General features: G+C 72.1%; 87 protein-coding genes and 1 pseudogene. 54 read left to right on the forward strand and 34 right to left on the reverse strand.

Annotated elements, in window-relative coordinates:
* Window positions 1-32: 32 nt before the first annotated feature.
* The 9 genes from HTV45_RS22485 (at window position 33) to HTV45_RS22525 (ending at window position 17211) form a co-directional block, all read left to right on the forward strand.
* Complete coding sequence (locus HTV45_RS22485; RefSeq protein WP_215207650.1) at window positions 33-7169, forward strand: non-ribosomal peptide synthetase; 7137 nt, start codon at window positions 33-35, stop codon at window positions 7167-7169.
* Window positions 7169-7384: an MbtH family protein gene (locus HTV45_RS22490; protein WP_285899676.1), complete on the forward strand. Its 216-nt coding sequence runs from the start codon at window positions 7169-7171 to the stop codon at window positions 7382-7384. The genes HTV45_RS22485 and HTV45_RS22490 overlap by 1 nt, the downstream gene beginning before the upstream one ends.
* A 153-nt stretch (window positions 7385-7537) precedes the next feature.
* On the forward strand, window positions 7538-8659 hold the full coding sequence (locus HTV45_RS22495) for a tryptophan dimethylallyltransferase family protein (RefSeq protein WP_215207651.1): 1122 nt from the start codon (window positions 7538-7540) through the stop codon (window positions 8657-8659).
* Window positions 8656-9546 carry an acetaldehyde dehydrogenase (acetylating) gene (locus HTV45_RS22500; RefSeq protein ID WP_215207652.1) on the forward strand — a complete coding sequence of 297 codons (891 nt, stop codon included), beginning with the start codon at window positions 8656-8658 and terminating at the stop codon, window positions 9544-9546. Before HTV45_RS22495 ends, HTV45_RS22500 begins: the two co-directional genes overlap by 4 nt.
* Complete coding sequence (gene dmpG, locus HTV45_RS22505) at window positions 9543-10589, forward strand: 4-hydroxy-2-oxovalerate aldolase (RefSeq protein WP_215207653.1); 1047 nt, start codon at window positions 9543-9545, stop codon at window positions 10587-10589. Before HTV45_RS22500 ends, dmpG begins: the two co-directional genes overlap by 4 nt.
* A gap of 20 nt (window positions 10590-10609) precedes the next feature.
* Window positions 10610-11593: a methyltransferase gene (locus HTV45_RS22510; RefSeq protein ID WP_215207654.1), complete on the forward strand. Its 984-nt coding sequence runs from the start codon at window positions 10610-10612 to the stop codon at window positions 11591-11593.
* Window positions 11590-12378, forward strand: coding sequence for a 2-keto-4-pentenoate hydratase (locus HTV45_RS22515; RefSeq protein WP_215207655.1), 789 nt, complete (start codon window positions 11590-11592; stop codon window positions 12376-12378). The genes HTV45_RS22510 and HTV45_RS22515 overlap by 4 nt, the downstream gene beginning before the upstream one ends.
* Before the next feature lie 371 nt (window positions 12379-12749).
* Window positions 12750-13643, forward strand: coding sequence for a glycosyltransferase family 2 protein (locus HTV45_RS22520; RefSeq protein WP_215207726.1), 894 nt, complete (start codon window positions 12750-12752; stop codon window positions 13641-13643).
* A 388-nt stretch (window positions 13644-14031) separates the two neighbouring features.
* Window positions 14032-17211: a BTAD domain-containing putative transcriptional regulator gene (locus tag HTV45_RS22525; protein ID WP_215207656.1), complete on the forward strand. Its 3180-nt coding sequence runs from the start codon at window positions 14032-14034 to the stop codon at window positions 17209-17211.
* Here the strand turns inward: HTV45_RS22525 and HTV45_RS22530 are convergent, their stop codons facing one another.
* Entirely contained in the window at window positions 17212-18903 is a 1692-nt protein-coding gene (locus HTV45_RS22530; protein WP_215207657.1) for a bifunctional 3'-5' exonuclease/DNA polymerase, read from the reverse strand.
* A gap of 64 nt (window positions 18904-18967) precedes the next feature.
* Window positions 18968-19717 (reverse strand): Clp protease N-terminal domain-containing protein, encoded by a 750-nt coding sequence (locus HTV45_RS22535; protein WP_215207658.1) that lies wholly within the window; start codon window positions 19715-19717, stop codon window positions 18968-18970.
* A gap of 86 nt (window positions 19718-19803) precedes the next feature.
* On the opposite strand from HTV45_RS22535, the gene HTV45_RS22540 reads away from it, so the two are divergent.
* Window positions 19804-20937 carry a DUF2786 domain-containing protein gene (locus tag HTV45_RS22540; RefSeq protein WP_215207659.1) on the forward strand — a complete coding sequence of 378 codons (1134 nt, stop codon included), beginning with the start codon at window positions 19804-19806 and terminating at the stop codon, window positions 20935-20937.
* Between the two features lie 87 nt (window positions 20938-21024).
* Here HTV45_RS22540 and HTV45_RS22545 read toward each other — a convergent pair whose 3' ends face one another.
* Entirely contained in the window at window positions 21025-21543 is a 519-nt protein-coding gene (locus HTV45_RS22545; protein WP_215207660.1) for a hypothetical protein, read from the reverse strand.
* 582 nt (window positions 21544-22125) lie between these two features.
* On the opposite strand from HTV45_RS22545, the gene HTV45_RS22550 reads away from it, so the two are divergent.
* Window positions 22126-22344 carry a DUF397 domain-containing protein gene (locus HTV45_RS22550; protein WP_145871997.1) on the forward strand — a complete coding sequence of 73 codons (219 nt, stop codon included), beginning with the start codon at window positions 22126-22128 and terminating at the stop codon, window positions 22342-22344.
* Between the two features lie 131 nt (window positions 22345-22475).
* On the opposite strand, the gene HTV45_RS22555 is transcribed toward HTV45_RS22550, so the two are convergent.
* Complete coding sequence (locus tag HTV45_RS22555; protein WP_215207661.1) at window positions 22476-22970, reverse strand: ATP-binding protein; 495 nt, start codon at window positions 22968-22970, stop codon at window positions 22476-22478.
* A 385-nt stretch (window positions 22971-23355) separates the two neighbouring features.
* Here HTV45_RS22555 and HTV45_RS22560 point away from each other — a divergent pair, with 385 nt between their 5' ends.
* From HTV45_RS22560 to HTV45_RS22580, 5 genes are all read left to right on the forward strand, one after another.
* The gene (locus HTV45_RS22560; protein ID WP_215207727.1) at window positions 23356-24180 is read left to right on the forward strand and encodes a helix-turn-helix transcriptional regulator; all 825 of its coding nucleotides are present in this window, start codon (window positions 23356-23358) and stop codon (window positions 24178-24180) included.
* A 108-nt stretch (window positions 24181-24288) separates the two neighbouring features.
* The gene (locus HTV45_RS22565) at window positions 24289-25749 is read left to right on the forward strand and encodes an aldehyde dehydrogenase family protein (RefSeq protein WP_215207662.1); all 1461 of its coding nucleotides are present in this window, start codon (window positions 24289-24291) and stop codon (window positions 25747-25749) included.
* Window positions 25750-25840: 91 nt separating this feature from the next.
* Entirely contained in the window at window positions 25841-26482 is a 642-nt protein-coding gene (locus tag HTV45_RS22570; protein WP_215207663.1) for a PadR family transcriptional regulator, read from the forward strand.
* A gap of 73 nt (window positions 26483-26555) precedes the next feature.
* On the forward strand, window positions 26556-27521 hold the full coding sequence (locus HTV45_RS22575; RefSeq protein WP_215207664.1) for an ATP-binding cassette domain-containing protein: 966 nt from the start codon (window positions 26556-26558) through the stop codon (window positions 27519-27521).
* A gap of 5 nt (window positions 27522-27526) precedes the next feature.
* The gene (locus tag HTV45_RS22580; protein ID WP_215207728.1) at window positions 27527-28285 is read left to right on the forward strand and encodes an ABC transporter permease; all 759 of its coding nucleotides are present in this window, start codon (window positions 27527-27529) and stop codon (window positions 28283-28285) included.
* Here HTV45_RS22580 and HTV45_RS22585 read toward each other — a convergent pair.
* Complete coding sequence (locus tag HTV45_RS22585) at window positions 28275-28586, reverse strand: hypothetical protein (RefSeq protein WP_215207665.1); 312 nt, start codon at window positions 28584-28586, stop codon at window positions 28275-28277. The genes HTV45_RS22580 and HTV45_RS22585 overlap by 11 nt on opposite strands.
* Before the next feature lie 15 nt (window positions 28587-28601).
* On the opposite strand from HTV45_RS22585, the gene HTV45_RS34420 reads away from it, so the two are divergent.
* Window positions 28602-28778 carry a DUF397 domain-containing protein gene (locus HTV45_RS34420; protein WP_308309728.1) on the forward strand — a complete coding sequence of 59 codons (177 nt, stop codon included), beginning with the start codon at window positions 28602-28604 and terminating at the stop codon, window positions 28776-28778.
* Between the two features lie 41 nt (window positions 28779-28819).
* Here HTV45_RS34420 and HTV45_RS22595 read toward each other — a convergent pair whose 3' ends face one another.
* The 3 genes from HTV45_RS22595 to HTV45_RS22605 form a co-directional block, all read right to left on the reverse strand.
* Window positions 28820-29659 carry a CPBP family intramembrane glutamic endopeptidase gene (locus tag HTV45_RS22595; RefSeq protein WP_215207667.1) on the reverse strand — a complete coding sequence of 280 codons (840 nt, stop codon included), beginning with the start codon at window positions 29657-29659 and terminating at the stop codon, window positions 28820-28822.
* A 185-nt stretch (window positions 29660-29844) separates the two neighbouring features.
* Entirely contained in the window at window positions 29845-31242 is a 1398-nt protein-coding gene (locus HTV45_RS22600; protein ID WP_215207668.1) for a glutamate decarboxylase, read from the reverse strand.
* 57 nt (window positions 31243-31299) lie between these two features.
* Complete coding sequence (locus HTV45_RS22605) at window positions 31300-32592, reverse strand: ion channel protein (protein ID WP_215207669.1); 1293 nt, start codon at window positions 32590-32592, stop codon at window positions 31300-31302.
* Window positions 32593-32692: 100 nt separating this feature from the next.
* Here HTV45_RS22605 and HTV45_RS22610 point away from each other — a divergent pair, with 100 nt between their 5' ends.
* On the forward strand, window positions 32693-33454 hold the full coding sequence (locus tag HTV45_RS22610; RefSeq protein ID WP_215207670.1) for a MerR family transcriptional regulator: 762 nt from the start codon (window positions 32693-32695) through the stop codon (window positions 33452-33454).
* A gap of 189 nt (window positions 33455-33643) precedes the next feature.
* On the forward strand, window positions 33644-34549 hold the full coding sequence (locus HTV45_RS22615; protein WP_215207671.1) for a DedA family protein: 906 nt from the start codon (window positions 33644-33646) through the stop codon (window positions 34547-34549).
* A 36-nt stretch (window positions 34550-34585) separates the two neighbouring features.
* Here HTV45_RS22615 and HTV45_RS22620 read toward each other — a convergent pair whose 3' ends face one another.
* Window positions 34586-36283, reverse strand: coding sequence for a threonine/serine exporter ThrE family protein (locus tag HTV45_RS22620; RefSeq protein ID WP_215207672.1), 1698 nt, complete (start codon window positions 36281-36283; stop codon window positions 34586-34588).
* A gap of 137 nt (window positions 36284-36420) precedes the next feature.
* Entirely contained in the window at window positions 36421-36912 is a 492-nt protein-coding gene (locus HTV45_RS22625; RefSeq protein ID WP_215207729.1) for an inorganic diphosphatase, read from the reverse strand.
* 79 nt (window positions 36913-36991) lie between these two features.
* Here HTV45_RS22625 and dacB point away from each other — a divergent pair, with 79 nt between their 5' ends.
* The 6 genes from dacB to folE all read left to right on the forward strand — a co-directional run bounded on the left by dacB (window position 36992) and on the right by folE (window position 44925).
* Window positions 36992-38623 carry a D-alanyl-D-alanine carboxypeptidase/D-alanyl-D-alanine-endopeptidase gene (gene dacB / locus HTV45_RS22630; protein WP_215207673.1) on the forward strand — a complete coding sequence of 544 codons (1632 nt, stop codon included), beginning with the start codon at window positions 36992-36994 and terminating at the stop codon, window positions 38621-38623.
* Between the two features lie 299 nt (window positions 38624-38922).
* Complete coding sequence (locus HTV45_RS22635; RefSeq protein WP_215207674.1) at window positions 38923-40056, forward strand: zinc-dependent metalloprotease; 1134 nt, start codon at window positions 38923-38925, stop codon at window positions 40054-40056.
* Window positions 40057-40249: 193 nt separating this feature from the next.
* A complete protein-coding gene (gene tilS, locus HTV45_RS22640) occupies window positions 40250-41323 on the forward strand; it encodes a tRNA lysidine(34) synthetase TilS (protein WP_215207675.1) in 1074 nt (357 codons plus the stop codon).
* 86 nt (window positions 41324-41409) lie between these two features.
* Window positions 41410-41949: a hypoxanthine phosphoribosyltransferase gene (gene hpt, locus HTV45_RS22645; protein WP_215207730.1), complete on the forward strand. Its 540-nt coding sequence runs from the start codon at window positions 41410-41412 to the stop codon at window positions 41947-41949.
* 188 nt (window positions 41950-42137) lie between these two features.
* Window positions 42138-44177 (forward strand): ATP-dependent zinc metalloprotease FtsH, encoded by a 2040-nt coding sequence (ftsH, locus tag HTV45_RS22650; RefSeq protein WP_215207676.1) that lies wholly within the window; start codon window positions 42138-42140, stop codon window positions 44175-44177.
* Window positions 44178-44319: 142 nt separating this feature from the next.
* The gene (gene folE / locus HTV45_RS22655) at window positions 44320-44925 is read left to right on the forward strand and encodes a GTP cyclohydrolase I FolE (RefSeq protein WP_215207677.1); all 606 of its coding nucleotides are present in this window, start codon (window positions 44320-44322) and stop codon (window positions 44923-44925) included.
* A gap of 66 nt (window positions 44926-44991) precedes the next feature.
* Here folE and HTV45_RS22660 read toward each other — a convergent pair whose 3' ends face one another.
* From HTV45_RS22660 to HTV45_RS22685, 6 genes and pseudogenes are all read right to left on the reverse strand, one after another.
* A complete protein-coding gene (locus HTV45_RS22660) occupies window positions 44992-45483 on the reverse strand; it encodes a DUF3180 domain-containing protein (protein WP_215207678.1) in 492 nt (163 codons plus the stop codon).
* A gap of 60 nt (window positions 45484-45543) precedes the next feature.
* Window positions 45544-46155, reverse strand: a complete 612-nt coding sequence (gene folK, locus HTV45_RS22665; protein WP_215207679.1) for a 2-amino-4-hydroxy-6-hydroxymethyldihydropteridine diphosphokinase — start codon at window positions 46153-46155, stop codon at window positions 45544-45546.
* Window positions 46152-46511, reverse strand: a complete 360-nt coding sequence (folB, locus tag HTV45_RS22670) for a dihydroneopterin aldolase (protein WP_215207680.1) — start codon at window positions 46509-46511, stop codon at window positions 46152-46154. The genes folK and folB overlap by 4 nt, the downstream gene beginning before the upstream one ends.
* Before the next feature lie 284 nt (window positions 46512-46795).
* On the reverse strand, window positions 46796-47314 hold the full coding sequence (locus tag HTV45_RS22675; RefSeq protein WP_215207681.1) for a nuclear transport factor 2 family protein: 519 nt from the start codon (window positions 47312-47314) through the stop codon (window positions 46796-46798).
* Entirely contained in the window at window positions 47311-48225 is a 915-nt protein-coding gene (gene folP, locus HTV45_RS22680; protein ID WP_215207682.1) for a dihydropteroate synthase, read from the reverse strand. Before folP ends, HTV45_RS22675 begins: the two co-directional genes overlap by 4 nt.
* A gap of 298 nt (window positions 48226-48523) precedes the next feature.
* Window positions 48524-49654, reverse strand: a pseudogene (locus tag HTV45_RS22685) (phosphatidylglycerol lysyltransferase domain-containing protein); the annotation flags it as partial.
* Window positions 49655-50063: 409 nt separating this feature from the next.
* Here HTV45_RS22685 and HTV45_RS22690 point away from each other — a divergent pair.
* Complete coding sequence (locus tag HTV45_RS22690) at window positions 50064-51560, forward strand: hypothetical protein (RefSeq protein WP_251692581.1); 1497 nt, start codon at window positions 50064-50066, stop codon at window positions 51558-51560.
* Between the two features lie 139 nt (window positions 51561-51699).
* On the opposite strand, the gene HTV45_RS22695 is transcribed toward HTV45_RS22690, so the two are convergent.
* Both HTV45_RS22695 and HTV45_RS22700 read right to left on the reverse strand, forming a co-directional pair.
* The gene (locus HTV45_RS22695) at window positions 51700-53034 is read right to left on the reverse strand and encodes a PH domain-containing protein (protein WP_215207683.1); all 1335 of its coding nucleotides are present in this window, start codon (window positions 53032-53034) and stop codon (window positions 51700-51702) included.
* Window positions 53031-53663 carry a PH domain-containing protein gene (locus HTV45_RS22700; RefSeq protein WP_251692582.1) on the reverse strand — a complete coding sequence of 211 codons (633 nt, stop codon included), beginning with the start codon at window positions 53661-53663 and terminating at the stop codon, window positions 53031-53033. Before HTV45_RS22700 ends, HTV45_RS22695 begins: the two co-directional genes overlap by 4 nt.
* Window positions 53664-53694: 31 nt before the next feature.
* On the opposite strand from HTV45_RS22700, the gene HTV45_RS22705 reads away from it, so the two are divergent.
* The gene (locus HTV45_RS22705) at window positions 53695-54846 is read left to right on the forward strand and encodes an NADH-quinone oxidoreductase subunit D (RefSeq protein WP_215207684.1); all 1152 of its coding nucleotides are present in this window, start codon (window positions 53695-53697) and stop codon (window positions 54844-54846) included.
* Window positions 54847-54905: 59 nt separating this feature from the next.
* Here HTV45_RS22705 and HTV45_RS22710 read toward each other — a convergent pair whose 3' ends face one another.
* Window positions 54906-55976, reverse strand: coding sequence for an SAM-dependent methyltransferase (locus HTV45_RS22710; protein WP_215207685.1), 1071 nt, complete (start codon window positions 55974-55976; stop codon window positions 54906-54908).
* Window positions 55977-56126: 150 nt separating this feature from the next.
* Between HTV45_RS22710 and HTV45_RS22715 the strand changes: the two genes are divergently transcribed.
* A complete protein-coding gene (locus HTV45_RS22715) occupies window positions 56127-57329 on the forward strand; it encodes a sensor histidine kinase (RefSeq protein ID WP_215207686.1) in 1203 nt (400 codons plus the stop codon).
* Window positions 57330-57458: 129 nt separating this feature from the next.
* Window positions 57459-58130, forward strand: a complete 672-nt coding sequence (locus tag HTV45_RS22720) for a response regulator transcription factor (protein WP_215207687.1) — start codon at window positions 57459-57461, stop codon at window positions 58128-58130.
* A 168-nt stretch (window positions 58131-58298) separates the two neighbouring features.
* On the opposite strand, the gene HTV45_RS22725 is transcribed toward HTV45_RS22720, so the two are convergent.
* Complete coding sequence (locus HTV45_RS22725; protein ID WP_215207688.1) at window positions 58299-59540, reverse strand: low specificity L-threonine aldolase; 1242 nt, start codon at window positions 59538-59540, stop codon at window positions 58299-58301.
* 182 nt (window positions 59541-59722) lie between these two features.
* Between HTV45_RS22725 and HTV45_RS22730 the strand changes: the two genes are divergently transcribed.
* The 10 genes from HTV45_RS22730 to HTV45_RS22775 all read left to right on the forward strand — a co-directional run bounded on the left by HTV45_RS22730 (window position 59723) and on the right by HTV45_RS22775 (window position 67948).
* On the forward strand, window positions 59723-60685 hold the full coding sequence (locus HTV45_RS22730; protein WP_215207689.1) for a Rossmann-like and DUF2520 domain-containing protein: 963 nt from the start codon (window positions 59723-59725) through the stop codon (window positions 60683-60685).
* Window positions 60686-60755: 70 nt separating this feature from the next.
* Window positions 60756-61754 carry a pantoate--beta-alanine ligase gene (panC, locus tag HTV45_RS22735; protein WP_215207690.1) on the forward strand — a complete coding sequence of 333 codons (999 nt, stop codon included), beginning with the start codon at window positions 60756-60758 and terminating at the stop codon, window positions 61752-61754.
* Between the two features lie 11 nt (window positions 61755-61765).
* Window positions 61766-63502 (forward strand): L-aspartate oxidase, encoded by a 1737-nt coding sequence (locus tag HTV45_RS22740; protein WP_215207734.1) that lies wholly within the window; start codon window positions 61766-61768, stop codon window positions 63500-63502.
* A 5-nt stretch (window positions 63503-63507) separates the two neighbouring features.
* Entirely contained in the window at window positions 63508-64482 is a 975-nt protein-coding gene (gene nadC, locus HTV45_RS22745) for a carboxylating nicotinate-nucleotide diphosphorylase (protein WP_215207735.1), read from the forward strand.
* Between the two features lie 8 nt (window positions 64483-64490).
* Complete coding sequence (locus HTV45_RS22750; RefSeq protein WP_215207691.1) at window positions 64491-65288, forward strand: type III pantothenate kinase; 798 nt, start codon at window positions 64491-64493, stop codon at window positions 65286-65288.
* 203 nt (window positions 65289-65491) lie between these two features.
* On the forward strand, window positions 65492-66085 hold the full coding sequence (locus HTV45_RS22755; RefSeq protein WP_215207692.1) for a hypothetical protein: 594 nt from the start codon (window positions 65492-65494) through the stop codon (window positions 66083-66085).
* A 26-nt stretch (window positions 66086-66111) separates the two neighbouring features.
* Window positions 66112-66288 carry a hypothetical protein gene (locus tag HTV45_RS22760; RefSeq protein WP_215207693.1) on the forward strand — a complete coding sequence of 59 codons (177 nt, stop codon included), beginning with the start codon at window positions 66112-66114 and terminating at the stop codon, window positions 66286-66288.
* Between the two features lie 141 nt (window positions 66289-66429).
* Window positions 66430-66840 carry a BlaI/MecI/CopY family transcriptional regulator gene (locus HTV45_RS22765; protein WP_308309729.1) on the forward strand — a complete coding sequence of 137 codons (411 nt, stop codon included), beginning with the start codon at window positions 66430-66432 and terminating at the stop codon, window positions 66838-66840.
* Window positions 66841-66849: 9 nt separating this feature from the next.
* Complete coding sequence (locus HTV45_RS22770; RefSeq protein ID WP_215207694.1) at window positions 66850-67383, forward strand: amino-acid N-acetyltransferase; 534 nt, start codon at window positions 66850-66852, stop codon at window positions 67381-67383.
* 229 nt (window positions 67384-67612) lie between these two features.
* Entirely contained in the window at window positions 67613-67948 is a 336-nt protein-coding gene (locus HTV45_RS22775) for an Lsr2 family protein (RefSeq protein WP_215207695.1), read from the forward strand.
* Here HTV45_RS22775 and HTV45_RS22780 read toward each other — a convergent pair.
* Entirely contained in the window at window positions 67927-68634 is a 708-nt protein-coding gene (locus tag HTV45_RS22780) for an SCO3374 family protein (protein ID WP_215207696.1), read from the reverse strand. The genes HTV45_RS22775 and HTV45_RS22780 overlap by 22 nt on opposite strands.
* Window positions 68635-69066: 432 nt before the next feature.
* Here HTV45_RS22780 and HTV45_RS22785 point away from each other — a divergent pair, with 432 nt between their 5' ends.
* Window positions 69067-71592, forward strand: a complete 2526-nt coding sequence (locus HTV45_RS22785) for an ATP-dependent Clp protease ATP-binding subunit (RefSeq protein ID WP_215207697.1) — start codon at window positions 69067-69069, stop codon at window positions 71590-71592.
* 126 nt (window positions 71593-71718) lie between these two features.
* Here the strand turns inward: HTV45_RS22785 and HTV45_RS22790 are convergent, their stop codons facing one another.
* Entirely contained in the window at window positions 71719-72360 is a 642-nt protein-coding gene (locus tag HTV45_RS22790; RefSeq protein WP_215207698.1) for an HAD family acid phosphatase, read from the reverse strand.
* A 437-nt stretch (window positions 72361-72797) separates the two neighbouring features.
* On the opposite strand from HTV45_RS22790, the gene HTV45_RS22795 reads away from it, so the two are divergent.
* Window positions 72798-73556, forward strand: a complete 759-nt coding sequence (locus HTV45_RS22795) for a M23 family metallopeptidase (RefSeq protein WP_215207699.1) — start codon at window positions 72798-72800, stop codon at window positions 73554-73556.
* A gap of 49 nt (window positions 73557-73605) precedes the next feature.
* Here HTV45_RS22795 and HTV45_RS22800 read toward each other — a convergent pair whose 3' ends face one another.
* Window positions 73606-74202, reverse strand: coding sequence for a TetR/AcrR family transcriptional regulator (locus HTV45_RS22800; RefSeq protein ID WP_215207700.1), 597 nt, complete (start codon window positions 74200-74202; stop codon window positions 73606-73608).
* A gap of 138 nt (window positions 74203-74340) precedes the next feature.
* On the opposite strand from HTV45_RS22800, the gene HTV45_RS22805 reads away from it, so the two are divergent.
* Entirely contained in the window at window positions 74341-75960 is a 1620-nt protein-coding gene (locus HTV45_RS22805; RefSeq protein ID WP_215207701.1) for an MDR family MFS transporter, read from the forward strand.
* Between the two features lie 214 nt (window positions 75961-76174).
* Here the strand turns inward: HTV45_RS22805 and cseC are convergent, their stop codons facing one another.
* From cseC to HTV45_RS22830, 5 genes are all read right to left on the reverse strand, one after another.
* Window positions 76175-77515 (reverse strand): two-component system sensor histidine kinase CseC, encoded by a 1341-nt coding sequence (gene cseC, locus HTV45_RS22810; protein ID WP_215207702.1) that lies wholly within the window; start codon window positions 77513-77515, stop codon window positions 76175-76177.
* 8 nt (window positions 77516-77523) lie between these two features.
* Window positions 77524-78222, reverse strand: coding sequence for a two-component system response regulator CseB (gene cseB / locus HTV45_RS22815; RefSeq protein ID WP_215207703.1), 699 nt, complete (start codon window positions 78220-78222; stop codon window positions 77524-77526).
* Between the two features lie 170 nt (window positions 78223-78392).
* Complete coding sequence (locus tag HTV45_RS22820) at window positions 78393-79043, reverse strand: hypothetical protein (RefSeq protein WP_215207704.1); 651 nt, start codon at window positions 79041-79043, stop codon at window positions 78393-78395.
* On the reverse strand, window positions 79031-79570 hold the full coding sequence (locus tag HTV45_RS22825) for a SigE family RNA polymerase sigma factor (RefSeq protein WP_215207705.1): 540 nt from the start codon (window positions 79568-79570) through the stop codon (window positions 79031-79033). Before HTV45_RS22825 ends, HTV45_RS22820 begins: the two co-directional genes overlap by 13 nt.
* 456 nt (window positions 79571-80026) lie before the next feature.
* Window positions 80027-80962, reverse strand: a complete 936-nt coding sequence (locus HTV45_RS22830) for an A/G-specific adenine glycosylase (protein WP_215207706.1) — start codon at window positions 80960-80962, stop codon at window positions 80027-80029.
* Between the two features lie 800 nt (window positions 80963-81762).
* On the opposite strand from HTV45_RS22830, the gene HTV45_RS22835 reads away from it, so the two are divergent.
* Entirely contained in the window at window positions 81763-82629 is an 867-nt protein-coding gene (locus HTV45_RS22835) for a hypothetical protein (RefSeq protein ID WP_215207707.1), read from the forward strand.
* Between the two features lie 73 nt (window positions 82630-82702).
* On the opposite strand, the gene disA is transcribed toward HTV45_RS22835, so the two are convergent.
* Entirely contained in the window at window positions 82703-83827 is a 1125-nt protein-coding gene (gene disA, locus HTV45_RS22840; protein ID WP_215207708.1) for a DNA integrity scanning diadenylate cyclase DisA, read from the reverse strand.
* A gap of 79 nt (window positions 83828-83906) precedes the next feature.
* Entirely contained in the window at window positions 83907-85316 is a 1410-nt protein-coding gene (gene radA / locus HTV45_RS22845) for a DNA repair protein RadA (protein WP_215207709.1), read from the reverse strand.
* A gap of 261 nt (window positions 85317-85577) precedes the next feature.
* Between radA and HTV45_RS22850 the strand changes: the two genes are divergently transcribed.
* A complete protein-coding gene (locus HTV45_RS22850; protein ID WP_215207710.1) occupies window positions 85578-87362 on the forward strand; it encodes a hypothetical protein in 1785 nt (594 codons plus the stop codon).
* Between the two features lie 166 nt (window positions 87363-87528).
* Here HTV45_RS22850 and HTV45_RS22855 read toward each other — a convergent pair whose 3' ends face one another.
* The gene (locus tag HTV45_RS22855; RefSeq protein ID WP_215207711.1) at window positions 87529-88401 is read right to left on the reverse strand and encodes a hypothetical protein; all 873 of its coding nucleotides are present in this window, start codon (window positions 88399-88401) and stop codon (window positions 87529-87531) included.
* 95 nt (window positions 88402-88496) lie between these two features.
* On the opposite strand from HTV45_RS22855, the gene HTV45_RS22860 reads away from it, so the two are divergent.
* From HTV45_RS22860 to ilvD, 4 genes are all read left to right on the forward strand, one after another.
* Window positions 88497-89429, forward strand: coding sequence for a Ppx/GppA phosphatase family protein (locus tag HTV45_RS22860; protein ID WP_215207712.1), 933 nt, complete (start codon window positions 88497-88499; stop codon window positions 89427-89429).
* A 142-nt stretch (window positions 89430-89571) separates the two neighbouring features.
* A complete protein-coding gene (locus HTV45_RS22865) occupies window positions 89572-90417 on the forward strand; it encodes a sugar phosphate isomerase/epimerase (RefSeq protein ID WP_215207713.1) in 846 nt (281 codons plus the stop codon).
* A complete protein-coding gene (locus HTV45_RS22870) occupies window positions 90414-91061 on the forward strand; it encodes a TetR family transcriptional regulator (RefSeq protein ID WP_215207714.1) in 648 nt (215 codons plus the stop codon). Before HTV45_RS22865 ends, HTV45_RS22870 begins: the two co-directional genes overlap by 4 nt.
* Before the next feature lie 316 nt (window positions 91062-91377).
* Window positions 91378-93231 (forward strand): dihydroxy-acid dehydratase, encoded by a 1854-nt coding sequence (gene ilvD / locus HTV45_RS22875; protein ID WP_215207715.1) that lies wholly within the window; start codon window positions 91378-91380, stop codon window positions 93229-93231.
* Window positions 93232-93432: 201 nt separating this feature from the next.
* Here ilvD and HTV45_RS22880 read toward each other — a convergent pair whose 3' ends face one another.
* On the reverse strand, window positions 93433-95607 hold the full coding sequence (locus HTV45_RS22880) for a serine/threonine-protein kinase (RefSeq protein WP_215207716.1): 2175 nt from the start codon (window positions 95605-95607) through the stop codon (window positions 93433-93435).
* 183 nt (window positions 95608-95790) lie between these two features.
* Between HTV45_RS22880 and HTV45_RS22885 the strand changes: the two genes are divergently transcribed.
* From HTV45_RS22885 to proC, 6 genes are all read left to right on the forward strand, one after another.
* Complete coding sequence (locus HTV45_RS22885; protein ID WP_215207717.1) at window positions 95791-96120, forward strand: SH3 domain-containing protein; 330 nt, start codon at window positions 95791-95793, stop codon at window positions 96118-96120.
* A gap of 368 nt (window positions 96121-96488) precedes the next feature.
* Window positions 96489-96998 carry an EamA/RhaT family transporter gene (locus HTV45_RS22890; protein WP_215207718.1) on the forward strand — a complete coding sequence of 170 codons (510 nt, stop codon included), beginning with the start codon at window positions 96489-96491 and terminating at the stop codon, window positions 96996-96998.
* 52 nt (window positions 96999-97050) lie between these two features.
* Window positions 97051-97857, forward strand: coding sequence for a class I SAM-dependent methyltransferase (locus tag HTV45_RS22895; protein WP_215207719.1), 807 nt, complete (start codon window positions 97051-97053; stop codon window positions 97855-97857).
* A 33-nt stretch (window positions 97858-97890) separates the two neighbouring features.
* On the forward strand, window positions 97891-98682 hold the full coding sequence (locus HTV45_RS22900; RefSeq protein WP_215207720.1) for an ABC transporter ATP-binding protein: 792 nt from the start codon (window positions 97891-97893) through the stop codon (window positions 98680-98682).
* Complete coding sequence (locus HTV45_RS22905; RefSeq protein WP_215207721.1) at window positions 98679-99449, forward strand: ABC transporter permease; 771 nt, start codon at window positions 98679-98681, stop codon at window positions 99447-99449. Before HTV45_RS22900 ends, HTV45_RS22905 begins: the two co-directional genes overlap by 4 nt.
* 141 nt (window positions 99450-99590) lie before the next feature.
* Window positions 99591-100403 carry a pyrroline-5-carboxylate reductase gene (gene proC / locus HTV45_RS22910; protein WP_215207722.1) on the forward strand — a complete coding sequence of 271 codons (813 nt, stop codon included), beginning with the start codon at window positions 99591-99593 and terminating at the stop codon, window positions 100401-100403.
* Window positions 100404-100509: 106 nt separating this feature from the next.
* Here the strand turns inward: proC and trpS are convergent, their stop codons facing one another.
* Together trpS and HTV45_RS22920 are read right to left on the reverse strand one after the other, a co-directional pair.
* The gene (gene trpS / locus HTV45_RS22915) at window positions 100510-101544 is read right to left on the reverse strand and encodes a tryptophan--tRNA ligase (protein WP_215207723.1); all 1035 of its coding nucleotides are present in this window, start codon (window positions 101542-101544) and stop codon (window positions 100510-100512) included.
* 478 nt (window positions 101545-102022) lie between these two features.
* Window positions 102023-102221: hypothetical protein (locus HTV45_RS22920; RefSeq protein ID WP_215207724.1), on the reverse strand; the 199-nt coding region annotated here is incomplete at its 5' end.

A 102221-nucleotide genomic window follows, 5' to 3' on the forward strand; every position in this document is an offset into this window, starting at 1 on the left:
CCGACGGCGGTCCGGCCGGTCTGACGGGTGTCGTGGAGTTCTCCACCGATCTGTACGAGCGGTCGACGATCGAGGCGTTCACGGTGCGGTGGAGGCGTGTGCTGAAGGCGATGGTGGCGGCGCCGGAGTCCCGGCTGAGTGAGGTGGATCTGCTCGGTGCGGATGAGCGGGTCCGGCTGCTGAGCCAGTGGGGGGCGGCGGAGTCCGCTGTCGACGCGGTGACGCTGGCCGGGTTGTTCCAGCGGCGGGTCGGGGTGACGCCGGACGCGGTGGCGGTGGTCGAGGGGGGTGTCGGCTGGTCGTACGCGCGGTTGAACGCGTATGCGAACCGGGTGGCCTGGTATCTGATCGGCCGGGGGGTGGGGGCCGAGGATGTCGTCGGTGTGGTGTTGCCGCGCGGGGTCATGCAGGTGGCCACGGTGCTGGGTGTGGTGAAGGCGGGGGCGGCGTTTCTGCCGGTGGATCCGGCCTATCCGCGGGCGCGGGTGGAGTACGTGTTGCAGGATGCCGGGCCGGCGCTGGTGATCGGTGAGTCGGAGGTGTTCGNCGGTGTGGTGTTGCCGCGCGGGGTCATGCAGGTGGCCACGGTGCTGGGTGTGGTGAAGGCGGGGGCGGCGTTTCTGCCGGTGGATCCGGCCTATCCGCGGGCGCGGGTGGAGTACGTGTTGCAGGATGCCGGGCCGGCGCTGGTGATCGGTGAGTCGGAGGTGTTCGAGGGACTGCCCGAGCATGATCCCGGTGACCGGGACCGAATACGTCCGGTGGGCGTGGACCATCCGGCGTACGTCATCTACACGTCCGGATCGACCGGACGGCCCAAGGGCGTCGTGGTGACCCACCGAGGGCTCGCGAACCTCGCCGCCACCCTGCGTCAGCGCTGCGCCGCCGCCGACGACAGCAGGATCATGCAGTTCTCGTCGCCGGGCTTCGACGCTGCGGTCCTGGAACTCGTCTGGGCCTGGGACTCCGGCGCCGCCCTGGTGATCGCCTCGGCGGATCGCCTGGCCGGTGAGGAACTGGCGCGGGCGCTCGCCGATCACCGCGTCACCCACGCCCTGATCCCGCCGTCGGTACTGAGCACCCTGCCGGCCGAGGCGCCGCAGGCCCTGACCGGCTTCCGGACCCTCATCGTCGGTGCCGAGGCGTGCCCGCCGGAACTGCTGCGGGCCTGGGCGCCCGGCCGGCGCATGGTGAACGCCTACGGGCCCACCGAGTCGACCGTCGTCGCCAGCCAGACCGGCGCACTGAGCGAGCCCCCGGTGACGATCGGCAAGCCGGCCCTCGGCACCCGGCTGTATGTACTGGACGAGACCCTCGGGCCGGCGGCGCCGGGGGTGCCGGGGGAGCTGTACATCGCGGGTGCCGGGGTGGCACGTGGCTACCGGGGGCGTCCTACCCTGACGGCGTCACGTTTCCTCGCCGATCCGTACGGGCCGGCCGGGTCGCGGATGTACCGCACCGGCGACCTGGTCCGCTGGAACACCGAGGGTGACCTGGAGTATCTCGGCCGCACCGACGAACAGGTGAAGATCCGGGGCTTCCGCGTGGAGCCCGGCGAGGTGGAACGCGTCCTCGCCGCGCAGGCATCGGTCGCGCGAGCCGTCGTGGTGCCGCGGCAGGACCGCTCGGGTGCCGTCTCGCTCGCCGCCTACGTCGTGCCGGCCGCTGAGGGGTCCGCGGTGGACTTCGACGACCAGCTCGACGAATGGCGCAGCATCTACCACCAGGTGTACGGCGGGCTGTCGCACGAGCCGGGCGCCGATTTCGCGGGCTGGAACAGCTCCTTCACCAGCACGCCCATCCCGATCGACCAGATGCGGGAGTGGCAGCGGTCCGCGGTGGACCAGGTGGCCCGGTTCGGGCCTCGCCGGGTGCTCGAGATCGGTGCGGGCTCCGGCCTGGTGATGATCCCCCTGGTTCAGCTTCAGCGGACCGAGGAGTACTGGGCCACGGACTTCTCGGCGGCCGCCGTGGAGAGACTGCGGGAGTACGCGCGGGAACAGGGCTGGGAGCACGTGCACCTGCGATGCCGGCCGGCTCATGACGTGTCCGGGCTGCCCCGCGGCCACTTCGACACCATCGTGCTGAACTCGGTCGTCCAGTACTTCCCGAGCGCCGACTACCTGCGCGACGTACTGGGCAAGGCGATCGATCTGCTGGCCGACGGCGGCCGGTTGATCGTCGGCGACGTACGGCACCACGGTCTGCTGCGAGCCTTGCACGCGGCGGTGCAGCGGTTCCGGAATCCCGGGTCGGGCGCGTCGGCCGTGGACCACGCGGTGGCCGTGGAGAAGGAACTGCTCCTCGCGCCCGAGTTCTTCACAGCTTTCCGGCACCCCCGGCTGACCGGCGTCGAGGTGCTGCTCAAGCGGGGTGACGCGGACAACGAGCTGACCGCGTACCGCTACGAGGTGGTGCTGCACACCGGCGCCGCGCGACCGGTCGGAGAACTGCCGGAGCTGGTCTGGGGCCGTGATGTCCGGGATGCCACTGATCTGTACGAGGTGACGGCACCGGCGCGGGTGACCCGGATCCCCAACCCGCGGCTTGCCGGCACGACCGATCCGCGGCTGCATCCCGAACGGGTACGCCAGTGGGCGGCGGGCCACGCCTGGCGGGCGGTGCTGACCTGGTCGCCGCGCAACCGGGACACCTACGACGCGGTGCTGCTCGCCGGCACCGGCGAGGACGAACCGCTCGCGGACGTGTACCGCCCGGGCAGCCCCGAAGCGGTCGCCAACGTGCCCGCGGCCGCCCGGACCGCCGGTGAGCTCGTGTCCGAGCTGCGCGGCACGGTCAAGTCGCTGCTGCCCGACCACATGGTGCCGGCCACGATCACGCCGATCGAGCGGATCCCGCTCACCCCGAACGGGAAGATCGACCGCAAGGCGCTGCCGGAACCCGAGGTCGTGACCACCGGCGCCGGGGACCGCGGCCCGCGCGACCCGTACGAGGAGATCCTGTGCGAGCTGTTCGCCGACCTCCTCGGGCGGCCCCGGGTCGGTGTCGACGACAGCTTCTTCGACCTGGGCGGCCACTCGCTGCTGGCCACCCGGCTGACCAGCCGCATCCGCGCCGTCCTGGGCATCGAGGTGCCCCTGCAGCAGGTGTTCGCCGCGTCGTCACCCGCCCAGCTCGCCGTGGCGCTGGCACAGGGGTCGGCCCAGGACCGTACGGCGCCCGTCCTTGAGCCGCAGCCCCGGCCGGAGTTGCTGCCCCTGTCGTTCGCGCAGCAGCGCCTGTGGTTCCTGCACAAGCTGGAGGGCCCGTCGGCGACGTACAACTCGCCGCTGGCGATGCGGCTGTCCGGAGCCCTCGACGTGACCGCGATGCGGTCCGCCCTGGGTGACGTGGTCGCCCGGCACGAGGCGCTGCGCACCGTCTTCGCCGAACGCCGCGGAGTGCCGTACCAGCGGATCCTGTCCGCCGACGGCATCGGCATCGAGCTGCCGGTGCGTGAGGTGTCCGAGGACGACCTGGCGCGGGTGCTCCGGGACGCCTCCCGGCACCAGTTCGACCTGGCGCGGGAGATCCCGTTGCGGGCACGGCTGTTCACCACGGGTCCCGACGAATGGGTGCTGCTGCTGGTCGTGCACCACGTCGCCGCGGACGGCTGGTCGATGCGGCCGCTGACCGGTGACCTGACGACGGCGTACGAGGAACGCGTGGCAGGGCGTGCCCCGTCCTGGGCGCCCTTGCCGGTGCAGTACGCGGACTACGCGCTGTGGCAGCGCGGGATGCTGGGCGACGACGCCGACCCGGACAGTCGGATCGGCCGCCAACTCGGGTACTGGCAACAGCAGTTGGCCGGCCTGCCGCGGCTGGTGACGTTGCCGACCGACCGGCCGCGCCCGGAGGAGGCCGGTCACCGGGGTGAGACGCTGACCCGCAATCTCGACGCGGACCTGCACCAGGCCCTGCGAGCGCTGGCCCGCGGCAACGGATCCACCCTGTTCATGGTCCTCCAGGCGGCGCTCGGCGCGCAGCTGAGCCGCAGCGGGGCCGGCACCGACATCCCGGTGGGCGCGCCGATCGCGGGACGGGTCGACGACGCCCTCGACGACCTGATCGGCTTCTTCATCAACACGCTGGTCCTGCGCATCGACACCTCGGGCGGCCCGAGCTTCGGCGCGCTTCTGGAGCAGGTGCGCGACACGAGCCTGGCCGCGTACGCCCATCAGGACATTCCCTTCGACCACCTGGTGGAGAAGCTCAACCCCGACCGGTCGCCCGCGCACCACCCGCTCTTCCAGGTGCAGCTCGTGCTGCAGAACACACCGGAGGCCGAGTTCGAGCTGGCCGGTCTGACCGCACGGCCGCAGCTGGACGGGGTTGAGACCGGTGTGGCCCGGGTGGATCTCACCGTCAACGCGATCGAGACGTTCGACGACCGCGGCGCGCCCGGCGGCCTGATCCTCGTCGTCGAGTACGCCACCGATCTCTACGACGGTGCGACCGTCGACGCCTTCCTCGACGAGTTCGGGCGGCTGCTGCGTGAAGTCGTCGAAGCTCCCCACCAACCCATCGGAGGACTTGAATTGACGAGCGGGGCGGAAGTCAACCTTGCGGAACCCGTACCGGGAACGCTGCCGTGGCTGTTCGAGACCTGGGCGACGGCCGACCCGTCCGCGATCGCCGTGACCGACGGCGCGGCCGGCCTCACCTACGCCGAGCTGAACAGCCGCGCGAACCGGATGGCGCGGGCGCTGATCGACCGCGGCGCGGGCCCGGAGGACCTCGTCGCCGTGCTGCTGCCACGCAGTGTCCAACAGGTCGTCACGATCCTGGCGATCGCCAAGAGCGGGGCGGCGTATCTGCCGATCGACCCGGCCTACCCGGCCGACCGGGTGGCGTACCTCTGCGCGGACGCCCGGCCGAAACTGGTGGTGACGGATGCCTCCGGAGCCGCCCGCCTCGGCGCGGAGCAGCCGGTGATGAACATCGACGGCCCGGCCACCGTCGCACAGTGGGAGGCCCTGCCGGACACCAATCCGACCGACCGGGACCGCTCGGCCGGCCTCGGTCTGCACCACCCCGCGTACGTCATCTACACCTCGGGATCGACCGGTCGCCCCAAGGGCGCGGTGATCACCCACGCGGGGCTGTCGGACGCGGCCGAGGCATGGCGGGACCGCTGGGGCCTCGGTGCGGGTTGCCGCGTCCTGCAGCTCTCCTCGCCGAGCTTCGACGCCTCGATCATGGACCTCGTCGTCGCGTTCGCCGCGCACGGGACGCTCGTCCTTCCCGAGCCGGGCCTGATCGCGGGCGAGCCGCTGGCCGGGGTGCTGGCCGAGCAGCGGATCACGCACCTGGTGACGCTGCCGTCGGTACTGGCGAGCCTGCCGGCCGACGCGCCGGGCCGGCTCACCGATCTGCGCGGTCTGCTCCTCGGCGGCGAGGTCCTCACGCCCGGTCTCGCCGCCCGCTGGTCGCCGCAGCGGCGCATGGTCAACGTCTACGGCCAGACCGAGACCACCGTCGCCTGCACGATGACCGACCCCCTCAACAGCGCGGACGGCGCAGACGGCGAACGCGTCACGGTCGGCCGGCCCAACCCGGGGACGCGGGTCTACGTCCTCGACGCGGCCCTGCGGATCGTGCCGCCCGGCACCGATGGCGAGGTGTACGTCGCGGGCCCGGCCGTGGGCCGCGGATACCTGCACCGCCCCGGGCTGACCGCGAGCCGGTTCGTCGCCGACCCGTACGGCCCGGCCGGCTCGCGGATGTACCGCACCGGGGACATCGGCCGTCTCAACCACGCGTTCGAGCTGGAGTTCGTGGGCCGTACCGACGACCAGGTCAAGATCCGCGGGATGCGGGTGGAGCCCGGCGAGGTGGAGGCCGCGCTGGCGAAGCACCCGGCCGCGGCGCGGGCCGCCGTGGCCGTACGGGCCGACCGCCAGGGTGACCCGGCGCTGTTCGGCTACGTGGTCCCCGCCCGCCCCGGCGCCGACGTCACCGGCATCCGGGAGGACCTGCGCCGGTCGCTGCCGGAGCATCTGGTGCCGACGGTCGTGATGGCGCTGGAGGAGTTGCCGCTGACGCCGAACGGCAAGGTGGACCGGGAGGCGCTGCCGGTGCCGCAGGTCGCGGCACCGGTGGGGCGCGGACCACGCAGCGCACAGGAGGAGATCCTCTGCGGTCTGTTCGCCGAGGTGCTGGACCTGGGACGGATCGGCGTCGAGGACAACTTCTTCGACCTCGGCGGCCACTCCCTGCTGGCGAACAAGCTCATCGCCCGGATCGCCGAGGTGATGGGCATGGAGATTCCGATCCGGACCTTCTTCGCCGGGCCCACCGTCGCGCAACTCGCCGGGCACCTCGGCTCCGACAGCACGGACAACGCCTTCGACGTACTCCTTCCGCTGCGCACCGAGGGCACCCTGCCGCCGCTGTTCTGCATCCACCCGGGGGCGGCGATCTGCTGGTCCTACTCGGATCTGCTGCTGCATCTGAGCCCCGACTTCCCGGTGTACGGGCTGCAGTCCCGCGCGCTGAGTCACCCGGACGAGCTGCCGGAAACCCTGATCCAGGTCGCGGACGACTGCATCGAGGAGATGCGTCAGGTGCAGAAGACCGGGCCCTACTACCTGCTCGGGCAGTCGTTCGGCGGCGTCGTGGCGCACGCCATGGCCGCCCGTCTGGAGGCCGCGGGAGAACGGGTCGGGCTCATCGTCGCGCTCGACTCCGAACCGTCCAGGCCGCTGACCGAGGAGGAACAGCAGCAGGTAGTCGAGGCCACCGCCAAGGTCTACGCCGGCATCCTCGAGGTGCTGGGCATCGACCCGGCGGCCCTGCCGAGCGGAGAGCTCACCTTCGCGCAGTTCTCGGAGCTGGCCCGGAACACCAACACGGTCCTGGGCAACGTCGCCGAGGACGAGTTCCAGCTCCTGATGGACATCCTGCACCGCAACATCTCCATCGCCACCAAGCACCGGCCGGAACGGGTCGACGCCGACATGCTGATCTTCGGCGCGACCGAGGAACGCGAGCGGGTGCTCGACCCCGAGGTGTGGCGGGACTTCGTCGGCGGCGACATCACGTACCGCCCGGTCCCGACCGGCCACAGCACGATCATGACGCCGGACGCGCTCAAGCTGATCGGCCCGATCCTCGAGGAACACCTCCGGGCCGTCACAGCCAACGCGACAACCCAGGAGGAGAACTGATGGGCAACCCGTTCGACGACACCGAGGGGACGTTCCTGGTGCTGGTCAACGACGAGGGCCAGTACTCGATGTGGCCCGCGGTCACCGACGTGCCGGCCGGGTGGACCGTCGCCCACACCGAGGACACCCACCAGGCGTGCCTCGACTACGTCGAGGAGCACTGGACCGACATGCGGCCGCGGAGCCTGGTCCGCGCCATGGGCGAGGAGTCCTGAACCTCGCATGCGGGACCGGCTCGGCTCCTCCGTGTGGGTCCCGGCCGTGACCGAACGCGTCGCCGCGACGGGGCGGGGCCGCAGACCTTCATCCGGACACGTGGCGTTGGGTCACTCCGCGCCCCGACGTGGATTCTGACAAGGAGAACCGAGTTGACCGAGGAGTCGGCAACGGTCCGAGATGCCTGCGCCACGATATTGGAGAAGACGGCACGGACCCTGCAACTGGGAGCCGGTGGTACGGAATTCGTCGCGACGTTCCGGGCCATGACCGCCCACTGGGGCGCCGCCCGCCCCAACGACCTTCCCCTGTCGGACGTGTCGCCCGACGGGTCTCCGGTGGAGTACGCCGTCGACCTCGACGGGCACGCGCCCGCCCTTCAGTTCGCCATGGAGCCACTGACCGCGGGCGTGCCGGCCCGCGACCCCGCCGCGGCGCGGACGCTCATGCCGCTGCTCGCCGAACGCTACGGCACCGGCATGGCCCGGTGGTCGGCCGCCGCGGACCGGCTCCTGACCGACGACGCGCACGGGCCGCATGTGTCCATGTACGGCGCCGAGGTGCGCTCCGGCGCCCCGATCCGGTTCAAGGTCTGGTTCTACCTGGACGGGAACGGCCCCGACGGAATGTTCGACCTGCTGTACACCGCCCTGGACCGGATGGGGGCGACACATCTGTGGCCGGTGGTCCAGGCGCACGTCCACCGGGCCGGGTACGACGTGCCGTTCCTGCTCTCGCTGGATCTGGACGACGACCCCGCGGCCCGGGTGAAGGTCTACTTCCGGCACTTCGGCGCGGACGCCGACGAAGTGGCGGCGGTTCTCAAGACCTACCCGGGTTTCGAACCCGGGGAGGTGCGCGACTTCTGCAGGACCATGACGGGCGGCCGCCGCCACTTCAGCGACCAGCCGCCCGTCACCTGCCTGTCGCTGTTCGACGCACAGACCCACGAACGCGCCGCGGCCACGCTCTACATCCCGCTGTGGACGTACGCGGAGCACGACGGCGAGGTGCGGCAACGGGTCCACCGTGCCCTCGCCGCGTATCCGCAGGCGCTGCGCCGCTACGACAGCGTGCTCGCCGGCATCGCCCACCGCGGGCTCGACGCGGGAACCGGGATCCACAACTACGTCTCCTGGCAGCCGGGCCGCGCCCGCCCCCGCGTGAAGGTCTACCTGTCGCCGGAGATGCACGACGTGAATCCTCCGCCGCTCGGCGTGAGCCAACAGGATCACCTCGGTAGCCAGCCCACTGCGAAAGGAAGGACCGAATGAGTACGCAGGTGCATCCGGCTCCGCTGCGGACCGCCATCGTGGGGACCGGGAACATCGGAACCGATCTGCTGCTGAAGGTCGAGGCGTCCCCGCTGCTGACGTGCGTGCTCTTCGCCGGTCGGCGGGCCGATTCGTCCGGCATCGAGCTGGCCTGCGGCCGCGGGGTGGCCACGAGCACCGACGGCATCGATGCGGTCGTCGACGCGCAGGCCGAGATAGACCTGGTGTTCGACGCGACCTCCGCCGGCGACGCCACCCGCCACTGGGGCATCGCCGAGCCGCTGGGGCTGCCGTTCATCGACCTCACGCCGGCCAACCGGGGCACGTTCTGCGTGCCGGCTCTCAACCTCGAGGACTGCGTCGAGGAGCAGTACCTCTCCATGGTGACCTGCGGCGGTCAGGCGGCGGTCCCGATGGCCCGCTGCATCACGCAGATCGCGGGCCACGTCGACTACCTGGAGATCGTCTCGGCGAGCGCCTCGGCCACCGTGGGCCCGGCCTCGCGGGCGAACCTGGACGAGTACGTACACACGACGGAACAGGCGACCGCCGAATTCTGCAGCGCCACGCGGACCAAGACCGTGCTGATCATCAATCCGGCCGACCCCGGCATCGTCATGCGCAACTCCATCGCGGTGTCCACCACCGAGCGCATCGACCTCGACGCCCTGCGGGACTCGGTCACCACCATGGAGAAGCAGATCCGCTCCTACGTTCCCGGTTACCGGGTCGTGGTGCCGCCGGTCGCCACCGGCGACCGCTACATGCTCACCGTGGAGGTCGAGGGGCGGGGCGACTACTTCCCGCGCTACGCAGGCAACCTGGACATCATCACCTGCGCCGCCGTCGCCGCGGCGGAGGCCCGCACCGGGCGGGGGCGGTCATGAGCGGGAACCTCCAGATCTGCGACACGACGCTGCGGGACGGCAACCACGCCGTCGCCCACCAGCTGGGGCGCGCGGACATCAGCGCGTACGCGCGAGCGGCCGAGGCGGCCGGCGTGGACGTCGTCGAGGTCGGGCACGGCAACGGGCTCGGTGCCTCCTCCATCCAGGTCGGCATCGCGGCCATCAGCGATACGGAGATGCTGCTCGCCGCCAAGGCCGAGCTGCGCGACTCCCGGCTCGGCGTGCTCTCCATCCCCGGTTTCGCCAGCGTCGAACGCGACCTCAGGCCCGCCCTCGACTGCGGCGTGGACGAGGTCCGGGTGGGTGCCCACTGCACCGAGGCCGACGTCACCCGCCAGCAGATCACGATGCTGCGGGCCATGGGCGTACCGGTGAAGGGAATGCTGCTGATGAGCCACATGGCGCCGGCCGAGAAGCTGGTCGAACAGGCACGGCTCATGCAGAACTACGGCGCCGAGGCCGTCGTGCTGATGGACTCGGCCGGCGCGTACACCCCGCGGCAGGTGCGCGAGAAGGTCGGCGAGCTGGTCGACAAGCTCGACATCGCGATCGGTTTCCACGCCCACAACAACCTCGGCCACTCGGTGATCAACAGTGTGACCGCGATCAGTGCGGGGGCGACCATCGTGGACGTCACGGCGCGCGGGTTCGGCGCGGGGGCGGGCAACGCGCCGATCGAACTGGTCGCCGCCAACCTGCACGTCGAGCGGATAGACACACGGATCAGGCTGTTCGGCGCCCTGGACGCGGCGGACACGGCCGAGGAGCGGTTCGTGAAGCACGTACCGACCAACGACAGCGTCACCATCGCCAGCGGCATCGCCGGGGTGTTCTCCGGATTCGCGGCGCCGGTGCGGCGGGCGAGCCTGCGCTTCGACGTCGATCCCCGCGAGGTCCTGCTCGAACTGGGCAAGCGGCGGGTGGTGGCCGGCCAGGAGGACACCATCATCGAGGTCGCCATGGCACTGGCCGCCGAGCGGACGCCCGCGGACCTGTCGCGCATCACTGTCGACCACATCTGACGGGCAAGGGAGAAGTAATCGTGCAAGGGCACACCCCGCAATCCGTGGCCGACGCGGCCGCGGTCGCCACACTGCTGCAGATCGGTGCCGAGATCGGCGCCGACCAGGTCCTGGACTCCGGCGGGACTTTCAGCGCCGCGCGCATGGCCAAGGCCGCCGACGTCCCGCTCGCCGGCATCACCACCTACCTGACGGCGCTGCTCGCGGCCGGCCTGATCGTCGAAACCGAGGTCCCGGGAGACTTCCAGGTGGCCGCCGACTACAGCGACCTGCGCCACCAGGCCGGGTACGTGTCCTGGGCGATGCACGCCAACGGCCCCTTCATCGACAACGCCCGTGCGTTCCTGATCGACCCCGTCGAGGCCGCTCGCACCCACCGGCGCGACGGACAGCGGGTCGCGGTCAGCTCGCGGTGGATCGGCGAACGCGCGTTCTATCCGCAGATCGTCGAACGGGTTGTGGCGGCCGGCGCGCTCCGGGTGACGGACCTCGGCGCCGGGGCGGGCGGACTGCTCATCAAGCTGCTGCACGAGCATCCGGCACGCACCGCCACCGCCGTCGACAGCAATGGCGCCGCCTGTGCCGCGGCGCGTGAGGCTGCCCACGCCGCCGGTGTGCACGAACGCCTGACGGTCGTCGAGCGGCCGATCGAGTCGCTGGTCGACGACCCCGGGCCGGTCGCGGGTGCGGAAGCCATCCTGGCCTGCTACGTCATGCACGACATCGTGGCGGACGACAGCACGGCCCGGAACGTCCTCGGTGCCCTGCGCGACGCGCTCCGCCCCGGCGGATTCCTCGCCGTGGCCGATGCGGTCTCCTACGCGCAGGGGCCGGAGGAACGCAAGTTCAGTGCGCTCTTCACCTATCTGCACGCCACCTTCATGAGCGTCTCCCTTCCCACCGAGCAGGAGTGGCTGGACAAGTTCGAGAAGGCGGGCTTCTCGCAGACCAGGACCGTGCCGATCGGCCTGCCCGGGGGCCGGCTCTTCGTGGCGACCGGATGACGACCGCCGCGCGGACACTCCACCGCGAACTCGGCGCCGAGCTCTGGAACGCCGCCAGAACCCGCCGGCCGGTGCCGCCGGTGTCGATCCGGTACCCGCGACTCGGCCTGGCGGACGCGTACGCGATCCAGAGTGAGGTCCGCGCGCTCGAAGTGGCGAGCGGTGCCGGTCTGGCCGGGCTCAAGATCGGAGCCACCAGTGAGGTGATCCAGAAGATGTTCGGCATCGACCATCCCGACTTCGGCTACCTGACCGATCGCATGGTCCTGCCCGACGGCGTCCTCCTCGACCTGCGCGGGTTCATCTCGCCGAAGGTCGAGGGCGAGATCGCCTTTCGGATGGCGGAGGATCTGAGCGGCCCCGCGGTCACGGCTCAGGACGTGCTCGACGCCACCACGGCGGTCTGCCCCGTCCTGGAGGTGCTCGACAGCCGGATCGAGGCATGGGAGATCGGCCTGGTGGACACCGTCGCCGACAACGCGTCCTCCGCCGCGGCCGTGGTCGGCTCCGGCGTCGCGCCGGACACGACCGACCTGGCGGCGGCGCGGATGGTACTGCGCAGCGGCGACACCGAGTACACCGGGAGCGGCTCGGCGGTCATGGGACATCCCGCGGAGTCGGTGGCGTGTCTGGTCCGGATCCTGGCGGAGTTCGGCACCGGCATCAGCGCCGGCGACCTCGTGCTGGCCGGCTCCTGGTCCGGCGCGGTGGACCTGCTGCCAGGCCAGGAGGTACATGCCTCGTTCGGCGTCCTGGGGTCGGTGTCCATGAGGACACAGGACTGAAAGGGAAACGGTGGTGGACCCTGAGAGGCCGCGCCGCGGCGCACGCCCTGCCGGACTGCGGTCGTTCACGGGTTGACGTACGGCCGGGCCGGCACGGGCCCCGGAGCGGGCCCGGTGCACGAGTCATCCGGCGCAGGAGGAGGCGCGGGCGGACTCCGTTGCCGGTGTCGGCGTACGAGTGGCGGTCCGGGCGGTGGGCTTCGGTGCGGTAGCGGGTCGCAGGGTGAACGCCTTGCCCCGACTTCCGTATATAAGGGTGCGTCCGGTGGGCCCGTCGGGCCCTTCACCGGCGGGTGTCATTGAGGCGTCCGCACTGTGAACGGTTAGCATCGCCCGTCAGCGGAGCTGCCAGTTGAGTTGAGGTGAGGGACATCGAGACGCCGAGGATCGCGGTCGCCGTCGTGACCATGGGAAACCGGCCGGCCGAGGTGGACGCGCTGCTGGAGTCCGTCGCCAAGCAGGACGTGCCGCCCGCCCGGATCGTGATCGTGGGCAATGGCTGCCCGCTGCCCGAGTTCGCCCAGCGGCTTTCGCTGCCCGGCGAGGTCACCACCGTCGAGCTGGAGGAGAACCTCGGCTGCCCCGGCGGGCGGAACGTGGGGATCGAGCGGCTGCGGGAGTTCGGGGACGTGGATGTGGTCGTCGAGCTGGACGACGACGGTCTGCTCATCGACGCCGATGTGCTGCGGCGCGTGCGGGAGTTGTACGCCGCCGACGACCGGCTCGGGATCGTCGGGTTCCGGATCGCCGACGAACTGGGCGAGACGCAGCAGCGGCATGTGCCGCGGCTCGGGAAGGCCGACCCGATGAAGGGCGGGTACGTCACCGGATTCCTCGGCGGCGGGCACGCGCTGCGGATGACGATGCTGGACGAGATCGGTGACTGGCCCGGCGCGTTCTTCTTCGCGCACGAGGAGACCGACCTCGCCTGGCGTGCCGCCGACGCGGGGTGGCGCATCCTCTACGCGCCCGAACTGCTGCTCCAGCACCCGAAGACCTCGCCCGCCCGGCACGCCATCTACTTCCGGGTCAACGCCCGGAACAGGGTGTGGCTGGCCCGGCGGCGACTGCCGCTCGTGCTCGTACCCGTCCATCTCGGGGTGTGGGCGCTGCTCACCCTGCTGCGGAACCGGTCGGTGTCCGGGCTGCGTGCCTGGTGGGGCGGGTTCGTGGAGGGCATGCGGGAGCCTGCCGGGGAACGGCGGGCGATGCGCTGGCGGACGGTGTGGCGGCTCACCCGGCTCGGACGGCCGCCGGTCATCTGAAGCGCCGGGTGGCGGACAGAAGGGGGCCGGACACGTGCCGGCCCCGTCCGGACGCGCCTGCGTCTCCGCGTCTCCCACCGCACCGGGTGCGGAGTCGTCCGTCCGGGAGGCCCGGCGTCGAAGGCGCGAGACCTTCCGGAGTGCCGCTCCGAAGGGCTGCCTGAGCCGGGAGTCCCAACGGATTCCTCAGGGAGGGGAGCAGCCGGCTCCGCAGACCGGGACCCCGTGTCCGGACCGGGCCGCGGCGGTGACACTCCCCCGAGCTGCGCGTGCCACGCGCGCACCGCCGGGCCGGATCCGATGTAGTGATCACATCAGACTTTGCCAACGGATCGCTAACATATGGCCCTGTTCCTGCGTTCAGTGAGCCGGAAGGCAGTGGTGCGGCGTGACACGGCACGGACTGCGGTTCGGACTGCTGGGGACGCCGGTGCTGTACCAGGACGGCGTCGCGGCCGACGGCGGATGTGGCGTCCCCGGTTCCGTGCAGGTCATCGGGAGTGCCAAGCTCCGCGTTCTGCTGACCGTGTTGCTGCTCGACGCCGGACGCGTCGTCTCCATCGAGGCGCTGAAGGACGCGCTGTGGGGCGGGGCGCCGCCCGTCTCCGCGCTTCCCTCCCTGCACAATCACGTGGCCCGGCTGCGACGGCTGCTCGACGACCCCGGCCGGCTGCTCACCGTGCCCACCGGGTATCTGCTCCGCGTCGACGAGGGCGAGACGGACGTACAGGTCTTCGACGCGCACACCGCCGCCGCCCGCGCCGCGCACGCCGCGCGGGACTGGGAGCGGGTGGCGCGCGAGTGCCGGGCCGCGCTGGCGCTGTGGCGGGGGGCCCCACTGGCCGGGCTGCCCCCTGAGGCGGGCGGATACGCCCTGGTGCGACGGCTGCGGGAGGCGCGGCTGTCGCTCCTGGAGTGGGGTTACGACGCCGACCTCGCCCGTGGGCACCACGCCGCTCTCGTGCCCGGGCTGGCGGCGCTGGCCGCCGAGCATCCGCTGCGGGAGGCGTACCACCGCCAGCTGATGCTCGCCCTGCACCGCACCGGCCGCCCGGCGGAGGCGCTGGTGGTGCACCGGGATCTGCGCGCCCGGCTGGTGGACGAACTCGGCATCGAACCGGGGCCGCAGGTACGCGAGGCCCATGTGGAGGTGCTGCGGGGGACGGGCGGTCACGACGGCGGCAACGGCTCCGGGGACGGCCATGGCTCCGGGGACGGCCACGACTGCGGGGACGGCCATGGTTCCGGGGACGGCCCTGGCTCCGGGGGCGGTCGCGATGACGATCCGCCCGTCGGTGCCCGCGACGGCGGCGGCGCGCCCCGTCCCGCGCAACTGCCTCCCGCGCCCGCCCACTTCACCGGCCGGGACGGAGTACTGGGTGAGCTGGTCCGTGTGCTCACGCGCCCCGTGCGGCCGACCGGGGCAGCCGTGGTCGCCGTCATCAGCGGTACCGCCGGAGTCGGCAAGAGCGCGCTCGCTCTCCGGACCGCGCATCTTCTGGCGGAACGTTTCAGCAACGGTCAGCTCCACGTCAATCTGCATGGCGCGACCCCCGGCATGGCTCCCCTCACCCCCCTCCAGGCGCTCACCGCGCTCCTGCGCGACCTGGGCACCCAGCCCTGCGCCATCCCCGAACACCCGGACGAGGCGGCCGCGTTGCTGCGCTCCCTGCTCGCTCCCACCCAGACCCTCCTGGTGCTGGACGACGCCGCGAGCGCCGCGCAGGTACGGCCGCTGCTGCCGGCCGGACCCGGCTGCGCGGTGATCGTCACCAGCCGCTCGCCGCTCACCGCCCTGGACGGGGCCGCCCGTGTCCCGCTCGTCCCGCTGTCCGACGAGGACAGTGCCGCCCTGCTGCGGGCGGTCTCCGGCCGCGACGGGCTCGGCGCCGGTCACCCGCTCGTCGCGCTCACCGGCCGGCTTCCGCTCGCCCTCCGGGTCGTCGCGGCCCGGCTCGCCGCGCGCCGGGCCCTCACGCCCGACGCCCTCGCCGGGCAGTTGAGCGCCTCCGAAAGCCGGCTGTCCCATCTGGAGTACGACGATCTCAGCGTCCGCCGCTCGCTGGCCGTCGCGCACGACGCCCTCGCCGGCTCCGGACGCGAGACCGACCGCGACGCGGCTCTCGCCCTGCGCCGTATCGGTGCCGTCGACCTGCCCGGCTACGGCGCACCCCTGCTGGCCCGGCTCACCGGTACCGACGAGCGCCGGGCCGGGGCCGCGCTGGACCGGCTCGTCGATGTGGCTCTCATGGAGGAGACCGCGTACGGGCGGTACGTCCCGCACGATCTGGTCCGCGACTTCGCCCGTGAACGCGCCCGCGCCGAAGCCGCAACCCGCGCGGACGCCACGCCCCATGCCGACCCCGGCACCGTTCCCGGCACCGACCCCCGCGAGGACCCCGCCGACACCGCCCTGCGCTGGTACGCCGCCGTCGCCGAACGCACCCTCACCGCGATCGTCGAACCCGGCCTCGACCAGGACGACCGCCGCGGCCCGGTCTCCTCCCGGCCGCCCGGACACGCCGCGCTCGTCGCCACCGTGCCGCCGTTCGCCGATGCCGGGGCGGCCTTCGCCTGGGGCGACCGGGAGCTGGAGAACATCGTCGCCCTGGTCGAGCGGTACGGCGGTGACGCGCTCGCGGAGCACGACGGCGCGGACCGGCGCGACGTCACCGTCGGTGTGCTCGTCCGTCTGCTCCATCCCTACCTCCTGCGCGGCGGCCACCTTCCCGAGCTGGAAGTGCTGGGCCGGGCGGCGCTCCGGGCGGCGCGGCGGCTCGGGGACGGGACCGCCGAGGCCTGCGCGCTGGGCGACCTGGCGGGACTGCACCATCTGACCGGGCGCAACAGCGACGCCCTCGACCTCACCGACCGCGCGCTCGGGATCTGGCGGCGGCTCGGTGCCGTCTCCTGGATCCGGCGCTCCCTCAACAACCGGGGGCTGCTGCTCGAAGCGCTCGGCCGGTACACCGAATCGGAGCGGTCCCTGCGGCAGAGCCTCGCGTACTCACGGTGGCTGGACGATCCCTACGGCGAGGCGGTCACCCACAGCCACCTCGGCAACCTGTTCGAGCACACCGATCCGGGCGCCGCGATCGAACAGCACCGCCGCTCGCTCGCCATCGGGCAGGAGATCGACTCGGTCATCGTGCGGCACTCCGCGCACTGCAACATCGGGTACGCCCACCTCCGGCTGCGCGAACCGGGCGCCGCGCTGCCGCACTTCGAGGAGAGCCTGCGCATCCTCGGCGGACACGGCGACTGGCACGGCGAATCCCAGGCCCGCCTCGGCCTGGTCCGTGCCCTGCGGCTGCTGGGGCGCTCCGACCGGGCCGGTCATGAGTGCGCCGAGCTGCTCCGCCGCGCGGACACCCGCGCCGACCGCTACACCGGCGGTCTCGCCCGCCACCAGTACGGCCTGCTGCTGCGGGAGCAGGGGCGTACCGGTCAGGCGTACGCGCAGTGGCGGTCGGCGCTCGCCGCGCTGGACGGGACGGACGAGCGGGCCGTGGTGGAGGAGCTGCGCGAACTGGTGGCCGAGCCCGCGGGGTCCCGGCCGGCGGGCTGATCACTTGGCGTCGGCATAGCACTCCACCACTGCCGTGCTGAACGGGAAGCGGACCGGTGTGGGGCCGAACGTCAGCCGGCCGGCCAGCTCCGCCGCCTGCCGGATCGCCTCGGTCACCGCCTCCGCCTCCGCCTCGGGGCAGTGCACGATCACCTCGTCGTGCTGGAAGAAGACCAGTTCGGCCGCCATGCCGCTCAGGGTCCGGCGCAGCGCGGCGAGCAGCAGCAGGGCCCAGTCGGCGGCGCTGCCCTGGACCACGAAGTTGCGGGCGAAGCGGCCACGGGCGCGGGCGTCGGTCGAGGCGTGACCCGGGAACGACGGGCGGGTGTCGGACCCCTGCTCCTCCTCGGCGAGCGGGATGCCCGCCTCCTCCACGGCGTCGTCCGTCGTACGGACGGCCGGTGGACAGGTGCGGCCCAGCCAGGTGCGGACGAGACGGCCTTCCTCGCCCGCGCGGGCGGCCTCGTCCACATAGGCCACGGCCCTGGGGAAGCGGCGTCTGAGCGCGGCGAGGTTCTTCAGGCCGTCACCGGAGGTCTGGCCGTAGACGGCGCCGAGGACGGCGAGCTTGGCATGGGCGCGGTCGCCGGAGAAGGCGCGGTCGGACACCGACTGGTAGAGGTCGCTCTCCCGGCCGGCCACCTCCATCAGTCCCGGGTCGCGGGAGATCGCCGCCAGCACCCTCGGCTCCATCTGGTCGGCGTCGGCGACGACGAGCCGCCACCCCGGGTCGGCGACGGCCGCGCGGCGGATCACCTTGGGGATCTGCAGCGCGCCCCCGCCGTTGGTCACCCAGCGGCCGGTCACCGTCCCGCCGGCGTGGAACTCGGGCCGGAAGCGGCCGTCGCGCACCCAGTCCTGGAGCCAGGACCAGCCGTGGGCGACCCAGATCCGGTAGAGCCTCTTGTACTCGAGCAGCGGTGCGACGGCCGGGTGGTCGACGGACTCCAGCTCCCAGCGGCGGGTCGAGGAGACCTTGGTGCCGGCCTGCGCGAACGCCTTGACCACATCGGCCGGCAGATCGGGCCGGACCCGGCGTCCGAAGGCGGCGGACACCTCGTCGGCGAGCTCGGCGAGCCGGCGGGGCTCACCACCGCCCGCGTACCGCCGGCCGAGCAGGTCGTCCAGCACCGCGCGGTGCACGTCCGCCCGCCAGGGCAGCCCCGCGCGGTTCATCTCGGCGGCCACCAGCATGCCCGCCGACTCGGCGGCGGTCAGCAGCCGCATCCGGTCCGGGTGCGCGGTCGCGCCGGTGCGCCGCTGCTGCCCGGCGTAGACCGCGAGGAGGTCCGTCAGGGGGAGCGGGACGCTCTGGGGTTCGAAGAGGGACGACTGCGCGCCCGGTTCTGCCTGGCGCTGCGGCGGATCGGGCGGTACGGGGCCACCGCGCAGCCGGGCCAGGGCGGCCGCGGCCGCACGGGGTTCCCCGTACCGCCCTTCGTGGCCGAGCAGGAGCGTTTCGGCGGCCTCGACGTCGTGGACCCGCTCCACTCGCACCCCCGCGGCGAGCAGGCGCGGGTAGACCTCGGCGGTGGACCGCCACACCCACCGGGTGACTCCGGGACGGCTCCGCACGGCCCCGGCGAGATCCGGTTCCCGGCGCACCTGGCCGGCGGGCAGCCCGTCCGGGCCGAGGGGCGCGACGTCCACGCCGCCTTCCTCGGCCGGAGCGAGTGCCCACCGGCCGGCCATGCCGCGAGTGTGGCAGGAGGGTCTGACAACGCACCGCGGGCCGGGCCCCCGGGGGCGGTCCGGGTCAGCCCTCCGGTGCCTCCTCGCCCTCCGTCCGCGTCTCGACGTACTGCGCCAGCATCTCCGCGATGTACCGCTCGGTGGCCGTCTTGCCGACGCCGAGGCCGCTGAGCGGGCCCTTGCCGTTCTCGTGCTCGAGCAGGGCGAGGAGGATGTGCTCGGTGCCGATGTAGTGGTGACCGAGACGGAGGGACTCGCGGAAGGTGAGCTCCAGGACCTTCTTGGCCGCCGGGCCGTACGGCACCAGCTCGGGTGCGTCCTCGACGGCCGGCGGGAGCGCCGCGCGGGCCGCCGCGCGGACCGCGTCCAGGGTGACGCCCTGCTTGGTGAGCGCCTTCACGGCGAGCCCCTGCGGCTCGGCCAGCAGGCCGAGGACCAGGTGCTCGGGGAGCCCTTCCGGGTTCTGCGCGGCCCGGGCCTCGTTGTGCGCGGCCATGACCGTGTTGCGCGCGCGGGGTGTGTAGCGGTCGAAACCCTGGCTGAGGTCGAGGTCGTTGCCCTCCTTCGGCACGAAGCGCTTCTGGGCCGCCTGCCGGGTGACGCCCATGCTCCTGCCGATGTCCGTCCAGGAGGCGCCCGAACGCCGGGCCTGGTCGACGAAGTGACCGATCAGGTGGTCGGCCACGTCGCCGAGGTGCTCACCGGCGAGGACCGCGTCCTGGAGCTGCTCCAGAGGCTCCTCGTGGACCTTCTTGATCGCCGTGATGAGGTCGTCGAGACGTACGGATGACTTGATGGCGGGGTTCGTCGTCATGCTGTCAACCGTAGGTTGTCAGCAGGGGAGCGTCAACCGGAAGTTGACACCTTCGGGTGGTGGTCCGGGCATGGCACCATCGGCCCGTGAGCACGTCCAGCACCGTCGACCGCGCCTTCCGGGCCGCCCTGTACGACACCGGCGACACCGCCCTCGACACCGGCGCCTCCCTGCTGGCCGCCGATCCGGCGGCCGACGCCGAACTGACCCGTCGGGGTGAGGACTTCGTGGCGACGGCCTGGCGGCGCGGCTGGCAGCCCGCCGACCTCGTACGGATCGTCCGGCGTGAGCTGGACGACGCGCACGTGGGGCTGGTCTCGGCGCTGATCCTGGGGCAGGCCCCGCGAGAGGACCGGTCCAGGAGCCCGCGCTGGGCGGCCCAGCTGGCCCGCCTCGACGGACGGGCCGCGGCACCCGCGCCGCGCGGGGACCGCTTCCGGTACGCCACGGCCGTACTGGAGCTCTACCGTCTGCTGCTGCGGCTGCCCGCCCTCGAACCACTCGACGAGACGGACGCGCCCGGTCCGTCAGGCCCGCACGGCCGGCGGCCGGAGTCCAGGATGCTCGGCCGTATCCGCGCGCTGCTGGCCAAGGCGGAGGCGACCGGCTTCCCGGAGGAGGCGGAGGCGCTCAGCGCGAAGGCGCAGGAGCTGATGGCACGGCACAGCGTCGACGAGGCGCTGCTCGCCGCGCGGGAGCCCTCGGCCGAGACGCCGGGTGCCTGCCGGATCGGGGTGGAACCGCCGTACGAGCAGGCCAAGGCGGTACTGCTGGACGCGGTGGCCGGCGCGAACCGCTGCCGGGCGGTGTGGAACGAGCCCTTCGGCTTCTCCACCGTGGTCGGCTTCGCCTCCGACCTGGAGGCGGTCGAACTCCTCTACACCTCGCTGCTGGTACAGGCCACCACCGCGATGACCAGGGCGGAGGCCGCGCAGCGCGCGGGCGGACGGAAGCGGACCAAGACCTTCCGGCAGTCCTTCCTGGCGGCCTACGCCCACCGCGTGGGGACACGTCTCACGGCCGCCGCCGAGACCCGGGTGAGCGACGACCTGCTCCCGGTTCTCGCCTCCCGCGCGATGGCGGTCACCGACCGCACGGACCGCCTGTTCCCGGAGACGACCACCACACGGCTGCGCGGCGTGAGCGACGCGGCGGGCTGGGAGCAGGGCTCCCGCGCGGCGGACGACGCACAGGTCGGGGCGCGGCCGCGCCTTCCCTGAGGCGAACCGTTCCGCCGCCGAGCGGGTGCTGCGGCCCTCCGGCCCGGTGCCCGGCGGAAGCCGTTCCGGCCCGGTGCCGCTCCGGCCCTAGGAGCCCAGCCCGGCCGTCGGCAGTCCTGTCGGGAGCCCTGTCGGGAGCTCCGCGGAGGGCAGCCCCGTCGGGAGCGCGCTGCCCTCTGCCTTGGTGTACGTCTCGGTTCCGAGCGAGCCCTCCCAGGTGACCTTCAGGGTGGTCCCGTCGACGGAGTCGACCGTGCCCTTCGCCCGGTCCTCGGTCCCGTCGGCGCACTCCAGGCTGATCGACGGGTCTCCGCCGTCCTCCTGCGCGGTGCCGCTGCACACCGCGCCGCCGGTGGTGAAGGCGGCCGCCTCCCCACCGGTGATCATGAGGATCACGGCCTTGCCCTCCGCCGTGGTGAGCCAGCTGCCCTCCAGCTCGCCCGCCGGTGCCGCGCTCGCGCCGGAATCCGGCGTGCCGCCACCGGAGTCCCCGGTCGCCGTGGCGGACGGTTCGGGCGTGGCCGGGGCGTCCGCGTCGGCGGAGCCGTCTCCGCTGCACGCCGTCAGCACGAGCGCGCCGGCCAGCCCCACGGCCGCCGCAGCCATCCGCGCGCGCCGGGAACGCGACCCGTGCCCCGCGCGCGGTGCCGTCGCCGACGGCGGTCGCGCCGTCAGGACCACCGCACCCGCCGCCCTCGCCGCCGCACCCGCCGAAGCGTCCGAAGCGTCCGAAGCGTCCGAAGCCTCCGTCATCACAGCGACCCCCCTGCCTGTTGCCGGCCCCGTCGGCCGGACGACCGCAGTCAGCTAACAGGAACCGTCCGCCGCCCGGCCAGCCCTCAGTGACGCACCTCGCACCCCTTGCCGGCCCACTTCACCAGAACGGCACACGACGGAACACGAAAGCCCTCGTGTGCGTCTCTAAGGCAGCGGGGTTTCGGTAAAGCGTCCGTCAAAGCGGGCACAAGGCGAGCGCCGGCACTGTAATCGCGGGAACACCCCGCGTGCACGTGCATCTGCCCATGCATATGCACAGGAACAAAGCTATGATCCCGGTCAGTTGACCACTGCATCAATGGCCACACCAGCCAGTGCACCAGCGGGGAGCGACCTGTGGACCACGACGTGTACGACGGTGACGTGTACGACGGTGCCGGCGCGCCCGGCGTGCCCGGTGCGTACAACGGCATGGCGGCCACCACGCTGGACGGCGTGGCGTGGCAGAAGAGCCGGCACAGCAACTCGCAGGGATCCTGCGTGGAGTTCGCCCGGCTGCCCGGCGGGGAGGTGGCGGTGCGCAACTCCCGTTTTCCGGACGGTCCCGCGCTCGTCTACACCCGCGCGGAGATCGAGGCCATGCTGCTGGGCGTGAAGGACGGCGAGTTCGACCACCTGGTCGCCGGGTGACGTGGCCGGGGCCGTGGCCGGTCCCTCCCGGAGCGGGACGCCCGTGCCCTCGGGTGTGCCGGAAGGGGCCCGGGGTGCTCAGGAGGCGGCGACGCGCGTAGAACCGCGGCGCTCGTGTCCACCGCGGTTCGTCATACGCCGGGTGCCGCCTCTTCCGCGGGCCGGGGAAGGCGGAACAGCGCCCAGACCACCTTGCCGCTGAGAGCGCCCGCCATCGGGTGCCAGCCCCAGCCGTCGCTGAAGGAGTCGACCAGGAACAGCCCGCGGCCGGACTCCGCGGAGAAGTCCTCGGAGTCCCGGGTGACGGGGCTGTCGTCGCTGGGGTCGCGCACCGCGCACACCAGCCGCTCCTCCCAGCGCAGCAGATGCAGCCGCACCGGCGGTTCCTGCGGCGTCAGCCGTGCCCCGGCCGGCAGTGCGTGCCGCAGGGCGTTGGTGACCAGTTCGGAGACGACCAGGCACACATCGTCGAAACGGTCGCTCAGGTTCCACTGCTCGAGGGTCTTGCGGGTGAACTGCCGTGCCTCGCGCACCGCTTCGTAGCGGGCGGGGAGGGCGCAGGAGGCAGCGTCGGAGGCGGCCGCGAGGTTCAGCGGAGGAAGGCCCTGCCGTAACGGCTCGAGCATGGTCGATCCATTCGTCCCCATGCGAGGCACTCCCGGGAATTCGCGGTCCTAGCGAGCGGCGGTGGTGCGGAGACCATGGTTTCGGATGCGTACAGCAGATGCAAGGGCAGATGCACGTGCAGTTGACCGAATTCAGCCTGCCCGTACCGGTTTGTTGGCCAATTTTTCCGTCATCTTCCTGTCTCCTCCTGGCTGTTCTCTTGCCTTCGCCGCTTCTTCGTCGACCGCTCCGCACCGCGACCTGACCGAATTCTCCGATGTGATTCCGTTTCCGTAACCGGGCGAGTACTGCTCGAAGTGTTTTAGTGGCAGACTGCGGGCCCTGAAGACGTTGGGGAGGCTGGCGAACGTGAGCGCGGGAGAGCCGGGATCGGTGGTGCGGCGCATGCTGCTCGGATCACAACTCAGGCGACTGCGTGAGGCGCGGGGCATCACGCGTGAGGCGGCGGGCTACTCGATCCGCGCCTCGGAGTCGAAGATCAGCCGGATGGAGTTGGGCCGGGTGAGCTTCAAGACCAGGGACGTCGAGGACCTGCTGACGCTGTACGGCATCGCGGACGAGCAGGAGCGGGCCTCGCTGGTCTCCCTCGCCAAGGAGGCCAACGTCGCGGGCTGGTGGCACAGTTACTCGGACGTGCTGCCCAGCTGGTTCCCCACCTATGTGGGCCTGGAGGGCGCGGCCTCGCTGCTGCGCGCGTACGAGGTGCAGTTCGTGCACGGTCTGCTGCAGACCGAGGAGTACGCCCGCGCGGTGGTGCGGCGCGGCATGAAGAGCGCGAGCGACGCCGACGTCGAGCGGCGGGTGGCCCTGCGCCTGGAGCGCCAGAAGTACCTGGTCTCCGAGAGGGCCCCCGAGTTCCACGTGGTGCTCGACGAGGCGGCCCTGCGCCGGCCGTACGGCGACCGCGCGGTGATGCGCGGGCAGCTCCAGCACCTCATCGAGGTGTCCGAACGGCCCAATGTCCGGCTGCAGGTCATGCCGTTCAGCCTCGGCGGCCACTCCGGTGAGTCGGGCTCGTTCACCATCCTCAGCTTTCCCGAGTCCGACCTGTCGGACGTCGTGTACATGGAGCAGCTCACCAGCGCCCTGTATCTCGACAAGGCCGAGGACGTCGGCCAGTACGAGAAGGCGCTCAAGGAGCTCCAGCACGACAGTCCGGGACCCTCGGAGAGCCGGGATCTCCTCCGGGGGCTGCTGCAGCTCTCGTGAGGTCGGCCGAGCGGACCCAACTCGGTTGAAACACAAGTACGATGACATGTGATCAGACCGTTAAGCCGGTCAGTGCTCTGCTGATACAGCAAGGGATCGAGGGATCACATGTCGTCGTACTTCACCGACCTGGCTCAGCAGTACATCGACGGTGAGTGGCGCCCGGGGACAGGCTCCTGGGACATCATCGACTTCAACCCGTACGACGACGAGAAGCTCGCGTCGATCACCATAGCCACGGTCGACGAGGTCGATCAGGCGTACCGGGCGGCCGCCCGCGCGCAGAAGCAGTGGGCGGCGACCAACCCGTACGCCCGCCGTGCGGTGTTCGAGAAGGCGCTCGCGCTGGTCGAGGAGCGCGAGGAGGAGATCACCGAGGCGATCCTCGCCGAGCTCGGCGGTACGCGTCTGAAGGCGGCCTTCGAACTGCACCTCGCCAAGGAGTTCCTGCGCGAGGCGGTCCATCTGGCGCTGCGTCCCGAGGGCCGGATCATCCCCTCGCCGGTGGACGGCAAGGAGAACCGCGTCTACCGCGTGCCGGTCGGGGTCGTGGGCGTGATCAGTCCCTTCAACTTCCCGTTCCTGCTGTCATTGAAGTCGGTCGCCCCCGCACTCGCGCTCGGCAACGGCGTCGTCCTCAAGCCGCACCAGAACACGCCGATCGTCGGCGGTGCCCTGGTCGCGAAGATCTTCGAGGACGCGGGCCTGCCCGGCGGCCTGCTGAACGTGCTCATCACCGACATCGCGGAGATCGGTGACGCCTTCCTCGAGCACCCGGTCCCGAAGGTCATCTCCTTCACCGGCTCGGACCAGGTCGGCCGCCATGTGGCGACCGTCTGCGCCTCCCTCTTCAAGCGCTCCGTGCTCGAACTCGGCGGCAACAGCGCCCTGGTGGTCCTCGACGACGCCGACGTGGACTACGCGGTCGACGCGGCCGTGTTCAGCCGGTACGTGCACCAGGGCCAGGTCTGCATGGCAGCCAACCGGGTGCTGGTCGACCGTGCGGTGGCCGACGAGTTCACCGAGAAGTTCGTCGCCAAGGTGAAATCCCTCAAGGCCGGCGACCCGCGCGACCCGGAGACCGTCATCGGCCCGGTGATCAACTCCCAGCAGGCGGACGCCCTGACGGCGGTCGTCGAGCAGGCGCTCGCCGAGGGTGCCACCGCCCTGGTGCGGGGCGACCGCACCGACAACCTGGTGGAGCCGTCCGTACTGGCCGGCCTGCCCGCGGACTCCGCCCTGCTCCGGCAGGAGGTCTTCGGTCCCGTCGCCTTCCTGGTGACGTTCGACGGCGAGGAGGAGGCGGTACGCCTCGTCAACGACACCCCGTACGGGCTGAGCGGCGCCGTGCACTCCGGGAACATCGAGCGGGGCGTGAACTTCGCCAAGCAGGTCGACACCGGAATGTTCCATGTGAACGACGGCACCGTGCACGACGAGCCGATCGTGCCCTTCGGCGGAGAGAAGCACTCGGGCATCGGCCGGCTCAACGGCGACACGATGCTGGACGCCTTCACCACGATGAAGTGGATCTCGGTGCAGCACGGCCGGAGCGGCTTCCCCTTCTGACCGGGGTCCGGTTCACCGGGAGCCGGTCCACCGGGCTCCGGGCGGGCAGGGTGGCCCCCGGGACCGGTCCCGGGGGTCCTACGCTGGGCACATGTCAGTGATCCGTCTCCTCGTGCTCGGCGCGGTGCGCCAGCACGGGCGGGCCCACGGGTACCAGGTGCGCAACGACCTGGAGTACTGGGGCGCGCACGAGTGGTCCAACGCCAAGCCCGGCTCGATCTACCACGCGCTGAAGCAGCTGGCCAAGCAGGGCCTGCTGCACGCGCACGAGACCGCCCCGTCCACGGCCGGCGGCCCGCCGCGCACGGAGTACGAGATCACCGGGCAGGGCACCGAGGAGTACTTCCGGCTGCTGCGGGAGGCACTGACCTCGTACGACCAGAAGCCGGACGTGCTCTCGGCCGGGCTCGGCCTCATGGTCGACCTGGAGCGCGCGGAGGCGCTCGACCTCCTGGAACAGCGGATGCGCGCCATCGGGGAGTGGCGCAAGGCCGTCACCGAGTACTACATCCCCGAGGACGGGCCCGGTCAGCTGGGGCACATCGGGGAGATCATGGACTTCTGGGTCCACTCCGCGGACACCGGCGCCGCGTGGACACGCGGCCTCATCGAGCGCGTCCGGGGCGGTGCCTACACCTTCGCCGGCGAGGGCGAGCCGTTCGTCGGCGTCCTCGGCGAGGGCGAGGAGAACCCGTACGCGACGGGGGAGCGGCATCCGGGGGACGCCCGGTAATCAAGTTTGACCAGCCTGTCGCACGGGTATACGGTCGCCCTAGTAGTCAAGTTTGACTAGCAAGGGAGTGGCAGTGTCCGACGCGGCGATCACCGTCGAGGAAGCACGCAAGACCTACGGCGGCAGGAAAGACGGACCCGCACTGGACGGGCTCGACCTCACGGTCGCGCGCGGCACGGTGCACGCGGTACTCGGGCCGAACGGAGCGGGCAAGACCACCCTGGTGAGGATCCTGGCCACCCTGCTGCGCCCCGACGCGGGCCGGGTGGAGGTGGCGGGCCACGACGTGGTGCGCGAGGCCTACGCCGTGCGGCTGCGCATCGGCCTGCTCGGCCAGCACGCGGCGCTCGACGAGGAGCTCGGCGGCCGGCAGAACCTGGAACTGTTCGGCCGGCTCCACCACCTCGGCGCACGACGCGCACGCGCGCGTGCGGACGAACTCCTGGAGCGCTTCGAGCTCTCCCGCACCGGACACAAGGCGGTCAAGCAGTACAGCGGCGGCATGCGGCGCCGCCTCGACCTCGCCGCCTCCCTGATCACCGAACCGGAGGTGCTCTTCCTGGACGAACCGACCACGGGCCTCGACCCGCGCGGCCGCGCGGAGGTGTGGGACTCGGTCCGCTCCCTGGTCGGCGGCGGTACGACGGTCCTGCTCACCACCCAGTACCTGGAGGAGGCCGACCAGCTCGCCCACCGCATCTCCCTGGTGGACGTGGGCCGGGTCGTCGCCGACGGCACGGCCGACGAACTCAAGGCGGCCCTCGGCGGCGACCGTATCGACGTCGTCCTGCGCGACGCCGGACACCTGGGCGCGGCCGTCGCCCTGCTGCCCGTACCGAAGGACGCGGTCACGGTGGACACCGACCGGCGGCTGCTCAGCGCACCGGTCGCCGACCGCATGGCGGCCCTGGCCGGGGTCGTCCGCGCACTGCAGGACGCCGGCATCGAGGCCGAGGACATCGCCCTGCGCAGACCCACGCTCGACGAGGTGTTCCTGCACCTGACCGGAGGCGACGACCGAGTGAAGGAGGCCGCGTGACCACCATGACGTACGCCCTGACCGACTCCTGGACCATGACCCGCCGCGAACTCGCCCGCTGGGGACGGCAGCCGGTCGCGGTCGTCGTGAACCTGGTCTTCCCGGTGATGCTGCTGCTGATGTTCGGCTACCTGGTCGGCGGCGGCCGGGGCGTGAGCGGCGAGTACCTCGGCTTCCTGGTGCCCGGCATGCTCGCGCTCACCATGGCCTTCGGCCTGGAGGGCACCATGGTCGCCGTCACCCAGGACCTGAACAAGGGCGTCATCGACCGCTTCCGCTCCATGCCCATGGCCAACGGCGCGGTCCTGGTGGGCCGTTCCGCCGCCGACATGCTCCAGTCGGCGCTCGGCCTGGCGGTGCTCCTCGCCGTCGCCGCCGCGCTCGGCTGGCGCACCCACGGCGGCGCGGCGGGATTCCTGGGCGCCGTGGGACTCCTCCTGCTGTTCCGGTTCGCGATGCTGTGGATCGGCATCCACCTGGCGCTGGTCGCCGGAAGACCCGAGATGGTGGCGGCCGTGCAGATCCTGATCTGGCCGGTCGGCTTCCTGTCCAACGCCTTCGCCACCCCCGAGTCCATGCCCGGCTGGCTGGGCACGGTCGTCCAGTGGAACCCGATGTCCCACACCGCCACCGCCGTACGCGACCTCTTCGGCAGCCCCGGCGGCGAACCGGGGCACGCGTGGGCCGCCGTCGCCTGGCCGCTCGCGCTGCTGGCGCTGTTCTTCCCGCTGGCGGTACGCCGGTTCACGCGGCTCAGCCGGTGACGGCGGGGGCGTCCACTCGCGGGCGGGCGCCCCGGCTCTCCGCGATGCGGCACACGTCGGTCAGGGCCTCGCCCATGCGGGCCGGCAGGTGGCGGAGCTGGGCGGCGGTCACGGGCGTCTCGTCATCGAGCAGGTCGGCGAGGTGGGCGAGCAGATCGGCGGCCATGCCGAGTGGGACGGCCTCGGCGATGCCGGCGGCCCGGGGCAGGCGTCCGGTGCCGTCGGTCAGGAGGTGACAGGGCCTGCCTTCGAGGCTCGTCCAGGGCAGGAGCCGGGCGGGGGTGAGGGCGTCGTGTGTCATGCGGTCGGTCCCAGGGTGTGCGGAGGGAGAAGGCGCGGGTGCACGCCGCGCGGCGTCCCCGTACGGGACTCCAAGGCCCCCTACGGACCCGCCGTGATCGTTCCGGCGCCCGCCTGGTCGGCGTTCGTCACGGCGTTCGTCACGGCGGTCGGGAGCGGCGGCTTCCCCAACGGATCTCGCCCCCGCTCGTAGGGTGAGCGGGGGCGGGATCCCGTGGTCGGCGGCACCGGGTGTCAGCGGTGCCCGCGGCGCATGGGGACCAGGTTGCCGCGCCGGTGGGCGGCGATGAGCATGGGGATCGCGATCAGCACGCTGATGACGACGGGCACGATCGACGCCTCGAGGCCGAACTCTCCGCCGGTCACCAGGTCGGGGCCGGTCGGAGTGGTGGTCATCAGGCCCTCCGAGGCGTGGCCGGAGACGGGGATGCCGATCAGGCCCAGGACGGTGTTCCAGGCGAAGTGCAGGCCCACGACGAACCAGATGCTGCGCTTCCACAGGAACGCGGCACCGAGGAGGACGCCGGCCTCGATCGCGATCGCGGTCGAGCTCCACAGCGTGGCGCCCGGGTTGGCCGCGTGCAGTCCGCCGAACAGTGCCGCGGTGATCGCCAGAGCCGCCCAGCTGCCGCACATCTTCTCCAGTGCCTGGAGGGCGAGGCCGCGGAAGAGCAGTTCCTCGGTCACGGCGGCGCCGACCTGTATCGCGGCCATGCTCGCCACGATCGACAGGCCGTTGCCGGGCCGTTCGTCGAACGAGAATTCGGTGAGGAGCGTGAGCATCGACACGGTGATGAGTCCGAAGCCGATCACGGCACCGGACAACGTCTGTGTCACGGCCCCCGACTTCGCGATCTCCGGTACGTCCCGCCGGGCGACGTGGCGCATGACCGCCCAGTAGACGACAACCGCCGCGGCCGCACCCATGACGGCGACCACCCCACCGACCGGGACCAGGCTGGACGCCAGGCCCACACCCACGATCCCGATCAGCATCCAGCCGGGGGGAGACTGGAGGAAGCGGCCACCCTTCTGGCGTGTGGGCTGGGGGGACGCGGTGCGCGTCGTGCTCATGGTGGCCTCCGTTTGGCGTCGGTCGCGTGCCTTCCGCGATCTGCCAGGAACGCTACGAGGGCGGCGACGTTCCCGATTCACCCCTGAGTGGACAGATCCGAGTAGCTCCCACGGGGGACCCCCGGAGCACGTGCCTGACGCCGCGGGGCCGTCCTCCGGGCGGCGACGGGGGATGTCGGACAGGTCTAGTGATGGAAGCCGGTGGCCGCGTTCCTGTCGTGGGTCAGGGGGCGCTTCTGCCGGCGCAGGTCCGGCAGCAGGCGGGTCAGGTCCTCGGCGAACATGTCCGCGAGGTCCTGCGAGAAGCCGTTGCGGCACACCACGCGGAGTACGGACAGGTCCTCGCGGTGCGCCGGGAAGGTGTACGCGGGCACCAGCCAGCCGCTCTCCCGCAGCCGCCGGGACACGTCGAAGACGTCGTACGCCGTCACCTCCGGCGCGGTGGTGAACGCGAACACCGGCAGTTGGTCGCCCCGGGTGAGCAGCCGGAAGTCGCCGAGCGACCCGATCCGCGCGGAGAGCGACGTGGCCACGTCCCGCGCGGCCTGCTGCACCGCGCGGTAGCCCTCCCGGCCGAGCCGCAGGAAGGTGTAGTACTGGGCCACGACCTGCGCGCCCGGCCGGGAGAAGTTCAGCGCGAAGGTCGGCATGTCGCCGCCCAGGTAGTTCACCCGGAAGACCAGCTCCTCGGGCAGTGCGTCCGCGTCCCGCCACAGCGCCCAGCCGACCCCCGGGTACACCAGCCCGTACTTGTGCCCCGAGGTGTTGACCGACGCCACGCGCGGGAGGCGGAAGTCCCAGACCAGGTCCTCGTCGAGGAAGGGCGCGACCATCGCGCCGGACGCGCCGTCGACGTGGACGGGGATGTCGAGGCCGGTGCGCTCCTGGAGCCCGTCCAGCGCCGCGCACAGGTCCGCGACCGGCTCGTAGGAGCCGTCGAAGGTGGAGCCCAGGATGCCGACGACGCCGATCGTGTTCTCGTCGCACAGTTCGACGGCTGCGGCCGGGTCGAGGTGGAACCGTTCGCCCTCCATCGGCACCTGACGGGGTTCCACCTCCCAGAAGGTGCAGAACTTCTCCCAGCAGACCTGGACGTTGACGCCCATGACGAGGTTCGGCCGGGCGTCCGGCGCGGACTGCCGCCGGCTCCAGCGCCTCTTCATCGCCATCCCGGCGAGCATGCACGCCTCGCTCGAACCGGTCGTCGAACAGCCCACGGCCGCCGACGGGTCCGGCGCGTTCCACAGGTCGGCGAGCATCGCCACGCAGCGCCGCTCCAGTTCGGCCGTGCGCGGGTACTCGTCCTTGTCGATCATGTTCTTGTCCCGGCACTCCGCCATCAGGACGGAGGCCTGGGGCTCCATCCAGGTGGTGACGAAGGTGGCCAGGTTCAGCCGTGCGTTGCCGTCCAGCATCAGCTCGTCGTGCACGAGCTGATAGGCCGTCGAGGGTGCCATGGGGGAGGCGGGCAGCCGGTGCTTGGGTGGCGCCTCGGTCATGTCCCCGACCGGATTGGCCGGTCCCAAGAAGGGGTTGACGGACAGGGCACGCGCGTCGTCCCGCGGGCCGTTGTGGAGCGGCATGGGTGCCTCCGTGAGGTGTCGGCCGGCGGGGAGGGCCGGCGAGGGGGAGCGGGGTGGTCACCGGACCGCCGTCCCGTCCGCCCGCAGCTGCATCTGCGGGCGGCCGGTGACCAGCAGCCAGGCGGGCAGGGAGGCGATGCACAGCAGGGCGAGCATCCCGGGGGAGGCGACCAGGACGGCGGCGACGAACAGGCTCACCCAGCCCTGCCGGGTGATGGCCAGCAGGATCCCCAGTACGGCCGCTGACACGCCCACCGCCGGATGCACGCCGGGCACCAGCGCGTGCGCGCACAGGCCGAGCGCCGTCCCGACGAACACCGCCGGGAAGATCCGCCCGCCCCGGAAGCCGCAGGACGCGGCGACGAGCAGGGCGGCCAGCTTCACCACCGTCATCGTGGCGAACCCGCCCGCCGTCCAGCCGTCGGGATCACGTGCCAGCTCCGCGATCTCGTCGAGCCCCTTGAAGAGCGTCAGATGCCCGCCCAGGGCCGCCAGGAGGCCCAGCACCGCGCCACCGGCCGGGAGCATCAGCATCGGATGCCGCAGCCGGCTGAACGCCCCGTGGACGAACGGGAAGGCGTACACGGCGCACATGCCGAGCACCGCGCCCACCGAGGCCACCACGAGCGACGCCAGCAGGTCGGTCCAGCCGGGGTGGCCGAACGGGGGCAGACGCAGATCGAAACCGGGTTCGGAGACCAGTGCGGTGGTGAGCGAACCGGCGCCGGCGGCCGCCAGCGGAGCGAAGAGGCTGTCCCACAGCCGCCCCCTGATCCGCTGCCCGGCCAGCGCCTCCGAGATGACGAGGGCGGCGGCGACCGGTGTGCCGAACAGCGCCCCGATCGTCCCGGCCTCCGCCAGTGCCGCCCAGCCGCGCTCCTCGGTCCGCGGGAAGAACCTGAGGCCCGCCCAGACCGCCAGCGAGACGTTCACGGCGATGATCGGGTTCTCGGGACCCAGGCTCGGCCCGCCGGCCAGCACCAACGCGGTCGCCAGCAGCAGCCCCGGCAGCACCGCGGGCGGCAGTACGGGCGCGTCGAGTCCGGTGGTCGCCGGATCGGGGCCCGCGTGGCCGGGGGCCCGCCACACCACCAGCCCGACCGCGACACCGGTGGCGACGAGCATTACGCACATCCACAGCACGGAGTACCGGCCGATGCCCAGGGCGTCCGGCAGGTTCCCCCACAGGACGTGCTGCAACTCCTCGGCCGCCGTACTGACCCCCAGCAGGACCAGGCTCGTCACCACGCCCACGAGCAGCGCGGGCACGAGGGTCGGCAGCAGGGTGCGTGCCGTCGTCGCCGGGCCGGTGACGGCCGTTCCCGCCCGCTGTGTGCTGTCCTGGGCCACGCGCACACGATAAAGGTACGAAAGGGATAAAAGCGGAAGCGGCTTGCACCTCACGTGGCGTGAGGACCCACGCTGGGGCACGGAACCGAAAGGAGCGGAAGTGAGCTACTCCGTGGGACAGGTGGCCGGCTTCGCCGGGGTCACGGTGCGCACGCTGCACCACTACGACGACATCGGCCTGCTCGAGCCCGGCGAGCGCAGCCACGCGGGGCACCGGCGCTACAGCGACGCCGACCTCGACCGGCTGCAGCAGATCCTGTTCTACCGCGAGCTCGGCTTCCCGCTCGAGGAGGTCGCCGCCCTGCTCGACGACCCGGACGCGGACCCGCACGCGCACCTGCGCCGCCAGCACGAACTGCTGACCGCCCGGATCGAGAAGCTGCGGAAGATGGCGGCGGCCGTGGAACACGCCATGGAGGCACGCACGATGGGGATCGATCTGACGCCCGAGGAGAAGTTCGAGGTGTTCGGGGACTTCGACCCGGACCAGTACGAGGAAGAGGTCAGGGAACGCTGGGGCGGCACCGACGCCTACCGCCAGTCGCGGCAGCGCACGGCCTCCTACACCAAGGAGGACTGGCAGCGGCTCCAGCACGAGGCGGACGAGCTCACCCGGCGGTTCGTCGGGCTGATGGAGGCAGGGGAGCCGGCGGACTCCGAGGCGGCGATGGACACCGCCGAGGCCCACCGTCAGGGGATCTCCCGCAATCACTACGACTGCGGGTACGAGATGCACACCTGCCTGGGTGACATGTACGTCAACGACGAACGTTTCACGCGAAACATCGACCAGGCGAAGCCCGGTCTCGCCGCCTACATGCGGGACGCGATCCTCGCCAACGCGCTGCGGCACACCCCCTGAACGTCGTGGCCCGGATCGCTTCCGGGCCACGACCAGCGGCGATGTCCCACCACTGCGGCTCACGGCTTTCTCCGGGGCGGGGCACAGTGCATGCTGGGTACCCCCGCGGAACCTGGGCCCCGACGGCTGCGTTCATAATTTGGGCAGCCAACCCAGCCCGTTTCCCCCAGCTGCAGGAGCCACATCCCCGTGACCACGCTTGCGCTCGGCCCTGAGTGGCTGAGCCCGGACTACCTGATCGAGACCTTCAGCCTTCCCGGCATCCTGCTGATCGTCTTCGCGGAGTCCGGACTCTTCGCGTTCCTGCCCGGTGACTCCCTGCTGTTCACGGCGGGGCTCTTCGTGGCCGAGGGCAACTACATCAGTCAGCCACTGTGGCTGGTCTGCACCCTGATCGTGATCGCTGCCGTGATCGGTGACCAAGTCGGTTACATGATCGGTAAGTTCTTCGGACCGAAGCTGTTCAGCCGGCCCGACTCCAAGCTCTTCAAACAGGAGAACCTGGAGAAGGCCCACGAGTTCATGGAGAAGTACGGCCCCAAGGCGATCGTGCTGGCCCGCTTCGTCCCGATCGTGCGGACGTTCGCCCCCATCACGGCCGGCGCCGGCCGCATGCAGTACCGCACGTTCCTCACGTACAACATCATCGGCGGTGTCGCCTGGGGCTGCGGTGTCACCGTGGCGGGCTACTGGCTCGGGCAGATCGACTTCATCAAGACGAACATCGAGGCGATCATCGTACTGATCGTCATCCTCTCCGTGGTGCCGATCATCATCGAGTACCTGCGCGAGCGCGGGAAGAAGAAGCGGGCCGCCGCCGAGACCCCGGCCGCCGCTCCCGAGTACCCGCAGGCCCCGGTGGCCCCGCTCATGGACGACGCCACCACCCAGCTGCGCCGCATCCCCCCGGCCGCCCCGCAGCAGCCCCGGCAGCAGCACTACGGCAACCAGGGCGGCTACCCGCAGCAGCCCCAGCAGCCGTACGGGAACCAGGGCCACCCGCAGCAGCAGCCCCCCGCACCCCAGCAGCCGTACGGCAACGACCAGTACTACGGGCAGAACGAGCAGCAGCAGCCCTACAACCGCGGTTACTGAGAAGCCCCGCAGGGACGCGGGGACGGCGCCCGGCGCCTAGAAGCCCCGCGTCCGCTTGGCCGCCCGGCGTTTCTCCGGGGAGCCGATCCGCAGGAAGATGCGGGAGATCTCCGACCCGAAGTTCACCCCGATCGCGATGGCCATGGCCAGGGCCACGGCCTTCGTGAGGGACGCCAGTCCCGAGGTGATCTCGTTCTGCGCGATGCCCAGCAGACCGAAGTACGTGGCGGAACCGGGCAGCAGCGGCCCGATCGCCGCCGTGGTGTACGGCAGCGCGGAGGCGAACCGGTAGCGGGCCAGCAACTGCCCGAAGAGGCCCACCACGCCGGCCGCCGCGGCGGTGGAGGCCACGGGTGAGATCTCACCCGTGACGTGCATCGCCCCGTACACCACCCAGGCGACTCCGCCGTTCAGGGTCACCATCAGCACGGTGGACCGTTCCTGCTGGAGCAGCACGGCGAAGGCGAGGGCGAGCCCCAGTGACGCGGCGATCTGCAGCAGCGGCTGCGGATCGCCGCCGAGCGCCGCGTCCGGGTTCAGCTCGGCTCCCAGCTGCACGCCGAAGTACAGCACCGTCAGCACCCCGGCCACGATGCCCACGAAGAAGTACAGAACCTCCAGCAGACGTGCGGACGCGGTGATGTAGAAGCCGGTCAGACCGTCCTGCACGCCCGCCACCAGCGCCCGCCCCGGCAGCAGCGCGAACAGCCCACCGGTGATCACCGCGGACGCCTTCACGTCCACGTGCGCCACGGTCAGGGCCACCCCGATCGCGGCCGGCGGCGTGGCGGCCACCGTGAACTGGTAGAACTCCGGCAGCCCGCGTCCCGCGCACAGCCAGGCCAGCCGGTCGCCGAGCATCGCGCCGATCGCGGCGGCCACGAACACCAGGGCATGACCGCCGACCAGCACCGAGGCCGAACCCGCGAGCAGTCCGCTCGCCGCGGTCAGCGTCCAGCCGGAGTACGGGTGCCGGTTGCGGCGGATGTCCGCCAGCCGCCGGTAGGCCTCCTCCAGGGACACATGCGTCTCGTCGTCACTGAGGTCGTCCACCAACTGGTACACCGCGGCCAGCCGGGTGTAGTCCGGGCTGCGGCGGCGCACCGTACGGGACGCGGTCACGGGGTCGTCGACCAGCGACGGCTGGTAGGAGATCGCCAGCAGCGTGAAGGTGACGTTGGGCTCGCAGCGGTCCAGGCCGTAGGAGCGGCACACGGCGAACATCGCCGCCTCCACGTCCTCGGCGCCCTCACCGCCCGCCAGCAGCAGTTCCCCGATACGCAGGGTCAGGTCGAGCACGCGGGGCACGGCGGGCCCCGCCTCGTCGTGCCGCTGCACGGTCTCCAGCGCCGGCCGCTCGGTGACCGGCATCCGCAGCATGGTGCGCATCCGGTCCTGCCAGGGCACGTCCCGGGTGAGGCTGAGGACCGGTACACCGGCCGGGGGAGTGAACGCCGGCGGCACCTGCTTCGAACTGTAGGTGCTGGGCCGGTTGAACGCCGAGCCCTCGGACTCGGACGGGTGCTGCGGCGCCACGTCCAGGCCCTTCGGCACCGAGAACTCCGAGGTCGTCTCCGACTCCGCAACCGCCCTGGCGACGGCCAGCCCGTCGGGAAGGGCGAACTCGGATGTCGTCGACGACTCGTTGTCGGCCGTCGCCGGGACACCGCCAGGAGGCGTGAACGCAGTCCTCGCCTCGTCCGACCGCGGCTTGCGGTCCTCCGCGTCCGTCACGCCCTTCGCTCCCTGTACGACACCGTCCGAAAGATCGTTTTTCTGAGCCTGCCCCGTAGAGCCTCAGTATGCGCACACGCAGCAGAACGGGCCGCACGTGCGCGTGCGGCCCGTTCTGCGTCGCGCAGCGGGGAGGCTCAGTGGCCGCCCGTCTCCTTGAACCGCTTGTAGGACCGCTCGATCTCGATCTCGGCGTCCACCCGGCCCACCCAGTCGGCGCCCTCGACCGACTTGCCCGGCTCCAGGTCCTTGTAGACCTCGAAGAAGTGCTGGATCTCCAGACGGTCGAACTCCGACACGTGGTGGATGTCACGCAGGTGCTCCACCCGCGGGTCCGTCGACGGAACGCACAGCAGCTTGTCGTCGCCACCCGCCTCGTCCGTCATACGGAACATGCCGATCGCGCGGCAGCGGATCAGACAGCCCGGGAACGTCGGCTCGTCCAGAATGACCAGCGCGTCCAGCGGGTCGCCGTCCTCGCCGAGGGTGTTCTCGACGAAGCCGTAGTCGGTCGGGTAGGCGGTCGAGGTGAAGAGCCGACGGTCCAGGCGGATCCGACCCGTCTCGTGGTCCACCTCGTACTTGTTCCGCGAACCCTTCGGGATCTCGATCGTGACGTCGAACTCCACCGGACGCTCCTCCATGATCAGCACATAGTTCTGGTGGTTAAGTGTCCCTCACGCAGGTGTGTGATCGCGAAAGGGGCTGGTGGTCGTGCCGGAGCTGAGGCCTTGGCGGGCCGCGAGACCGCATGTCGCGCGGATCGCGGGCGCCGTGCGGCCGCGTCTCGCCCGGACGGCGGAGACCCTGCGGCCACGACTGACGCGCATCGCCGCGGCCGCCCGGCCATGGTCCACGCGACCGGACCGGCCGGGAACACCGCAGGTCACGCGCGTCGCGCGGCCGAGGACCTGGCAGTTCACCGCGACCGCCGCCACCGCCGGTCTGGCGCTGGCCGCGGGTGTGGTGACCGCCGCCGGTCCCTGGGACTCCTCGGGTCAGCGTACGGCGGAGCGTGACCGCGCCGTGGCGCTGGCGGCGTCGCGTGGCACAGATCACGGCAGCGGCCGCGCACACGCCGGCACACCGCCCCGCGGACCGGAGGCCGCCCCTCCGGCCGCCTCCGTCCTCACCGGCCTCGGCGGCACCGCCACCGCCGCGCGGTCGGCGCCCGGCGCCCGGACGCTCGCTGGGATCCTCGACCCGCTGCTGGACACCCGGGCGCTCGGCCGCCACTCCGCCGCCGTGGTCGACGTGGCCACCGGCGAACGGCTGTACGCCACCGACGCGGCGAAAGCGGCCACCCCCGCCTCGACCACGAAGATCGCCACCGCCGTCGCCGCGCTCTCCGCCATGGGCGCCGACCACCGCCTCACCACCCGCGCGGTGTACGAACCCGACACCGGTGAGGTCGTCCTGGTCGGCGGCGGCGACCCCACCCTCACCGCCCGCAAGGACGCCCGGGGCCTGGCCAGCCTGCGGGTGCTCGCCGGGCGGTCCGCCGCCGAGCTGGCCAGACGCGGGGTGCGCGAGGTGACGCTGTCGTACGACACGACCCTCTACAAGGGCGCCACGACGCACCCGATCGGCATCAACGGAAATCTCGCCGCCGTCACGCCCCTGATGGTCGACGAGGCCCGGACCGACGACTCCACCAGCGGTCCCGTCCCGCGTGTCCCGGACCCGGCGGCCCACGCCGCACAGACCTTCGGCGACCTGTTGACGGAACACGGCATCAAGGTCACACCGCCCGGCCCCTCGAAGTCCACCACCCGGGCCACCACCCTCGCCACCGTCTCCTCGCCCCCGCTCGCGGTCCTCGTCGAGCGGATGCTGACCAACAGCGACAACGACCTCGCCGAAGCCCTCGCCCGGCACACCGCCCTGGCCACCGGCAAGCCCGCCGACTTCGCCGGCGGCGGCGCGGCGATCACCGCCCGCCTCAAGTACCTCGGACTCCCGGTGAAGGGCGCCGACATCAAGGACGGCAGCGGCCTCGACCGGCGCGACAGACTCACCGCCGACCTGCTCACCGCCCTGCTCGTCAAGGCCGGCGACCCGGCCCGCCCCGAACTGCGCCCCGCCCTCACCGGCCTGCCCGTCGCCGGCTTCACCGGCACCCTGGCCGGCCGGTACGGCGACGGCGCGTCCGGAGTCGTCCGCGCCAAGACCGGAACGCTCACCGGCGTGGACACACTGGCGGGCACCGTCGTCGACAAGGACGGCCGGCTGCTGGCCTTCGCCTTCCTGGCGAACGACACACCCGGCCCCGGCCCGGAGGCGGCCCGCGCCGCCCTCGACAGGGCAGCCACCGCCCTGGCCGCCTGCGGCTGCCGCTGACCCCGTGCGGGGCGCGGGGCTGTGCCGGCATGCGGCTCCGCCGCGCGGGCGCGAAGGGGGTCCGGGGGCGCGGCCCCCAGGGACGGGAACGGGAGGGGACGGCGGGGGCGAACAAGCGACGCGCACACACCCGCCCGCAGCCGCCGCCCCGCAGCAGCCGCCCCGCCCCGCCCCGCAGCCGCCGCCCCGCCCCGCCCCGCAGCCGCCGTCCCGCCCCGCTGCCCCGACCGGCGCCCCCGGATCACCCCCGCTCCCTCGCCGCCCTGCCTGAAGCCGGGCCACTCACGTACCGTTGACGCATGACGAGCATCGGTGGTGCTGCCTCTTCCGGGATGGTCGACTGGAATCTCGCGGTCGCGACCGCGACCCGGCTCATGCGGCCGGGCCCCGACGTGAGCCGCGACGAGGCTCGCGCCGTCGTCGCGGAACTGCGCCGGCACGCGAGGTCCGCGGAGGAACACGTCCGGGGCTTCACCGGGCTGGGGACCGAGGAGACCCACGACACCCCGCTCCTGGTCGTCGACCGCCCCGGCTGGGTCCGGGCCAACGTCGCCGGCTTCCGTGAACTGCTCAAGCCGCTCCTCGACAAGATGCAGGAACGCCGCGGCACCGGCCCCGGCAACGTGGTCCTCGGCACCGTCGGCGGCAAGGTCACCGGTGTGGAGCTGGGCATGCTGCTGTCCTTCCTCGCCTCCCGTGTCCTCGGCCAGTACGAGACCTTCGCCCCCGCCACCCGTGACCTCCCGGCCGGAGCGAACGGCGGCGGCCGGCTGCTGCTGGTCGCCCCCAACATCGTCCACGTGGAGCGCGAACTCGACGTCGAACCGCACGACTTCCGTCTGTGGGTGACTCTCCACGAGGAGACCCACCGCACCCAGTTCACCGCGGTGCCCTGGCTGAGGGACCATCTGCAGGGCGAGATCCAGTCATTCCTGGGAGAGACCGACGTCGACCCCATGACCGTCCTGGAGCGCGTCCGCGAGGCCGCGCAGTCGCTCGCCGGCGGCCGTCCGGAGGGCGAGGAGGGTGACGACGGACGCTCCTTCGTCGAGGTCGTGCAGACGCCCGCGCAGCGCGAGATCCTCGGCCGGCTCACCGCCGTGATGTCGCTCCTCGAGGGCCACGCCGACTTCGTGATGGACGGGGTGGGGCCCGAGGTGGTGCCGAGCGTCGCCGAGATCCGCGAGAAGTTCCAGCAGCGCCGCGCCAAGGGCGCCTCCCGCCTGGACATGGCCCTGCGCAAGCTGCTCGGCCTGGACGCCAAGCTCCGGCAGTACCGCGACGGCGAGCGCTTCGTGCGGGCCGTCGTCGAGGAGGTCGGCATGGACGGCTTCAACCGGGTGTGGACCTCGCCCAACACGCTTCCCACCAAGGCGGAGATCGCCAAACCGGCGGACTGGATCACCCGGGTGCACAGCAAACCGGAGGCATGAGCCCCGCGCTACCGCCGTGCGAACGGTCCGGCCGTCGGCAGACGGACGCCCCTGCAATCACCCTTCCGAGGGACCGTGGGCTCCGGGCAGGCGTGCAATGCTCGGGGAACGGCCCGGCTCTGTCACCATCTACATACTCTGAGTGACCGAATCCCGGGCTCACCTCCCGACAACTTCATGAAGGGAACCGGACATGGGTCCCCATCCTGCGGTCGCGGCGATACGCCTGGCGGTCCGCCGCGTCCTGACCGACATCCTCGACGACCACGGCCGAACCCCCGGCCACCCCCCGCGCGAGCCGTCCTCCTCCCCGCTCGTGCTCGTGGCCTGCTCGGGCGGCGCCGACTCCATGGCGCTCGCCTCCGCCCTCGCCTTCGAAGCCCCCCGGCTCGGCCTGCGCGCCGGCGGCGTGACCGTCGACCACGGCCTCCAGCCGGGCTCCGACCTGCGCGCCGCCGACGTCGTCGTGCGCCTGCGCGAACTCGGTCTGGACCCCGTCGAGTCCGTCACGGTCACCGTCGGCCGCGCATCGGAAAGGGCGGCGCACGGCGCCTCCTACACGGGTGGTGGGCGACGGGTGGGACCGGAGGCCGCCGCCCGGGACGCCCGCTACGCCGCCCTGGACTCCGCCGCCGAACAGCACGGCGCCGCCGCCGTCCTGCTCGGTCACACCCGTGACGACCAGGCCGAAACCGTCCTCCTGGGCCTCGCCCGCGGCTCCGGCACCCGCTCTCTGTCCGGTATGGCGGCGGTCTCGGGGGCCGCCGGCCGGTACCGGCGCCCCTTCCTCCAGCTCGACCGGCAGACCGCCCGCAAGGCCTGCATGGTCCAGTCCCTCCCGGTCTGGGACGACCCGCACAACGCGGACCCCGCCTACACCCGTTCCCGGCTCCGCCACGAGGGCCTGCCCGCCCTGGAGAAGGCGCTCGGCAAGGGAGTCGTCGAGGCCCTCGCCCGTACGGCCCAGCTCTCCCGTGACGACGCCGACGCCCTGGACACCTGGGCGCACCGGGCCGAGGCCGGCGTCCGGGACGCCGACGGCCGCCTGGAGTGCGCCGCGCTCCGCGCCCTGCCGCCGGCCGTACGCCGCCGTGTGCTGCGCCGCGCCGCCATCGAGGCCGGTGCTCCGGCCGGTTCGCTGTTCGCGCGCCACATCGAGGAGGTCGACCGGCTGATCACCGGCTGGCGCGGTCAGGGGGACATCAATCTCCCCGGCCGGGTCGTCGCCCGCCGGCAGGGTGGCAGACTGGTGATTCGGCAGGGCTGATTCCGGACCCCCGACCCCTGCGAGTCGCGGGGCGGACCGGACCGGCCGGTGGGACGACCGAAAGTGATGCGGTGGACGCGAAAGACATGGGTGCCGACCTCGAGAAGGTGCTCATCACCAAGGAAGAGATCGACGCCAAGCTGGCGGAGCTGGCCGCGAAGATCGACGCGGAGTACGCGGGCAAGGACGTGCTGATCGTCGGTGTGCTCAAGGGCGCGGTGATGGTGATGGCCGACCTCGCGCGGGCCCTGTCCGCTCCGGTCACCATGGACTGGATGGCGGTGTCGTCGTACGGCGCGGGTACGCAGTCCTCCGGTGTGGTGCGGATCCTCAAGGACCTCGACACCGACATCAAGGGCCGGCACGTCCTGATCGTCGAGGACATCATCGACTCCGGACTGACCCTGTCGTGGCTGATCTCCAACCTCGGCTCCCGCGAGCCTGCCTCCCTCAAGGTGTGCACGCTGCTGCGCAAGCCCGAGGCAGCCAAGGTCGCCATCGACGTGGCATGGGTCGGCTTCGACATCCCCAACGAGTTCGTCGTCGGTTACGGCCTCGACTACGCCGAGAAGTACCGGAACCTCCCGTTCGTCGGTACGCTCGCCCCTCACGTCTACGGCGGCTGAACGCCGGGGCCCGGCCCGTCGTACGGTGATCGGGAACCCCGGCGGGCTCCGCGGCGTTGGAGCATGCGTGGACGGGAACGCCGGCTGTCCCCCGCAGCTTCGGGGGGCGAGGCTGGGGTACCGTCCGAAGAACAGTCTTTATCAAACTCACTATGGCAGGAGGGACGGGGCGGCACCGCTCCGTATGGATGGACGTGAAGCGATACTTCCGTGGGCCGGTCATGTGGATCGTGCTGGCCGTCCTTGCCGTGGTCGTGTTGATGCAGGTCGTCGGCTCGTCCGGCGGCCACAAGACGGTGGACACCGGCCAGGTCGTCCAGGCGATCAATGAGAACAAGGTCGAGTCGGCCAAGCTGACCACCGGCGACGAGCAGATCATCAAGGTCGAGCTCAAGGACGGCCAGAAGGTCGAAGACAGCTCGAAGATCCAGGCGAGCTACATCGGCGACCAGGGCGTCACCATCGCCAATACGCTGCAGGACAAGTTCCAGAACGATCAGATCCCGGACGGCTACACGGTTTCGCCGTCGAAGCAGAACCCGTTCGTCAGCATTCTGCTGTCGCTTCTGCCGTTCGTCCTCATCATCGTGGTCTTCCTGTTCCTGATGAACCAGATGCAGGGCGGCGGCTCCCGCGTCATGCAGTTCGGGAAGTCCAAGGCGAAGCTCATCACCAAGGACACCCCGAAGACGACGTTCTCCGACGTCGCGGGATCCGAGGAGGCCGTCGAGGAACTCCACGAGATCAAGGAGTTCTTGCAGGAGCCGGCGAAGTTCCAGGCCGTCGGCGCCAAGATTCCCAAGGGCGTGCTGCTGTACGGCCCGCCCGGTACCGGCAAGACCCTGCTCGCGCGTGCTGTCGCGGGCGAGGCGGGTGTGCCGTTCTACTCGATCTCCGGTTCCGACTTCGTCGAGATGTTCGTCGGTGTCGGTGCCTCCCGGGTCCGTGACCTGTTCGAGCAGGCCAAGGCCAACGCTCCCGCGATCGTCTTCGTCGACGAGATCGACGCGGTCGGCCGCCACCGCGGCGCCGGCCTCGGCGGTGGGCACGACGAGCGTGAGCAGACCCTGAACCAGCTGCTCGTCGAGATGGACGGCTTCGACGTCAAGGGCGGCGTGATCCTCATCGCCGCGACGAACCGGCCGGACATCCTCGACCCGGCCCTGCTGCGGCCCGGCCGCTTCGACCGCCAGATCGCGGTCGACCGTCCGGACATGAACGGCCGGCTGGAGATCCTCAAGGTGCACCAGAAGGGCAAGCCGGTCGCCCCGGACGTCGACCTGTCGGCCGTCGCCCGCCGCACCCCCGGCATGACCGGTGCCGACCTGGCCAACGTCCTGAACGAGGCAGCGCTGCTGACCGCGCGCAGCGATCAGAAGCTGATCGACAACCACATGCTGGACGAGGCGATCGACCGTGTGGTGGCGGGCCCGCAGAAGCGGACCCGGATCATGTCGGACAAGGAGAAGAAGATCACCGCGTACCACGAGGGCGGTCACGCCCTGGTCGCGGCGGCCTCACCGAACTCCGACCCGGTCCACAAGATCACCATCCTGTCCAGAGGCCGCGCCCTGGGTTACACCATGGTTCTGCCCGACGAGGACAGGTACTCCACCACGCGCAACGAGATGCTGGACCAACTGGCCTACATGCTGGGCGGCCGCGCGGCGGAGGAGCTCGTCTTCCACGACCCGACCACCGGTGCGGCCAACGACATCGAGAAGGCCACCGGTCTGGCCCGCGCGATGGTCACGCAGTACGGCATGACCGAGCGGCTCGGCGCGATCAAGTTCGGCGGTGACAACACCGAGCCGTTCGTCGGCCGTGAGATGGGTCACCAGCGGGACTACTCGGAAGAGGTCGCCGCGCTGGTCGACGAAGAGGTCAAGAAGCTCATCGAGACCGCGCACAACGAGGCCTGGGAGATCCTGGTCGAGAACCGGGACGTTCTCGACAACCTCGTCCTGGCCCTCCTGGAGCGGGAGACGCTGGGCAAGGAGGAGATCGCCGAGGTCTTCGCGCAGATCGTCAAGCGCCCGCCCAGGCCCGCCTGGACCGGCTCCTCGCACCGTACGCCGTCGACCCGTCCGCCGGTCCTCTCCCCCAAGGAGCTGGCCCTGACGAACGGCGCGAACGGCGCGACACCGGCCATCAGCACCGTCAAGAGCACCGCGGCGGAGCCCGCCCCGGCGCCCGAGCGGACCCCGGAGGAACGCCCCGAGAGCTGACACCGGGCTCAGGGCGCCCCACCGGGCCCGGAATGGATGCCGCGTCCCCCAGGTTCTAGCCTGAGGGACGCGGCATTTTGCGTAGCCGCGGACGAGGCGCGCGCCCGGGCGCGCGCCTGACGGCACAGGAACGAGGCAATCCATGACCGACCCCGTGACGCTGGACGGCATACCCCCCGTCGGCGAGTTCGACGAGAAGCGGGCCCGCAACGCCGTGCGCGAACTGCTGATCGCGGTCGGCGAGGACCCGGACCGGGAGGGCCTCCAGGAGACCCCGGCACGGGTGGCGCGGGCGTACCGGGAGATCTTCGCGGGGCTCTGGCAGAAGCCCGAGGACGTTCTGACCACGACGTTCGACCTCGGTCATGACGAGATGGTGCTCGTGAAGGACATCGAGGTGTACTCGACCTGTGAGCACCACCTGGTGCCGTTCCGGGGCGTGGCGCACGTCGGCTACATCCCGGCCACCAGCGGAAAGATCACCGGACTGTCCAAGCTGGCCCGGCTGGTGGACGTCTATGCCCGCCGCCCGCAGGTGCAGGAGCGGCTCACCACCCAGATCGCGGACTCCTTGACGGACCTCCTGGAGCCGCGCGGAGTGATCGTCGTTCTGGAGTGCGAGCACATGTGCATGTCGATGCGGGGCATCCGCAAGCCCGGCGCGAAGACCATCACCTCGGCCGTGCGCGGTCAGCTGCGGGACGCGGCGACCCGCAACGAGGCGATGAGCCTGATCATGGCGCGCTGAGGCCGGCGGTCCGTGCGGCGGGCGCCGTTCGTGTGCCCTCCGAGCGGTGGCGCGCGGTGCCGCGCCTCAGGCCGCCGGTGCCGTCCCCGGGCCGCCGCCGTTGTCGTCGTCCTCCGGGAGCTTGCAGACGCGCTCCAGGAAGATGGCCGCCGCTATGACACCGATGCCCGCCAGGACCGAGGCGCCCGCGTAGACGGCCTGGTCGCGGCGGGCGGGGACGTCCAGGAACTCCAGCAGGAAGACGCCCGTACCGCCGTACATGCCGGCGACCAGGGCCGCGACCAGGGCGCTGGCCTGTCCGAACACGACCGCGCGGGCCGCCATCAGCGGGTCGACGCCCTTGGCGTCGGGCTGCCGCTCGCGCTGGGCGTCGAGGCGGGCGCGCAGCGAGAGGGCGGTGGCCGTGAGGATCGCCGCGATCAGGGCGAGGACGATGGGGGCGGCCACGGGGACGCTCGGCAGGCTCCCCAGGGAGTTCCACAGGCGGGCGCCGGCCCAGGACAGGATCCCGGCGACGACGAAGACGCCGGCCAGCACCCGGATGCGCAGCTCTTTCACGGTGTCCCTTCGCGTTCCCCGGACCGGTGCCCCGGAAAGTGGTCGTGTCGACCTTAACGGCTACTCGGGCAGCCGGAGTTCCAGGTCCGCACGGGGCGTGACGCCGTCCCGGGTGACCGCGCCGAGAAGGTCGGCGACGGATCCGCGGCCCGGCAGCCGCGCGCCGGGGTCGATGTCGTGCCAGGGGACGAGGACGAAGGCCCGCTCGTGGGCGCGCGGGTGCGGCAGGGTGAGCCAGGGGTCGTCCGAGTGGAGGTCCGCGTAGGCGACGATGTCCACGTCCAGGGTGCGCGGGCCCCAGCGCTCGTCCCGGACCCGGTGGAAGGCCTCCTCCACCGCGTGTGCCCGCTCCAGCAGGGAGGACGGGGGCAGGGTGGTCCGCAGGACCGCGACCGCGTTGAAGTACGAGGGCTGGCTGCCGGGCTCGACGCCCCACGGCTCCGTCTCGTACACGGGTGAGACGGCCTTGACCCGGATGCCCGGGGTGTCCTCCAGGGCGTCGACGGCCCCCTGGAGGGTCTCCAGGCGGTTGCCCAGGTTGGCGCCCAGGGAGACGACGGCCCGCTTCGGGTTCTGCAGCGTGGTGTCGGCGGCGTCGACCCGCTCGACCACGGAGGCGGGGACGGGCTGGACGGTCGGGTCGGTGTGGCCCGTGGTGGACGGCCTGGTCATACGCGGCTCCGGGTGATGGTGACGGTCACGTCGTCGAAGGGCACGGTGATCGGCGCGTCCGGCTTGTGGACGCACACCTCCACCTCCCGCACCACGTCGTGTTTCAGACAGACCTGGGCGATGTGCTCGGCGAGCGTCTCGATGAGGTTGACGGGCTCGCCCTGGACGACGGCCACCACCTCCTCGGCCACGATGCCGTAGTGCACGGTCTTCGTCAGGTCGTCGTCGGCCGCGGCCGGCCGGATGTCCAGGCCGAGAACGAGGTCCACGATGAAGGTCTGGCCCTCCTCGCGTTCCTTCGGGAACACACCGTGGTGCCCACGGGCCTTGAGGCCGCGCAGCGCGACACGATCCACACGAATCACTCCTGCAGTCGTCGGTCCGGCCGGTCGGTGCCCTGTGCGCGGGTCACACCGGCCTGCACTCGAATCTACCCGTGGCCACCGACGGTACGGGCGCCCCGGGGGTGTCGCCGCGGTCCGGCGGACGCCGGGCCTCGTCCGTCGTCTGCCCCGGGGAAGGCGCGGGCTCACCACGCCGGCGGCGGCCGTGGCCGCCGGCGTGGTGATTCCGGCCACGTCCCCGTCCGGGGGGCCGGGTATGCCCTCGGCCGGTCGGTCGCGCCCGCCGGGCGGGGTGCTCACTCCGGGATATCGGGCCCGGGGGTGTCCTCGTCCTCGCCCTCGTCCTCCTCGGCGAGGACCGGGGAGGCGTGGTGCGACCAGAGTTTCCAGCCGGCCGGGGTGCGCCGGAACACGTTGGTGGCGACGACGAGCTGGCCCACCAGGGGCCCCAGCTCCTCGCCGTCCTCGGGGGCCGGGCCGCCGCTGAGGATGTTCTCGGTGCAGGTCACCACGGCGGTGTCGCCGGTGACGGAGACATGCACATCGGTGAGGAAGAACTGGATGTAGTCGGTGTTCGCCATGATCAGGGCGTACGACCTCAGGACCTCGCCGCGTCCGGTGAGCACCGGCCAGCCGGGGTGGACGCAGGAGACCACCCCGCTGTCCGCCGGATCGTGGTAGGTCTCGTCGATGCCGAGGTCGGCCGGGGTGAGCCAGAGCGACGCGACCTCCTCGAAGTCGCCCCTCTCCAGCGCCTCGTAGAAGGCGGTGTTGGCGGCTTCCACCTGCTCGACATCGGTGTGGGGTGCGCTCACCGGGCTCCCTCTGCGCCGCGCGCGCCGGGTTCGGGGGGTGTCGGGGGTGCCGTGCGTGCCTCTTCTATCGCGCGGGTGACCCGTACGGCGTCCGCGGTCGCCCGTACCTCGTGCACGCGGACCGCCCAGGCGCCCGCCTGGGCGGCGAGGGCGGAGACCGCGGCGGTGGCCGCGTCGCGCTCGCGGGCGGGCGGGGGCGGGGCGTCCGGGCCGGCCAGGACGCGGCCGAGGAACCGCTTGCGGGAGGCGGCCACGAGCACCGGGTGGCCGAGGCCGAGGAGCCGGTCGAGGCGGGCGAGCAGGGCCAGGTCGTGTCCGGCGTCCTTGGAGAAGCCGAGACCGGGATCGACGATCACGCGGTCGGCCGCGATACCGCCCTCCAGGACGGCCTCCACGCGCGTGCGCAGTTCGTCGCCGACCTCGGTGACCACGTCGGCGTACACGCCCCTGACGTTGCCGCCCTCCAGGAAGCCGCGCCAGTGCATGACGACGAACGGGGCTCCGGAGGCGGCCACGGCCGGGATCATCGCCGGATCGGCGAGACCACCGCTGACGTCGTTGACGAGGGCGGCGCCGGCCGCGAGGGACCGCTCGGCGACCGAGGCGCGCATGGTGTCCACGGAGACGGTGACGCCTTCCGAGGCGAGGCCGCGGACCACGGGGATGACGCGCTTGAGTTCCTCGGCCTCGTCGACCCGGGTGGCACCGGGCCGGGTGGACTCGCCTCCGACATCGACCAGGTCGGCGCCCTGGGAGACCAGATCGAGACCGTGCTTGACGGCGGTCGTCGTGTCGAACCAGCGGCCGCCGTCGGAGAAGGAGTCCGGGGTGACGTTCACGACCCCCATGACCGCGCACCGGTCCCAGGGGGGAAGACCCGCGACCTGGCGGCGTCCGCTTCGGTTGCTCATATGTTCAGCGTAGGCCCAGGGGGTGGGCGGGGTGTGCCTCGGCCCGGGCGGGGACTCCGGCCGGGGACGCCGGGGGCCACGGCGCTGCGCGGGGGCTGCCCCTGTCGCGCGGGGGGCCCTCCGCCCGTGCGCGGGTCGATTCCCCCGCCGTCAGGGGACGCGGGCCGCGCGGCGGACTTCACGAGGTTCTCCCGATCCGGCCCTCGCCCTGCCCCTCTGCACGCCCTCTCCGCCTCTCCTCCCGTTTTCCCCGTTTCTCCTCCCGCCCTCCCCGCCCGGTTCCCGCACCGCCGGTGCCGCGGGTCGCGCGGCCGGCCAGGGGGAATGCCGCGCTGCCCATGACCGCCTCGTCGCCGGGTTCGAGGGCGTCGAGCCCGGTCTCGCGGTGCCACACCGCGATGCCGGTCTCCGAGCAGCCGATGACGGCCGGGGTCCAGGAGTGGGCCCTGGCCTCGTCCATGAAGCGTTCGATGGCACCGGGCCAGGCCTCGGCGTCGCCGACCGGGTCGCCGTCGGCCAGCATCACCCCGGCGACCACGCGGTAGGTCACCGCGGCCTTGCCGCTGGGGGAGAAGACGACGGCCCTGTCCCGGCGCAGCGCGAGGTGGCGGAGGGAGTTGCCGGCACCGTGCCGGGCGAGCAGGGCGCGCAGCCGCCTCTCGTCGTCCCCGGTGCGCCGCGCCGCCGGGTGCCGGGGCCGGACGGCCAGGTAGAGGGTGGTGAGAGCGGTGAGCAGGCCGAGCGCGCCGAGCGAGAACGTGACCGTCCAGGAGGCGTCTCCCCGGTAGTGGACCGGGCCCTCGAAGCCGAACAGGCCGTACAGGACGTGGGTGAGGCGGTCGGCGAGGCTCGGGTCGTCGACCAGCGGGCCGGGATGGGCGTTGACGACGAGCAGCCCGAGGAGCAGTGAACCGGCGCCCATCAAAACGAGATGGGCCAGTGCCCGCCCCCTGCCGCCCGGACCGGGCGGGGCGGTGAACCGATCGCGATGGCACACCAGGGGGACGAGCAGCACGAGTGGCAGGAGGACAGCGAGGAGGGAGTGACGGTAGGCGAACTGGGCGGCCGCACCGGCCGGAAGCAGGACGACGGCGCCCTGCCAGGCCCGTCGCCTGCCCTGTCCGAGCCCGCGCGTGAGCAGCAGCAGGAGCACGCCGGCGCTGAGCGAGAGGGCGGCCGCGAACGGGCCGAGCGCGGCGGGCAGCAGCTCGGCGACCGCGAACGTATGGCTGTGCCGGAAACGGGGGAGGACGCCGCCGGCGATGTCCAGGAGGCCCACCAGGGCACTCGCGCGGCCGGCGAGGGCGGGGACCGTCCCTGGGCGCGGCCCGCGCGGCAGGCGGCATACGCCCGGTCGTCCGGCCCCCTGGTCCCGACGCCCGCCCAAGGGCCGCCGTCCGCCCGCGGGTTCCGGTGCCCCGCCCGACATGTCCTCACCCGTCCTGACAGACATCGCGTCCCGTGGTTCTGCGAGAGGCCGTGGATCCGGTCCCGATTCGGGCATCCGGCGACATTGCGCCCTCTAGGACGGCGTCCCGGGAGGAGAGGTTCACTCCGCGGCACGGTCGGATCCGCGCACGGGGACGGACAGGACGGAGGGGGTGGAGGGGACGGAGGCGTGGACGGCGGTGCGGGGGACGGGGAAAGCGGAATGCGCGGGACGCGACTTCACGGTCTTCCGGGCCGTCTTCCCCGGGTGGGCCGATCTTGATGAAATTGGGCACGGTGTCTATTCACGTTCGCTCCGCGTTCGCTGATGGCCTGTGAAACTCGCGTTGTGGCTTTGTTTTTACGGGGCGGGGCACCATGATTCGCCTACGCGCGGTAAGTTTCTGGCCATGCCACGTGGACGTCACCGTCATTCCCCGCCCCTGCACAGGATGCTGCCCCCGTCGGCGATCGCAGGCGTCTCCGTCCTCTGCGCCCTGGGGCCCTGGGTGTTCACGCAACCGATGGTGCTTCGTGTGGTGGCCGCGGCAGCCGCGGCCACCACGGTGATCGGCGCCGTCGTCATGCGGCACTGGGATGCCCAGGCGGGTAAACGCGTCGCGGATCTCACGCGTGCGCGAGCGAGCGACGAGTGGCGTTTCGAGGAACGGATCGCCGAACTCGAGTCCGACCTCGAGGAGTCGCGCGAGTTGCGGACGAAGCTGGAGCAGCGATTGCGCGCCAAGCGCGCGGAACTCGCCGGGCTGCGCAACGAGCACGCGTCGCTGCTGCGGCGGTACGCGGCGGCGGAGGTCGAGCGGGCGAGCGTCCTGGAAGAGCGCCGGGTGCTCGAGATAGAGGCCACGGTTCCGGCCCGCGCGCTTCCGGCGGGTTCGTCGGCGGCTTCCGGCGAACCGGAGTCCCCGGAGTCCCCGGAGTCCCCGGAGTCCCCGGAGTCCCCGGAGTCCCCGGAGTCCCCGGAGACGACCGGGGAGACGGTGACCGGTACGCCGGCGGAGGACCGGGCGGACGCCGGGGAGGCGGACGCGGAGATCCCCGCGGTCTTCTCACCGGAGGGGTCCCAGCTGTTCCTGCGCGCCGACGCGGCGCTGTCACGGTTCGCCGGGGACGCCGGGAAGACGGCCGGGAAGACGACCGAGGACGACGGGGAGACGGCCGGGGACGCCGAGGACACGGCCGGGAACGCCGACGACGACGGGAACGCCGAGGACACGGCCGGGGACGGTCCGGTGGATCCCGCCGATGACGCGGACGAGCCCGCGGGGGAGACGGACGCCCCGGCCACGGAGGACAGCGCCGAGGCGGCTGAGGAAGCCGACGCGGCCCGGCGGGACGGCGTGAGCACCGGGCCCGCCGGTGTCACCCCGCAGAGCGAGCCGTTCCGGAAGCGGAACGATCCTCCGAAGGGCGACGGCACCCCCGAGGACGACGGTCCCGAGCCCACCGGGAAGCCCAGGCCGGTCCAGGAGGACGAGGCCGAGGGGCAGTCCGAGGCGGTCGGCGAGCACGAGCGCGCGGCCGCCGCCACGACACCGGCCGCTCCCCCGTCCCGGCACGCGCGGCAGCCCTCCGGGCACTTCACCGTGCCGACCGCGGTGGCGGTCGTACCGCCGACGGCGCCGGTGCGGCGTCCGGTGTCCCAGGGCGGGTTCGACTTCTTCGGGACGAAGAAGGAGACGGACGGGTCCGCCCTGGACTCCGTGCAGAACGAGGACCTCGCCGATGTCGTCGGCCAGGAGGCGCTCGCGCTGCACAAGGCCGAGGCAGAGGCGCGGTACAAGCCCGCCGACGAGGACGCCCGCGGGACCGGCCAGGTCATCGACCTGACGGAACACGACGAGACGGAACACATCGACCTCCAGGGCCTGCGCAGCGCGGCGTCCTGACATACCGACCGCACCGGCGACGGGGCCCCGCGACATACGGCGCGGGGCCCCGTCGCCGTCCGGTGCGTACGACACGTCCGGGGGTATCGCGTGAGGCGGCCGTCCCCAGCGTGTCCGGGGGCGTGCGCCGCCTTCGGGGTCAGGCCATCCAGCGGTCCGGGAGGGCGTCCCTGCGGCCGGTGCGGGACCGTTCTGCCTGGGACCGCAGCAGGGCCGCCGCCTCCGGGGCGTCCCGGAGGCGGGCCGTGACCGACTTGTTGGCGCCGGTGTCCACCACGACGTCCGCGACACCCCTGGCCCGCTGCCAGGGACCCTGGACGAGCCGTACGCTCTGCACCTTGGCGTGCGGCACCAGGGAGAGACTGCGCTGCAGCAGTCCGTGACGCGAGGCGAACACCGCGTCGGTGACGGCGAGTCCGTAACCCCGCCACCACACCGGAACACACCACCGCGCGCGGCGCGGCGGCGGGACGAGCGTCTCGCGCGCGGGCACGCTCACCCCGGGCAGTACCCGCGCGACGACCGATTCGGCGAGTTCGCGCGGAGCGACCGGCAGCAGCAGGGAGTTCGAGGACCCGGCCACGTCCAGTTCCACGCGTACCCAGCCCCGCCGCCGCCAGAGCAGCGGTTCGACGAGCCGCACGGTCTGCACCCGCCCCGGCGGCACCGTCTCGTGCGCCCGGTCCAGCAGCCCGTGGTCGATGCGCAGCCCGTCGGGTGACTCGCCCAGCGTCCAGTCGTACTCGGTGACGAACCGGCCCACGCTGCTCGCGCCCACCGCGCCCAGCATCGGCACGCCCGCCGCGAGGACTGTCCACAGGCTGTGGGTGCCCGTCCACAGCAGCGGCAGCGCGATCGCGGCGGCGATGAGCCAGCCCCAGGTCGCGCCGGTCAGCAGCAGGGCGACGGCCAGTACACCCGGTGGCACCCGCAACATCTGCCGGGACGGCGCCTCGCCGACCTCGTGGGCGGTCTCCGGCGCGAACCCCGCCGCCCGCGCGAGCAGTTCCGCGCGCAGCACACGCGCCTCGTCGGCGCCGAGGAAGGCGAGTTCGTCCTTCTTGTCGGTGCCTATGACGTCGAGTCTGAGTTTCGCCACGCCCGCGACCCGCGCGAGCAGCGGCTGGGTGACGTCGATGGCCTGGATCCGCTCGAGCCGGATGTGCGCGGTGCGCCGGAACAGCAGCCCGGTGCGGATGCGCAGCTCGCTCTCGGTCACCGAGAAGTGGGTGAACCACCAGCTCAGGAAGCCGTAGAGGGCGGCGGCCGGGATGAGCACGGCGAGTGCGACCAGCAGGGTGGTGGTCGTCAGCCGGCTCAGCTGGCGCTGCGCCTGGTCGAGGTCGTGCAGTGCCCACCCGAACAGCACCGCGACGGGTGCCCACGCCCGCCTGAAGGGTGTGATGGGGTGCAGCCGCCTCTCGGGCACGGCCGGCCGGCCGCGTACGTCCTCCTGGACGTCCGGGGTTGTCACAGCCCCGCCGATCGGGCCTCGCCGAGCTCCGTGAGCCGGTCGCGCAGCCGTTCCGCCTCGGCCGGGTCGAGGCCGGGGATGGTGGCGTCGGTGGCCGCGGCGGCCGTGTGCAGCTGCACGCTGGCCAGCCCGAAGTGCCGCTCGACGGGCCCGGAGGTGACCTCGACCAGCTGCATCCGCCCGTAGGGCACGACCGTCTCCTTGCGCCACAGGACGCCCCGGCCGATCAGCAGGTCGTCGGCGCGTTCCGCATACCGCCAGGAGCGCCAGTTCCGTTCCAGCATCACCCAGCCCCAGATCAGCAGGGCCAGCGGCAGCGCCGCGAAGGCGGCCCAGCCCGGCCCGGCCAGCAGTCCCGGCACCAGCCCGGCGGCCAGGGTCAGCAGCCCCAGCCACACCACCAGCAGCAGCCGCCGCAACCTCAGCAGCCCGGGCGGCAACGCGATCCACACCGGTTCGCCGTCCGCGCCGCCCGGCTCCTGTCTCCCGCTGCCCCGTTCGCCGTCCGCACCGCCCGGCCCTCGCTCCGCGCCCACCGGCTCCTTCTCCGTACCGCCCACCGGTCCTGCCGCTCGCGCGGTCGTGCCCGTTTCCGTCGGCCCCGTGTCCCGCGGGCTCCCCGTCTCCATGGGGCCAGCGTACGTAGGGGAGACTGTGTTCATGACTCCTACGACGGAGACCATGGTCGGGATCGGCGGCGCGGCGGAGGGCACCGACATGGTGCTCAACATCGGACCCCAGCATCCGTCCACGCACGGCGTGCTGCGGCTGAAGCTCGTCCTGGACGGCGAGCGCATCCTCAGCGCGGAACCCGTGATCGGCTATATGCACCGGGGCGCGGAGAAGCTCTTCGAGGCGCGCGACTACCGCCAGATCATCGTGCTGGCCAACCGCCATGACTGGCTGTCGGCCTTCTCCAACGAGCTGGGCGTGGTCCTCGCCGTGGAGCGGATGCTCGGTATGGAGGTCCCCGAGCGCGCGGTGTGGCTGCGTACGCTGCTCGCCGAGCTGAACCGGGTGCTCAATCACCTGATGTTCCTCGGCTCCTATCCGCTGGAACTCGGCGGCATCACCCCGATCTTCTACGCCTTCACCGAGCGCGAGGAGCTCCAGCACGTCATGGAGGAGGTCTCCGGCGGGCGGATGCACTACATGTTCAACCGCGTGGGCGGCCTCAAGGAGGACCTGCCCGCCGGATGGACGACGCGTGCCCGCGGCGCGGTCGCCGGCGTGCGCTCCCGCATGGACCGCTTCGACGACCTGGTGCTCGGCAACGAGATCTTCCGGGGCCGCACGCGCGGTGTCGGCGTCCTGTCACCGGCGGCCGTGCACGCGTACGGAGTGAGCGGGCCGATCGGGCGCGCCTCGGGCGTCGACTTCGACCTGCGCCGCGACGAGCCCTATCTCGCCTACGGCGAACTGGGTGACGTCCTGAAGGTGGTGACCCGCGAGGAGGGCGACTGCCTGGCCCGCTTCGAATGCCTCCTGGCACAGACCCACAACGCCCTCGATCTCGCCGGCGCCTGCCTCGACCGCCTCGCCGAGCTGCCGCCGGGCCCGGTCAACCAGCGGCTCCCCAAGGTCCTCAAGGCACCCGAGGGACACACGTACGCGTGGACCGAGAACCCGCTCGGCATCAACGGGTACTACCTGGTCAGCAAGGGGGAGAAGACGCCGTACCGGCTGAAGCTGCGCTCGGCGTCGTACAACAACATCCAGGCGATCACCGAGCTGCTGCCGGGGACGCTGGTCTCGGACATGGTCGCCATTCTCGGGTCGCTGTTCTTCGTGGTGGGCGACGTCGACAAGTGACGCGGGCGGACAAGTGACGCGGGCGGACGGGTGACGCGGGCGGGCGCGTCCGGGACGGTTCATCCGGGTGCACGCCGGCCGTCGAGCACGTCCTCGATCCCGGACGGCTGCACCAGCCACCCGAAGTCCCCCAGTCCGCCCGGCGCGGTGAGTTCGGCGGCCTCCCCGGCGCGCGCGAGGGCGCGCACGTACCCGGTGGGGTCGGTGGAGGCCAGGGCGAGCGGGGGGCGTGCGCCGCTCAGGCCCAGGGCGTGCAGGGCCTCCCGCTGCGACAGCAGGCGTGCGCCGGGGAGCGGGCAGGCCGCGGCGCACGCGTCCAGGGCGACATGCGCGGTGATGTCGCACGAGCCGTCCGGCACGGGCATGGTCTCCCGCCCCTCCCGGAAGGCCGTCAGTGTCCCGAAGGGCGGTCGCGCGGCCGCCGTGTGCGCGTAGTCCACGGCTACGGCGAGCCCGCGCGCCAGCGTCCCGGCCGCGGCGGCCCAGGCCCGGTCCCGGGGCAGCCCGATCTCCGCGCGGAGCCCTTCCCCGACCCCGACCCCTTCCCTGACCTCCTCCCCGCCCTCTTCCCCTTCCCCGCTCCCCAGCGGCCACCAGCGGGCCAGCCACGCGGCCTGCGCACCGCCGACCGGTTCACCGAGCCGCTCGGTTCCGTCCTCGCGCACCAGTACCAGCCGCGGTACACCCGCCGCGTCCACCTCGGCGACGTCCACGGGCACGTTGTCCAGCCACTCGTTGGCGAACAGCAGTCCCGTGATCCGCTCCGGGGGGCCGGTGCGCCACTCGATGCGGTGATCGAGCCCGGCGGGCCGTCCGGCCAGCTCGACGGCGTACACCCGGGTGCGTGCCGCCACGCCTGCGGGCAGCGCTGAGAGGACCCCGGCGGCCAGTTCGCCCCGCCCGGCCGCCATGTCCACGAAGTCGAGCACCGCCGGGCGCCCGAGCGCCTCGTCGACCCGGCACAGCAGCCGTGCCACGGCCCCGGCGAACAGCGGCGAGGCGTGCACCGAGGTTCGGAAGTGCCCGACCGGTCCCTTCCCGGGTCCGCGGTAGAAGCCCTCCGGCCCGTACAGGGCGTCCTGGGCCGCCGCCCGCCAGCCCCGTCCGCCCTCCCCGGTTCCCGCCGTCACCGGTACCCCTCCGCCGTCCGCGCCCTCGTCACCGGCCCAGACTAGGCGCGCGGATATGCCCGGCCTCCACCTTGCGGAGTACACGCACCGGCCGGGGATCGACCCTCCGGTTGACCCCTGCACGCATTTTGCTTCCCTACGCTGGGTTACGTGCAGCGCCTCTATGACTTCATCCGCAGACACCCGGCCTGGGCCGACGGCTTCTGGGCCGTGGTCCTGTTCGGGATTTCGTTCATCGGCGGAGTGGCCGTGGAGGATCCCCGGGGGACGGATCTGCCGGCCCTCACCGTGCCGGTCATGCTGCTGCTGTCGCTGGTCGTGGCGCTGCGCCGGCGGATGCCGGAGCGGATGCTGATCCTCGCGGCCGTGGTCGGGGCGGGCCAGTTGGTCACGGACGTGGCGCCGCTGCCCTCCGACTTCGCCCTGCTGGTGATCGTCTACACGGTCGCGGCGACCGGAGCCCGCTGGGCATCCCGCTTCGCGCTGACCGCCGCCCTGTGCGCGGCCCCGCTGGCACAGCTGCGCTGGCCCGACAGCGAGGTGAGCACGGCGCAGAACATCGCCGTGGCGATCTTCCAGACCGTGCCCTTCGCCCTCGCCTGGGTGCTCGGTGACTCCATCCGCACCCGCCGCGCGTACTTCGCGCAGCTGGAGGAGCGGGCCGCCCGCCTGGAGAAGGAGCGCGCGGCACAGGCCAAGGTCGCCGTCGCCGCCGAGCGCGCCCGGATAGCCCGCGAACTGCACGACGTCGTCGCGCACAACGTGTCGGTGATGGTGGTGCAGGCCGACGGCGCCGCCTACGTCCTCGACGCCGCCCCCGACCAGGCGAAGAAGGCACTGGAGACCATCTCCTCCACCGGCCGCCAGGCCCTCGCCGAGATGCGCCGCCTGCTGGGCGTGCTGCGCACCGGCGAGCACGAGGAGGCGGGGGAGTACGTGCCGCAGCCCGACGTGCGGCAGATCGAGGACCTGGTCGGACAGTGCCGGGAATCCGGACTGCCCGTGGACTTCAAGGTCGAGGGCACCCCGCGCCCGCTCCCCAGCGGCCTCGAGCTCACCGCCTACCGCATCGTGCAGGAGGCGCTCACCAACACCCGCAAGCACGGCGGCCCGAACGCGGGCGCGAGCGTGCGTCTGGTGTACTTCGACGACGGGCTGGGACTGCTGGTGGAGGACGACGGCAAGGGCGCCCCCCACGAGCTGTACGAGGAGGGCGGATTCGACGGCGAGGGACACGGCCTGATCGGCATGCGCGAGCGGGTCGGCATGGTCGGCGGAACCCTGGACGCGGGACCACGTCCGGGCGGAGGATTCCGCATCAGTGTGCTGCTGCCGCTCAAACCCGCGCACTGACATCCACGCACGCCCTCCACTGACACCTGTCACGACCCCTGTCACCACCCCTGTCACCACCACCGGCGCGACCCCGGTCACCAGCCGCGTGGCGCACCGATCACCCGACGACCGAACGGAAGAGGCCCGATGACGATCCGCGTGATGCTCGTCGACGACCAGGTGCTGCTGCGCACCGGGTTCCGGATGGTGCTCGCCGCCCAGCCGGACATGGAGGTCGTGGCGGAGGCGGGCGACGGCGTCGAGGCCCTTCAGGTGCTGCGCTCCACCGCCGTCGACGTGGTGCTGATGGACGTCCGCATGCCCAAGCTCGACGGTGTGGAGACCACCCGCCGGATCTGCGCGGACACCGACCCGCCCAAGGTGCTGATCCTCACCACCTTCGACCTCGACGAGTACGCCTTCTCCGGGCTGAAGGCGGGCGCCTCCGGATTCATGCTCAAGGACGTGCCGCCGGGTGAGCTGCTCACCGCGATCCGCGCGGTGCACAGTGGCGACGCGGTGGTGGCCCCGTCCACCACCCGCCGGCTCCTGGACCGCTTCGCGCCGATGCTGCCCAGCGCCGGCAAGCAGCCCGAGCACGAGCGGCTGGAACGGCTCACCGAGCGGGAACGGGAGGTCATGGTGCTCGTCGCCCAGGGTCTGTCGAACGGCGAGATCGCGGCCCGGCTGGTGCTCTCCGAGGCGACCGTGAAGACCCATGTGGGCCGCATCCTCACCAAGGTGGGCCTGCGCGACCGGGTACAGGTCGTCGTCCTCGCCTACGAGACGGGTCTGGTCCGGGCCGGCGGACACGGCTGAACGGCCACCGGGCGCGCGGTCACGCCGGTGGCCTCGTCGGGCCGCCGCCCCGTCCTGCCGACCGGGGACGGACTCCTCTCCCGGAAGGGCTGACCTCAGCCCCTCCGGCGTGTGAGGAGCGGGGTCCGGGCCGCAGCCCGGGGACGGGAAGGGGCGGCGGGGGCGGCGTCAACCGCGGAGCAGCCGCCGGGCGAACTCCTCGGCCGCCGCCCGCACGTCCCCGGCGCTCCACTCCAGCCCCGCCGCCCGCACATGCACCTCGGTGAACGACAGCCCCGGCCCCTTCGGGTCCCAGTAGCCGGCGAACAGCATCGCCCCCGTCTCCTCCGCCGCCCCGATCGCCGCCTCGGCCACGACCTCGGCGTCGTACGGCAGCCACACCTGGAAGTCGTGCGTGTGCGGTACCTCGGGATGGACGCGGAACCAGGGCAGGCCCCCCGCTTCCAGCCCCTCCCTCAGCGCGCCCGCCACCACGCGCGCGTGCCGCACGTACTCCGGCAGCCGGGGCAGCTCCCGCTCCAGGCCGACCAGTGCGGACAGCGCGGTCGGGAACTGCTGGAAGACGTTGCCCCCGTACCGGTGCCGCCAGGCCCTTGCCTCCTCGATCAGGCCCGTGGGGCCGGCGAGCGCCGCGCCGCCGAAGGCGTCGAGGGACTTGTAGAAGGACACGTAGACGCTGTCCGCGAGGTCCGCGATCTCCGCCAGCGGCCGGTCGAAGTGCTCGGTGCACTCCCACAGCCGGGCCCCGTCGATGTGCACGACCGCCTCGCGTTCCCGCGCGGCGTCCACCACCTCCGTCAGCTCCTGCCACGTGGGGAGGACGAAACCGGCGTCCCGGAGCGGCAGCTCCAGCATCAGCGCCCCGAAGGGTTCCCCGAAGTCGCGCACCTCTTCGGCGGTGGGCAGCCGGGGCTCGTTCGTGATCCGTACCGGGCGCAACCCGCTGACCTGGCTGAACGCGTTCTGCTCGTGTACCTCGGGGTGGCTGAGCGGGTGCAGGGCGACCGCGGTCCCGCCGGTGCGGCCGGCCCAACAGCGCAGCGCCACCTGCTGGGCCATCGTGCCGGTCGGGAAGAACGCGGCGGCCTCGGTGCCCAGCAGACCGGCGACCCGCCGCTCCAGGGCCTCCACGACACCGTTGCCGTAGATGTCGGCGTCCTCGTCGAGGTCGTACACGCCGCCCGCGGCCTGCAGCAGGGCCAGCCGCTCCCCGAGGGGTGCCAGGAAACCGAGGCGCGCCAGCACACGCGGGGCGGCGCGCCACGCGGCGATCCGCCGTTCGCGCGGCGACGGCCGCGCCGCGGCGTCGTCCTCCGCCCCGGGCGGCCGTCTCCCGTCCGCCGCCGTGCGCTCGTCGCCGTCTCCCGCCGTGCCGTCGCTGCCGTCGCTGCCGTCCGTCGTCCGGTCCATGCCCGCGATCATCCCGTGCCGCGCCCGTGCGGGCACTCACATTTCCGCACGCGTGTGTGTCACGACGCCACACGGAAACCCACAGCCTGTGGACAACCGACCGCCCCCGGAACCGATCGCGTTAACATGACGAGAAATCGTCCGGTACCCCGAGCGGACTGGAACGGGAAGGCCGTCGTCGCGTGAACACAACCTCACAGCCCGATCCCCGGGACCGCCCCGCGCGGCTCACCGTCGGCGTCGTGGGCGCCGGACGCGTGGGGCCGGCGCTGGCCGCGTCCCTCCAGCTCGCCGGGCACCGCCCGGTGGCCGTCTCCGCGGTGTCCGAAGCCTCCCGCGGACGCGCCGAGCTGATGCTCCCGGACGTGCCGGTGCTGCCGCCCGCCGAGGTCCTCCAGCGGTCCGAGCTGGTGCTGCTGACCGTCCCGGACGACGCGCTGCCCGAGCTGGTCTCCGGACTCGCCGACACCGGCGCGGTGCGGCCGGGCCAGCTGCTCGTGCACACCTCCGGCCGGTACGGCGCGAGGGTCCTCGACCCCGCCCTGCGCGCCGGCGCGCTGCCGCTCGCCCTGCACCCGGCGATGACGTTCACCGGCACCCCCGTCGACGTGCAGCGCCTCGCCGGATGCTCCTTCGGCGTCACCGCGCCCCCGGAACTGCGGCTCGCCGCCGAGGCGCTCGTCATCGAGATGGGCGGCGAACCGGAGTGGATCGCCGAGGAGAACCGCCCGCTCTACCACGCGGCCCTCGCCCTGGGCGCCAACCATCTGGTCACCCTGGTCGCCCAGTCCCTGGAGCTGCTGCGCACCGCCGGGGTCGAGGCCCCGGACCGGATGCTCGGCCCGCTGCTCGGCGCCGCCCTGGACAACGCCCTGCGCTCCGGCGACGGGGCCCTCACCGGCCCGGTCGCGCGGGGTGACGCGGGTACGGTCGCCGCGCACGTCACCGAGTTGCGGCGGCACGCCCCGGGGGCCGTCGCGGGCTACCTCGCGATGGCCCGTGCGACCGCCGACCGCGCCCTCGCCCACGGTCTGCTGAAGCCGGAACTGGCCGAGGACCTCCTCGGCGTCCTCGCCGACGGCGCGAGCGGGCCCGGCACCGACGGCGCCCCCGGCACCGGTGACCTCCCGGGGGAGGACCAGTGAGCGGTACGCCACGACACCCCGCCCCACCCAGCCGTACGACGACGCGCGCGTCCCGGAACGGAGCCGCCCGATGACCGCCACCCTGCTGCGCACCGCCGCCGAGCTGCACGCACGCGCGCGGGCGGGCCGCCGCGCCGTCGTGATGACCATGGGCGCCCTGCACGAGGGCCACGCCACGCTGATCCGCACCGCGCGGGAGCTCGCCGGCCCCGACGGCGAGGTCGTGGTCACCGTGTTCGTCAACCCGCTGCAGTTCGGCGCGGGCGAGGACCTGGACCGCTACCCGCGCACCCTGGAGGCCGACCTGGGGCTCGCCGGCCGGGCGGGCGCCGACGCCGTGTTCGCCCCCGCCGCGGACGAGGTCTACCCGGGCGGCGAACCCCAGGTCCGCATCACCGCCGGCCCCATGGGCGAACGCCTGGAGGGTGCCGCGCGCCCCGGCCACTTCGACGGCATGCTGACCGTCGTCGCCAAGCTGCTCCACCTCACCCGCCCCGACATCGCGCTCTACGGCCAGAAGGACGCCCAGCAGCTCGCCCTGATCCGCCGCATGGTGCGGGACCTGAACTTCGGCGTCGAGATCGTCGCGGTCCCCACCGTCCGCGAGGAGGACGGGCTCGCCCTGTCCAGCCGCAACCGCTACCTCTCGACGGCCGAGCGGCGCACCGCGCTCGCCCTGTCCCAGGCCCTGTTCGCGGGCCGGGACCGGCACGCGGCCCAGCAGGCGCTGCGCGCGCGGGCCCGTGAAGTGCCCGCCACACGGGCCCGGGCCGAGGCGCTCAGCGCCATCGGGGAGTCCCGCGCGGCGGCCGACACGCACGCCGTCGCCACCACCGCCGGCGGGCCGGCGGCCATCCGCGCCGCCGCCCGCCAGGTCCTCGACGAGGCCGCCCGTCTCGACCCGCCCCTCGTCCTCGACTACCTGGCCCTGGTCGACCCGTCCGGCTTCACCGAGATCTCCGACGGCTTCACCGGCGAGGCCGTCCTCGCCGTCGCCGCCCGGGTGGGCGCCACCCGGCTGATCGACAACATCCCGCTGACCTTCGCAAGCCTCGGAGCCGACTCGTGACCAGCACAGGCATACGCCCGCCCGTCGCCCATCACCCTCGAACGCGAGCACCTCGCCCCCGTCTCCACGCGCCCGCGGCCGGGTGGTCCATCGACGCGGACGTCGTGGTCGTCGGCTCCGGCGTCGCCGGCCTGACCGCCGCCCTGCGGTGCGAGGCCGCCGGCCTCAGCACGGTGGTCGTCACCAAGGCCCGCCTCGACGACGGCTCCACCCGCTGGGCCCAGGGCGGGATCGCCGCCGCGCTCGGCGAGGGCGACACCCCCGAGCAGCACCAGGACGACACCCTCGTCGCCGGCGCGGGCCTGTGCGACGAGGAGGCGGTCCGCATCCTGGTCACCGAGGGCCCCGACGCCGTACGCCGTCTCATCGCGACCGGCGCGCACTTCGACGAGTCCACCGACGGTGCCCTGGAACTGACCCGGGAGGGCGGCCACCACCGCCGCCGCATCGCCCACGCGGGCGGCGACGCCACCGGCGCGGAGATCTCCCGCGCTCTCGTCGAGGCGGTCCGCGCGCGGGGACTGCGCACCATCGAGAACGCCCTCGTCCTGGACCTCCTCACGGACGCCGGGGGCCGCACCGCCGGTGTCACCCTGCACGTGATGGGTGAGGGCCGGCACGACGGGGTGGGGGCCGTCCACGCCCCCGCCGTGGTCCTGGCCACCGGTGGCATGGGCCAGGTCTTCTCGGCCACCACCAACCCGGCCGTGTCCACGGGCGACGGCGTGGCCCTCGCGCTGCGCGCGGGAGCCGAGGTGAGCGATCTCGAGTTCGTCCAGTTCCACCCCACGGTCCTCTTCCTCGGACCCGACGCCGAGGGCCAGCAGCCCCTGGTCTCCGAGGCGGTCCGCGGCGAGGGCGCCCACCTGGTGGACGCCGGCGGCGTGCGCTTCATGCGGGGGCAGCACGAACTCGCCGAACTCGCCCCGCGCGACATCGTCGCCAAGGGCATCATGCGGCGGATGCGGGAGCAGGACGCCGAACACATGTACCTGGACGCCCGCCACTTCGGCGCCGAGATGTGGGAACACCGCTTCCCCACGATCCTCGCCGCCTGCCGCGCCCACGGCATCGACCCGGTCACCGAGCCCGTCCCGGTCGCCCCGGCCGCCCACTACGCCTCCGGCGGCGTCCGCACCGACTCCCACGGCCGCACCACCGTGCCCGGCCTGTACGCGTGCGGTGAGGTCGCCTGCACAGGCGTGCACGGCGCCAACCGCCTCGCCTCCAACTCCCTCCTCGAAGGCCTGGTCTACGCCGAGCGCATCGCCGCCGACATCGCCCGCGCCGGAACCCTCCACCCGCGTGTGCCGCAGCCGCTGCCCGCCGCGGAGCGCCCCGCCTACCCCCTCCTCCCCCCGGAGTCCCGGCTCACCATCCAGCGGATCATGACCAGGGGGGCCGGCGTACTGCGGTCCGAGGCCTCCCTCTCCGAGGCGGCCGACCGTCTCCACCGGCTGCACGCCGACGCGCGCGAGGCCCTCGAGGAGAACGGCAAGACCGCCGAGCCGGGCGTCGACACCTGGGAGTCCACCAACCTCCTGTGCGTGGCCCGCGTCCTGGTCGACGCCGCGCGGCGGCGCGAGGAGACCCGCGGCTGCCACTGGCGCGAGGACCACCCGGAGCGCGACGACCCGAACTGGCGCCGCCACATCGTCGTCACGCTGGATCCGGACCGATCGCTGGCGGCGCACACCACCGGCACCACAGACTTCCCCCCGACCCTCCCCCAGTCCCAGGAGCAGTGACAGCAGTGACCTCCCCCGACCTCCCCCTCGTCTCCTCCGGCGGCTGCGGCGACGGCTGTGCCTGCGGCGCCGGCGAGGAGACCTACCTGGAGTGCGGCCTCGACCCCGCGCTCGCCCAGCTCCTCGCCGACGCGGGTCTCGACCCCGTGGAGGTCGAGGACATCGCCAACGTGGCCCTCCAGGAGGATCTGGCCCACGGCGTGGACGTGACCACGGTCGCGACCATCCCGGAGGACGCTGTCGCCACCGCCGACTTCACCGCGCGGGAAGCGGGCACGGTGGCGGGCCTCAGGATCGCCGAGGCGGTTCTGTCGATCGTCTGCACGGAGGAGTTCGAGGTCGAGCGCCATGCGGAGGACGGCGACCGCGTCGAAGCCGGCCGGACCCTGCTCTCCGTCACGACCCGCACCCGCGACATCCTCACCGCGGAACGCAGCGCGCTGAACCTGCTGTGCCGCCTCTCGGGCATCGCGACCGCCACACGCGCGTGGGCGGACGCCCTGGAGGGCACCGGGGCGAGGGTCCGCGACACCCGCAAGACCACACCCGGCCTGCGCAGCCTGGAGAAGTTCGCCGTGCGCTGCGGCGGCGGGATCAACCACCGCATGTCCCTCTCGGACGCCGCCCTGGTGAAGGACAACCACGTGGTGGCGGCGGGCGGCGTGGCCGAGGCCTTCACCGCGGTCCGCGGACGCTTCCCCGACGTGCCCATCGAGGTCGAGGTCGACACCCTGCACCAGCTCCGCGAGGTGCTGGACGCCGGCGCCGGCCTGATCCTGCTGGACAACTTCACCCCGCAGGAGTGCGCGGAGGCGGTGGCGCTCGTCGACGGCCGTGCCGCCCTGGAGGCCTCCGGCCGCCTCACCCTCGCCAACGCCAAGGCGTACGCCGACACGGGCGTCGACTACCTGGCCGTGGGAGCCCTCACCCACTCCTCGCCGATCCTCGACATCGGCCTCGACCTGCGAGCGACGGAGTAGGACGGGCCATGCTGCTGACGATCGACGTAGGCAACACGCACACGGTCCTGGGCCTGTTCGACGGCGACGACATCGTCGAGCACTGGCGGATCTCCACGGACGCGCGCCGCACGGCGGACGAGCTCGCGGTCCTCTTCCAGGGCCTCATGGGCATGCACCCGCTCCTCGGCGACGAACTGGGCGACGGCATCGACGGCATCGCCATCTGCGCGACGGTCCCGTCCGTGCTGCACGAACTGCGCGAGGTCACCCGCCGGTACTACGGGGACGTGCCCGCGATGCTCGTGGAGCCGGGCGTGAAGACCGGCGTGCCGATCCTCACCGACCACCCCAAGGAGGTCGGCGCGGACCGCATCATCAACACGGTCGCAGCGGTCGACCTCTACGGCGGCCCGGCCATCGTCGTCGACTTCGGCACGGCGACGACGTTCGACGCGGTCAGCGCCCGCGGGGAGTACGTCGGGGGTGTCATCGCGCCCGGGATCGAGATCTCGGTCGAGGCGCTCGGCGTCCGCGGCGCGCAGCTGCGCAAGATCGAGGTGGCGCGGCCACGGAGCGTGATCGGGAAGAACACCGTCGAGGCGATGCAGTCCGGCATCATCTACGGTTTCGCCGGTCAGGTCGACGGCGTGGTCCACCGGATGGCCCGGGAGCTGGCGGACGATCCCGAGGACGTGACGGTGATCGCGACGGGCGGGCTGGCGCCGATGGTGCTGGGCGAGAGCTCGGTCATCGACGAGCACGAGCCGTGGCTGACCCTGATCGGGCTCCGCCTGGTGTACGAGCGGAACGTGTCGCGTATGTAGCGCGGTGCCGGGCAGGGGCGGCTTCGTGGTGGTCGCGATCGGCGGGCCCCCGGCCTCGAAGAGGGCGACGGCCTCGTCGCGGGTCACTCGAGGCGGACCTCCCCTGCCCGGACCTGTCCGGTCCCCATCCACCCGGGTGGCACCCGGCGCCACACCGCGGCCCCCTTCACGTTGTTTGTCCGATTAGCGCGTATTGTCGGACCATGCCCACGCCCTACGGATCCCGCGGCGGCATGGCGTTCGGCGCGGAGGAGCTGCGCGTGCTCCGCCGCGCCCTCGCCCTGGCCCTGCACCCCACCCCCGCCACGGCCGACGACGTCCAGGACTGCCTCAGTCTCGCCGACTCCCTCGACGAGGCGACGCGGGAGAGTGTCCGGATGCGCGCCTTCCTCCTGGCCGACCTCGGCCGCTACCGCGCCGCCCTCCCCGGCACCGCCGCCGGCTATCTCGCGCTCCTGGAGGAGGCGCTGGGTGCGGGATACCGTCCGCACCCCGACGATCTGGCCGCCCTCCGGGCTCTGCGCGGCAACCCCGCCGCGGCGGCCCTCCTGCGCGGGTGCGAACGCAGCCGCCTCACGGCGCTCCCCGGAGGCCGGGCAGCCATCGCGGGGGGCCAGGATCAGGGCCGGGACAGGCCGGCGGAGAAGCCCGCGCCCCATCCCGCACCGAACCCCACGCCCGCACCCGCCCCCGGCGCGCCCAAGCCCACCCGCCGCCCCGTCCCCACCCCCGGCGAGGTCTTCCCCCGCCGCAAGCCCGCCCCGCCGCCCCCCGGGGAGCACCTGGCCGCCGGCTGACCGCTCCCCATGGCTACCCTGGAGCCATGGACTACGTCTCCGCGCTGCTGCCCCCGACGGTCATGGCCATCCTCTTCATCGGCGTCATCCGAGTGATCGTGAAGACCCAGGGCGGCGCCAACAAGGCCAAGGAGGACGCCGCCGTCGACGCCGCCCTCGCGAAGACGGAGGGCGCCGGTACCTCCACCAGGGCCGAGGTCTGACCGCCGGGCGGAGGGCGCGGCCGGCCGCAACACCCCTCAGGGCGCACGAGACGTACTCTCGTGCGCCCCTTTTGTGCTTGTTTGCCCCGATGGTTCCTGTCCGCACGCGATGCGCGGGATATCCCACTATGGTTCTGAGGTGTGCCTCGCCCCCTGGGAGAACTCGAAGACGCGGTCATGACGCGGGTGTGGAAGTGGAACCGCCCGGTGACCGTTCGGGAGGTCCTGGAGGATCTGCGGAAGGAACGGTCCATCGCGTACACCACGGTGATGACCGTTCTGGACAATCTCCATCAGAAGGGCTGGGTGCGCCGAGAAGCCGAAGGCCGTGCCTATCGATATGAGGCGGTCTCCACTCGTGCCGCCTACGCCGCGGCGCTGATGAACGAGGCGTGGTCGCAGAGCGACAACCCCGCCGCCGCTCTCGTCGCCTTCTTCGGCATGATGAGCGAGGAACAGCGCCGGGCCCTCACCGACGCGATCCGGATCGTCCAGCTTCCGGAAACCACCACCGAGAACCCCGGCTCCGCCGAGGACCACGGCGGACGATAGCGTCCGCTCATGTCAGCAGACAGCCCCGAAGTCACCGCAAATGCCATCACGGTCCGGCGGGCCCGTACCAGCGATGTGCAGGCCGTACGCCGTCTCCTTGACACCTACGTACGCGGCGCCATCCTGCTCGACAAAGCGACGGTGACCCTTTACGAGGACATCCAGGAGTTCTGGGTGGCGGAACGGGACGACGACGCCGAGGTCGTCGGCTGCGGCGCCCTGCACGTCATGTGGGAAGACCTCGCGGAAGTCCGCACTCTGGCCGTGAAGCCGGGACTCAAGGGCGCCGGCGTGGGGCACCGGGTGCTGCAGAAGTTGCTGGAGACGGCCCGCTGGCTCGGTGTTCGGCGCGTATTCTGTCTGACCTTCGAAGTGGAGTTCTTCAGCAGACACGGCTTCGTGGAGATCGGTGAGACCCCGGTCGACACCGATGTGTACGCGGAGCTGCTGCGTTCCTATGACGAGGGCGTCGCGGAGTTCCTCGGTCTCGAACGCGTGAAACCGAACACCTTGGGCAACAGCCGGATGCTTCTGCATCTGTGATCGCCGGGCGATTCCGCACAGCTCTCCCGCCCTTGCCCCGGTGCCCTATGTCCGAAACGCGCATGTTTCCGTACCCGCTGAGGGCATCGGGTCTCTGCCAGGGGTTTGTGTTTTTACGGCAAAAGCGGTTTGCTTTCCGGAGTACTGCAGTACTGCATATAACAAGGGGCGGTCATACGGCGGACGCCGGCACACCGCGGCCCTCAGGTTATCGATGAAAGGAAATCCGGTGGCACAGAAGGTTCAGGTCCTTCTTGTCGACGACCTCGACGGTGGCGAGGCGGACGAGACCGTGACGTTCGCGTTGGACGGCAAGACGTACGAGATCGATCTCACCACTGCCAATGCGGACAAGCTCCGCGGCCTTCTCGAGCCCTACGTGAAGGGCGGCCGTCGTACCGGTGGCCGTGCTTCGGGCGGGCGCGGAAAGGCGCGTGCTTCTTCCGGAGGCAGCCAGGACACCGCGGCCATCCGCGCCTGGGCGAAGGAGAACGGCCACGAGGTCAACGACCGCGGGCGTGTTCCGGCGGCCATCCGTGAAGCCTATGAAAAGGCCAACGGCTGACCGTCGGTCTTTGCGGCGGCGGCCGTGCGCGGGCGCCGCAGCCGAATCCGGTGGACGTGTGTCGCCACGGTGTTCACCAGCCGCACGAGATCCGGGGGGCCGGCACAGTTCCCCCTGACGCCCCTCGTGCCCATCGCCGACAGCGTCGGCAGCGGGGCCACGGCCTCGCATCCCGGCCCGGGGGGCCGCAGCCACACGGCGGCCCCCTGCGAACCGCTCCGCGCGCCGGAGGTGTGGGGACGGGGAGCGTCCATGGAACCCCCGGCCCCGATGGCCCTCAGGTCCAGTTCCAGCGGTGCGCCCCAGTCCAGCCACTCCAGCAGCCCGGGCAGTTCCTCGGCGCTGCCCGCGGCCACCAGCAGCCGCATCCTGCCGCCGGACAGCGCCACCGGGAAGGCCCGCCCACAGCGCCCCGGGCATGGTGGCCCTTCCAGGCGGCGGCGAGGACGCTCGGGCCGCCCCGCGCACTCGGGGTGCTCCGGGGGCTCCAGGCACTCCAGCGCCGCGTACCCCGCCGCGGCGGGCACGTCGAGGACGTCGAACAGCACCCCCACCGCCAGCCGCACCGGGACGCCGGGCACCGTGGGCCAGCCCAGCACGTTCTCGTACCAGAGCCTGACCTCGTCGTGACTCGGCGTGAGCGGCCGGCGGGGGAGCGGGACACCGGCGGAGGGAATGTCAGCCATGCTCCGCGCAACCACGGGAAGGCACGGAGGGTTACGCTGGGCGTGTATGTGGATGCGCAGAGTGTCGAACAGGGGGGCGTGCGGGGGTGTGGGGTGGCGCAAGGTTGTTCGCCCGTAGCGGAGGGAACCCGTGCACTCGGCATGGACTGTCCGTAGCAGCGGGTAAGACATCCCTAGTGGGAGGGGACGACACGCGGCCCGGAACATTTTCCGTTCGCCATCGGCGTACTGGCGATGAGGGTAACTGCCTGGCCTGCGGGAACATCGTCTCGCACCATCGGGTTGGAGGAAGTGTCGGCGTGAGCGGGGTCTGGAGGCCATCGACGGTGTCGGCAGTCGGAATGAGCGGTCCCCGCTTGCGGGACTAAGCTGCGGAAGGACAGGGAGGGGAAGTTCCCCCCACTGCCTGACCGCTCTGAGGAGCGATTAACGATGTTCGAGAGGTTCACCGACCGTGCGCGGCGGGTTGTCGTCCTGGCTCAGGAAGAAGCCCGGATGCTCAACCACAACTACATCGGCACCGAGCACATCCTCCTGGGCCTGATCCACGAGGGTGAGGGTGTCGCCGCCAAGGCCCTTGAGAGCCTCGGGATTTCGCTCGAGGCGGTCCGCCAGCAGGTGGAGGAGATCATCGGGCAGGGCCAGCAGGCCCCGTCGGGTCACATTCCCTTCACCCCCCGTGCCAAGAAGGTCCTGGAGCTGTCGCTCCGCGAGGCCCTCCAGCTCGGGCACAACTACATCGGCACGGAGCACATCCTGCTCGGCCTGATCCGCGAGGGCGAGGGCGTCGCCGCCCAGGTCCTGGTCAAGCTGGGCGCCGATCTCAACCGGGTGCGGCAGCAGGTCATCCAGCTGCTCTCCGGCTACCAGGGCAAGGAGACCGCCACCGCCGGCGGTCCCGCGGAGGGCACGCCCTCCACGTCCCTGGTCCTCGACCAGTTCGGCCGGAACCTCACCCAGGCCGCTCGTGAGTCCAAGCTCGACCCGGTCATCGGGCGCGAGAAGGAGATCGAGCGGGTCATGCAGGTGCTGTCCCGCCGTACCAAGAACAACCCGGTGCTGATCGGTGAGCCCGGCGTCGGCAAGACCGCTGTCGTCGAGGGCCTCGCCCAGGCCATCGTCAAGGGTGAGGTGCCCGAGACCCTCAAGGACAAGCACCTCTACACCCTGGACCTCGGCGCGCTGGTCGCCGGCTCCCGCTACCGCGGTGACTTCGAGGAGCGCCTGAAGAAGGTCCTCAAGGAGATCCGCACCCGCGGTGACATCATCCTGTTCATCGACGAGCTGCACACGCTGGTCGGTGCGGGTGCCGCCGAGGGCGCCATCGACGCCGCTTCCATCCTGAAGCCGATGCTGGCGCGCGGTGAGCTGCAGACCATCGGTGCGACCACCCTGGACGAGTACCGCAAGCACCTGGAGAAGGACGCGGCCCTCGAGCGCCGCTTCCAGCCGATCCAGGTCGCCGAGCCGTCCCTGCCGCACACGATCGAGATCCTCAAGGGTCTCCGTGACCGGTACGAGGCCCACCACCGCGTCTCCATCACGGACGAGGCCCTCGTCCAGGCGGCGACGCTGGCCGACCGCTACATCTCGGACCGCTTCCTGCCGGACAAGGCGATCGACCTGATCGACGAGGCCGGCTCCCGGATGCGTATCCGCCGGATGACCGCGCCGCCGGACCTGCGCGAGTTCGACGAGAAGATCGCCGGTGTCCGCCGGGACAAGGAGTCCGCGATCGACTCGCAGGACTTCGAGAAGGCCGCCTCCCTGCGTGACAAGGAGAAGCAGCTCCTCGCCGCGAAGGCGAAGCGGGAGAAGGAGTGGAAGGCCGGCGACATGGACGTCGTCGCCGAGGTCGACGGCGACCTGATCGCCGAGGTCCTCGCCACGGCGACCGGCATCCCGGTCTTCAAGCTGACGGAGGAGGAGTCGTCCCGCCTGCTGCGCATGGAGGACGAGCTCCACAAGCGGGTCATCGGCCAGAAGGACGCCGTCAAGGCGCTGTCCAAGGCGATCCGCCGCACCCGTGCCGGTCTGAAGGACCCGAAGCGTCCCGGTGGCTCGTTCATCTTCGCCGGTCCGTCCGGTGTCGGTAAGACCGAGCTCTCCAAGGCGCTCGCCGAGTTCCTCTTCGGCGACGAGGACGCGCTGATCTCCCTCGACATGTCGGAGTTCAGCGAGAAGCACACGGTCTCGCGCCTCTTCGGTTCGCCCCCCGGCTACGTGGGCTACGAGGAGGGCGGTCAGCTGACGGAGAAGGTGCGCCGCAAGCCGTTCTCGGTCGTCCTCTTCGACGAGGTCGAGAAGGCACACCCGGACATCTTCAACTCGCTGCTGCAGATCCTGGAGGACGGTCGCCTGACCGACTCCCAGGGCCGGGTCGTGGACTTCAAGAACACGGTCATCATCATGACGACCAACCTCGGCACCCGGGACATCTCCAAGGGCTTCAACCTGGGCTTCGCCGCCGCGGGCGACACGAAGACCAACTACGACCGGATGAAGAACAAGGTCTCGGACGAGCTCAAGCAGCACTTCCGGCCCGAGTTCCTCAACCGCGTCGACGACGTGGTCGTCTTCCCGCAGCTCACGCAGGACGACATCCTGAAGATCGTCGACCTGATGATCGAGAAGGTGGACGAGCGCCTGAAGGACCGGGACATGGGCATCGAGCTGTCCCAGCCCGCCAAGGAACTGCTGTCCAAGAGGGGCTACGACCCGGTCCTGGGTGCCCGGCCGCTGCGCCGGACGATCCAGCGGGAGATCGAGGACTCGCTGTCGGAGAAGATCCTCTTCGGCGAGCTGCGTCCCGGTCACATCGTGGTCGTCGACATCGAGGGCGAGGGCGAGTCCGCGACCTTCACCTTCCGCGGTGAGGAGAAGTCGGCCCTGCCCGACGTCCCGCCGATCGAGCAGGCGGCCGGCGGAGCCGGCCCGAACCTGAGCAAGGACGTGTAGCCGCCGCGTCCGGCCTGTGCGGAGAAGGGGTCTGCCCCGGGACATGAGTCCCGGGGCAGACCCCTTTGCGCACGCGGCGGGTGTGCACGCGGGCCCTGTCCGCGGCTGTCCGCGGCTACGGGCCGTTCAGGAGAGCTGACCGTCGTAGTCCGGCAGCTTGAAGGTCTTCTCGGCGTGGCCGCCCGACAGGTCGGTGGGGCTGTTGCCGATGTTGGCGATGATCGTGTAGCCCTTGCGCTCGATGGCGACACGCTGGGCGGTCTTGTAGTCGGCGACGTTCTTGAAGAGGTCCAGGAAGCCGCGGACGTACAGGCCGGAGGACTCGTAGCCGGCCCGGTCGAGGTTCCACTCGGTGGGTGCGTAGATGATGCCGGGGCGGGCGGTGACGAAGAACAGGTCGACACCGCGTTCCTCGGCGTACCGGGCGACCTCCAGGACCGGATCGTTGGCAGGCTGCGGGAAGCTGAAGCCGAAGTCGGTCTCCAGGGCGGTGTTGTCGATGTCCAGGACGATGGCCTGCTTCTCGCCCGGCCCGGCGTCCGCTGTCCGCTGCCGTACATAGGGCAGGGCCTGCTCCATGACCGCCCGGCAGTCGCGCTGCCAGGTGTCGTAGTCGACGTCTTCCGCGGCGGCGGCGGGGGCCGCGGTGACGGCCGTGGGCGAGCCTGCGGGGAGTGTGGCCCCGGCGGGTGCGGCCAGGACCGTCAGTGCGGCCGCGGAGACGGCGGTCACCGATACGCGGTGCAACCAGGGGCGTCGGCTTCTCATGTCGTGGGGGTCCTCTCACGTCCGTGACGCTGCCAACATGGCGTGTGCATGCTCGTGTGCGAGGGTGACGCGAGGTGAACCGTAGGGTTACCGGACGGTAGGCGCCTAGAGGCCTGCGCCACATTTCTGAAGCGGCACATGCCGCCCCCGGTGACATGCTGCACAGGCGTTCTGTCCGGTACTACCCGGAATAGTGACAATGCGGCGAAATGTAAAGCAGCATTCCGGGCAAATGCCTGGCCGATCGCCCTGGAGTGCGGGTTTCGCCGCGGAGCGGTCCTCTGTCAAGAGACGCGCATCTCACTCCCGGAGTACTACGAAAAGTCGTAGATCACACCTTTGCGGCTTTTCGGGCGGAAGGGTTACCACTGAACAACCACCGCGGTGCGGTCCCGTACCCGGTGGTTTTCCTCCGTTCCCTTCCCGGTGAGGTTGAGATGAGCCAGCGCGTCACGTCCCGTTTCTCCCGTACGTCCCTGATCCGCACCCGTGCGGCCGTACTGGCCGCCGGAATGGGGGCCTCGGTCGCACTGGGGGCCGGGGTCGCGGCCGCTGCCGACACCCCGGCCGCGTCGAGTGCGGCCGGTGCGGCCGGTGCCGTCCGGGCGCAGGCGGCCGCCCAGGCCGAGGCCGCGAAGATCCAGGCCGCCCAGGCCGAGAAGGCCGCCGAGGCGGAGAAGGCCGCCGCCGCGAAGGCGGAGAAGGCGGCGAAGGCCAAGAAGGCCGCCGCGGTCAAGGCCGCGGCCGAGAAGGCCGCCGCAGCCAAGAAGAAGGCCGCGTCCTGGACCGACCCGGTGAAGAGCTACAAGCTGTCCGCGAGCTATGCCGCGAACGGCGGCATGTGGGCCTCCAAGCACTCCGGCCAGGACTACGCCGTCCCGACCGGCACCCCCGTCGTCGCCGTCCACGGCGGCACCGTCGTCAAGGCCGGCGGCAACGGCGCCGGCGACGGCCCCGCGTACGGCAACGCCGTCGTCATCAAGCACAGCGACAAGACGTACTCCCAGTACGCCCACCTGTCCTCGGTGAACGTGAAGGCGGGCCAGGTCGTCAAGACCGGCCAGAAGATCGCCTCGTCCGGCAACACCGGCAACTCCAGCGGCCCCCACCTGCACTTCGAGATCCGCACCAGCCCGAACTACGGCTCCGCCGTGGACCCGGCGAAGTTCCTGCACTCCAAGGGCGCGCGGCTCTGACCCCGGTACCCGGAGGCATGGTGCCGCCCGGGGCCCGGACACCCCCTGGCTAGCGGCCCGCGGAGCTCCGGTGGGCCTGGGTGATCAGATCGGTGGCGACCTCGAGGACGGCCTTGCGCTGCTCCTCGGGGTCGCTTTCCACGTCCTGGAACACATGCATCCCGGCGTGCATGGTGAACAGGGCGCTGACGCAGCGCACCTGGTCGACGAGGTCGGCGTCCGGGTCCATCAGGATGTCCCGCAGTCCGAGCATGCGGGTCTTGAACATGTCGCCGATGCGCAGTTCGCGGATCGTCGCCTGGTTCTCCTGCATGAAGCGGAAGAGTGGGGCGGCGCCCATCAGCGCCTCGCTGTACCGGCGGATGATCTCCTGTTTCGTCTCCAGCGAGTGCGGCTGCGTATGCCCCCACTCGATCAGGTCCTCCAGCGGCCGGGAGAGATCCTCGAAGATGCCGACGAGGATCTCCTCCTTCGTCTTGAAGTGGTAGTAGAGCGCCGCTTTGGTGACGTCGAGGTGCTCGGCGATCTCCCGCAGCGAGGTCTTCTCGTAGCCCTGCTGGGCGAAGAGCTCGAGCGCGACGTCCTGGATGCGCTGGCGGGTGTTCCCGCGGCGCCGCTGTCTGGTGCCGTCCATGGTGCCGCCCATCCTCCCGCTCGTCCCGCTCCTGGCAAAAACTTACTTGACGCCCGGCTAGTTGCGCGACTAGCTTTCGCTTCCAATGTACTAGCCGGGCGGCAAGTAAGTACCAGTGGCCACACGACGGTGGCCGGGGGAGTGGGAACCATGGCGGATACGGCAGACGCACCGGCGGAGGTCGCGGGCGCACCGGCGGCGGAAGCCGCCGGGAAGGACGGCGGCAAGCAGCCGCGCAGTGTGCGGGTGGTCCTGCTCGCACTCATGATCGCGATGATGCTGGCGATGCTCGACAACATGATCATCGGCACCGCGATGCCGACGATCGTGGGCGAGCTGGGCGGACTGGAGCACCTGGCCTGGGTGGTCACCGCCTACACGCTCGCGACCGCGGCCTCCACTCCGGTCTGGGGCAAGCTCGGCGACATGTACGGGCGCAAGGCCACGTTCATGACCTCCATCGTGATCTTCCTGATCGGCTCCGCGCTCAGCGGCATGGCGCAGAACATGGGCGAGCTGATCGGCTTCCGCGCGGTGCAGGGTCTGGGCGCCGGCGGTCTGATGGTCGGCGTCATGGCGATCATCGGCGACCTCATCCCGCCCCGTGAGCGGGGCAGGTACCAGGGGATGATGGCCGCGGTGATGGCGCTGGCCATGATCGGCGGGCCGCTGGTCGGCGGCACCATCACCGACCACTGGGGATGGCGCTGGGCCTTCTACATCAACCTGCCGCTCGGCGCGGTCGCGCTGGCCGCGGTGGCCGCCGTACTGCACCTGCCGAAGAAGCGGGCCCAGGCGGGGATCGACTACCTCGGAGTCGTGCTGCTGACCGTCGGCATCACCGCCGTCGTGCTGGTCACCACCTGGGGCGGCACGGAGTACGCCTGGAGCTCCGCGCGGATCATGGAGCTGATCGGTCTCGGGGTCGCCTCGCTCGTCGGCTTCGTGTTCTGGCAGACCAGGGCCGCCGAACCGGTGCTGCCCCTGCACATCTTCCGCAGCCGCAACTTCACTCTGATGTCCGTCATCGGCTTCGTCGTCGGCTTCGTGATGTTCGGGGCGACGCTCTTCCTGCCGCTCTACCAGCAGGCCGTGCAGGGCGCCTCCGCCACCAACTCCGGCCTGCTGCTCCTGCCGATGCTCGGCGCGATGCTGGTCACCTCGATGGTCGCGGGCCGGGTGACCACCAACACCGGCCGGTACAAGGTCTTCCCCGTCGCCGGCAGCGCGCTGATGATCGTCGGCCTGTACCTGCTGTCCACCATGGACACCGGGACCTCCCGCCTCACCTCCGGCGTCTTCATGGCCGTGGTCGGTCTGGGCATGGGCTGTCTGATGCAGATCACCATGCTGGTCGCGCAGAACAGCGTGGAGATGAAGGACATGGGCGTGGCGTCCTCCTCCACCACCCTGTTCCGCACCCTCGGCGCCTCCTTCGGTGTGGCGATCATGGGCGCGCTGTTCAACAGCCGGGTCCAGGACGCCATGGCCGAGCGGGCCGGCACGGTGGGTTCCGAGCTGACCGGGCAGTCCGCCCAGCTGGACGCCGAGAGCCTGGCGAAGCTGCCGGCGGCGGCCCGCGAGGCCTACCAGCACGCGGTCTCCTCGGGCACCCACTCCGCGTTCCTGCTCGGCGCGGTGATCGCGGTGGTCGCGCTGGCGGCGGCCGTGTTCGTCAAGGAGGTCCCGCTGAAGGGCGAGGGCCCGGTCCGCAAGAAGGAGAAGCCCGGCGACAGCGCCCCGTCAGCGGGGCTGACCGAGCCCGCCTGACGGAACAGCGCCTGTCCCACGACGACGCAGGCTCCCGGGGACGCGCCCGCGCCCCCGGGGTCCGCCGTGTACGCCCCACCGGCCGGCTCCGGCTCCGGCTCCGGCTCCGGCTCCGGCTTCGGGTTCGGCTTCGGGTTCGGCTCCGGCACAGCCAGAGAGAGACACGGCCGGTCCCTCACCGCGGCCCCGCGCCTCAGCGCGGGGCGCGCGCACGTCACATCAGGACGGGATGGCTCCCCGTGTTCGTCGGCGCGTGCTCCGGCAGCCACAGCACGGCGACGGCGCCCTCGGCCGGCACACCGTCCGGAGCCCCCGCCGGCCGTACGTTGCGGAAGGTCAGCCGTGCGCCCAGCACCCGGGCCTGACCGGCCGCGATGGTCAGGCCCAGGCCGTGACCGCGGCCGGCCCGGTCCGCACTGCCGGTGCGGAAGCGGCTCGGTCCCTCGGCGAGCAGTCCCCGGGGGAAGCCGGGCCCGTGGTCGCGGACCCGGATGACGCGGCCCTCGACGGTCACCTCGATGGGCGGTCTGCCGTGCCGCGCGGCGTTGGTGAGCAGGTTGAACAGCACCCGCTCCAGCCGCCGGGGATCGGTGGTGACCTCCGACTCGTGCACCACGCGCACGGTGACGTCCGGATCCTTCGCGGCGACCCGCCGCGTGACGAACTCGCCGAGCAGGATGTCCTGCAGCTCCGCCCGCTCGGAAGCGCTGTCCAGCCGGGCCACCTCCAGCACGTCCTCCACGAGGGTGCGCATCGCCTTCGCCCGGTCCAGCACCAGTTCCGTGGGACGGCCGGGCGGCAGCAGCTCGGCCGCGGTCAGCAGACCGGTCACCGGTGTGCGCAGCTCGTGCGCGATGTCGGCGGTGACCCTGCGCTCGGCCTCCAGCCGCAGCCGCAGCGCGTCCGCCATGGCGTCCACCGCGCTGGCCAGATCGTCGGTCTCGTCCCGCACCACCCCGCCGATGGACTCCCGCACCCGGACGTCCGTCTCGCCCCTGGCCACCCGGTTGGCGGCGCCGGCCGCCTTGCGCAGCCGCCGCGACAGTCGCCCGCCCACCAGCACACCGAGCGCGCTGCCCCCCAGGACGACCGCGATGGAACCGATCACCAGGGCCTGGTCGAGGTCCTTGAGGATGTCCGAACTGCGGTCGGTGAAGCCGGAGTGCAGGGACAGCACATGCCCGTTCTTCAGCGGCACGGCCGCCCAGATGTCCGGCGCGCCGCTCCGGTCCGCCACGAAGGTCGCCCGTCGCCCCGCCTCGACCTTCTCCCGCAGCTCCTTCGGCAGCTGCGGATCGTCGATCTCGGTGTTGGGGAAGTTCAGCCGTCCGGACAGCTCGTAGTTGCGCTGGGCGATCATGATGCGCTCGTCGGCCAGATCGCGCGCGTTGTCCAGCATCGACACCCGCGCGGCGTTGTGCACCACCAGGCTCAGCACGAGCGCCACCAGCGCGCCGACCACCGCGATGGCCGCGCTGAGCTTCCACCTCAGTCCCGCGCCGATGCCCACCCGGTCCACGCGCGCCGTCACCAGGCGCCGGAAGTCCCCGCGCATCCGTTCGCTCAGGCCTTCAGTTTGTAGCCGAAGCCGCGGACCGTCTCGATACGGTCCTGGCCGATCTTCGTACGGAGTCGCTGCACATGGACGTCGACGACCCGGGTGTCCCCGCCCCAGCCGTACTCCCACACCCGCTCGAGCAGTTTGTCGCGGGAGAGCACGGTGCCCGGTGTCGCGGAGAACTCCAGCAGCAGCCGCATCTCGGTCGGGGTCAGCGCCACCGGCTGCCCGGCTCGGCGTACCTCCATGCCCTCCGTGTCGATGTCCAGCTCCCCGAACGAGAGCGTCCCCCTGACGTCCGGGGACGCCTGCTCCGCCCTGCCGCCCTCCGCCCGCCCGAAGCGGCGCAGCACCGCGCGGATCCGGGCCACCAGAACGGCACCGTCGAACGGCTTGGTCACATAGTCGTCGGCGCCCGCCTCCAGCCCCAGCACCACGTCGATGGCGTCGGCCCGCGCGGACAGCATGATCACCGGCACCATCGACTCGTCCCGGATGCGACGGCACAGGCTGACCCCGTCCAGCCCCGGCACCATGACGTCGAGGAGCGCGATGTCGGGCCGGTCGGAGCGGAACGCCTCCAGGCCGGACAGCCCGTCGGGCATCGCGGTGACCGCGAAGCCGTCCCGCTCCAGGGCGAGCTGGGTGGCCTCGCGGATGACGTCGTCGTCCTCGACGAACAGGACGTGGGTCTGGTCTGTCATCCCGGTGCTCTCAGTCCTCGTGTGGTCCCGGGCCGGTTCGAACACGGTCACTCGGCCCGCCCGGGCTGATTGTCTCGGCCCATCGCAGGGACGGACGCGTGAGCCGCGCGAAGGGTTCATCCCTTACATCGGCCGGGCAGGCCCCGCCGGTTCTCTCCGTGAGCCATGTCTCAGCCGTCTTCGGGCACCGGCGTGGGCATCGGTCCGGCCACCTGACCGTAGTCGTTGTGCGTGCGGTACTCCTCGCCGAACCTGCCCGACGCCCAGCGGTACGTGATGACGTTCTCGCCGGACGGACTCGACACCCGATCGCCCCGGTCGTACACCTGCTTGGTCACCACCAGGTCCCCGCGGTCGATCTCCGCGTACACCGGAGGCTCCTCGGCGGTGAACACGTTGACGTAGGCGCCCCCCTGGTCGCGGTACACATACGAGCCGACACCCACCGCGTCCCCGCAGGTCAGCACGTTGACGACCACATCGTCGGCGGCTCCTCCGGTGAGGTTCCCGTAGCTCACGTCGACCGGGTACTCGTCGGCGACGCACGGCTTGAGCTCCCGCTTGACCTGTGCCGAGACGGCGGGGTCCGCCTGGATCAACCGGACCGCGTCCACCCGGCCCGGGGTCCGCGAGGGCGAGGCCGTCGGCGGGGTCACGCTGGCCACCGACTCCGCGCGCGCCGGACCCTCGTCCCGGGCACCGGTGCCGCCCGTGCCGCAGCCGGCCGACAGCCCGACGGCGGCGAGCACGGCCGTCGCCGCGATCGCCGCCCGGGTGGTGGTCCGGGACCGCGTGGGTCCCGCGCCGGTCAGGCCGCGCAACGCTCCCGCTCCTCACGCTCCAGCGCGCGTGCGTCCAGATCGCGGGCCTCCAGCTCCTGGCGGAGCCGGGCGAGCGCTCGGTGCAGCGTGCTCTTGACCGTTCCGGCCGACATGCCGAGGGCGGCGGCCGTCTCGTCCGTGGACATCTGCTCCCAGTGTCGCAGCACCACGACACTGCGCTGCTTCGGGGCGAGCACCTTCAGGATGTCCATCAGCAGGGCACGGTCCGCGTGCTGCTCGGCGGCGTCGTCCACACAGGGCTCCGGGAGCTGCTCGGTGGGCACCTCCTCCAGCTTGCGGGCCCGCCACCACTCGGTCCGCGTATTGATCATGACCCGGCGCAGATAGGCGTCGGCCAGACGCTTGTCCTCGATGGTCTCCCAGCGGCCGTACGTCCGGACCAGCGCGGTCTGCAGCAGGTCCTGTGCGTCCACGGGGTCCGGGACCAGACGGCGGGCGCTGCGCAACAGCGCGTCCTGCCGGGTGCGGACGTACTCCTCGAACTCGAGCACCTCGCCCTGCGCCATGGTGAACCGCCTTCCGTTCCCGTTCCCGCTCACTCGAGCCGGCCGGACCGTCTGTGACCCTCGGTCGTCGTGCCCTCGGCGAGCACGTGATCGAAGGTACGGAGCCGTTGTCACGGCACTGTCCGAAGCAGCTTGCGAGCAGCCCTCGGCTGTCCGTCGGTTGTGTAACGGAAGGGGGAGGAGGGTAAGGAGGGCGGTCAATTGACGCGCGTTTGGGGCGATATCGCCGGTCGTGCCGTTGTCACGGACGTGAGCGGCCCGTGGATCCGATCCGCCCGCGGGCCGGATCGCCGGATCGCCGGATCTCCGGATCGCCGGATCGGACGAGTGGACGGACGAGTGGACGGGCTCGGGCGGCCCGGCGGCGGGGGTGGAACCGGCGCCGAGCCGGAGCCCGAGGGTGTGGTCGTTGGCGTGGCCGGGTGGCCGGGTGGCCGGGTGGCCGGGTGGACGGGGTCAGCTCAGCGGCAGCCGGTACAGGCCGCCCTGCATCGGTTCCACCAGACCGTCGGCGACCAGACCGTCCAGTGCGCGGGCGCGCTGCACCGGCTCGTTCCACACCCGGTCCAGTGCGGCCTGCGGCACCGGTTGGTGCGCCTCCCGCAGAACGGCCAGCAGCCGTCCGCGGACCTGGCGGTCCGTGCCCGCGTACGTCTGGCCGCGGCGCGGCGGACCCTCGTGGGCGGGCTTGCCCGCCTGCCGCCAGGCACACTGCGCGGCGATCGGGCAGCGGTGACACGACTCGTTCTTCGCCGTGCACACCAGCGCGCCCAGCTCCATGGAGGCGGCGGCCCAGCGCGCGGCGGTGGAGGAGTCCTCCGGCAACAGGGTCCGGGCGAGCCGGCGCTCGGCGGCGGTGGTGGCGTTCGGCGGGTACTGGGTACCGGTGACCGCGCGGGCGAACACCCGGCGGACATTCGTGTCCAGCACCGCGTGCCGCTGCCCGTAGGCGAACGAGGCCACGGCCGCGGCGGTGTACTCGCCGATACCGGGCAGTGCGAGCAACTGGGCGTGGTCCGCCGGGACGTCCCCGCCGTGCCGCTCCGTTATGGCGACGGCGGCGCCGTGCAGCCGGAGCGCACGACGCGGGTAACCGAGCCGGCCCCAAGCGCGGACGGCTTCGCCGGGCGCCTCCGCGGCGAGGTCGGCGGGGCGCGGCCAGCGGGCCAGCCACTGCTCGTAGACGGGCAGGACCCTGTTCACCGGGGTCTGCTGGAGCATGAACTCACTGACCATCACTCCCCACGCACCGGCCTCCGGGCGCCGCCACGGAAGATCCCGGGCGTGCTCGTCGAACCAGTCGATGACAGGGGAGTGCAGCGGCTCACCGGGAGCACGCTCGGACGCGGAATCGGCGGCGGTGCCGTACGGGGGCTTCGTGGGAGCAGTCATGACCCTCTGATCCTGCCACGCCGCGCCCCGCCTCCGGGGTGAGCGCCACGGTCGGGCAGCGACACGACACCCGCGAGAGCACCGGCCGCTTGCGAGAGCACCGCTCACACTGGCGAGCTGCGAGCGCGGCCGGTGGAAGCATCGGCTGCCTGCGCGAGCGCTGCTCGCATGCCGGAACGCCAGTCAGGGTCGAGTGCACTGCTCACGTACGAGAGCACTGCTCACCGCGCGCGACGGGCCAGCACGGGGAGCACTGGCCGCTACCGAGAGCGCTGCTCGCCCCGCGGAGCGCCGGTCAGGGTCAGGTGCATCGATCACATACGAGAGCACCGCTCACCATCGTGCGCCACGGGCAGGCATGGAGAGCACCGGCCGCATGCGAGAGCACCGCTCACGCTGGCGAGCTGCGAGCGCGGCCGGTGGAAGCGGCCCGCCGCTTGCGGGAGCGCTGCTCATCCATCGGAGCGCCGGTCGGCGTCAAGTGCGGCTCACCGGACCGACCGTGTCCGCCGCCACGCCGTGTCCCGCCACCACCCGACCCCCGAACAGCGCGTCAGGGGACGGCAGTCGAGCCTCCGTCCAGCTCCGGGTCGGTATCTCTGCCCTGCGCCTCGCCCGCGTCCGTGATCACAGACCGTAGGGAAGGCTGCGGAACGGTCACACTCTGCGATCGAAGGGTGCCGTACCCGGCGAACGTCAGGGGGGGCAGGGCGATTTCCGGGATGATGATCCTGAAAAGTTGTGGCTCTCAGTGGCGGGTGAGGCCAGCGAACGCGCTGAACTCTCGTAAGGTTTGCGCCGTGGGATCTCTGCGCAATCCGGTCGGGCCGCTTCCCTCCTCCATCTACTGGCGACGGAGGGCTGTACTGCTGTCCGTATTGGCCCTGTTGACGTTGTTTGCCACCTGGGTCGTTCTCTCGGGCGGCGGTGGCGGCAACGGGCGTGACAACGGGGCCAATGGCAAGAATCCCGCGCCGTCCATCACGCCGGGGCCGTCGAGTTCGGGGCCGGCGATCAGTCAGGCTCCGGGAGGGCGGGACGAGTCGGGGTCGGGTGGCTCCGGCGGGTCCGGTGGCTCCGGCGGATCCGACGGCTCGTCGTCCGGGGCGGGAGACGACGGGGCCAACGGCGATCCCGCGGACTCCGGCGGCTCCGAGGGATCGGGTGGCGGTGCCGGGGGGAGCGCGGGCGGTGGTTCCGAGGGCGGTACGTCCGCGGGGGTCGGCGCGGGTGACGCGCTGCCGGCCGGATCGGGTGCCTCCCTGCCCAACTGCACGGCGAACGCGGTGAGGTTCAGTCTGCGCAGCTCCCGCAACGCCTACGAGCCGGGGCAGGTGCCCACCTTCCTGCTCACTGCGCGGAACACCTCCGGCAGCGACTGCAAGGTCGATCTCGGGCCGGTCAACGCGGTGTTGACGATCACCCCCGCGAGCGGTGACGACGCGTACTGGGCGTCCGACGACTGCCCCGAGGGCGCGCGGAGTCTGGTGTTCCGCGTGGCGGCCGGGGACAGCATCACCTACACCGTGAAGTGGGACCGCAAGGCGAGCGCGCCGGAGTGCGCGACGCCGAAGGCGGGGGCGGCGAAGCCGGGGACATACCTGGTGGAGGCGAAGGCGCCGGGATTCGAGAAGGTACGCACGTCGTTCGTGCTGGAAGCGGACTGACCGGGCCGCGGGCCGTCGGGCAGCCCTCCCGCTCAGACAGGGGGCGACGCCGACGGCCGGGAGCGGAAGTTTCCTACACGTACCGCTCGAGGATCGAGCTCTCCGCCAGCCTCGACAGGCCCTCGCGCACGCTGCGTGCCCGCGCCTCGCCGACGCCGTCCACCGTCTGGAGGTCGTCCACGCTGGCGGCGAGCAGCTTCTGCAGGCCGCCGAAGTGCTCCACCAGGCGGTCGATGATCGCGCCGGGCAGCCTCGGCACCTTGGCCAGCAGGCGGAAACCACGCGGGGACACCGCCGAGTCGAGGGTCTCCGGGGAGCCGGTGTAGCCGAGGGCGCGGGCCACGGTCGACAGCTCCAGGAGCTCGGCGTGGGTGAGTACGTTCAGCTCGTGCAGGGCCTCGTCGACCGTGCGGGAGCGCTTGGCGGTGGGCTCGGGCACATAGTCCCGTACGACCAGTTCGCGCTCCGGTTCCACGCCCGCGATCAACTCGTCGAGCTGGAGGGCGAGGAGACGCCCGTCGGTGCCCAGTTCGACCACGTATTCGGCGATCTCGGTGGCGATGCGACGGACCATCTCCAGCCGCTGTGCGACGGCGGAGACGTCCCGGACGGTCACCAGGTCCTCGATCTCCAGCGCCGACAGCGTGCCGGCGACCTCGTCGAGGCGGAGCTTGTAGCGCTCCAGGGTCGCCAGGGCCTGGTTGGCGCGGGACAGGATCGCCGCGGAGTCCTCCAGGACCCTGCGGTGGCCGTCGACGTACAGCGCGATCAGGCGCATCGACTGCGACACGGACACGACGGGGAAGCCGACCTGCTTGGAGACGCGGTCCGCGGTGCGGTGCCGGGTGCCGGTCTCCTCGGTGGGGATGGTGGGGTCCGGCACCAGCTGGACGCCGGCCCGCAGGATCTTGGACAGGTCGGACGACAGGACTATGCCGCCGTCCAGCTTGCACAGCTCGCGCAGCCGGGTCGCGGTGAACTCGACGTCCAGCACGAAACCGCCGCTGCACAGCGTCTCGACGGTCTTGTCGAAACCGAGCACGATGAGACCGCCGGTGTTGCCGCGCAGTACGCGCTCCAGGCCGTCACGCAGGCTGGTTCCGGGTGCCACGGCGCTCAGCGAGGCGCGCATCAGGCCCTCGGCGCCGGCGCTCCCGCCGGACTTTCCGGGAGCCGCTGCCCGGTCGTTGGCTGCCACTGCACTCCTCCGGTCGCAGGTTCTGGGCGCCCCCGTTCGCGCACTCGGTTCGTACGGACGGGCGAGACCTGGGCAAAGTCTACCGGCGCTCCTCCGTCTCCCGTGGGGCCTCTCGGCGACGGGAGCGCGGAAGGACACTCAGCGCGTCCCCCATGTCCGCCACCTCCCGCACCTTCATGCCCGGCGGGACCTTGCCCGGATCGCCCGGGACCAGGGCGTGCGTGAAGCCCAGCCGGTGTGCCTCGGCGAGCCTGCGCTGGACACCCGTGACCCGTCTCACCTCGCCCGCGAGGCCGACCTCGCCGATCGCGACGAGGTTCTTCGGCAGCGGGGTGTCGCTCGCCGCCGACGCCAGCGCCAGTGCGATGGCCAGGTCCGCGGCCGGTTCGGAGAGCTTCACCCCGCCGACCGTCGCGGAGTAGATGTCCCGTTTGCCCAAGGCGCTGATGCGGCCGCGCTGTTCCAGCACCGCCAGCATCATCGACACCCGGGAGGTCTCCAGACCGGACGTGGTGCGCCGCGGGGAGGGGATCTGCGAGTCGACGGTGAGCGCCTGCACTTCGGCCACCAGGGGGCGGCGGCCCTCCAGGGTGACGGTCAGGCAGGTCCCCGGGACCGGTTCGGCGCGGCGGGTGAGGAACAGCCCGCTGGGGTCCGCGAGGCCGGTGATGCCCTCGTCGTGCAGTTCGAAGCAGCCGACCTCGTCCGTCGTCCCGTAGCGGTTCTTGACGCCGCGCACCAGCCGCAGGCGCGCGTGCCGGTCGCCCTCGAAGTGCAGGACGACGTCGACCAGGTGCTCCAGCAGGCGCGGGCCCGCGATCGCGCCGTCCTTGGTGACGTGGCCCACCAGGAGCGTGGACATCCCGCGGTCCTTGGAGGCCCGGATCAGGGCGCCCGCCACCTCACGCACCTGGGCCATGCCGCCGGGGGCACCGTCGATCTCCGGAGAGGCCACCGTCTGCACCGAGTCCATGATCAGCAGGGACGGCTTCACCGCGTCCAGATGGCCGAGCACGGCCGCCAGATCCGTCTCGGCGGCGAGGTAGAGATGGTCGTCGATGGCGTGGATACGGTCGGCGCGCAGCCGGACCTGGCTCGCCGACTCCTCTCCCGTCACGTAGAGCGTTCGGTGTTCCTCGCTCGCCGCCTTGGCCGCGACGTCCAGCAGCAGTGTGGACTTGCCCACGCCCGGCTCGCCCGCGACGAGCACCACCGCGCCGGGCACGAGTCCGCCGCCGAGCACCCGGTCCAGCTCGGGCACACCGGTGGAACGGGCGGTGGCCGTACGGCCGTCGACCTGGCCGATGGGCAGCGCGGAGCTGGTGACCCGGCCGGGCGCCGTCGTACGGACCGCGGGCACGCCGTACTCCTCGACCGTCCCCCAGGCCTGGCACTCGGGGCAGCGGCCGAGCCACTTGGCCGTCTGCCAGCCGCACTCGGCGCAGCGATAGGACGGACGGTCCTTGGAGGTCTTGGTACGGGCAGCCATGCGGAAAAGGTAACGGCACCCTCTGACATCGTCCGCCGTGGCCCGGCCCCGGTGGTCGTCGCCCGGCTCCCGGACCGGCGTCCTGTCGGGCCGTTTCCCCGTGGTCCCGTACGCACCGGCGCCCTGGCCGCCGCCCGGGACGGTCGCTGCCCGCGGGTGAGGAAAGGTTCCTGTCCCCGTTTGAGGGATCGTTTCACCCGTACGGATTAAATGTGGTCCGGGGTCCGGAAGAGGCCGTCCCGGGGCCCCTACGGTCGCCGAATGACGAGCAGTGGCCCGGATACCTCGACCCGCACGACCGGAGCACGCCGGACGCACCGGGAAGGGCGCGACCGCGGAGCCGCGCGCACTGTGGCGCAGCGGCCGGCCACCCGTTACCGACCGCACCTGGACGGCCTGTTCACCTACTGCCTGTCCGTACTGTGCGACCACGACGCGGCGACCCTCGCCCTGGCCGACGTCCTCACGCTCGCCGAACGCCGCGGCCGCAACCTCCCCGACGAACTCGGGAGCCGCAGGGCCTGGCTGTACGCGCTGGCCCGCTGGGCGTGTCTGCGCAGACTGGCCGAGGCCGGGCAGAACCGCCGGGCCGGCCACGCCGTGCTCCGCGCCGGCCGGAAGCGGCCGGCCGCGACCCCGGCCGCCCCGGTCGTCTCCGAGGAGGCCCGGGAGCGGCGCAACCGCGAACTGGCCGCACTGGCCTGGCCGGAGGCCGCCGGCACCACCCCGGTGCAGCGCGAGGCACTCGAACTCGCCGTGCGTCACCACCTCGCCGCCCACGAGGTCGCCGCCGTACTCGGGATGGAACCCGCCGCCGCGCGTGCCCTGCTCGCCACCGCGGCCTGCGAGGTGGAACGCACCCGCGCGGCGCTCGCCGTCGTGGAGGCCGGCGCCTGCCCCGGCGTGGCACATCTCACCGGCGACCGGCGGTTCGTGCTCAGTACGACCCTGCGCCGCGAACTCGTCCGGCACGTCGACGACTGTCCGCGCTGCCGCCGCAGCGCCGAGCGGGCGGTACCCGGACGGTGGCCCGGCACCAGCGTCACACCGGACGCGCTCCCCGTCCTGCCGGCGCCCGGCGCGGCTCTGCACGCCGCCATGACGCACCACCCCCGCGCGCGCGGTGCCGCGCCCCGCTTCGACCGGCGCGGATTTCCGGTGGACCCGAAGGACCGTGTCGCGCGCCGGGACCGGCTGCGCGCGCGTGCCCTGACGACGACGGTCGTGGCCAGCGTCATCGCCGCGCCCGTGTTCGCGCTGTGGGCCGCCTACCGCGGCACCCCCGTCGGCGAGGGCCAGGACGGCCGTTCGGCCTCCGCCCGGGAGGACGGCGGCGAGGTCGAGCTCGACGGCGAGGAAGCGGGCGCCGGCTACGAGAACACCGGCGACGCCACCACCCGCCCCGGCCTCCGCCTCGACGAGAACGGTGAGGCGGACGTGTCCGTGGAGGTCCTCGGAGTCGGCGGCGCGGGCCGGGAGGACGCGGCCGCGCTGGGCGTCACGGCGGGCCACAGCGGCGACACCACACTGATCACCCTCACCGCGACGGGTACCGGACCGGTCCGCTGGTCGGCCTCCACGGGCGCGTCCTGGCTGTATCTGAGCCAGTCGTCGGGAACGCTCGAAGCCGGCGAGTCGGTGACGATCAGGGCCTACGTGGATCAGCTGCGCGAGCCGTCCGGCCACTGGAGCGCCTCGGTGGCGATCTCCCCCGCCGGTTCCCTCGTCACCATCCACGGTTACGGGACCGCCCCCTCCGCACCGGGCGGCGGCTCGCCCTCCGGCCACCCCGGCGGCCCGGGCACCGCGCACCCGGGCACCCCGGGCGACCCGCCCGCGCCGTCGCCCGACCCGGAACCGACGCCGACGACACCGTCGCCCGACCCGGAACCCACCCCGAGCGACTCGCCACCGGCACCCGGCCCGGAGCCCACCCCGGGCGGCCCCACGCCCACCGGCCCCCTCCCCGGCGAGCCGGTGGCGACCGACCCGGCGCCGACGGACCAGCCGACGGACCCGGGGAGCCCGCCGCCCGCCGAGCGGTGACCCGGGCCGGGCTACGCCCCGACCGCGTCTCCCGGTCCGGCACCGGCACCGGCACCGTCGCCGCTCGCGATGCGGGGTGCGGGGTGCGGGGTGCGTCGTCGTGGTCAGGCCGCGCGACGGTCGGAAGCGCGCTCCGGGACCGGTCACCCCGGGACCGCCGGCGGTGTCAGGCAGGGTCCGCCGGATGCGGTGCCAGGAGGGGCAGCTGCGAGGCCAGCCGCTCCTCGCACAGCTCGACCAGACGGTCGTAGCCCGCCTTGCCCATCAGCTCGGTCAACTCCGCGCGGTACGAGACGTAGACCGGGTCCCCGGCGCCGTGCGCCGAGGTGGCAGAGGTGCACCACCAGTGGAGGTCGTGACCGCCCGGGCCCCAGCCGCGACGGTCGTACTCACCGATCGACACCTGCAACACCCGTGTGTCGTCGGGCCGGTCGATCCAGTCGTAGGTCCGCCGGACCGGCAGCTGCCAGCACACGTCCGGCTTGGTCTCCAGCGGCTCGCGGCCCTCCCTGAGGGCGAGGATGTGCAGCGAGCAGCCCATGCCGCCCGCGAACCCCGGCCGGTTCTGGAAGATGCAGGAGCCCTGGAACGGGCGGGTCTGACGGTCACCGTCCTCGTCCTCGGAGACCCAGCCGTTACGCGTGCCCTCCGCGTGGTGCTGCCAGATGTCCGGTGTGAGCCTCGCCACATGTCCGGCGACCCGCTTCTCGTCGTCCTCGTCGGAGAAGTGGGCACCCAAAGTGCAGCAGCCGTCGTCCGCGCGGCCCGCCTGGATGCCCTGGCAGCCGCTGCCGAAGATGCAGTTCCAGCGAGAGGTCAGCCATGTCAGATCGCAGCGGAAGACCTGCTCGTCGTCCGCCGGATCAGGAAACTCCACCCACGCGCGGGCGAAGTCGAGGCCCTTCTCGTCGCTCACCGGCGCCTTCTCCGCGACCTGCGGTGCTGTCACCCGGGAGGGAGCACCGGCCGGCCCGGCCTTCTTGTCCGTCCTGGCCTTCTTGTCCGGCTTCTGATCCTTCGCCTTTTTCGTCTTTGGCACCCGTCCAGGGTAAGACGCCCGCCGCCGTGTCCGGGACCGGCTCGACCTCCGCGGACCGGGCAACACCGCGCGCTGCGAGCAGTAACGTTCCGTACATGAGACTCGGTGTCCTCGATGTGGGTTCGAACACGGTGCACTTGCTGGTCGTGGACGCGCACCCCGGTGCGCGGCCGCTGCCCGCGCACTCGCACAAGGTCGAACTGCGGCTCTCCCAGCTCCTCGACGACAGTGGGGCCGTCGGCGACGACGGAGTGGACAGACTGATCGCGGTCGTCCACGAGGCGCTCCGGGCCGCCGAGGACAAGGGCGTCGAGGAACTGCTGCCGTTCGCCACCTCCGCGGTGCGCGAGGCGGGCAACGCCGACGAGGTGCTCGCGAGGGTGCGCGAGGAGACCGGGGCCGAGCTCCAGGTCCTCAGCGGTGAGGAGGAGGCCCGGCTCACCTTTCTCGCGGCCCGCCGCTGGTACGGCTGGTCGGCCGGGAAACTGCTCGTCATCGACATCGGCGGGGGTTCCCTGGAGATCGCCTACGGCCTGGACGAGGAGCCCGACACGGCGGTGTCGCTGCCGTTCGGCGCCGGCCGTCTGACCGCGGGCTGGCTGCCCACCGACCCGCCCGAGGCGGACGACGTCCGCGCGCTGCGCCGCCATGTGCGCACCGGCATAGCGCGCACCGTCGGGGACTTCAGCCGGCTGGGCGCCCCCGACCACGTGGTGGCGACGTCCAAGACCTTCAAGCAGCTCGCCCGGCTCGCCGGCGCCGCCCGCTCCGCGGAGGGCCCGTACGTGCAGCGCGAGCTGAAGCGGGAGTCCCTGGAGGCCTGGGTGCCGCGGCTCGCCGCGATGACCACCGCGGAGCGTGCCGAACTCCCCGGTGTCTCCGAGGCCCGCGCGGGCCAGCTGCTGGCCGGGGCCCTGGTCGCGGAGGGGGCGATGGACCTGTTCGGCGTGGAACGCCTGGAGATCTGCCCCTGGGCCCTGAGGGAGGGCGTCATACTCCGACGCCTGGACCACATGGGCCGGCGGTAGCGCCGGGCAGGGCGCACCGCCGCGCAGGCCGCGCGGCGGACCGATGCCGGGACCGATGCCGGGACGGCGCCGCTATGGCAATCACCACAACGGCGAACGGGCACCCCGCATCCACCCGACACCACCCCGTAACCTGAGGCTCGTGTCAGAAGCAAGGGACGTAGTCCGCATCCCGGAAGCGAAGGTCGCCCTGTCGACGGCCTCCGTCTACCCGGAGTCGACGGCGACGGCCTTCGAGATCGCCGCCCGCCTCGGGTACGACGGCGTCGAGGTCATGGTGTGGACCGATCCGGTCAGCCAGGACGTCGAGGCGCTGCGCAGACTCAGCGACTACCACCGCATCCCCATCCTGGCAATCCACGCGCCCTGCCTGCTCATCACCCAGCGCGTGTGGTCCACCGACCCCTGGACCAAGCTCCAGCGGGCCCGTGCCGCGGCCGAGAAGCTCGGCGCGGACACGGTCGTCGTCCATCCGCCCTTCCGCTGGCAGCGGCAGTACGCCCGTGACTTCGTGGACGGCATCTGGCGGATGGCGAACGAGACGGATGTGCGGTTCGCGGTGGAGAACATGTACCCCTGGCGCTACCGCGACCGCGAGATGCTCGCGTACGCCCCCGACTGGGACGTCACCAAAGAGGACTACCGCCACTTCACGATCGATCTCAGCCACGCCTCGACCTCCCGCACCGACACCCTGCGGATGATCGACCGCATGGGTGACCGCCTCGGCCACATCCACCTCGCCGACGGCAAGGGCTCGGCCAAGGACGAGCACCTGGTGCCCGGCCGCGGGGACCAGCCCTGCGCCGAGGTGCTGGAAGGGCTCGCGATGAGTGCCTTCGACGGGCATGTCGTCATCGAGGTCAACACCCGCCGGGCCATGTCCGGGGCGGAGCGCGAGGCCGATCTGGCCGAGGCCCTGGCGTTCACCCGCCTGCACCTGGCCTCCTCGTCCTCCGCCTCCGCGATCCGGGTGCCGCGCCGGTGAACGGCGTCGCCGCGAGCGAGGGCCCGGGCGACTCCGCGCGGGGCGACGGCACCACCCGGCGCCGCGGCCGCCCGCCGCGTACGGAATCGGCCGGGACCCGGGACCGTATTCTCGACGCGGCCCGTGAGGAGTTCTCCGCGCGGGGGTACGACAAGACGTCCGTCCGGGGGATCGCCAAGGCCGCCGGGGTCGACTCCGCGCTGGTGCACCACTACTTCGGTACCAAGGAGCAGGTGTTCCAGGCGGCGGTGGAGGTCGCCTTCGCGCCGGCGTTCGCCGTGCGGGACACGATCGTCGAGGGCCCGGTGGAGGAGGCCGGCGAGCGGATGACCCGCATGATCATCGGGCTCTGGGAGAGCCCGGTGACACGGGCCCCGCTGCTCGCGATCGTCCGTTCCGCCGTGAACAACGAGACGGCGGCGGCGGTCTTCCGCCGGCTCATCGCCGGCCAGCTGCTGCGCCGGATCGCCGACGGGCTCGAGGTGCCGGACGCGGAACTGCGGGCCGAGCTCGCCGCCGCCCAGCTGGTGGGGATCGCGATGATCCGGTACGTCATCAAGATGGAGCCGCTCGCCTCGGCGGACCCCGAGCAGATCATCCGACGGGTGGCACCGGTCGTGCAGGGACACCTCACCGGCAACTGAAGCCCGTACGCCACCGCCCACCGCCCACCGCCCACCCCGACCGCTCACCGCACCCCGTGCCGCACCGGCCCGTGACGCGTGTCCGACCGGCCGCCGAGCCCGTACCCGCTCTGCCGGGCGCGTGCGTATCCGCCCTGCCGGGCAGGCCGGGCCGGCGTCCGTCCGGGCGCCGGCGCCCGGATCACCTTCCGGCTGAGACATTCGTCCCGTATTCCGGACACCTTGTCCCGCCCTCTGGATGACCGGCGTACGCTCGACGCAGTCAGACAGAACTCTCTGGCCGACACTCCCCGAAGGTCTGAAGGAGCGAGCGACGATGCCCGAGCTGAGGTCCCGCACAGTCACCCACGGCCGCAACATGGCGGGCGCACGCGCCCTGATGCGCGCCTCCGGTGTACCCGGCGCGGACATCGGCCGAAAGCCGATCATCGCGGTCGCCAACAGTTTCACCGAGTTCGTCCCCGGACACACCCACCTCGCCCCCGTCGGCCGGATCGTCAGCGAGGCGGTCGTCGCGGCCGGCGGCATCCCGCGCGAGTTCAACACCATCGCCGTCGACGACGGCATCGCGATGGGTCACGGCGGCATGCTGTACTCCCTCCCCTCCCGCGACCTGATCGCGGACAGCGTGGAGTACATGGTCGAGGCGCACTGCGCGGACGCCCTGATCTGCATCTCCAACTGCGACAAGATCACCCCGGGCATGCTCAACGCCGCGCTGCGCCTGAACATCCCCACGGTCTTCGTCTCCGGCGGTCCCATGGAGGCCGGCCGCGCCACCCTGGTCGACGGCACGGTCCGCACGCTGGACCTGATCGACGCGATGGTGGACGCGGCCAACGACAAGGTCTCCGACGCGGACGTCCTCCGTATCGAGGAGAACGCCTGTCCCACCTGCGGCTCCTGTTCGGGCATGTTCACCGCCAACTCGATGAACTGCCTCACCGAGGCGATCGGCCTGTCCCTCCCCGGCAACGGCTCGGTCCTGGCCACCCACACCGCCCGCAAGGCGCTCTACGAGAACGCCGCGCACACGGTCATGGACATCACCCGCCGCTACTACGAGCAGGACGACGACACGGTCCTGCCCCGCAACATCGCCACGGTCGCCGCGTTCGAGAACGCGATGGCGCTGGACATCGCCATGGGCGGCTCCACCAACACGATCCTGCACCTGCTGGCCGCCGCCCAGGAGGCCGAGGTCCCCTTCGGCCTCACCGAGATCGACGCCCTCTCGCGCCGCGTGCCCTGCCTGGCCAAGGTCGCCCCCAACGTGGCCAAGACCCGCACGTACTACATGGAGGACGTGCACCGCGCGGGCGGCATCCCCGCCCTGCTCGGCGAGCTGCACCGTGCGGGGATGCTCAACGAGGACGTCCACTCCGTCCACAGCCCCTCCCTGGCCGACTGGCTGAAGACCTGGGACATCCGCGCCGGCTCCCCCTCCCCGGAGGCGGTCGAGCTCTGGCACGCGGCCCCGGGCTGCAAGCGCTCCGCCGAGGCCTTCTCCCAGTCCGAGCGCTGGGACACCCTCGACGAGGACGCCGAGGGCGGCTGCATCCGCTCCGCCGAGCACGCCTACTCCAAGGACGGCGGCCTCGCGGTACTGCGCGGCAACCTGGCGGTCGACGGCTGCGTCGTGAAGACGGCCGGCGTCGACGAGTCCATCTGGACCTTCGAGGGCCCGGCGGTCGTCTGCGAGTCGCAGGAGCAGGCCGTCGAGAAGATCCTCACCAAGCAGGTCAAGGAGGGCGACGTCGTCGTCATCCGTTACGAGGGCCCCAAGGGCGGCCCCGGCATGCAGGAGATGCTCTACCCGACGTCGTACCTGAAGAGCCGCGGCCTCGGAAAGGCCTGCGCCCTGATCACCGACGGCCGCTTCTCCGGCGGCACGTCCGGCCTGTCCATCGGCCACGCCTCCCCGGAGGCGGCCTCGGGCGGCACCATCGCCCTGGTCGAGGACGGCGACCGCATCCGCATCGACATCCCGAACCGCTCGATCGAGCTGCTGGTCGACGAGGCGGAACTGGCCCGCCGCGAGCAGGCCCTCGACGGCCGGTACGCGCCGGAGAACCGAGACCGCAAGGTCTCCGCGGCGCTGAAGGCGTACGCGGCGATGGCGACCAGCGCGGACAAGGGCGCGGTGCGCGACGTGAGCATGCTGGGCTGAGGCCCACGAGCCGGCCGTAGGGGCCGCGTCCGCACGGCGGGCGCGGCCCTCGGTCGCCGCCGGCCGACGGCGGGATCCCCTACCCGGCCTCGGCGCGAACCGCCGTGCCGCCGCTCGCCCGCGGCGACCGTGCTCCCGCTCGTCCGCGCGGTCTGCTCGCCGCCCGGCCGCGGGGGTCGCGACGCCGGCCGTCCGCGGTGATCACGGCCCCGCCCGGCCTGCCCCACGCCCGCCCCGCCTGCCCTCGTCCCAGTCGGCCGGGTCGCGCCCCGCCACGCCGAAGACGGTCCCGTCGGGTGCCCCGCCATAGACGTGGCCGCCCGCGACCACGGGCGCGGGCAGTGCGGCGGGCACACGGTCGGACTCGGCGCCGAGCCGCGGCCGGGTCTGCCCCAGCAGCTTCCCCTCGCGGGCGTCGACACCCAGCAGCCGTCCGTCGGGCACGGTGACGTACACGTGCCGTCCGTCGGAGACGGGGACCGAGCCCCGGGCCACGCCCGTCTCCAGCCGCCACCGCTGCTTCCCCGCCGCCATGTCGACGGCCACCAGCGAACCGCCGGCACCCATGAGGTACACCGTGTCGCCGTGCACACCGGACTCCGCCTGCGCGACCGGGACGGGCAGCGTCACGCGGTGGACGGCCCCGGTGCCGGGCGTGTAGCGGACCACGGCGTCCGCGTCTCCGTGGATGCCCCCTTCGGAGAGGAGATACACGGAGCCGTCCTCCGCTCCCACGGGCGTCAGCGACCCCTCCAGTTCCGCGTCCCACCGCACGTCACCCGTCGCCGGATCCACCGCGGTGACCCGGGTCCCGCTCCCGGCCCGACTCGTCGCGTACGCCGACGGCTGCCCGGACTCCCCGGTACTCCCGGACTCCCCGGCGAGCGAGGAGAAGTACGGCACGGCCTGCCCCGGAATCCGGTGGGACCAGCGGATCTCGCCCGAGGCGCTGTCCACGCCCGTGACCGTCCCGTCGGAGCGGGTCAGCAGGAGCATGTCGCCGACCGCCTGCACTCCGTCGTACGGGGGCACGGCCTCCTGCCACACCCGCTCGCCGGTGACCGGGTCGAGCGCCTCCAGACGGTCGCCGATCAGGTCGAGGGAGGGGTGGGCGAGGCCGCCCGACACGACCGGGGGTTCACTCCGGGCCTCCCCCGCGACGTCGCGCCGCCACAGGGTGCGGCCGTCGGCCGGATCGAGGGTGAAGACCGTGCCGGGCACCGCGCAGAGCAGACCTCCCGGTCCGTACGAGCACTGGGGCATGCCGCCGCTCTCCTGGGCGGGCACCGTCTCCCACACGCCGAAACCGCCCGGCGCACTCCGCGCGGCGTTGGTCTTCCGCGCCGGTTCCGTACCGCCGTACAGCTGAACCGCCGTCAGTCCGCCGAGCACGGCGAGGCAGAGCACCCCGGCCATCAGCACCGCCCGTCTGCCGAGGCGCCGTGCGGGCCGCTCCCCGGGCGCGTCAGCGCGGGACTCCGGCGCGTCCTTCTCCTCCGGGGCCACGGGCTTCCGCGGCGCCGGTACGAACACCTGGGTGTCGTACGCCGCCGACACCGACCGCAGTTCCCGCATCAGCGCGTCCGGAGTGGGCCGGTCCTCGGGTTCCTTGGCCAGACACCGCAGCACCAGTGGCGCGAGGGACTCCGGCACGCCGGTCAGGTCCGGCTCGTCGTGCACGACCTGATAGGCGACGACATACGGGCTGTCGGAGTCGAACGGACCGCGCCCGGTGGTCGCGTGCACCATGAGCGAGCCGAGGGCGAACACGTCGGCCGCGGGCCCCACCTCCCGCGGCCGCCGGAACTGCTCGGGTGCCATGAACGGCGGCGTACCGATCAGCTTTCCGGTCTCGGTGCGCAGTTCGCTGTCCCTTGGCCGGGAGATGCCGAAGTCGATGACCTTCGGCCCGTCCTCGGCGAGCAGGACGTTGCTCGGCTTCAGATCCCGGTGCACCACCCCGACCCGATGGATGTCGCGCAGCGCCTCCGCGAGCCCTGCCATCAGCCGACGGGACTGGTCCGGGTCCATGGGCCCGTTCCGCTTCACCTTCTCGGAGAGGGTCGGACCGGGGATGTACAGGGTGGCCATCCAGGGCCGTCCGCCGTCCGGATCGGCGTCGACGACCGGTGCCGTGAAGGCTCCGCTCACCTGCCGGGCCGCAGCCACCTCCTGCCGGAACCGCCCTCTGAACTCGGGGTCCATGGCGTACCGGGCGTGCACGACCTTCACCGCGACCCGCATCCCGGAGGTGCCCCGGGCCAGATGCACGACACCCATGCCGCCCGAGCCCAGACAGGACTCAAGACGGTAGTGACCGGCGTACTCCGGAAGTTCCGCTTCCGCGCCCGCTCCGGCGTTCCGCTGCGGCGCCATGGAACCACCCCCGTGCTGTTCGTTTCGCGCGCGCGACGCTCGGAGCCTAGTCGATGGCGCGCGCGGGACCGAGGCGACTTGCCCGCCTTCGCGTGCGAACGGCGAACTGGTGTTTCATGGCTTGTTCCGGGGGAATCAACGTGGCCCCACGACAGTCGTGGGGCGCAACGGGGGAGGTTTTTCATGTCCGTGGACCAGACTCAGGAGATCGAGGGCGGGGCCGAGAAGGCGGCGACGCCGGACGAGGTCACCACGATGGCCGCCGCCGCGGCTTCCTACCCGGTGGCGCCGGGCTACCGGCTGAACGTCCGCAGCGGCCCCGGCACCGGCTACTCGATCGTCCGGGTGCTGTCCGAGGGCGCCCGGGTCCGGATCACCTGCCAGACGACGGGCACCCGGGTGTCGGGCCCCTACGGCACCTCGAGCGTCTGGGACTGCATCGGCAGCGGCCAGTACGTCTCGGACGCGTACGTCTACACCGGCAGCGACGGGCTCGTGGCGCCCCGCTGCTAGGGCCTCTCGTGCGGATCATGCCGGGCTCGCGGAGCCAACATGATCCGGCCCGGTCCAACGAAAGACCCTGGTGACGCCACCTGTCGGGTGCGGGGGAGCACGTGCATCGCGCCCGCCGCGGCGACCGCGGCGGGCGCGATGACGATGCCGGGCGGCGCGGGACCGTGGCCGCCCGGTCCCGTGTCCCGGTCCCGGCGCCGATCCGGGTATGCCGCCGGAGCAGTCCGCCGAGGCGCCGCCGGACGCTCGTTCCCGGGCCTCGTCCGGAACCGCGGGCCGCGGACGGGCACCCGTCCTGCTCACTCCCTGGGCGCGGGCGCGGCAGGCCGGTTCCCGCGTCCACCCGGGGAGGAGTGACAATCGACTGCGTGAGCGCAGTAGAGAACCAGACGAACGGCACCCCGGACACCCCCGCCGGCCCCCTGCCCGAGCCCCTCCGCTTCTTCGGTACCACCTGGGTCGACCACTCCGGCGGCTACACCGTCCGCCGCGTCGGCGTCGCCGCCGGGTCCCTCGCCGCCGCGGCGGCGGCCTGCCTCGTGCTGCGCATCGCCTACGACGGGCTCAGGATCGCCGAGGTCGGCAGCTTCGTCTCGCTGCTCATGGTCGTGATGTTCGCGATCTGCAGTGCGCTCGCCTTCCGCCACACCTGGTCCGCCTTCACCACCCGCCCCGACCCGGACCGGCAGGCCTCCCTCCGCGGTCTGCTGTCCATCGGCTTCATCGGCTCCCTGCTCGCCTATTTCCTCCGCTCGCTCACCGAGGCCCCGGGCGAGGGACTCCACCGCGCGGAGTACGAGAAGGCCCGCGCGGAGTACGACAGGCGCGTCACCCGCCGCTCCGGCAACCCGTCCAGGAAGCGCCGCCGCAGCTCCTGACCTCAACGGAAACCCCGTGCGCGCCCTCCCGGCGTGCGGTCACGATGGCCGTATGACGACTCCGAGGGACGACCAGGTCACCCACAGCGCCCGCGCCCACTCCTTCAACGCGGCCGCCGCCCAGTACGCCGCCAACCGCCCCTCCTACCCACCCGCCCTCTTCGACGCGATCGAGGAACTCACCGGCCGACCCCTCGCGGGCTCCCGGGTCGTGGACATCGGCGCGGGTACGGGCATAGCGACCGCCCGTCTGCACGCGCGCGGCGCCGACGTCATCGCTCTCGAGCCCGGTGAGGGTATGGCGGCCGAGTTCCGCCGTGCCCTCCCCGGCGTGCCGGTCGTCCGGGGCAGCGGAAACGCCCTCCCCTTCGCCTCTCACCGCGCCGACCTTCTCACCTACGCCCAGTCCTGGCACTGGACCGATCCCGCGCGCGCCGTCCCGGAGGCGGTACGGGTGCTGCGTCCGGGCGGCGCACTCGCCCTGTGGTGGAACACCAGCGCGCTCGACGTGCCGTGGATCGCGGAGGCGGCCGACCGCGCCGCCCGTCACTTCGGCTTCGACTTCTCGGCCGAGAAACGCAACCTCGGCGCCCACACCGCCGACTTCGCGGGCCGTCTCGACGTGATCCGCCACGACGTCCGCTGGAGCCGTCGCGTCCCCCTCGACACCCACCTCGCCAACCTCGGCAGCCATTCGCTGTTCCTGCTGCAGGGCGAGGAGCGCAGCGCGGCCTACCTCGCCGAGGAGCGACGGCACGTCCTGGACGTCTTCCCGGACGGGACCGTGGAAGAGACGTACGACGTCCTGCTCCTCCTCGCGACGACACCCGCACCCACACGCCGGGTCTCGACGGCTTGACGGTGCGCGGGGGCCGGGAGGAGTATTCATCACATGATGAATTACGACTCAGGGCCGCCGGAGGAACCGGCCGTCCACGCCCAGGACCTCACCGTCGTCCGAGGCCCCCGCACCGTCCTGCGCGGTCTCGGCTTCACCGTGCCGCGCGGCCGGATCACCGGCCTCCTCGGCCCCTCCGGGTGCGGGAAGTCCACCCTGATGCGGGCCATCGCAGGCACCCAGGCCAAGGTCACCGGCACGCTCGACGTCCTCGGCGGTCCCGCCGGCCACCCCGCCCTGCGCACCCGCATCGGCTACGTCACCCAGGCCCCGTCCGTCTACGACGACCTGACCGTCCGCCAGAACCTCGACTACTTCGCCGCGATCCTCGACCCCGGCCGAGCAGCCGCCGACCGCCGCCGTGAGCACGTCACCCGAGCGATCACCGACGTCGACCTCACCACCCACGCCGACGCCCTCGCCGGCCATCTCTCCGGCGGCCAGCGCAGCCGTGTCTCCCTCGCCGTCGCGCTCCTCGGCACCCCCGAACTCCTCGTCCTCGACGAACCCACCGTCGGCCTCGACCCCGTCCTGCGGCGCGACCTCTGGAACCTCTTCCACACCCTCGCCGCCGAACGCGGCACCACCCTGCTGATCTCCTCCCACGTCATGGACGAGGCCGAGCGCTGCCACCGCCTCCTCCTCATGCGCGCGGGCGAGATCCTCGCCGACGACACCCCTGAGGCCCTGCGCACCCGCACCGGCTCCGACACCGTCGAGGCGGCCTTCCTGCACCTGGTGGACGAGGCGGTCGCGGCAGGCCGTACGAAGGAGAGGACACGATGAGCACGACCACCCCCGCCCCGACACGCGCCCTCAGCTTCTCCCGCACCACCGCCACCGCCGCCCGGGTCCTGCGCCAGCTCCGCCACGACCCCCGCACCATCGCGCTGATGCTGCTGGTCCCCTGCCTGATGCTGTTCCTGCTCCGCTACGTCTTCGACGGCAGCCCACACGTCTTCGACAACATCGGCGCGTCACTCCTCGGGATCTTCCCGCTCATCACGATGTTCCTGGTCACCTCGATCGCCACCCTGCGCGAACGTACCTCCGGCACCCTCGAACGCCTCCTGGCCATGCCGCTGGGCAAGGGCGACCTCATCGCCGGCTACGCCCTCGCCTTCGGCACCGTGGCGATCGTCCAGTCCGCCCTCGCCACCGGACTCGCCGTCTGGATCCTGGGCCTCGACGTCACCGGCAGCCCCTGGCTGCTTCTCCTGGTCGCCCTGCTCGACGCACTCCTCGGCACGGCTCTCGGCCTCTTCGTCTCCGCCTTCGCGGCCTCGGAGTTCCAGGCGGTCCAGTTCATGCCGGCGGTGATCTTCCCCCAGCTCCTCCTCTGCGGCCTCTTCGCGGTTCGCGACACCATGCACCCCGTCCTCGAGGCCGTCTCCGACGTCCTCCCCATGTCCTACGCCGTCGACGGCATGAACGAGGTCCTGCGGCACACCGACATCACGACAGCCTTCGTCCGCGACACGGCGATCGTCGCCGGCTGTGCCCTGCTCGTCCTGACCCTGGGCGCGGCCACCCTGAAACGCCGCACGGCATGAACATCCCGTCCGGCGTCTGAGGACAGGGCCCGCTCAGGGCCGGACACCGCCACCGTCCCGCCCACCGGACGCCCCACCGCCTCCCCGTCGGAAATGCGAGGATGGCGAGGGACGACCCACCCCCGGAGGGCACCAACACCCATGACCCAGAACGTCGCAGTCCTCGGCACCGGCAAGATCGGCGAAGCCCTGCTCAGCGGAATGATCCGCGCCGGCTGGGCCCCCGCCGACCTCCTCGTCACCGCCCGCCGCCCGGAACGAGCCGCGGAACTCCGCACCCGCTATGGAGTGACCCCGGTCTCCAACCAGGAAGCCGCCAAGACCGCCGACACCCTGATCCTCACGGTCAAGCCGCAGGACATGGGCACCCTCCTCGACGACCTCGCCCCGCACGTCCCCGCCGAACGCCTGGTCATCAGCGGCGCGGCGGGCATCCCCACCGCCTACTTCGAGGAACGCCTCGCCACCGGCACCCCGGTCGTCCGCGTCATGACCAACACCCCCGCCCTGGTCGACGAGGCCATGTCGGTCATCTCCGCCGGCAGCCACGCCACCGCCGACCACCTCGCCCACGCCGAGGGGATCTTCGGCGCCGTCGGCAAGACACTCCGGGTTCCGGAGTCCCAGCAGGACGCCTGCACGGCCCTCTCCGGCTCCGGCCCGGCGTACTTCTTCTACCTGGTCGAAGCCATGACCGACGCCGGAATCCTGCTCGGCCTGCCCCGCGACAAGGCCCACGACCTGATCGTCCAGTCCGCGATCGGCGCCGCCACCATGCTCCGCGACAGCGGCGAGCACCCCGTGAAACTCCGCGAGAACGTCACCTCCCCCGCCGGCACCACCATCAACGCCATCCGCGAACTCGAGAACCACGGTGTACGGGCCGCCCTCATCGCCGCCCTCGAGGCCGCCCGCGACCGCAGCCGCGAACTCGCGAGCGGCACCAAGGACTGACGACCGGCCCGAGCGCCCGTCGGGGGCACAGGCTCCTGGCGGCCAGGAGCCCGGCCTCACGTCCCTTCCCGCGCCGCCGCTCCGCGTACGGCACCGGCCCGCGTGCCTACCGCGCGGCGTTCAGTACGGGCGCCCCGGTATCCGAACCCGCCGGCAACAGTCCGATCGCCCGATAGGCGGCATCCACGGTCGGCCGAGCCATCTGCCGCGCCCGCTCCGCACCATCCCGCAGCACCCCCTCCACATAGCCGGGATCCGCGCACAACTCCCTGTGCCTTTCCCGCACGGGCCTCAGCACCTCGACCACAGCCTCCGCGGTGTCCCTCTTCAAAGCCCCGTACGACTCATATACACCGCCCAACGCCTCCGGGTTCCCACCCGAGCACGCCGCGAGGATCTCCAGCAGATTCGACACCCCCGGCCGGGCCGCCCTGTCGTACACGACGTCCCGCCCGCTGTCGGTCACCGCCCGCATGAGCTTCCTGCGCACCACGTCCGGCTCGTCCAGCAGATAGACGATCCCCGGCCCGGTGTCGTCGCTCTTCCCCATCTTCGACGCCGGCTCCTGGAGGTTCATCACCCGCGCCGCCACCTTCGGATGGGTGGCCCGGGGCACCACGAACGCGTGGCCGTAGCGCTGGTTGAAGCGCACCGCGAGATCCCGCGTCAGCTCCACGTGCTGCGACTGGTCGTCGCCGACCGGCACCTCGTCGGCTCCGTACGCCAGGATGTCCGCCGCCATCAGCACCGGGTAGGTCAGCAGCGACAGCCGCACACTTCCGCCCCGCCTCTGCTCCCGGGCCGCCTTCTCCCTGTACTGGATCATCCGGCGCATCTCACCGTCCGTGGCCACGCACTCGAGCAGGTACGACAGCCGCGCGTGTTCATCCACGTGGCTCTGCACGAACACCGTGCAGAGCTCCGGATCGAGCCCGGACGCCAGCAGCAGCGTCGCCGCCTGCCTGCTCAGTCTGCGCACCCGCGCGGGATCGTGGTCCACGGTCAGCGCGTGCAGATCGACCACGCAGAACAGCGCGTCCGACCGGTGCTGGTCGACCGCGGCCCACTGCCGCATGGCCCCCAGGTAGTTCCCCAGCGTCAGATGCCCGGTCGGCTTGATCCCGCTGAAGACGCGTGTCATCTCTTCTCCCTCTTCCGGCAGGACCGCCGTCCCCGGCCGGCCGCCCCTCGGAGTCGGAGGGAGAAACAAGAACGGCCGCCGGAACGGCGGCCGTTGTGTACGCACGTAGCGACGGCCGCCTCAGGCGGCCCACCAGAACTGGCTGTACGTGCGCGTGGTCATACGGAGCACAGTACGCCCCGGGGAGCGGGATCGGCGGCGAGTTGACACGCCGCGACGGCGACCGTAGTGTTCTCCGAGTTGTCCGACGTGAGCACCGACTCCGGTCGGTCCCCGGACAGCGATTCCGCAAGTACTATCACTGATCGACGTCAGCAGTCTGTCTGCAGGCGTTTCACCGGTGTGTGTACAAGCGAAATGAGGAATCCGCGCCCGAAAGGGAGCAGGACCCCGATTAGGTCGGGAGCCGGGAATCCGCTAAAGTCTCACTCGTCGGAACGGCCCAACGGCCGGGAAGGCGAACCCCGCTGACTGGGGGTCAGGCCGAGAAAAGGGTCTGATAGAGTCGGAAACGCAAGACCGAAGGGAAGCCCGGAGGAAAGCCCGAGAGGGTGAGTACAAAGGAAGCGTCCGTTCCTTGAGAACTCAACAGCGTGCCAAAAGTCAACGCCAGATATGTTGATACCCCGTCCATCCGGTTTCGGATGGTCGAGGTTCCTTTGAAGAAAAACACAGCG

The sequence above is a fragment of the Streptomyces sp. CHD11 genome (assembly GCF_018638295.1).
GTDB lineage: Bacteria > Actinomycetota > Actinomycetes > Streptomycetales > Streptomycetaceae > Streptomyces.

Excerpts from the sequence above, each read along its gene's own strand:
- HTV45_RS22490 (WP_285899676.1), top strand. The coding sequence starts at position 7,169 with ATGGGCAACCCGTTCGACGACACCGAGGGGACGTTCCTGGTGCTGGTC.
- HTV45_RS22500 (WP_215207652.1), top strand. The coding sequence starts at position 8,656 with ATGAGTACGCAGGTGCATCCGGCTCCGCTGCGGACCGCCATCGTGGGG.
- dmpG (WP_215207653.1), top strand. The coding sequence starts at position 9,543 with ATGAGCGGGAACCTCCAGATCTGCGACACGACGCTGCGGGACGGCAAC.
- HTV45_RS22515 (WP_215207655.1), top strand. The coding sequence starts at position 11,590 with ATGACGACCGCCGCGCGGACACTCCACCGCGAACTCGGCGCCGAGCTC.
- HTV45_RS22530 (WP_215207657.1), bottom strand. The coding sequence starts at position 18,903 with ATGGCCGGCCGGTGGGCACTCGCTCCGGCCGAGGAAGGCGGCGTGGAC.
- HTV45_RS22535 (WP_215207658.1), bottom strand. The coding sequence starts at position 19,717 with ATGACGACGAACCCCGCCATCAAGTCATCCGTACGTCTCGACGACCTC.
- HTV45_RS22545 (WP_215207660.1), bottom strand. The coding sequence starts at position 21,543 with ATGGCTGCGGCGGCCGTGGGGCTGGCCGGCGCGCTCGTGCTGACGGCG.
- HTV45_RS22550 (WP_145871997.1), top strand. The coding sequence starts at position 22,126 with ATGGCGGCCACCACGCTGGACGGCGTGGCGTGGCAGAAGAGCCGGCAC.
- HTV45_RS22555 (WP_215207661.1), bottom strand. The coding sequence starts at position 22,970 with ATGCTCGAGCCGTTACGGCAGGGCCTTCCTCCGCTGAACCTCGCGGCC.
- HTV45_RS22560 (WP_215207727.1), top strand. The coding sequence starts at position 23,356 with ATGCTGCTCGGATCACAACTCAGGCGACTGCGTGAGGCGCGGGGCATC.
- HTV45_RS22565 (WP_215207662.1), top strand. The coding sequence starts at position 24,289 with ATGTCGTCGTACTTCACCGACCTGGCTCAGCAGTACATCGACGGTGAG.
- HTV45_RS22570 (WP_215207663.1), top strand. The coding sequence starts at position 25,841 with ATGTCAGTGATCCGTCTCCTCGTGCTCGGCGCGGTGCGCCAGCACGGG.
- HTV45_RS22580 (WP_215207728.1), top strand. The coding sequence starts at position 27,527 with ATGACGTACGCCCTGACCGACTCCTGGACCATGACCCGCCGCGAACTC.
- HTV45_RS22585 (WP_215207665.1), bottom strand. The coding sequence starts at position 28,586 with ATGACACACGACGCCCTCACCCCCGCCCGGCTCCTGCCCTGGACGAGC.
- HTV45_RS22595 (WP_215207667.1), bottom strand. The coding sequence starts at position 29,659 with ATGAGCACGACGCGCACCGCGTCCCCCCAGCCCACACGCCAGAAGGGT.
- HTV45_RS22600 (WP_215207668.1), bottom strand. The coding sequence starts at position 31,242 with ATGCCGCTCCACAACGGCCCGCGGGACGACGCGCGTGCCCTGTCCGTC.
- HTV45_RS22635 (WP_215207674.1), top strand. The coding sequence starts at position 38,923 with ATGACGAGCATCGGTGGTGCTGCCTCTTCCGGGATGGTCGACTGGAAT.
- tilS (WP_215207675.1), top strand. The coding sequence starts at position 40,250 with ATGGGTCCCCATCCTGCGGTCGCGGCGATACGCCTGGCGGTCCGCCGC.
- hpt (WP_215207730.1), top strand. The coding sequence starts at position 41,410 with ATGGGTGCCGACCTCGAGAAGGTGCTCATCACCAAGGAAGAGATCGAC.
- ftsH (WP_215207676.1), top strand. The coding sequence starts at position 42,138 with ATGGACGTGAAGCGATACTTCCGTGGGCCGGTCATGTGGATCGTGCTG.
- folE (WP_215207677.1), top strand. The coding sequence starts at position 44,320 with ATGACCGACCCCGTGACGCTGGACGGCATACCCCCCGTCGGCGAGTTC.
- folK (WP_215207679.1), bottom strand. The coding sequence starts at position 46,155 with ATGACCAGGCCGTCCACCACGGGCCACACCGACCCGACCGTCCAGCCC.
- folP (WP_215207682.1), bottom strand. The coding sequence starts at position 48,225 with ATGAGCAACCGAAGCGGACGCCGCCAGGTCGCGGGTCTTCCCCCCTGG.
- HTV45_RS22690 (WP_251692581.1), top strand. The coding sequence starts at position 50,064 with ATGCCACGTGGACGTCACCGTCATTCCCCGCCCCTGCACAGGATGCTG.
- HTV45_RS22700 (WP_251692582.1), bottom strand. The coding sequence starts at position 53,663 with ATGGAGACGGGGAGCCCGCGGGACACGGGGCCGACGGAAACGGGCACG.
- HTV45_RS22705 (WP_215207684.1), top strand. The coding sequence starts at position 53,695 with ATGACTCCTACGACGGAGACCATGGTCGGGATCGGCGGCGCGGCGGAG.
- HTV45_RS22720 (WP_215207687.1), top strand. The coding sequence starts at position 57,459 with ATGACGATCCGCGTGATGCTCGTCGACGACCAGGTGCTGCTGCGCACC.
- HTV45_RS22725 (WP_215207688.1), bottom strand. The coding sequence starts at position 59,540 with ATGGACCGGACGACGGACGGCAGCGACGGCAGCGACGGCACGGCGGGA.
- panC (WP_215207690.1), top strand. The coding sequence starts at position 60,756 with ATGACCGCCACCCTGCTGCGCACCGCCGCCGAGCTGCACGCACGCGCG.
- HTV45_RS22750 (WP_215207691.1), top strand. The coding sequence starts at position 64,491 with ATGCTGCTGACGATCGACGTAGGCAACACGCACACGGTCCTGGGCCTG.
- HTV45_RS22755 (WP_215207692.1), top strand. The coding sequence starts at position 65,492 with ATGCCCACGCCCTACGGATCCCGCGGCGGCATGGCGTTCGGCGCGGAG.
- HTV45_RS22760 (WP_215207693.1), top strand. The coding sequence starts at position 66,112 with ATGGACTACGTCTCCGCGCTGCTGCCCCCGACGGTCATGGCCATCCTC.
- HTV45_RS22770 (WP_215207694.1), top strand. The coding sequence starts at position 66,850 with ATGTCAGCAGACAGCCCCGAAGTCACCGCAAATGCCATCACGGTCCGG.
- HTV45_RS22780 (WP_215207696.1), bottom strand. The coding sequence starts at position 68,634 with ATGGCTGACATTCCCTCCGCCGGTGTCCCGCTCCCCCGCCGGCCGCTC.
- HTV45_RS22785 (WP_215207697.1), top strand. The coding sequence starts at position 69,067 with ATGTTCGAGAGGTTCACCGACCGTGCGCGGCGGGTTGTCGTCCTGGCT.
- HTV45_RS22790 (WP_215207698.1), bottom strand. The coding sequence starts at position 72,360 with ATGAGAAGCCGACGCCCCTGGTTGCACCGCGTATCGGTGACCGCCGTC.
- HTV45_RS22795 (WP_215207699.1), top strand. The coding sequence starts at position 72,798 with ATGAGCCAGCGCGTCACGTCCCGTTTCTCCCGTACGTCCCTGATCCGC.
- HTV45_RS22800 (WP_215207700.1), bottom strand. The coding sequence starts at position 74,202 with ATGGGCGGCACCATGGACGGCACCAGACAGCGGCGCCGCGGGAACACC.
- HTV45_RS22805 (WP_215207701.1), top strand. The coding sequence starts at position 74,341 with ATGGCGGATACGGCAGACGCACCGGCGGAGGTCGCGGGCGCACCGGCG.
- cseC (WP_215207702.1), bottom strand. The coding sequence starts at position 77,515 with ATGCGCGGGGACTTCCGGCGCCTGGTGACGGCGCGCGTGGACCGGGTG.
- cseB (WP_215207703.1), bottom strand. The coding sequence starts at position 78,222 with ATGACAGACCAGACCCACGTCCTGTTCGTCGAGGACGACGACGTCATC.
- HTV45_RS22825 (WP_215207705.1), bottom strand. The coding sequence starts at position 79,570 with ATGGCGCAGGGCGAGGTGCTCGAGTTCGAGGAGTACGTCCGCACCCGG.
- HTV45_RS22830 (WP_215207706.1), bottom strand. The coding sequence starts at position 80,962 with ATGACTGCTCCCACGAAGCCCCCGTACGGCACCGCCGCCGATTCCGCG.
- radA (WP_215207709.1), bottom strand. The coding sequence starts at position 85,316 with ATGGCTGCCCGTACCAAGACCTCCAAGGACCGTCCGTCCTATCGCTGC.
- HTV45_RS22850 (WP_215207710.1), top strand. The coding sequence starts at position 85,578 with ATGACGAGCAGTGGCCCGGATACCTCGACCCGCACGACCGGAGCACGC.
- HTV45_RS22860 (WP_215207712.1), top strand. The coding sequence starts at position 88,497 with ATGAGACTCGGTGTCCTCGATGTGGGTTCGAACACGGTGCACTTGCTG.
- ilvD (WP_215207715.1), top strand. The coding sequence starts at position 91,378 with ATGCCCGAGCTGAGGTCCCGCACAGTCACCCACGGCCGCAACATGGCG.
- HTV45_RS22880 (WP_215207716.1), bottom strand. The coding sequence starts at position 95,607 with ATGGCGCCGCAGCGGAACGCCGGAGCGGGCGCGGAAGCGGAACTTCCG.
- HTV45_RS22885 (WP_215207717.1), top strand. The coding sequence starts at position 95,791 with ATGTCCGTGGACCAGACTCAGGAGATCGAGGGCGGGGCCGAGAAGGCG.
- HTV45_RS22895 (WP_215207719.1), top strand. The coding sequence starts at position 97,051 with ATGACGACTCCGAGGGACGACCAGGTCACCCACAGCGCCCGCGCCCAC.
- HTV45_RS22900 (WP_215207720.1), top strand. The coding sequence starts at position 97,891 with ATGATGAATTACGACTCAGGGCCGCCGGAGGAACCGGCCGTCCACGCC.
- HTV45_RS22905 (WP_215207721.1), top strand. The coding sequence starts at position 98,679 with ATGAGCACGACCACCCCCGCCCCGACACGCGCCCTCAGCTTCTCCCGC.
- proC (WP_215207722.1), top strand. The coding sequence starts at position 99,591 with ATGACCCAGAACGTCGCAGTCCTCGGCACCGGCAAGATCGGCGAAGCC.
- trpS (WP_215207723.1), bottom strand. The coding sequence starts at position 101,544 with ATGACACGCGTCTTCAGCGGGATCAAGCCGACCGGGCATCTGACGCTG.